We start from the raw sequence: 81,707 nt of genomic DNA, 5'->3' as shown, positions 1-81,707 counted from the left end.
GGCTGCCGGATATGTCTCAGGTTAAAGGTCTGAGGCTCTAGCCGCTCTGTGTCCGAAGGGCCGCTTCGGGGAAACTGGGCCGAGGCGCCGCCCGGCGGTCTAGCGCCAGAGATGCGCCCAGGTGGCGAAGGCGCCCTGTAGCTTGGCCAGGCTGCGGTTGCCGAGGCCGGGGCGGGGCAGGGGGCCGTGGGCGAGGCGGTCGACCACGACCTCCGGCGGGCAGGCGGTGCCGGTGACCGGGTCGAAGTAGCGCGGGTAGTCGATCAGCACCGCGTGGGTCAGTTGCAGCAGGTCGGGCCGGACCCCGCGCCGCACGGGCACGCGGCCCAGATCCGTGGTCAGGCCCCAGCCGGCGTAAAAGGGTGCGCCAAGGGTGGTGACGGGGACGCCGCGCAGGAGCGCCTCGAACCCCAGCAGGGAGGTCATGGTCCAGACCTCGTCCACCGCGCCCAGCAGCGCGGCGGGATCGGCGCTGCGCAGCACGACATCGGCGATCGCCTCGGCCTCGATCGCGCCGGGGCGCAGGCCGGCCTCGACATCCGGATGCGGCTTGTAGATCAGCACCGCGTCGGGGCGGGCCGCGCGCACCGCGCTCAGCAGGCCGAGGTTGGTCGAGATCCGGTCCGTGCCCAGCCGGATCGAGGCATCGTCCTCGACCTGGCCCGGCACCAGGATGCGATGGCCGGGCGGCAGGTCGGGCAGGTCTCCGGCCAGGTTGTACTTGCTCAGCCCCGCGCCGGTCAGCGTGGCGATCAGGCGTTCGGTGCGCAGGCGCTGATCCGCGCGCAGCTCGCAGCTGGCCTCGTGGATCAGCGTTTCAAGCCGCGAGGGGCGCGTCGGGTCGTAGTAGATCCCTTGATCATCCACCACCAGCGAGAGCGGCGGCACGAGGGCGGCGCCGAGGCCGCGCGAGCGCAGGAAGCCGTCTTCGACATACATCGCCTCCTGCGTGGCCTCGCTGCTTTTGCCGGCCCAGATCATCCAGGGGCGCCCGCTGCGGCGCGCGGCTTCGGGGTCGTCCATGAACCGGATCTTGCGGTACTGGCCGAAGACCTTCTGCAGGGGCGCGCGTTTCCACAGGCGCATGCCCGAGGCCACCCATCCGTGGCGGTCCTCGCGCCAGGCGCGGGCGCGGGCTTCGAGGGTGGCGAGCAGGTCTTCGAGCGTGCAGAGCCGGTCGCGGTAGGGGTCGTACCAGCGCGGGTAAAGCAGCATCGCGGCGGTGAAGAGCTGTGCGCGGGTCAGGCGGCGCTGGCGGCGGGGAAGGGGGTTTTCCTCGTCCGTGAGGCCCCAGCCGGCGTAGAAGGGATGGCCGAAGACACGGGGGCGGTGGCCGGCGAGGATCGCCTCGAACCCCATCTGAGAGGACAGCGTATAGACCGCGATGGCGCTTTCGAGCAGCGGCCAGGGGCTGCAGGGGCGGGTGTAGAGCGAGATGCGGTCGTTGGTGTCCTGGGGGCCGTAATGGCCGGGGCGGTGGCCCTGCGCGGTCTCGGGGTGGGTCTTGATGACGATGCGCGCGCCGGGGTGTTCCTCCTGCGCGACGAAGAGCATTTCGAGAAAGCGCGCGCGGTCGCCTTTCGAGGCGTTGACGGAGGCGTCGCCCCGGGTCTGGTCGATGACCAGCACGTAGCCGGGGGGCGGCACGGGTTCGTCGGGGTCGACGGCGGAATACTTCGTCAGATGCGCGTTCTGGATCCGGGTGATCGCGTCGCGGGCGCGATTGAGCAGCGCGGTGTCGTCCAGCGGATGGCTGGCGAGCAGGGTTTCGAGATCGGAGGGCTGCGCGGGGTCGAAATGTACGCCTGCGTGGTCGATCAGCAGGCCGAGGGGCGGCTCGCCCGAGCGGCCGGGGAAGAGGGAGCGGAGCCAGGCGTCTTCGACGGTGACCACGGGGACGCCGCGCCTGTCCGCCACGGCGCGGCCACGGTGGGAGGTGGGCGAGGCGCCCCAGGTGACGACGGCATCGTCGGGGCCGGGCAGGCCGAGGGGCAGGGAATAGCCCGAGAGCGTCAGGATGCGGCGGATCCGGCGACTGGTGAAGAACCCGCCGTTATAGGCGTAAAGGCGTGACGGCGTGCCGTCCGCCAAGATCAGCCGCCCGCGAGGGTCTGGACGTTGGCAAAGGGCGTCAGCGAGCCGGAGATCAGCGAGATCGTCTTGGTCCACTGGGCGTAGGGGGCCTCGGTCACGTAAAGCGTGTCGTCGTCGCGAATGACGAAATCGCGGGCCTCGAACATGCCGTTGGGCTCGGTCAGGTTGAGCACGTAGACCATGCGCTGCGCACCGATCAGGTCGTCGCGGCCCAGCACGATATTGGCGATCTCCGCCGGCTCGTTGCGGAAGATGAAGACGCCGGTGGGGTCTGAGGACGTGGGCACCAGGCCGCCGACCTGGGCGATGGCCTCGAGCGCGGAGAGGTCCTTGGTCTCGAACTGGACGCGGGCTTGGGAGCGGGTTGCGCCGAGGACGGAGAAGGCGCGGGTGTCGGGCTCGACCAGGATCTGGTCGCCGCCGCGCAGCGCGATGTCGAGTTCGGGGTAATCGTAGAGGTCCTGGAACCAGATCTGGCCGGTGTCCTGCCCGCGTTTCACGACGATCTGGGCGATTTCGGGTTCGATCGTGACGCCGCCGGCTTGCGCCAGCATGGTGGCGAGCGTCCGGGTGGGGCGTTCGATCGGGTAGATGCCCTGCGCGCCGACCGAGCCCACGAGCGAGACGGTGGAGCCGTCGCCGGCGAGGCGGCGCACCTGGACCTGGGGATCGGGTGTCTGGTCCTGGAGCTTTTCGGTGATGATCTGGCGCAGCCGTTCGGGGGTGTTGCCCGAGGCCTTGAGCCGGCCCGCATAGGGCACGAAGATGAAGCCGGAGCCGTCCACCTGCACCTCTTCCAGCGCGGTGGAGTTCAGACCCTGGTCGGCCAGCAGCCCGTCATCGACGTTTTCCCAGATGGTCAGGCCCAGCGTGTCGCCCGGCTGAATCGTGTCGGAGCCGAGGATGCCGGCCTTCTGGAAACTGGAGTTGAAGCCGAGCGCGGGGGCGACGGCGGTGGCGCGGGTGACGCGTTCGTTGACGTCGACGATGAAGGCATCGCCTTCGCGCTGGACGGAGCCGCGGAAGATCTGTGACTTGTTCGGGCCGACCTGCGGCAACCCGCAGGACGACACAAGGGCGCCTGCTGCCAGGACGGCAACCGAAAGCGCCCGCCGGACGGTTGGGGATGTCACTGCTCGGTCTCCTCGACCATGTTCTTGTTTGCCTGCGGTCTTTTGACCCGTTTTGGGAAAAGCTACCGGAACCGGGGTTCGAAATCCAGTGCGCGGCAAGACGTGGCCCGGGGAGGGGCATTTACTGTTGCCCATGAGCCGCTGTTGCGGATTTTTGCAGCGGCAGGGGACTTTGCGGGGCGAGGTTGATGTCAGCGCGGATGTCGGGGCCCGGCCGATCGGTCGGGGCGGTGGGGTGAAACCCCACCCTACGGGCGTCGGCGCGGGTTCAGGTGACGAGGCGCAGTTGCTGGCGGGGCGCGGCGGTGCCGGACTTGAGCGCGTCGTAGGGATCCTCGGGGGCGAGCATCATGTCGACGACCTGGCGCAACAGCTGGCGGCGGCCGCGCGCGGAATAATAGCCGCCCGGAAGCTGGGAGGTTTCCAGCAGGTAGCGGCGGTAATCCTTGTAGGCGCGGTTGTCGGGGCGGGCGGCGGCGGCGAAGAAGTCGGGCAGGGACTGGGTCGAGACGAATTCGGGCTTGGCATAGACGGCGGCACCGAAGACCTTCAGCGGGATGCCGCGCCAGAGCACCTGCTGGCCGGCGGTCGAATTGACGGTGACGGCGGTGCGGGCGTCGTTCAGAAGCTGCGCGAGCTTGCCGCCGCGCACGTAATGGACGCGGTCCGCGATGCCGTAGCGCCGGGCGAGCTGACGGACGACCTGGCGGACGGGCACGCGGCCGTCTTCCAGCGGATGGGCCTTTACCACCAGGTGGTGATGGCGCGGTGCGCCTTCGACGAAGCCCTCGATCACCTCTTCGAGGAACTCGGACATGGTGGAAAAGGGCGAATGCTGCTGGAACGCGCTGTCGTGTTCGAGCTGCAGCAGCGCCAGGTGATAGGGGAAGCCGCCGCGCCGGATGCGCCAGGTGGCGGCGCGGCGGTCGGCGGCATGGGCCGGGATCAGCAGCAGGCGCCGCAGGTACAGCCGGAACTCGGCCGTCACCGACAGCGCCCGGTGCGGCCGGAAATTGCGGTAGTCGCGGTTCCGGAACATCACGAACCAGTGGTAGAGCGCGCCGTAGAACATGTGCTGGCGCATGTCGCCCCAATGGCCGGGGGGCAGCGGTGCCTCCATGTCCGACAGGGCGAGCGCGACCTGCATGTCCTTGACCGACATGTCGATCAGCCGGGAATTGCCGTTCGACCCGCCGCGTTCGTAGGTCACCCAGTAGGGGCGCATGTAGCCTTCTTCGAAGACATGGATCGTCAGGCCGCGGGCGCGGGCGATCTCCACCGCCTCGCGGTGGATCGGGCGGGTGTCGCCGTAAAGGACGATATCGGTGATGCCGTGGCGCCCGATGAGGTCGGTGAAGGTGGCGGGCCAGTCTTCGGGCGTGCCGCGATAGGGGATGTAGCTGCTGGCACGGTCGGACCAGAAGGCGCGGTCGCCCGCGTTGAAGCCCACGCGCCAGACCCGGCCGCCGGCGGCGCGGACCATGCGGCCGAGCTGATGGAAGAAGGGGCCGTGCGGGCCCTGCAGGAAGAGGAAGGCCCGGGCGCTGCCGGCACCACCGGGGCCCTTGTCCTTCTGCGTGGCAGGGGGAGCGCCGGCCTTGCGCGCCGCCCCGGCGGACGGACCGCCCCGCCGGCCCCGCGACGCGGAAGGCGCGCGCGTGCCTGCGGCGGGCTGATCGCCCGGCCCCTCGGTCGGGCCGGCGCTGTCGCGAAGGACCGGGTGCTGCGTCATCGTCATCTCACATGGCGCCGGAACGGCTGGAGCGATCCTTAGAGAGCACCTGTGGAAAAACTATGGCGCAACGGGGGCGGTGCCGCAAGAAATCCCCTTGCCGCAGGGGCGTGGCGCCGGTAGGCCGGAGGCATATCAGACCAGGATCAACCTTTCGGGGGCTTACATGTTTACCGGGATCGTCACCGATATCGGCACCGTCACCGCCTTGGACCAGGGCGGAGACCTGACCGCGCGCATCACCACCAGCTACGACGTTAAGGGCATCGATATCGGCGCCTCTATCGCCTCGGACGGGGTCTGCCTGACCGTCGTGGCCCTGGGCGAGGACTGGTACGAGGTGCAGGTCAGCGCCGAGACCGTGTCGAAATCGAACCTTGGCGCCTGGGAGATCGGCAAGCGGGTCAACCTGGAACGCGCGCTGAAGGTCGGCGACGAGCTGGGCGGGCATATCGTGTCGGGTCACGTGGACGGCGTGGCCGAGGTGATCTCGATGCAGGACGAGGGCGACAGCACGCGGTTCGCGTTCCGCGCGCCCGAGGCGCTGGCGAAGTTCATCGCGCCGAAAGGGTCGGTGGCGCTGAACGGGACCTCTCTGACCGTCAACGACGTGCAGGGGGCGGTGTTCGGGGTGAACATCATCCCGCATACCAAGGAGGTCACGACCTGGGGCGATGTCGCCGTGGGCGACCGGGTGAACCTGGAGATCGACACGATGGCCCGCTACGTGGCCCGGCTGGCGGAGGCGTCTTGATGGAAGGCCGCAAGCTGCCGGGGATCGGGCACAACAACGGGCCGGCGATGGACCGGGGCGTGACCTATCGCGCCTACCAGTGGAAACGGGCGCGGCAGAAGCTGATGCCGAAGACCATTCCGCTGTTCGTGGTGAAGATGCGGGTGCGGCGGGCGGCCGAGCTGGGCATGAGCTATGCGGCCTATGCGAAATGCCGGCAGGCGACGGGGCACGACATCCTGGCGCTGCTGTTCTCCTCGAATGCGCTGCGGGTCATCGGCCCGGGGGCCGAGATGCCGGATGCGGAGACGCGGGCGCTGGCGCAGGTGCGCGCGGCGAAGAAGCTGACGCTGGTGCATCGGCCGGCGCAGCCCGGGGCGGTTCTGCAGGCCAACCCGGTGCTGGACGCCGCCGGCGCCGCACCGAAGTTCACCGAGAGCTGGAGCGCGATGCGCGAGCGGGTGCAGGGGTTCATCCGCGCGCAGGGCATGCCGGCGCGGCAGGTGCTGATCATCGGGGACGCGCCCCTGGAAGAGGAATGGAGCACGGCGGCGCAGGCCTGCGGCTATCTCAGGTCCTCGGAGTATTTCGCGCATCAGTGAGCGACTCGGTCGGGAAAGCCGGGCGGCCCGCGCGGGGGGCGGGGCCGGATCGCGGGGCCGCACTCCCGCCCACCCACCCCGTTTGGCCCCGCGATCCTTTGCGCTCGAAGAGCGTGGCGGGGGGACGGAGAGCGCAGGTCTTCATCGGACGGTAACGATTTGGAGCGATGGAGTTTCGTGGCGCCAGGGGGGCGGGGGCAAGGCGATCAATGCCGCGCTCCGGGCCTGTGCAAGATGTCTTTGCCGTGAGTTTTTCTGAAGATCGGATTAGACTTTTCGAAACATCCGCAGACTGGCCAAGGCCGGGCGAAACGGGTATCTGCGACGGGACTGGCGAAAGGCATATCCATGAGCTTTGAAACACCGGGTCCCGTCGAACAGGACTGGCGCGATGCGATCTCCTCGATCGAGGAGATCATCGAGGATGCCCGCAACGGCCGCATGTTCATCCTGGTCGATCACGAGGACCGCGAGAACGAGGGCGATCTTGTCATCCCCGCGCAGATGGCCACGCCCGAGGCGATCAACTTCATGGCGACCTACGGGCGCGGGCTGATCTGCCTGGCGATGCCGGGTTCGCGGATCGACGCGCTGGGCCTGGGGCTGATGTCGACGAACAATTCGTCGCGGCACGAGACCGCCTTTACCGTGTCGATCGAGGCGCGCGAAGGTGTGTCGACCGGCATTTCCGCCCATGACCGGGCGCGGACGGTGGCGGTGGCCATCGACGCGTCCAAGGGGCCGGCCGATATCGCCACGCCGGGTCATGTCTTTCCGCTGCGCGCCCGCGACGGCGGCGTGCTGGTGCGTGCCGGCCATACCGAGGCCGCGGTGGATCTTGCGCGGCTGGCCGGGCTGAACCCGTCGGGCGTGATCTGCGAGATCATGAACGAGGACGGCACCATGGCGCGCCTGCCGGACCTGATCGCCTTTGCCCAGAAGCACGGGCTGAAGATCGGCACGATCAGCGACCTGATCGGCTATCGCCGGCGCAACGACAACCTGGTGCGCCTGTCCGAGCGGCGCTCGATCGAGAGCGCGCATGGCGGGCACTGGGATCTGCGGATCTTCACCGACGAGACCAAGGGCGCCGAGCATATCGCGCTGATCAAGGGCGACATCACCACGGACGAGCCGGTGCCGGTTCGGATGCACGTGCTGGATCCGATGCGGGACGTGATTGGCGCCTGCGGGGTCGAACGGGCGAGCGAATTCTCCGACGCCATGAAGATCATCGCCGAAGAGGGGCGGGGTGTCGTGGTGTTGCTGCGCGACCTGTCGATGAAGCTGACCGACCAGAGCGACGTGTCGCCCCAGACGCTGCGGCAATACGGGCTGGGCGCGCAGATCCTGACCTCGCTGGGGCTGTCTAAGCTGGTGCTGGTGACCAATCACAAGGTGCCCAACGTGGTGGGCCTCGAGGCCTACGGGCTGGAAATCACGGGCACGCGCCCGATCTCGAAGGACTAGTATCATGGCCGGTTCCGAAACCCATTACGCGCTGCCACGGCCAAGCTTCGACGAGGCGCCCAAGGTGCTGATCGTCGTGGCACCCTATTACCGGGATATCGCCGACAACCTGATCGCAGGTGCAAAGGCCGAGATCGAGGCGGCCGGCGGCACCGCCGAGGTGGCCGAGGTGCCCGGCGCGCTGGAAGTGCCAACCGCGATCGGCATGGCGGCGCGGCTGTGCGATTACGACGCCTATGTCGCGCTGGGCTGCGTGATCCGGGGCGAGACGACGCATTACGACACCGTCTGCAACGATTCGAGCCGGGCGATCCAGCTGATGGGCCTGCAGGGCCTGTGCATCGGCAACGGCATCCTGACGGTCGAGACCCGCGAGCAGGCCGTCGTGCGCGCCGATCCGGCGGATCAGGACAAGGGCGGCGGTGCCGCGGCGGCGGCCTTGCATCTGCTGGCGCTCAGCCGTAAGTGGGGCGATCGCACCAAGGGCGTCGGTTTCAAGACCTCCGCGGGCGATTTCCTTTCTTCCGACCGTTAGGCCCCGATCCGTCCGATGACCGCAGACACGCCCGCCCGTTCCGGCAACCTCAAGCGCAAGATGAAATCCGCCGCCCGGCTTTATGCCGTGCAGGCCCTGTTCCAGATGGAGAAATCGGAACAATCCACCCGCCAGGTGGTGAAGGAGTTCCTCGATTACCGCTTCGGCGCGACCTACGACGGCGACGAATTCCTGGAAGGCGATGTCGCGCTTTTCGAGAAGACGATCGGGGATGCGGTCAATTACCAGGCGACGATCGACCAGATGACCGACCGCGCGCTGGTGGCCAAGTGGCCCATCGCGCGGATCGACCCGACCCTGCGCGGCCTGTTCCGCGCCGCGGGCGCCGAGATGACTCAGTCGGACACGCCGCCCAAGGTGGTGATCAGCGAATATGTCGACATCGCCCGCGCCTTCTTTCCCGAGGGCAAGGAGGCGAGTTTCGTCAATGCCGTGCTGGATCACATGGCGCGCGAGGCCAGGCCCGAGGCGTTCTGAGCGCCGGTTCTGGGTGCGCCGGTCGGTGTCGCGGTGACGCTGCGATTGGGCGGGCCTGCGACTCGCCGCGCTGCCGCATTGCGCCGGGCACGGCGCGCCGGACCCCCTGAGCCCTGACGGTTTTTCCGGCACGTGCCGTTTCTTTGACACTCCGGCCCGGCGACGGTCCGTCCCGAATCGCGGCGTTTTGCCATGATAGCGGTATATGGCCACGGGGAAGCGGGAAGGGCTGGACCCTTTGCTCAGACATGCTACCTTCGAGATGTAAGAGGGGAAACGCTCATGCCTGATCTTCTGAAACTCTACCTGCGCCAGTGCCTTATCGGCTTCGGGATCGCCGCGGTTTTCGTGGCCCTGCTGCTGGGCTTCAACGTCGTCAACCTGCGGGGGCTGATCCTTGGCTCTGACGTGGGACTGCTGGCCGCCTTCCTGCTGTGGTTCTTCAACGGCATCGTCTTCGCGGGCGTGCAGTTCGGCATCTACGTGATGTCGATGGCCGAGTCGGACGACACCGGCGGCGGCCGGGGTTACGGCGTGGTCGATTACGTGCCGGTCCGCGTGCCGGCCGAGCGCGATCGCAACCCGCTGCAACGGAACCTGCGCCAGCGGCGCTAACGCGGTCTTCGGCCCGGGCCGGGACACTGCAGAGAAAGACAGGCGGGATGCCCGGGCCAATGGCTGCGGGCATCTTTTTCGTTTTGGGGACAGGATGCAGCGTCTGATCGTCACCGGCGCCAACGGTGCGGGCAAGAGCCATGTCCCCGCCCGCCTGAGCTTCCGGAGGGCAACCGCGACTGGCCGGGACAGCAATACCGGTTCGCGCTTCGGAGCCTGAGCAACGGGCCAGGCTTTCGCCGCAGCAGTGTTGACGCGTTGGATGCTGACGCGGTGGAGGGGGCAGGGCCCGTGACCCTGTGGCACGCCGGGCGGTGCACCAGGTGGACGCCGCCGTTGCGGCCTGGGGCCGGGCAGCGTGATCCGGCCCCCCCTGTCAAACGCGGGGAACATGCCAAAAGAGGGGAATATGCGACGGGGGACCACCACAAACGTGCGGTATTCTCATTCCCGAGGACCTGTATATACAGGTGGGCGCCAGGTAACTAGACCAGGGCCTAGACAGAGCCAGCTCCCTCGGAATTGCTTAAGGCCACCGGAATGCACCCGTCCACAGGAAGGGCAGACCCCGTCGCCGGATGAACCTATGTGTCCGGAGGGGGCGCGACAACCCCTCCTTTGCGGTTGATTTCGTTCCCGGTTCGTTCATATCCTGTCCTCATGGATATGAACCCTGTTCCACAGCTTATGCCAGGCCAGCTTCTGGCGCGCGGTGTCAGCCGCCACCTGGCCGGTCTGGGCCTTGTCACGGTCGAGGAATTCGTGCCCGTGCGGGGGCTGCGCGTGGATGTGCTGGCGCTTGGCCCGAAGGGCGAAATCTGGATCGTCGAATGCAAATCCTCACGCGCGGATTACATGAGCGACGGCAAGTGGCATGGGTATCTGGAGTGGTGCGACCGGTTCTTCTGGGCGGTCGATACCGAGTTCCCGACCGATCTGCTGCCCACCGACACGGGGCTGATCATCGCCGACGCCTATGATGCCGAGGTGATCCGCATGGGCCCCGAGGACAAGCTGGCGCCGGCGCGGCGCAAGGTGATGATCCAGAAATTCGCCACCCACGCGGCCCGGCGCCTGCAGGCGCTGCGGGACCCCGAGATGGTCCTGGGATAAGCGCGGGCCGGGACAGGGGACAAGGGGCCGGGCGGGTCGGTCTGTTGGCAGCCCCCTTGCCGGCGTCGTGCCCTGTCAGCGCTTCACGCTCTCCGCGGCATTGGCGGCGGCCATGATCTCTTCGGCGATCTCGCGGGCCTCGTCGGGTTCGAAATCCATCGGAACCTCAAGCCCCTTCGCCTCGATGAAGAGCCGCACCATGCCCTTGTCGGTCGGACCGATCTGCAGGTTGGCCTCGATATCGCTTTCCGTGTTGATGCCCATGCTGGCCTCCGTCGATGACGGGTCTGGCTAGCGGCATCGCGCTTGAAAAGCAAGCGGGCTTGGGCTTCGCTGACGCCATGGATGCGCCTGTGATCAGAGAGTTCCGCGCCGGGGACGCACCGTGGCTGGTAGAGCGGCACCAGACGCTTTACGCGCGCGACGAGGGGTTCGACGACAGTTTCGGGCCGCTGGTGGCCGCGATCCTTGACGCCTTCATCGCCGGGCACGATCCGGCATGCGAACGGGGCTGGATCGCCGAGGCCGGGGACCGGCGTCTTGGCAGCATCTTCTGCGTTCGGCTGGATGACAGGACCGCCAAGCTGCGGCTGTTCCTGCTGGAGCCCGAGGCGCGGGGGCAGGGGCTGGGCAAGCGGCTGCTGGCGACCTGCATGGGCTTCGCGCGCGGGGCGGGCTATGGCGGGATGCAGCTTTGGACCCATGAAAGCCACCGCGCGGCCTGTGCGCTCTACCGCGCCACGGGGTGGGAGCTGACCGAGAGCAAGCCGGTGACGAGCTTCGGCGTGCAGCTGGTGGAACAGAGCTGGCGGATCTCTCTCTGATCGGGTTGGAATCGGGTTGCAAAGGGGGGCGGCCTTGGGTACATGAGCCGCCAGTGCCGCCTTAGCTCAGTTGGTTAGAGCGCTGGATTGTGGATCCAGAGGTCCCCCGTTCAAGCCGGGGAGGCGGTACCAAAAAATTCCTTGAAATCGGTGCTTTGCGTGTGCGGGCCTTTGGACCTGTGTTTGGGCCGGCTGCTTGCGGCAACTGCCTTGAACGCCCGGCAGTTGGAGCCGGCCTGAACAAGGCGCGCGCTGAAAACGGCCGTAGAGATGCAGGCAAAGGCGGGCTGGTCCTGCCTGATGGGCGCGCAGATTTGCGATCAAAGATATAAAGTCGGCAATTGCAGACGTCCGAAAATCCGTCTTGAGTCCTCCGATGCGGCGGAGGTCGGTCCCACCGGTATCGTCCGGATCGGGCTTGTCTTCTTTGCCGTTCCTGTCCAGGTCGAGAAGAATGCGGATCGGAGTTCCGGCCTTTTGAACGATCGGCCGGTCGAGCGTAATCGCCACGCCCTCGCACACCCCTGATCCGGGGTCTCCATGGCGCCGCCCAACCCGCGTTCCTTGCGAAAAGGGTCCTCCAACAGGCATCCTTGGGGTGATTCGACGAGGGAGGTTCGCCATGAAGACCGCACCCCGCACGCATCCCAACGTGCCCGGCGTCGATCAATCCGACCGATTGGTCCCGCGCAATCTGCGCCAATCCGGGCCCACGCCCGTGCAGATGCTTATCTCGACACGCGTGCGCAAATCGCCGTTCTGGCATCTGTCGGTCGAGGCCGGCTGCTGGCGCGCGACAGTCTACAACCGGATGTATCACCCCCGCGGCTACGTGAAGCCGGAGGATGGCGGCGCGATGGCCGAGTATGACGCGCTGGTCAACCGCGTGACGCTCTGGAACGTGGCGGTCGAGCGCCAGATCCGGGTCCGCGGCCCCGAGGCCGAAGCCTTCGTGAACCGCGTCATCACGCGCGATGCGACCGAGATCGCGCCCATGCGGGGCAAATACGCGATCCTCTGCAACGAGAAGGGCGGGATCGTGAACGACCCGGTGCTGCTGAGGCTGGCCGAGGACGAGTTCTGGTTCTCGCTGTCGGACAGCGATGTCCTGTTGTGGCTGCAGGGCGTGAACGTGGGCCTCGGCCTCGATGTCGATATCGCCGAACTGGACGTGGCCCCGCTTCAGATCCAGGGCCCCCTGTCCGAGGAGTTCATGGCCGAGCTTTTCGGCGATGCGATCCACGATCTGCCCTATTACGGGCTGATGGAGGCGGAGCTGGCGGGATGTCCCGTCGTGGTCAGCCAAACCGGATTCTCGGGGGAAAAGGGCTACGAGGTCTTTGTCCGGGACGCCTCGCTCAACGCCGAGTTGGTCTGGTACGAGATCCGGAGCCTGGGCGCGCGCTTTGGGCTGCGGGTGATCGCGCCGGCGCATCACCGGCGCATCGCCGCCGGCATCCTGTCGTGGGGGCAGGACATGGATATCGAAACGTCGCCCCTGCAGCTGAACCTTGCATACCAGGTGCCCCGCAAGAAGCAGTCCGACTACATCGGCCGTGCCGCGCTTGAGGCGCAACGGGCCGCGATCGACGAGGGTCGGTCGCCCTTTCGGCTCAAGCTTGTCGGCCTGGCCATGGGGGGGAAGCCGATCACCGACTATGCCCCTGATTTCTGGCTGATCAGCACGCCTGATGGCGCGCGTGTCGGTTACATCACGTCGCCCTGGTGGTCGCCGGAGCTTGGGCACAACATTGCCCTCGGGTATGTCCCCTGGGAGATGAGCGGGCCTGAAACCGCGTTTCGTGTCGAATTGCCGGAGGCCTATGCCGAAAGGACCGGCCAACCGGTCGACGCGGAGGTCGTGGAGGTCCCGTTCCGCCCGTCGAAAACGCCGAGCGCGCGCGAACGTGCCCATGCCGCCGGCCGCGACTGGGCCTCCTGACAGGTGGATGCACCGCGGGTTCCGCACCGGCGGACGCCCTTCTGCAGAGGCTGTTCGAGGCCGGCAGCGCCGCCCCGCAGCGACCGTCATCATGCGCTGCTTCAAACGGTCGATCGCCTCGCTTTCCTGGCCGGGAACGGCTTCTTCGGTACCATGGGCGCAGGCCGGTCGTGCGTGGTTTTCGGAGTGCCTGCCGACCTGCCGCGACTGCTTTTCGCGGCCGCCACGGACATCAGTCAGGCAGGTGTCTAAGATCCTAAATTCACAAGGAGACTTCCCCGCCTGTCGACCACACGCGTGCATGAATTGGTCCGACGTGCTATCCTGACGCTGGTCAGGGAGGAAAGACAATGGCTGAATGGCACATCGAGGGCGACTACATGGAGACCTGCAACTGCGATTTCCTGTGCCCTTGCATCACGTCAAATCTGACGGCGGTCCCGACAGAAGGCGATTGCAAGGCGGCGATCGCGATGAAAATCACCAAGGGCGAAAAGGACGGGGTTTCGCTGGACGGCCTGAGTTTCATCGTCCTTTTGCATGCGCCCGGCGCAATGGCTGACGGGAACATCAAGGTCGGTCTGATCGTGGATGAGAAGGCCAGCGATGAACAGACGGCCGCGATCGGTGACATCGCGACAGGGGCGGCCGGTGGTCCGATGGAGGCTTTGGGACCGCTTGTCGGCGAAGTGGCCGGTATGGAGAAACGCCCAATCCATTTTGTGTCCGACGGCAACAGGATATCCGTGTCGGCCGGCGACATGGTCGACCAGCAGATCGAGGTGATCACCAGCGCTCTTCCGGACGGCGGCCCTGTCAGGATCGAAAACGTTCCCCACCCGGTCAGCACGAGCCTTGCCCTCGCCAAGGCGTTGAACAGCCGTTTCAATGCGTTCGGGATTGACTGGGACGATGCCACCGGTTCCAGGAACGGGCACTTCGCCCCGTTTGCCTGGTCTGCTTGAACGGGCCGGGCATGAACGGGCGTGGCGCACGCGCGAATGATGGAGGCCCTTTCGAACGTACGCTAAAGCGGGACCGTTTCATCACCATGGCCGGGCTTGTCACCGTGGTGATGATCGCGGCGGCCTATACCGTCACCGGGATAGGTATGCCGATGTCCGCCATCGAGATGACCAGTATGGTGGTCAGGATGCCGGACATGATGATGGCATCGGTCGCGTGGACGCCGCGCTACGGGGTGCTGGTCTTCATGATGTGGTGGGTCATGATGGTCGCAATGATGGTCCCCAGCGCCGCGCCGACGATCCTGTTCTACACGACACTCGTGCGAAAGAATAACAAGGTTGACCACCCCTTTGCCGCCGCTTCGGTGTTTCTGTTCGGGTATTTGATGGTCTGGGGTGGTTTCAGCCTCGCCGCAACGGTCCTGCAATGGGGGCTGGTGTCGCTCGGTCAGGTAAACGCCATGATGGAGTTCTCGCAAGCATCGATGGCGGCGGCGGTTCTTGTCGGTGCGGGCCTCTATCAGGTCTCGCCGCTCAAGCAGGCCTGCCTGCGGCATTGCCAGCATCCATTCCTGTTCTTCCTTCACAACTGGAAGCCGGGACTCCTTGGTGCGCTTCGCATGGGGATGCAGAATGGGGTGGTCTGCCTGGGCTGTTGCTGGGCCTTGATGGTGCTGCTTTTTGTCGGAGGAGTCATGAACCTGCTCTGGATTGCGGCGCTTGCCCTCTTCGTGGGGCTGGAGAAGCTTGCCCTGGGTCTGCCGTGGCTGACGAAACTTTCATCGGCTGTCCTGATTTCCGGAGGACTGGCCCTGGTTGTCGCCTTATGGGGGGACGCGTAGCTGAGTGGAGAACTGGGTGGACCTAAGCTATTGATCACGGCCGTGACTATCAGGTTCGCTTAATGAGCAAACTGGCTATTGCCGCGCGCATTCGCCCGATGCCGGGCCGTTTCGGCGTAAACCGCTGTCGTTGTTTTGGGCCGACCGCAGCGAACGGACAAAGGGGTCCGCACCACCTGCGAACTGCACCATCAGGTCGAACCGTCGATCAACACCGGGACAAGCTGGTCCTGGAGCAATCGCAGGGCTCGCATATCGGCAAGTGGATGGGGCAGCGGCTGCCGGGGCCGGGATCAAAGATCGTCGCGGGCACGGATGCGGTCGATAATCGTCGAGGTGCAAAGACCGCCCCGGTAGGGCAGTCTCAGCATGATGCCCATCTCTGTCGGAACGCGGTAAAATTCGTCCCAGCCGGTGCCTGAATAGACGACCAGCCCGATGTCGTGGGCTTTCAGGAACGCTTCTGTCAAAGCCGCTCCGTTGGCGGTTGGGCATACGACGACCTCATCGGCCAGGCCTGACGCCCGCAGCGTTTCCATGCGTTCCTCGAGCGTCAGGATCGGAACCCGCTTGTAGGCCGCAGCGTCGGCATCCGGTGTGACGCCCACAATCAGGCGATCACCCATGCTTCGGACCTGCCGGAGCATCGCCATGTGATTGGCATGCAGCAGATCGAAGACGCCTTCGGTGAAAACCGTCAGCACGTCAGGCTCAGGCGAAGCCGCGTCCGATGTCCGATGGCCGGAACGGGCCAGTGCCTGCGACGGGATCGCCCGAGCCGGAGCCCCCGTCGCTCGACGTTGCGCCGCCATCTGTGGCTCCGCCACCCTCCGAAGAGCCGGCGCCGTCCCCTGTTCCGCCATCGCTCGAAGATCCGGCAGCGCCGTCCCCGGGTCCGCCGTCGTGACCGTTGCCGGGGTTCCTGTCGGTATCGACACCACGCCCGCCCTCTCCGGGCTCGGCCGGGCGGCGGTCAGGTCCCTGACCCTGTGCGCCAGGCGTTTCAGGCCGACCGCCGTTGCCCGCCGCATGCGCAGTCGTGGCCGACGTGAGCGTGGCGATCATTGGAACAGCATAAAGCGCGCCACCGGCCAGAACCGATGCCAGAAGCGTCCGCCGCTTCGGGTCGAGATCAGAACCATCAGCCATCGAAGTCCTCCCCATACGTCCAGTTCACGTGAACGCATCACGAAAGATGCATGTTTTGCAGACCCTAGCACACAACTTTAAAGATGGTAGATTTTTCCCATGAGCGTATATCTTTATACCGACAATCCCGAACGGATTGACCACTACGGGCGTCCATCGAAATGGTTCATGGACTACCCTTCGGAGTATCTCGATTCCCTGGTCCAGGAGCTGAAATCGGTTGAACTGATGTTCCAGGTCGAGTTCGGCCTGCAGTTGTTCCTGACCTGGGGCACGCTTCTGGGGGCCATCCGCGAGGGCGACCTTATTCCGCACGATTTCGATATCGATGTGGCCTATGTCAGCCGGGCACGTTCGGCCGCGGGGGTCACCCGCGAACGGAAACGAATCTTCGATCACTTTGCCGGCTTCGACCGGATCATGCCGGGGCACTCTCCGGGCCGCTTCATGCTGCGTGCGGTCCGGTCTCCAAGCGGCCGTTTCGACCATGGGATCGAGGTTTTCACCGGCTTCGTGACGGGCGCGCGTTTTTTCGGTTATCCGACGCTTCCGGGAACCCTTCCTTCGCGCGCGATCCGACCCTTCCGTCAGGCAACGCTGCGGGGCGTGCCCTTTGCGGTGCCGCGCCAGGCCGAACGGATGCTTGAGCAATGCATTGGCGCCGACTGGCGGATTCCCCGGCTGCCAAAGGACCATACCGATCCGGCGGGCCGGTACGCCTGTTTCGTTTTTCTTTATCCGCCTCGCTGAAGCAGCCCCTTGTCCGCCAGAAGATCGAGAGCGCGGGTGATGTCCTCGGTCGGAGGCTCGGAGAGGAGGAAGATGCGTGCGATCTCTGCGGCGATGGCGTCAGCATCGCGGCTGCCGTCTGCCAGCAGCCACACGGCAGCCGCGGTTTGGTTCAGGTAATGGATCGCCCCGTCGCCGCCTGCGATTTTTGCGCCCTGAGCGGCCGGAACCAAAGTAAGGCTCATGTCTGCCAGAGGGATGGTGCCATTCTTCATCTCTGTCCTCCTGCCGTGCGCAGACACAGTCTATACCCCGGACCCACCAGGAGAAGCCCCTACATGAGGATGGCAGCAGGTCGGCCGCATGGGCCTGTTGCGACCCCGTCGCCGGGAGGGCGGAGAGCGGGCCGAGCGCTCCACCAGACCGTGCCGGGCCACATCTGCGGATCCGCAAAAGGTGACGTCGCGGTCCCGGCTTTAGCATGCTGCCCTGTGGCGGCAGCACCCTACAAGGTCTTCAGATATTCGATGAGGGCCTGCACGGACGCATCGTCGAGGTCGTCGCTATAGCTGTGGCCGGTATTGGCGTAGCCCCGAAGCGTGGTGTCGTAGATCAGGCGCCGGGCGTCCGGGTCTGTCTCTTCTTCCTGACCGGTGTCGAGCACCTCGTGCGCCCAGCCCATGACTTCGGGATCATAGCGGCGCGGGTCGGTCCGGTGCCGCCAGAACGTCGGGCGGAGGCTGCTGGACAACAGCGCCGCCATGTTGGGGACCGACCCGTTGTGCAGATAGGGCGCCGTCGCCCAGACGCCGTCCAGCGGCGGGGCGATGTATCCCGGCGCCGGAGCGGCGCTTTGGTCATCGCCATAGGGGGACCGCGCGACCCAGTCGTAGAAGCGGTCGCGCGACCCGTCGGTCTGTTCGACCGCATAGGTCGGGTCGGTGCCGACCTCCTCGTAGGGGATGACGAGGTTGGGGTATGTCTCGTCCTCGCCATAGGTGCCATGGCAGGCGGCGCAGTCGCGCTGGAAGATCTCTGCCCCGCGCGCGGCCAGCGTCTCGTCAACGGGATAGGGGTAGTCCGGCGCGTCGAGCGACGTGATATAGGCGCGGATGTCCTCGGCATAGCCGGCGATCGCCTCGGCCTCTTCGGGGCTTTCGATGCAGAGCATCGAGGCCAGAAGCATGAACCGCGCATGATCGCCGCGCCCGATCGTGGTGTAGAACATGGCGTTCTTCTTCCGCATCCCCCACCAGGGCGGCACGCTGATCGGAATCGGATCCTCGGGCGGCGGTGCGATCAGCGGCTCTTGCGACCAGGCCAGCGTTTCGGGATCAAGATGCGCCATCAGCGCCCAGGTCAGGTTCGGCGCCGGGTTCACCCCGACCGTCCTGGTCTGCACATAAGGCCCGATGCCCTCGACCCGGTCGGCCCAGTGCTGCCAGGCGGCGGTCTCGGGCGCGCCGCGCACGTAATTGGCCGCCTGAAGCGCCAGGCGCCTCGGGTCCCGTGTGAAATCCGCGAATTCGTTGCCCAGGCCCACGATGACCTCGTCGCCGATCCGGTTGGCGTGGCAAATCAGGCAATTGCCCGAGACGATCTCGACCCCGTCGGCGTTGACATGGGCGGTCGAGGCATAGGGCAATTCGGCATTCCGGCCCGTCCGCCCCGGAACCGAAAGCCCGGGATCCGGATTGAGACGGCTGTAGGCCGACCAGGGGATCCCGCAGGACACGTAAGGTTCGTTGACAAGCGCGTCGTAGCCTTTTTCCGGATCGCCCGCCGCCTGTTCCGACCGTGCCACGGCGCCGGTCGGCGAGCGGTGGCGCGCGGCGTCACCCTCGGTCTCGGCTTCGTCCCGGCAGCCCGCCAGCAGAAGCGGCGCGGCGGCGACGATCAGACACAGTGGCCGCAAGAGGGGGGCATCGAACGCCCGGATCATGGTGCACTCCCGTCGGTCATCTGCAAGGTTCCCATGCCCGCCACCTGAACGCCGTCGTGGCGGCCGGAGACGGTGACGGCCCCGATCCAACCGGGAAGCGCGAAGCCGGGGTCCTGGTTCTCGATCATGGGCGCGACCGTCAGATCAAGCCCCGGCCCGGTCAGCTGCCAGGCCACCGGATAGGTCGCGGAGCCGTCCTGCGTTGTCCAGGACGCGGTCGCGGTCATGTCGATCGCCCCGGGCCCGTCGGGCGGCAGGGGCAGGGCCTCTCCGTCCGGGAACACCGCCAGGCCCTCAACCGTGGCCAATCCGCGCCCGTCGCTGCGCTGCGTGCGCAACAGCGTCAGATCGGTCCCGTCGTCGAGATGAAGGATCAGCCGCTGGTTCGACAGCGGGCCGCCGGGCAGGGGCAGGTCCCCCCAAAGCCGGTCCAGCCAGGCGACACCGTGGACACGGCGTTCCGCCTCTGCCTTGCCGATGGTCCCCTGGACGTTCAGCCTGGGGATCACGAATCCGCGGACGGGCGCGCCGTCGTCGCCGGCCATCGCCACCGGGGCCTTGGCGGGCGACAGGTGCAGCCGGACAGGAAGGCCATTGGCGCTTGCCGACAGGGTCAGGCCCTCTTGCGCGGAAGCGCCGCCATAGTCGATCTGCCAGTCGTCGAGCCACAGCTTGCGCGACGGGCTATCCGCTCCGGCGGCACCGGCCCCGCGGCTGAACCGTTCCTCGGCCTCAAGTGCTGCGGCGCCGTCTTCCGCCAGGCTCAGATGGCCTCTGTAAAGCGTTCGCAGCGCCCAGGGAGAGGCCTGCGAGCCGGGCGCCTGTGCCCTCAGCCCAAGCCGGACAAGCCCGAAGGTCATGCCGATCCGGGTGCCGGCCTCGTCTTCGAGATGCAGGGCCATCATCCACGTGTCCCCGCGCATCGCCTCATGCGCGCCGTAGTCCCGCGGCAAGGACACGCTCCAGGGGCCGGAGGGCCGCGCGAAGGGCTCGTCTTCGAAAGCGGCCAGCAGGTCCTGCAGGTCGGCCGCGCCGAACATGTCGTCCTCCTGCGCGCCCTGGCTCGGGCCCGGCTGCAGGAAAACCGCCAGGGCAAGACAGGCGATGGCAGCCGGAATTGCGAACATCGCGGCGCGGAAAGGGGTGAAGCGTGGGATGCGGCGGGTCATCCCTGAAACCTACCAGCCCACCGCGCGCGCGCCCATAGCGGTGTCCTTGGACGCCTGTTCCGCGGAGACGGGCGGCGCGGCTTGCGCGACGGCGCCGGGCGGGGCGCCGATGTCGGGCCAACAGACTGTAAAAGTTGGTGAATTGCGGGTCTTTCCGGGCCTTGGCGCCTGGTTCGCAACGCAGAGACGGGACGAAACCGGCATTCACTATGCCGCGATCCGGAGGGCCGGCCACGAGGCGGGGGCAAGGCCGGGTGCCACGGGAGTCGCCCGCGACGGCAAAGGTCGTCCGGGCCGCTGGCCGGAGGGGGTGAGGACCGTCGCCGCGTCGGAGTGCACGAAAATTCAGCACGTGCCTTCAGCGGCGGAGGGGGCGCCGGTGCCGGGCGCCAGTTGCCATCCGGCGCGGCAGAGCGCGTGTATCGCTCGTTTGGGTGGTGCGAAAATCAACGTCTTCACAAAGGGTTATCGGACTCCGAAAACGGACGCCGGCCATCGGGCGCCCGTACCCGTCGCCGCCGATGTATAATCTAAGACTATTATTATAGTCATAATATAATCTATTGTTCTATTGCCTCGCTCCCTCCCGGCGGCTTTGTGAACGGCACAGCCCGCGTCGACGACGCCACGAAACACCTCAATATCGCCAACCCAACTCGGAGCATCCCATGATCCCCAAGCACGTACTTCTGTCCGCCAGCCTGGCGGTTCTTGCCCTTCCCGGACACGCCGACGGCTACAAGGTCGCGCTTGACGGCACCTTTGCGCCGCATGCGATGCCCAGCATGTCCGGCGGCGTCGAAGGCTTCAACGTCGACCTGGCCGCCGCCATCGGAGAGGCGCTCGGCACCGACATGGAGGTCATCGCCGCGCAGTTCTCGGGCCTGATCCCCGCGCTGCAGGCCGGCACCTACGATTTCCTCGTGGCCCCCACAACCGTGACCGAGGAACGCGCCGCGAACCTGCTGTTCACCGAAGGCTTCATGGACACCAACTTTGCCTTTACCGTGCCGGCCGGATCCGATCCGATGGACGGGCTGGAGGCCTTCGAAGGCAAGACCATCGCCGTCAACAAGGGCTCGGTCTATGAAAGCTTCCTGAACGACCGCGCCGAGGAATTCGGCTGGGAGGTCGTGGCCTATGGCACCAACACCGACGCGGTCGAGGCCGTGGCCACGGGCCGCGCGGATGCCAACCTGGCCGGCGCGACCGTCTCGGCCTGGGCGGCAAAGAAGAACCCGCGCATCGACCTGAGCTATGAATACCCCACCGGCCTGGTCTGGGCCTTCCCGTTCCGCAAGGACGACACCGAGACCCGCGACAAGATCGACGCGGTGCTGGAATGCCTGAAGAGCAACGGCACCATGGCCGCCCTGTCCGAAGAATGGTTCGGCGTCACCCCGGCCGAGGGCACGACGATCGTCACGCCCACGCCGGGCTACGGCACGCCCGGATTCGACGGCTATGACGACACCGCTCACGACATGAGCTGCGAATTCTGATCCACGCAACCCTCGGGCGGGGCGCCTGACGTCCCGCCCGCCACCCCGAGAGCTTTCCCATGTCCGCAGCGCCGCACGCCGCACCCGGCACCCATCGCCCAAATTCCAGGGTCCACGACCGCCCGATGCTGGAAATCAACAAGCTGGAAAAGCAGTTCGGGGATGTCCGGGTGCTGACCTCGATCGACCTGAACGTCGAGGCGGGAGAGCTGGTTTTTGTCATCGGCCCGTCCGGGTCGGGCAAATCCACGATGCTGCGCTGCTGCAACCGGCTGGAAGAGCCGACCTCGGGTTCCATCCTGCTGGACGGTGAACACGTCACCGCCTGCCACGGCCGTGCGCTGGACCGGATGCGGCTGAAGATCGGCATGGTGTTCCAGGGCTTCCACCTCTACCCGCACAAATCCGTGCTGGCCAACGTGATGCTGGCGCAGGTCAAGGCGCTGAAACGCGACAAGGCCGTGGCACAGGCCCGCGCCATGGAGATGCTGGACACCGTGGGGCTGGCGCACAAGGCCGATGCCATGCCCGGCGAACTCTCGGGCGGTCAGCAGCAGCGCGTTGCCATCGCGCGGGCGCTGGCGCTGGATCCCAAGGTGATGCTTTTCGATGAACCCACCTCGGCGCTGGATCCGGAACTGGTCGGTTCGGTGCTGAAGGTCATGAAGCAGCTGCGCGAGCAGGGCATGACCATGGTCGTTGTCAGCCACGAGATGGAATTCGCCCGCGAGGCCGCCGATCGGGTGGTCTTTATGGATGGCGGTGTCGTGGTGGAATCCGGCCCGCCCGAGCAGATCTTCGGCAATCCCAGTTCCGAGCGGCTGCGGGCCTTCCTGTCGCGCCTGCGCAAGGGCGGGGAATAAGGACTGGGCATGAGGTTCCTCGACACCTTCTTTGACGGCGCGGTCATGGCGAAATACCTGCCGGACCTGCTGTCGGCCATCGTCACGACGCTTTGGCTGAGCGGGCTGATCGTGGTCGGCGGCCTTGCCCTTGGGCTGGCGCTGGCCTGCCTGCGCACGCTGGGGCGCTGGTACCTGACCATGCCCATCGTGGTCTTTGCCGACCTGGGCCGCGCGCTGCCGCCTCTGGTGGTGATCCTGATCTTCTATTTCGGCCTGCCGGGGCTGGGCATCAGCCTGTCGGGGCCTCTGGTCCTGATCCTCGTGCTGGGCGGCGTGCTGGCCGCCTTCGCCGAGGAGATCTTCTGGGCCGGTCTGACCGCCGTGCCCAAGGGGCAATGGGAAGCCGGCCGCGCCACGGGGCTCAGCTTTGCGCGGACGCTGTTCGATATCGCGCTGCCGCAGGCGGTGCGCATGGGCATCCCGCCGCTGGTCAACCGGGCGCTGGCGATCACCAAGATGACGGCCCTGGGGTCGGTCATCGGGGTCAAGGAGATCCTCGCCGTGTCGTCTTCGGCGCAGAGCTTTTCGGGCTCCGCCACGCCGCTGACCATGGCCGCGCTGGCCTACCTGGCGATCTTCCTGCCGGTCGTGATCCTGTCGCGCGGTCTTGAAAAACGCTATTCCTGGGCGGTGTGACGATGGCCAATTTCATCGACCTCTTCTTCAATCTCGACATCATGGCCCAGGCCTGGCCGCTGCTGTTCAAGGGTCTGATCGTCACGCTGAAACTTTGCGCTGTCGTGATCGGGCTGGGGCTGTGCGGCGGGCTTGTGCTGGCGCTTGCCGCGCTGTCGCCGCGGCGCTGGCTGAAATGGCCGGCGGTGGCCTTCATCGACCTCTTTCGCGCGCTGCCGCCGCTGGTCCTGCTGGTGTTCGTCTATTCCGGACTGCCCTTCGCCGGGCTGGAGCTGAGCCCGTTCTTCGCCGTGGTCATCGCCTTCTTCCTCAACAACTCCTCTTACTTCGCCGAGGTCTTCCGCGCCGGCATCCAGTCGGTCCCGAAGGGCCAGACCGAGGCCGCCCGCGCCACCGGGCTGAGCCAGGCGCAGTGCCTGGCCAACGTGATCCTGCCGCAGGCGGTGCGCAACGTGCTGCCGGACCTGCTGTCGAATACCGTCGAGGTCGTGAAGCTGACGTCGCTGGCCTCGGTCGTGTCCCTGTCCGAGCTGCTCTATTCCGCGAACATGGCGCGCTCGGTCACCTACAATTCCTCGCCGCTCATCATGGCCGCACTGATCTACGTCGCGATCCTGTGGCCCCTCGTGCGGCTGATCTCGCGCTATCAGCGCGGGCTGGCGATACATTGAACGATACTGAAAGGAAGATCGCATGACCAAACTCGTTATCGGCGGCGCGCAGATCGGCGGCATCCAGAAGGCCGAGACCCGCGAAGAGGTCGTCGCCCGGATGCTGAAGCTCATGGACGAGGCGCATGAAAAGGGCGTGCAGTTCCTGGCCTATCCGGAAATGACGCTGACCACCTTCTTCCCGCGCTTCTACGTCGAGGACCGGGCCGAGTTCGACCATTGGTTCGAAACCGAGATGCCCAACGCGGCGGTGCAGCCGCTGTTCGACCGGGCGAAGGACTATGGCATGGGCTTCACCTTCGGCTATTGCGAGCTGACGCCCGAGGGCGAGCATTTCAACACCTCGATCATCGTCTCCCCCGAGGGCGAGATCGTGCTGAAGTACCGCAAGACGCATCTGCCCGGCCATGCCGAGTATGAGCCGGAGCGGACGCATCAGCACCTGGAAAAGCGCTATTTCCTGCCCGGCGACACCGGGTTCGGCGTGGTGCGCAACCAGGGCGCCATCATGGGCATGTCGATCTGCAACGACCGCCGCTGGCCGGAAAGCTGGCGCGTGATGGGGCTGCAGGGCGTGCAGCTGGTGGCTCTGGGCTACAATACGCCGTCGCAGAACAACCTGTCGGCCGAAGAGGGCATGGAACGGCGGATCTATCACCACGAGCTGTCGGTCTGCGCCGGGGCCTACCAGAATTCGACCTACGCCGTGGCGGTGGCCAAGGGCGGGATGGAAGACGGCAACCACATGTTCGCGGGTTCGATCATCGTCGACCCGGACGGGTTCGTGGTGGCCCGGGCCGAGACAGAGGGCGACGAGCTGATCGTGCACGAGGCCGATCTGGCCAAATGCGATTTCGGCAAGTCGACCGTCTTCAATTTCGACGCGCACCGGCGCATCGAGCATTACGGGCTGATCGCCAGCCAGACGGGCGTGAAACTGCCGGACTGAACATGACGCACGGGGCAGGGGGCCTGCCCCGTCACGAGGGCCTGCCACGGGCAGGGTGGAAGGAGCACGAGAGATGCAATTCGACACGGTGATCCACGGCGGCACGATCGCCACGGCCGATTACGTGGCCAGGGGCGACATCGGCATCAGGGACGGGCGGATCGCAGCCCTGGCCGAAACCCTGACAGGCGGCGACAGGCGCATCGACGCGGGCGGGCGGATCGTCATGCCCGGCGGGATCGAGGCCCATGCCCATATCGCGCAGGAAAGCTCTTCGGGGGTGATGAGCGCGGACGATTACCTGTCGGGGTCGGTCTCGGCCGCGTTCGGGGGCAATTCGTCGTTCATTCCCTTCGCGGCGCAGCACCGGGGCCAGTCGGTCGACGATGTGATCGCGACCTATGATGCCCGCGCCGCGCGCTCGGTCATCGACTATTCCTACCACCTGATCATCTCCGACCCGGCGCCGGAGGTCCTGGAGGATCAGCTGCCCCGCGCCTTTGAGCGCGGCATCACCAGCTTCAAGGTCTTCATGACCTATGACCTGATGAACCTGGGCGATGGGGGCATGCTGGATATCCTGACGGTGGCGCGCGAACACGGCGCCATCACCATGGTCCATGCCGAGAACAACGACATGGTCAAGTGGATGAACCGCAAGCTGGCCGACAAGGGCCTGACCGCGCCGAAATACCATGCGATCTCGCGCCCCGAACTGGCCGAGGAAGAGGCGATCAACCGCGCCATCCAGCTGGCCAAGCTTGTCGATGCGCCGCTCTTCATCGTGCATGTCTCGACCATCGGCGGGGCCGAGATCGTGCGGCGCGAGAAGTTCAACGGCGCCAAGCTCTTTGCCGAGACCTGCCCGCAATACCTGGCGCTGACCCGCGAAGATCTGGACCGGCCCGGTGTCGAGGGGGCCAAGTACATCTGCTCGCCACCGCTGCGCGATCACGCCACGCAGGATGCGCTGTGGCACCATATCGGGCAGGGCACGTTCGAAAGCGTGAGTTCGGACCACGCGCCCTACCGGTTCGACGAGACGGGCAAGTTCCTCAACGGACGCGACGCGCCCTATCCGAAGATCGCCAACGGCATGCCCGGGATCGCCGCGCGGCTGCCCTATCTCTTCTCCGAAGGGGTGGCGAAGGGGCGGATCACGCTGGAGCAATTCGTGGCGCTGTCCTCGACCAATGCGGCCAAGACTTTCGGCTGCGACCGCAAGGGCCTCATCGCGCCCGGCACGGATGCCGATATCGCGATTTGGGACCCAGAGGCGCGCGTGACCGTGACCGCCGCCGACCAGCACGACAACATGGATTACACGCCCTTCGAAGGCATGGAGCTGACCGGCAAGCCCGAGATCGTGATGACCCGCGGCGCGGTGATCGTCGAGAACGGCGAGCTGAAGGCTCAGGAAGGCCAGGGCCGGTTCGTTGCCCGCCAGCCCGTCGACCTGCGCGGCAAGCCGGGCTTTACCGCGAAAGAGCTGGACCCGGCGCAGAACTTCGGCGCGGAGCTGCGCTGATGGCCGGCAAGATCCTGATCATCAACCCCAATTCCTCGGCGGCCGTGACCCAGGGCATCCGCGACGCGATCGCGCATCTGGCACCGCCGTCGGGGCCTGCCTTCGAGGTCACCGACCTGCCCGAGAGCCCGGCCACCATCATGTCCGGCGAGGACGTGGCCGTGGCCGCGCTGGGCTTCGCCAATGCCGTCCGGGCCCGCCCGGATGCTGCGGCCTATGTCTCGGCCTGTTTCTCCGATCCGGGTGTGGACATCTCGCGCCCGCTGGTGCCCGCCCCGGTGATCGGCATCCAGGAGGCCGGCATGCTGACCGCGATGGCGGTGGCGGACCGGTTCGGCATCATCGCGCTGTCGCCGATGTCGGTGGCGCGGCATCGGGTCAGGATCAGGGCCATGGGCGTCGAAAGCCGCCTGGCCGGAGAGCTGGCGCTGCCCGGCGTCTCGGCCGAAGCCTCGGGCCGCGATCCGGCGGTCTACGACCGCTGCGTCAGCCTGGGCCGTGAGCTGGGCGAGATGGGCGCGGGCGCGGTGGTTCTGGGCTGTGCCGGCATGGCGCCGGTCCGGGCGCGGCTGGAACAGGAAATCGGCATCAAGGTGATCGACCCGGTGCAGGCCGCGGCGGCCATGGCGCTGGGTCTTGCCGGGGCGGGCAGGTGACGGCCGAGGCCGGGCTGCCGGACGTCTCGCTCCGGCTGCTCGAAATCTTTGCCGCGATGATGCGCTGCGCCACCACGGTCGAAGCGGCGGAGCAGCTGCGCATCTCGCAGCCCGCCGTGTCGGCGGGGTTGCGGCAGCTGGAAAGCCAGCTTGGCCTGACCCTGTTCGAACGCACCGGGCGGCGGCTGCAGCCCACGGCCGAGGCGCGCGCGCTTTACGAAGAGATCCGCCCGATCTTCAGCCTGATGCGGGGATTTTCCCAGCGGGCGCGGGACATGCAGCTGGGTATGGCCGGCCGGCTCAAGGTGATCGCCACCCCGCCGCTGGGCTATTCCGTTGCCCCCGTGGCGCTGCGCCGCTTTCTCGAGGACCGACCCGACGTGTCGGTCGCCTTTGACGTGCGGCGGCTGGAGCAGGTGAAGGACGCGGTCCAGAGCGGACACGCCGACATCGGTCTGGCGCTGGATCACGACCGCCACGCGACGCTTAACAGCGACGTGCTGCACCGCGCCCACATGGTGGCGCTGGTGCCGCGGGGCAGCCCGCTGGCCGCGCGGCCCAACCTGACGGCGCTGGACCTGCAGGATCAGCCGCTGGTCGGGCTGGAGCGGGATTCGAACATGGGGCAGCTGGTGCGCAAGGCCTATGAACAGGTCGGCGCCCGCCATGTGCCGCGGATCGAGGTGCGCTATTGCGCCACCGCCACCGCGCTTGCGGCGCAGCACCTGGGCGTCACCGTGGTCGATCCCTATTCTGCCTCCACCCATGCCACCGATGCGCTGGTGTGCAAGCCGTTTCTGCCCGCCTGCGAGGTCAAGGCGGTGATGTACACACGGCGCGGCGTGCCGCATTCGGGCCTGCTGCACAGCTTCATGGCCGACCTGCGCGCGGCCTTCGCCGACAGCGATCTTCTCATCGCCGAGCCCCAGACCGCATAGGGGCCGCACCCTGCCGCCGGGCCGGCGCACCGAATACCAAAGGAGCCAAAGACATGACACTGACCGCGGACGCGAAAGGCGTCTACGTGATTTCCGTCACCCCCTTCACCGACAGTGGCGAGATCGATTTCGACAGCCTCGACCGTGTGGTGGATTTCTATTTCGACAAGGGCGCCGACGGGCTGACGATCCTGGGCATGATGGGCGAGGCGCCCAAGCTGACCCAGGCCGAAAGCCGCGCCGTGGCCGACCGCGTGATCCGTCGCGCCGGGGGCAAGCCCGTCGTGGTCGGCGTCTCGGCCCCCGGGCTGGCTGCGATCGGAGAGCTGGGCCGCGCGGTCATGGACATGGGCGCGGCCGGCTGCATGGTCACGACGCCCGGCAGCCTGAAGACCGATCCGCAGATCCACGGCTATTTCGCGCAGGTCGCGCGGACCCTTGGCGACGACGTGCCGATCGTGCTGCAGGATTTCCCGCTGTCGACCGGCGTTCACATCTCGGACGAGGTGCTGGGCCGGATCATCGACGAGGTCCCGCAGGTGGTGATGCTCAAGCACGAGGACTGGCCGGGCCTGGCCAAGATCACCCGCCTGCGTGCCGCCGAGGCCGAGGGCCGGCGCCGGATCTCGGTCCTTTGCGGCAATGGCGGGGTTTTCCTGCCAGAAGAGATCGCCCGGGGCGCCGATGGCGCGATGACGGGCTTCGGCTTTCCCGAGATGCTGGCCGACGTGGTGCGGCTGGCTGCGGCCGGCGACATGGACCGCGCGCAGGATATCTTCGATGCCTACCTGCCGCTGGTGCGCTATGAACAGCAGCCGGGCGCGGGGCTTGCGGTGCGCAAATACGTGCTGGCCAAGCGCGGGGCCATCGGCTCGGCGGCGCTGCGCGCGCCTGGTGCGGGGCTGGCCCGAGAGGCCATCGCCGAGGTCGAGCGTCTGCTCGCCCGGCAGGAGAAACGACTGAAGGAGCTGAACTGATGGATCTGGGACTGACGGGCAAGACCGCGCTGGTGCTGGGCGCGAGCCGTGGACTGGGCGCGGCAAGCGCCACGCTGCTGGCCGCCGAAGGCGCGCATTTGATCGCCGCCTCGCGCAGCGGAACGGCGCCGGCCGAGGGGATGGAAGGGCTGGCGCTGGACCTCTCCGATCCGGCCAGCGTCGACGCGCTGATCGCGCGGCTGGCCGACCAGCCGGTCGATATCCTGGTGAACAATTGCGGCGGTCCCGCCGCAGGCCCGGCCAGGGGGCAAAGCACCGCGGCCTGGGCGGCGGCGTTCGAGGCCATGGCCACGCCGATCTTCGCCATCACCGACGCCGCGCTGCCGGGCATGATCGACAAGGGCTGGGGCCGCGTGGTGACCATCGGCTCGTCCGGCATGGTTCAGCCGATCCCGAACCTGGCGCTGTCGAACGGCGTGCGCGGGGCGGTGGCCGGCTGGTCCAAGACGCTGGCCGAAGAGGTCGCGCCCCATGGCGTCACCGTCAACATCGTGATGCCGGGCCGCATCGCTACCGACCGTCTGGCGCAGCTGGACGGGATCAAGGCCGAAAAGACCGGCGCCTCGCTGGACGATGTGCAGGAGGCCAGCCGCAAGACGATCCCCGCCGGGCGCTATGGCAAGCCCGAGGAATTCGGCGCCATGGTCACCTTCCTGTGCTCGCAGCAGGCGGCCTATGTCACCGGCTCGATGCTGCGCGTGGACGGCGGCCTGATCCGGGGTCTGTAACCGGCACGACATCTTTCGCCGCGGCCGCGCCGCGAAAGACTGCCCGGGCGGCTTCGGTCACAGGGGCCGCCCGGGCGATTCGAGAGCTGCCGATCTGTCGCTTTCCGGGCCCGGGCTGGCCGCTCGTCTCCTCGCCCTGTTGCACCGGCCGGGATGAAACTGTTGCAATCGCAGCGCCTTCGCGCCCTCTGAGAACGGCATCGGGTGCGCGATCGAGCGACTGACGTGGGTGCATTTTTGCAATCGTATGCAAAAATTGCTTGCGTCCCCCCAGCGTCCCGTTTACCGAAGTTGCAGACGTATTCAGTCTTGCAGCAGAGGTGCCCCATGCCGCTTTCCCGAACGCCTTCGTCCCGGCTGAACGGACGCCGCGCGCGTGTTACGGGCGCGGCTTCGGGCACCGGGCTTGGCTGTGGCGTGGCCCTGGCCGGGGCCGGCGCCGATGGGACCTGCATGGCGCGGCCCTCTACCTTTTGTCGGGCGCCGCGCGGATGGTGACGGGCACATCGCTGATGGGGGATGGGGGCCGGACCGCCGCATGAGGCTGCCACTGATCTTCCTGCCCGGCATGATGTGCGACGCGCGGCTTTTCGCGCCGCAGATGGCCGCCCTGTCCGACCACGTGCCGGTCTGCGCCGACCTGTCGGCGGAGGACAACGTGCAGGCGATGGCCGCGCGGGTGTTGGACGATGCGCCGGAGCGGTTTGCCCTCGCGGGGCTGTCCATGGGCGGCATCGTCGCGATGGAGGTCCTGCGCCAGGCGCCGGACCGGGTCGCGCGGCTGGCGCTGATGGACACCAACCCGCTGGCCGAAACGCCCGAGGTCAAAGCGGGCCGCGCCGCGCAGATCGCCCGCGCCGGGGCCGGGGAACTGGCCGACATGATGCGCGACACCTTCATCCCCCGCTACCTCGTGGCGCCGAATGCGGCGATCGAACGGATCTGCGCCGAGATGGCCGACACACTGGGCCCGGATGCCTTCGCCCGACAGAGCCGCGCCCTGCGCGACCGGCCCGACCAGTGCGACACGCTGCGAGGCTACACCGGCCCGACCCTGATCCTGACCGGGGCGGAGGACCGGCTATGCCCGCGCGACCGGCACGAGCTGATGCACCGGCTCATGCCCCATGCCGCCTACACGGTGATCGAGGGCGCGGGGCACCTGCCCACGCTCGAACGTCCTGAGCCAACCACGGAGGCTTTGCGCCAATGGCTGACCTGACCGAAACCCTGGCGCTGCTGCGCAGCGTCGACAGCCCCACAGTTTGCGATGCGATCGAGGTGATTGACGGCAGGCGCGGCTTTGCGGCCTTCACGCGGGTCACGCCGGTCCCCAGCGACCCGCGCGGTGTCATCGTCGGGCAGGCGCGCACCGCGCGGATCTCGGCCGCGGCACCGCCCGCTGATGCACCCGAGGTCATCCGCGCCCGCCGCATGGACTATTACCGCCACATGGCCGAGGGGCAGGGGCCCCGCGTCGCGGTGGTCGAGGATATCGATCCGCAGCCCGTCGGCGCCTTCTGGGGAGAGCTGAACACCACCGTTCACAAGGGCTTCGGCCTGTCGGGCGCGCTGACCAACGGTGTCATGCGCGATATCGGCAACCTGGCCCCGGACTTCCCGGTGATCGCAGGGCACGTGGGGCCGTCGCACGCCTTTGTCCATGTCACCGAGATCGCGGTGCCGGTGACGGTCTTCGGCCTGAGTGTTGCGCCCGGCGACTGGGTCCATGCCGATTGCCACGGCGCGCTGGTGATCCCCGAGACCCACCTTGCCGAACTGCCCCGCGCCATCGCGCAGCTGCAGAGCACGGAGGCCATCGTGATGGAGGCCGCCCGCGCGCCGGATTTCGACTTTGCCCGGTTCGAAAACGCCTGGGCCGCTTTCGAGGCCGCCCGCACCTGACGCCCGGCCCCCGCAACGTTTCAACCCGAGAGGATATCATGTCCCGTCTTCCCCTTCCCGAAGGCCTGACCTTCGTCAAATCCCCGGCCCGAGATGCAGTGGCCGACAATGCGCCGGTCGAACAGCTGGTATCGGAGATCCTCGCCCGTGTCGGGGCCGAGGGCGATGCCGCCGTGCGCGACTATTCCGCGAAGTTCGACAAGGCCGAGCTCGACAGCTTCGAGGTCACGCCCGAGCAGCGCGAGGCCGCGCTGGCCAACCTTGATCCGCAGACCCGCGCGGACACGGAATTCGCCATCGCCAACGTGCGCGCTTTCGCCGAGGCGCAGCTGGGCTCGCTGTCCGAGGTCGAGGTCGAGGTGCGTCCCGGTGTCCACCTGGGCCACCGCAACATCCCGCTGGAGCGGGTGGGCTGCTACGTGCCGGGCGGGCGCTATCCGCTGCTGTCGGCGCCGATCATGACCATCGTGCCGGCCAAGGTCGCCGGCTGCGAAGAGGTCATCGCCTGCCTGCCGCCCAATGCGCACGAGGCGATGATCGCGGGCTGTCATCTGTCGGGTGCCGACCGGATCTTCCGCATCGGCGGCGCGCAGGCGATCGCCGCGATGGCGTTGGGCACCGAAACCGTGCCGGCCGTGGACAAGATTGTCGGCCCCGGCAATGCCTTCGTGAACGAGGCCAAGCGCCAGGTCTTCGGCCCGGTGGGGATCGACCAGCTGGCCGGCCCGTCCGAGATCTTTGTCCTTGCCGATCACACCGGCGATGCCGAGATGCTGGCGACCGATCTGCTGGCCCAGGCCGAGCATGACACGCGCACGCGGGTCGGCCTGATCACCACCGATGCGGCGCTGGCCGATGCCGTGCTGGCAGAAGTCGACGCGCAGCTGGCCACCCTGTCGACGGCGGAAACCGCCGGGCAGGCCTGGCGCGACTATGGCGAGATCGTCGTCTGCCCGGACGAGGCGACCATGATCGCCTATTCCGACATCGTCGCCGCCGAGCACCTGCAGGTGCATACCGAGGATGCCCACGGGCTGGGGCGCAAGCTGCGCCATTACGGCTCGCTCTTCATCGGGACGAATTCGTCGGTGGTCTATTCCGACAAGTGCTCGGGCACCAATCACACGCTGCCGACCATGGGCGCGGGGCGCTACACCGGCGGGCTGTGGGTGGGCACCTACATCAAGACGGTGACGCACCAGTGGCTGAGCGAGGAAGGCGTGAAGCAGGTGGCCCCGCCCGCCGCGCGGCAGGCCGCGTCCGAGACGCTGGAAGGCCACCGCCGGGCCGCGCAGCTGCGGCTGGACCGGATGCAGGTCGGGGCCTGAGGCCGGAAGACCTATGGGGCGCGCGCGCGGCAGACCGCGCGCGCGCCCCGGATCTTTCAGCGGGTCCCGAACGCCGGGGTCCCGAAATGCGGCCCGGCCTGTTCCAGCGCATGGGCCAGGCGGCAAAGCTGCGCCTCGCCATGGTGTGCCGCGACCAGCTGAGCGCCCAGCGGAAGGCCCCTGTCGGTCATCGCGCAGGGCACCGAAATCGCCGGATGCCCGCTCATGTTGAAGGGCAGGGTGCGCATGGCCGTCCAGACCGGCCCGTCCTCGAAATCCGAAAACCTTGGCGCGGGCGACAGCGTCGTCGGCGTCAGCAGCGCGGCACAATGTCCGAGCAGAGCGTCGACGCTGTCGCGAAAACCCCTTGCGACGGCGCGGGCGCGTGCGACATGGCCGGGCTCCAGCACCGCGCCGGTCACGAGGTTGCGGCGGGCGTCGACGCCGTAGCGTTCCCAGCGGTGGGCCAGTCTTTCGCGGTGCACCTCCCAGGCTTCGGCCTGCAGGATCACGGTGCCGGCCGCCTCCAGCGGGGCATAGTCCGGCAAGGCCACCAGCTTGATCCGGGCGCCCAGTTGCGACAGCAGCGCGGCGGTGTCGTCCATCGCGCGCACCACCTCTGGCGCGCAGGCGGGATCGTCGGCGAACCAGTCGCGCGCGTAGCCGATGTGCAGGCCGGCGATGTCCTGCTCAAGCGCGGCCGCGGCGCGGGTTTCCGGCGCCATCAGCTCCAGCGTCACGGCGGCATCCTCGACGCAGGCGGCCAGCGGGCCGATCACGTCGAGGCTGGGAGAGAGGGGGAAACACCCGTCCTCCGGCACCGCCCCGTGGGTGGGTTTCAGCCCGACGATGCCGCAATAGGCGGCCGGGGCGCGCACCGAACCGCCGGTATCCGTCCCAAGCGCCACGCGGAACAGCCCGCCTGCCACCGCCGCCGCCGATCCGGAGGAGGAGCCGCCGGTGATGTGGTCGGGGCTCCACGGGTTGCGCGCGGGCAGGTTGGGCTGGTCCCAGGCCGGGCCGGTGAGCGCGTATTCGTAAGTCGCAAGCTTCGCCATCGGCACCATGCCCGCCGCGCGCAGACGGGCGACCGCGGTGGCCTCGGGCCCGGCGCCTTCATGCGCATGAGAGCCGCAGCGCGTGGGCTGGCCATCGACGTCGAGGATGTCCTTCACGCCGAAGGGAACGCCCTGCATCGGCCCCTCGAGGGCCTCGACCTCGGCGAGGTGAACTACGCTGCGCAGCAGCTCGTCGCGGGCGGCGATCCGGTCCCGCGTGGCCTCTGCGAGGTCCCGCGCGGTGAGGGCTCCGGCGGCCATGGCGGCGGCCTGCTCCCTGATCGTGGTGTCAATCATCGCGCCGCCCGGGCAGCTGATTCGCCAGGTCGAGCAGCCTTTGCGCCGCCGGCCAGGCGGCCTTTGCCTCGGTTTCCGATACGGGAATCCCGGCGTCGCGCAGTCGCCTGCTAAAGTCTTCAGCTGTCATGTCGATCTTCCTCCGGGGCACTTGGGACCTTTTTGCATATGTATTCAATTGGCTCGGTGCAAGTGTTCCGATGGGGTGTTCGACGGGCCCGGCCGGCGCGCGACGCAAAAATTGCATAAGTATGCATTTTTCCGTTGAATGGGATCGGAACCTGCGTCAGTTTCAAATTGAATATGTATGCAAGATGCGGCGAGACCCGCGAAATGGACAGGATCCCGATGGCTTCCCAGGACGACAGCGCAACCCTTCCGAAAACGGCAAAGGCCACCCCGAAGAGGGAGACCGCCCGCGAGGACGGGCCGCACAACGGCCAGGTGATGAACGTCGAGCGCGCCGATTTCACCGACCTGGTGCCCGAAGGCCGCCAGCCGGTGCAAGGGATGGAGGGCTTCGATCCCTGCTACAGCGACATCGTCGATTACATCATCCGCTGCACCCACAAGATCTGGGACGAACGCGACGTCGGCCTGATCTACACGCATTACACGCATAACATCGTGCTCTACCTGCCGACGATGACGATCTACAACCGCGAGGACGTGGTCCGCGACACGATCCAGCGGCTGGTCAGCCTGCCGGAGCGGCGTGGCAACGCGACCCACGTGATCTGGAACGGCAATGACCAGGACGGGTTCTATACATCGCACCTGGTGACCGGGTCGGGCCGCTACACGCAGAACGGCCATTACGGGCCGGCGAACGGCCGTCCCTTCGTCAGCCGCACGGTGGCGGACTGCATGATCCATCGCAACAAGATCTACCGGGAATGGGTCGTGTCGGACCAGATGGCGATCATCCGCCAGCTGGGCCTCGACGTGGACGCCTATGCCGAGAAAATCGCGCAGGGCCGCCTGGCGCAGGGGTTCAAGACGCTGGATATCGGCGAGACCGGCCTGATGCTGGGCCAGTATCCGCCCGCCGAAGAGGCCGACCTTTCGATCGCGAACACCGACCTGGAGCGGCACACGCTGACCTGGCTGCACGAGAGCTTCAACAGGAAGATGTTCGGCTGCTACCGCGACATCTATGCCCCCACCGTCATGTGGCACGGGCCCCTGATGAAGGAGCTTTACGGCGTCGCCTCGGTCGCCCACCAGGCGCTGGCGCTGATCGGGGCCTTCCCGGACGCGCAGTTCGCGCCGCAGCATATCTGCTCCACCCCCTGCAACGAAGGCGGCACCAAGGTCGCCGTGCGCTGGGTGATGGAGGGCCACCACCTGGGCTTCGGCGGGCTGGAAAGCCTGGGCGACCCGACAGGCAAGCGCGTGCAGGTGATGGGGATGAGCCATTACCATTACAAGGACGGCAAGATCGTCGACGAATGGACCGTCTACGACGAGCTCGCCCTGCTGGCGCAGATCAAGATCGCGCAGCTCGCCGACACGCCATCGGCGGCCGAAGCGCTGGACAGCTGAAACGGGGACAGAGACACCCCGTTCCAACACGGCCAACCGGGCGGGCAGAAGCCCGGTGGCCCCCCAACATGGAGTGAAGACGATGAAGACACTGACCACGACGGCCCTGGCCGCGATCATGGCCGCCGGAATCGCCGGCACCGCGCAGGCGGGCTGTGGCATCGAGGGCGGCTCGGTCCGGATCCTCGCCAACGATTTCGACGCGCTGGGACTGGTCATCGACGAGGCCGCCAGCTGCGCCGGCGACGGCGTGACCGTCGAATCCAACATGACGACAGAGCACAAGTCGCTGCAGGTGCCGGCGCTGACCGTCGATCCGGCGCAATACACCGTCGCCGTGGTGGCCAACAATTCCATCGTGCCGCTGATGAACAACGACCTGATCCGGCCGCTCGACGACCTGGTCGAGAAACACGGCCAGACGCTTCAGGCCTCGCAGCTGATCAAGATCGACGGCCGGACCATGGCGATCGCCTTCATGGGCAACGGCCAGCACCTGTTCATCCGCGGTGACATTCTGGATGAGGCGGGGCTGGAGCAGCCGACCACCATGGAAGGCATCCTTGAAGCGGCGCAGGTGATCCGCGAGAAGGGCATCATGGAATACCCGCTGGCCGCCGCCGACCAGGCGGGCTGGTACCTGGCCAATGAATTCGTGAACACCTACCTCGGCATGGGCGGGTCGTTCTTCGAGCCGGGGACCGCGCAACCCGCGATCTCGGGCGAGGCGGGCGTGAAGACGCTGGAGATGATGAAGGCCATGACCGAGTACATGGAGCCCGAGTACATGACCTTCACCGCCGACGAGATGAAGGCGATGTACCTGTCCGGAGACGTGGCGATCATGAACCAGTGGGGATCGATGGTGAATGGCCATATCGACCCCGAGGGCCCGGCGCCCGAGATCGGCGCGGCCACGGTGCTGGCCCCCGCGCCGACCGTGGGCGGCGGTTCGGTCCCGGCCTCGGCCCTGTGGTGGGACGGGTTCACCATCGCCAAGAACATCTCGGACGAAGATGCCGAAGCCTCGTTCATCGCCATGGTGCACGGCATTCGCCCCGAAGTGGCGCAGGAGAACCCCTCGGCCGCGACATGGCTGATGAAGGACTTCGCCGCGCCCGAGACCGCCATGGGCGTGCTGGGCACCGCGCAGGCCGGGGCCAAGCCTTATCCGATGTCGCCCTACATGGGCCTGATGCACACCGCGCTGGGCGCGGAGCTGTCGGATTTCATGCAGGGCACCGAGAGCGCGGAACAGGCGCTGGCCGATGTCGAGGCCGCCTATACCACCGCCGCGCAAGAAGCGGGCTTCCTGCAATAATCGCCGCGCGCGCCTCCGGCCACGACAGGGCCGGGGGCGCCATCCCGACAGGAGACGGACATGCGCCATCGCGACTTTACCGCCTTCATCCTCCCCTCAGCCCTGGCCATGCTTCTGTTCATCGCGTTGCCGATCGTTTCGGTCGCCGTGCAGTCGCTGTTCGTCGAGCATGAGCAGGTGCTGGTGACGGTGGAGAACTGCGGCCCCTTCGGCTGCCAGGAAGAGACCAAGGTCGATCCCGACGCCACCGCCGCGCTGAAGGAGGCCGAGCCGCTCGGCCGGTTCAACGGGCTGGGCACCTATCTCAACCGCGCGCACCTGGCCGTGACCGAGGTGGGCGAGATCCTGTCGGACAATGACGGCATCGGCGACGTGATCTCGCGGATCTACAACCTGCCGTTCTACAAGGCGCTGTCCTTCACGCTGGTCTACACCTTCCTTGTCACGCCGCTGTCGATGATCGCGGGCTTCGCCGTGGCGCTGGGGGTCAACAGCATTCCCCGGATGTTCAAGGGGCCGGTGATCTTCCTGTCGCTGCTGCCCTATATCGTCACGCCGCTGCTGGGCTCGCTGATCCTGTTCTGGATGATCAATTCCGACGGGGTGATCGGGGCCACGCTGCAATGGATCTTCAACGATCCCGAGCTGTCGCTGAAGGCCTCGCCCGGGCTGACCTGGATCACGCTGATCGTCTACGGCACCTGGCACATGACGCCCTTTGCCTTCGTCGTCTTCTATGCCGGGCTGCAGACCCTGCCGCAGGACACGCTGGAATCGGCGATGATCGACGGCGCCAACCGGTGGGAACGGATCCGCTATGTCGTGATCCCGCATCTCGTGCCGCTGGCGACCTTCGTGGGGCTGGTCCTGCTGATGGACAACTTCCGCGTCTTCGAGCCGATCATCGGTTTCTCGGCCGAGGCGAATGCCACCTCGCTGTCGTGGTCGATCTACAATGACCTGAACGGGTCGGTGAACCAGCTCTTCGGCTCGGCCGCCGCGACCTCGATCCTCACCATGCTGGGCGTGATCGTCCTGCTGATGCCGGTGCTGATCCGCACCTGGCGCGAGTTCAACCGGAAGGCCCGCTGATGAACACCCAACTCGGACACTCCCGCACGCTGGCGATCACCTCGGGCCTCATCCTGCTGGTCTGGCTGATCGTCGCGGCGTTTCCCTTCTTCTGGACGGTCTGGGGATCGTTCAAGGTGCAGGCCGACTTCTTCTCGCGCGAAAGCTTCTGGAACGCGATATTCGGCCCGGCGACCCAGCGCCAGACGGGCGGCGCCTTCACCCTGGACGGCTACGAGGGCGCCTGGATCGAGCGCGAGTTCTACCACTCGGTCTGGAACACGGTGATCGTCACGGTCTGCGTGACCTCGATTTCGCTGCTCTTCGGCACGCTGGGGGGCTATGCGCTCAGCCGCTCGACGCGCAAGTACACGTTCTGGATCCTGATCGCCGCGCTGGTGTTCCGCGCCATGCCGCATATCACGCTGGTCTCGGGCTACCTGCTGCCGTTCTTCGAGCTGAACATCTGGGGCTACCTGCCCACCGCGATCATCGTGCTGGTGGCGATCAACCAGCCGTTCACGATCTGGATGCTGCACAGCTTCTTCATGTCGATCCCCAAGGATCTGGACGAAAGCGCCATGGTCGACGGCTGCACGAGGTTCCAGGCGTTCCGCTGGGCGATCATGCCGGTGATGTGGCCGGGTGTCATCACCACGGGGCTGTTCAGCTTCCTGCTGGCCTACAACGACTTCGCCGTGACCGCGATGCTGCTGAACCAGGACAACCAGACCATGGTGCCCAAGATCAATTCCTTCCTCGGCACGGTCCAGACCGAGGGCACGATCATGTATGCCGTGGCGGCCACCGTCTCGGCCACCGTGCCGCTCTTCATCCTTGTGATGTTCTTCCAACGCCAGATCGTCAGCGGCCTGACCGCCGGCGCCGTCAAGGGGTAAGCCAATGGCCGACATTCACCTCAAAAACATCTCCAAGAAATGGGGCCCGGTGGTCGGTGTCGACAATTTCGACCTGCATATCGCCGACCAGGAATTCCTCGTGCTGCTGGGCCCCTCGGGCTGCGGCAAGTCCACGACGATGCGCATGATCGCGGGGCTGGAGGACATCACAGAGGGCGAGATCATCATCGGCGGCCGCGTGGTGAACAAGCTGGAGCCGAAGGACCGCGACATCTCGATGGTGTTCCAGTCTTACGGGCTTTACCCGAACCTCAGCGTCTACGAGAACATCCGCTTCCCGCTGAAGGTGCGCAAGGTGCCGAAGGGCGAACACCATGAGCGCGTGATGAAGGCCGCCGAACAGGTGGACCTGCTGGAGCTGCTGGATCGCCGCCCGGCCGAGCTGTCGGGCGGACAGCGCCAGCGGGTGGCTCTGGGCCGGGCGATCGTGCGCGAACCCACCGTCTTCCTGATGGACGAGCCGCTGTCGAACCTGGATGCCAAGCTGCGGGTCAGCACCCGGGCCGAGATCAAGAACCTCCAGCACCGGCTGAAGACCACCACGATCTACGTGACCCACGACCAGATCGAGGCGATGACGCTCGCCGACCGCGTGGTGGTGATGAACAAGGGTGTCGTCCAGCAGGTCGCCACGCCGACCGAGATCTACGACAACCCCGCCAACACCTTTGTCGCCAGCTTCATCGGCTCACCGGCGATGAACCTTGTCGAGGGCCGTATCGAGAACGGCACATTCACGGCCGAGAACATCACCCTTTCCGGTTTGCCGGCCGGGCATTCGGGCCGCGTGATCCTGGGGTTCCGCGCCGAAGACGTGACGCTGGTGCCCGAGGGCGGCGACATCCACGCCCCGATCTTCGCGCTGGAACTGCTGGGCGAGGCGTCGATGGCCGCGGTGCGGGTCGGCAAGGAGCTGGTGAACCTCAAGGCGGCCAAGGATTTCCGTGCCGAGATCGGTGCCACGGTTCATGCCGATATCCCGGCCGAGACCTGCCACCTGTTCGATATCGAGACCGGGCAGAACCTGACGCGCCGCTAGGCGCCGGGCAGGGGTGACAGGCCGACCGGGCAGGGGTAGAGGGTTTAAGGGTTTCAGCAAGGAGCAAGTGGTGAGCGGCAAACCGGTGACGTCCGTCGATGTGGCCCGCAAGGCCGGTGTCAGCCAATCCGCGGTCTCGCGCTACTTCACTCCCGGGGCCTCGGTGTCGAAGAAGATGGCCGAGAAGATCAGGGTCGCTGCGGAGGAGCTGGGCTACCGCCCCAACGTTCTGGCCCGCGCGATGATCACCGGCAGGAGCCGCATCATCGGGCTTGTCGTCTACTACCTCGAGAACCAGTTCTATCCCGAGGCGGTCGAGAAACTGTCGATCGCGCTGCAGGAGAACGGCTATCACGTGCTGCTGTTCATGGCGTCGAACACCGTGGGCGATGTCGAACCCGTGGTGCAAAGCATCCTCGACTACCGGGTCGACGGGATCATCCTCGTTTCGGCCTCCATGTCCTCGACCCTGGCGGACCGCTGCAAGGCGCAGAACATCCCGGTGATGCTGTTCAACCGAGACCAGCCCTCGCAGGATCTGCGCGCGGTGACCTCGGACAATGTCGAAGGCGGGCGCATGGCCGCCGGGATGCTGCTGAAGGGCGGGCCGAAGCGGATCGCGCATCTGGCCGGGTTCGAAGGGTCCTCCACCCAGCAGCAGCGCGAGGAGGGCTTTGTCGCCGCCCTGGCCGAGGCCGGCCACCAGCTGCATTCCCGCGCCGTGGGCAACTACCATTATGCCGACGCCGCCGATGCCGCGCGCGAGCTGTTCGATGTGCCCGAGCCGCCCGACGCGCTTTTTACCGGCGATGACCACATGGCGCTGGCCGCGCTGGACGTCATCCGCATCGAACTGGGCCTGCGCGTGCCGGAGGACGTGGCCGTCGTCGGTTTCGACGATATCCCGCAGGCGGCCTGGCCGTCTTTCAACCTGTCGACCGTACGGCAGCGGATGAACGTCATGGTCTCGACCGTCGTGGACGAGCTGATCGCCGCGGTCGAGGGCGAGGACCGGCCCGAGCGCAAGCTGAGGATCGCGCCGGTGCCGGTGTATCGCGGGACCACACGGGACTGACATGAGGTGAGCGGAGGGCCTTCGGACCCCTTTTTTCCTTGGGCGTGGCGCAATTCTGCAATCGTATGCAAAATTGGCTTGCGAGACTCGGCCGGCTTCGTTATCTGAAATTTGCAATCGTATGCAGAAATCGCGAAGGACGTCATGGCCATCACCTATCCGAAACGCGGCCGGCTCGCGGCTTTGCATGCCTGAAGGCTTTGCCGGCCATGCCGCGCAATGCAACCTGCGGGCCCGTCGCCATGGCCAGGTCATTCTGCCCTGTGCCGAGGCCGCGCCCGCATTTCCGTCCGAAACCACCTCAGACCCCGAGAAAGCCTGATCCATGGACCTCTCTGCCAACATCGTCCGCTACGGCGAACTGCGCCCCTGCAAGACCGCCTTCATCGATGCCCACACGCCGGGCTCGGACCAGAAGGAGAACTTTACCATCATCGGCGGCGGCGTCTCGGAATCCCCGGATCAGCATGTGCACATCTCGGTGCCGCACGGCTTCAACATCGGTGCGGCCGGCCAGCCGCCGCATTGCCGCAACTCGCTGCATGACCACCACACGGCCGAGGCGTTCTTTGTCCTCTCCGGGCGCTGGCGCTTCTTCTGGGGCCGCTGGGGCACGGCGGGCGAGGTGGTGCTTGAACCGGGCGACATCTTCAACATCCCCACCGGCATCTTCCGCGGGTTCGAGAATATCGGCACCGATTACGGGATGATCATGGCGATCCTGGGCGGTGACGATGCCGGCGGCGGTGTCATGTGGGCGCCGCAGGTGATCGAGGAGGCCGCCGACCACGGGCTGGTGCTGGGCGAGAACGGCAAGCTCTACGACACCAAGAAGCAGCAACGCCTGCCCGAAGGTGTCGCGCCCATGCCGCTGATGACCGAAGAGGAGCTGGCCAAGCGCCCCGAGCCGACCACGGCCGAGGTCCTGCCGAACCACGTCGCGCGCTACTGGGACATGGTGGCCCTGGCCGATCGCGCGCCCTGCAAGGTGATCGGCGCGACCGGCCTGCTGAAGGACCGCCCCGGCTTCGAGGTCGATTTCATCACCCGCGCTTCCGCCTCCGCCACACAGTCCGCTTCCGGGCAGCCCTCGGTGCTGATGCCGGTCAAGGGGCACTGGCGGGTCGACTGGACGGAGGGCCATGCGATCCTTGCGCCGGGCGACACGATGAGTGTGCCCGCGGGCCTGGCCCACAGCGCAACTCCGTCGATGACCGGCGAGGCCGCTCTGTACCGGATCACCGCCACCGAGGACGCGGCCGGCCCGACCTGGAAGGGTTGACTGTCCATGGCTCCCGCCCGCGGACGTGGCGCCGGGAGCCATGATACCGGCGGGAAGGTAGCCTCGCGTCACTCGCCCCCACTTCCCCGGACCGGTCGCGTGCCGTTGAAACTCTTGCCGGGCTGCCGGAGCGCGTGACCAGGTCCACCAGTCCCGGCGCACGGGGCCCGTCGCGTGGGACGCAGGACCGGCTTGCGCCCAGGTGCACCGCGACACTGCCGCCAGGCAGGGGAGACAGGTCCGACGGGCGACGGCCGGTCTTCAGGACGCAGGAGCAGCCCATCCCCCATGGTCACACGCCGGGGGGACACCGTGTCAGGCGTGGACCACCGGCGTTCCGCGATAGCCAAGCGCGACCGAAAGCCGCTCGACCGTCTGCAGCACCAGGTCGCGGGTCTCGTCGAGCCGCGCACCCTGCAGGTAGTCCTCGGGCGCCGTCACGCTGATCGCGGCGACGACTTCGCCACTGGCGTCCCGGACCGGCGCCGCGACCGATCGCTTGTCGTCGTCCAGGTCGGCCTCGGACAGGTGCCAGCCATCGGTTCGGATCTTCTCCAGCAGGGCGCGCAGCGTGTCGGGGTCGCAGATCGTCTTCCGGGTATAGCGTGTCAGCTCTCCGGTCAGCACCGCCTCCTGGATCTCGCAGGGGGCATTGGCCAGCATCACCTTAGGCCCGCCGCCCGCGTGCAGGGGGCCGGTGCGGCCGAACTCGGCATAGATCTGGTCGCGGTCGGGCGAGGCGCGCAGCAGGACGCAGGCCGTGCGCATCCCGTGGCGGACGATCAGCAGCACGTTCTGCCGGATCCTCTCGTAGATATCGTTGATATGAGGCTCGGCCGCCGCGATCAGCGGTGATTGCCGGCGTGCCTGGTCGCCCAGCAGCATGGTCTGAAAGCCCAGCCGGTAGCTGCGGTCGGCATCCTTGGTCACGTAGCCCTGAGCCTCGAGCGTGTAGAGAATGCGGAACGTCTGGCTCTTGGTGCAGCCGGTGCGCTCGGCCAGTTCGGTGACGCCGCTGCCCGGAAGCTCGGACAATGCCTGCAGCATGCGCAAAGCGCGATCAACCGATGAAATCGTGTAGTCCAAACCCGGGTCTCCTCACCTTTTCACTTTCGGTTCACGCGTCTTGCTTCTAACTTAAACGAAACACTGTTTCGCACAATGAAAAACGGAGGCCATCTTGCCCGATCCCGACGCCCTGCCAGCGGATGACCCGGCGCCGATTGCCCGGCAGCCGGCTTGGGGCCTCGCCCGCCGGCGTCGCAAGAGGCCGGGCCGCGCCCGCGGGATCGAGGTGATGGTCCATGAGCCGCGCCTTTACCCTGCGTTACGGCATTCGGCCAGCGTTTCGGTGCGGGACATGCCGGTCGCGGCCCGGACAGCACCCTCCAAACCCCGCCAGGCCGCCGAGACCCCATTACATTCGTCTCGCCGATATGACGCATTCATGGCCGTCCCGGTGACGGCCCAGACCCGAGGACATTGATGCCACTGGACAGACCCGCCGCAGCGCTCTGCGATCCCGTCATGCTTGAAATCATCCGGGGTGCCATCATGGCCACCCAGCGCGAGATGGAGGCGCTGATAGAACGCACCGCGATCTCGGCCTTCATCCGCGAGAAAAAGGATTTCTACACCGCGCTCTTCGACGGGAACGGGACAATGGCCGTGGGCTCGATGGTGCCGATCTTCGGGGATCTGACCTCGCCGGTGTTCGAACATTTCCCGCGCGAGACGATGCAGCCCGGCGATCTTTACTGGTACAACGATTGCTACGGCTCCCGGGGCGCGGTCACCCATTCCAACGACCAGGTCCTGCTGGCGCCGGTCTTCTGCGACGGTGTCCTGTCGGCCTTCGTGATGTCCTGGGCGCATTTCGCGGATATCGGCGGGCTGATGCCCGGCTCGATCAGCCCCGATGCCACTTCGATCTACCAGGAGGGCATCATCGTCCCGCCCACCAAGCTGATCGATGCCGGCGTGACGAACGAGGCCGCGCTGGCGATCTTCCACCGCAATTCGCGCTACCCCGAGCAATCCATCGGCGACATGTCGGCCCTGATGGCCTCGGTCAACCTCGGGGTCGAGCGCATGGCCGAGGTCGTGTCGCGCCACGGCACCGCGATCTTCGCGGATGCGCTGGCACAGCTGCTGGACCGGACGCGCGGGCTGGTGCGCCGGCGGCTGGCCGAGACGTTCGATTACGGCACTTACCGCTTCGCCGATACGATCGACAGCGACGGGCATGGCAACGGGCCCTTCGCCCTGCGCTTCGCGATCACCCGCGAGAAAGGCGAGGACGGCGAGGACCGGTTCATCTTTGACGCCACCGAAAGCGACGACCAGGCGCCCGGCCCGGTGAACCTTATCATGAACGAGGCGGTGCCGGGCATGGCGCTGGGGCTTTACTACCTTGGCGGCGATCCGGCGCAGGTGTGCAACGCGGGCGGCCCGCTGTCCTTCGACGAGGTGCGGCTGCGCAAGGGGTCCATCGTGCAGCCCGAGTTTCCGGCGCCCCTGGGCATGCGGGGGCTGACGATGATGCGCATGCTTGCCGTCATCAACGGGCTGGTGAACGCGGCGGGCGGCGGCGCCCCGGCGGCGCATTCGGCCTATGTCATCACCATCATGCGGGGCAGCTATACCGACGGCAACGCGGGCAAAAAGAGCTTCCTTCTGGCCGACGGGATCGGCGTCGGCTACGGCGCGCGTGACTTCGCGGATGGCATCGACACGGTCTATTTCGTCGCGCAGGAGAATTACCCGGTCGAGTTCCTGGAGGCGGGCTATCCCTTCCGCCTGCGGCAATACGGCGTGGTCCCGGATTCCGGCGGCGCGGGACGCTACCGCGGGGGCACCGGCATCATCCGAGAATACGAGATCCTGGCCGACGAGGTCATCATGGCCGTGCGCATCGACGGGGTGCAGAACCCGCCCTGGGGCTATGCCCAGGGCATGTGCGGGGGCGTGGGCTCGGTCGTGCTGAACCCGGGCACCGATCGCGAGGCCGAGGTCAACCCGCTGTCGGACGGCACGGTCATGCGCCGGGGCGACATCCTGAGGATCCGGACCGGCGGCGGCGGTGGCTATGGCCATCCCCATGATCGCCCCGCCGAGGCGGTGCTGAAGGACGTGCTGGGCGGCTTCGTCACGGCCGAGGCGGCGCGCGAGCTTTATGGCGTGGTCGTGATCGACGGCGCCATCGACACCGCCGCCACCGAGGCGCGGCGCGCCGACCGTTACGAGGCCAAGGCCTTCCACCGTATCACCTATCGCGACGAGCTTCTCTGATGCCCAAGGACACCCCTTCCGCCCTCGCCATTGCCGTGGACATCGGCGGCACCTTCACCGATATCGCGCTGGTCGATCACGCCACCGGCGAGACCTGGCGCGGCAAGACCCCGTCGACGCCGGCGGACCCCTCCGAGGGCTTTGTGACCGGCATCCTGCAGACGCTGGAGGATGCCGGCCGCTCCGCCGCCGATCTGGGCCAGGTGCTGCACGGCACGACGGTCGCCACCAACATGATCCTCGAGGGCAAGGGCGCGCGCACTGCGCTGGTCACCACGAAGGGGTTCCGCCACGTGCTGTCGATCGGGCGGCAGGACATTCCGCGCAAGACCAACCTTTACACCTGGGTGAAACCCGAACCGCCGGTTCCGGCCGAGCGTATCCTCGAGATCGAAGAGCGCATGGGCGTGGGCGGTGTGGTGATCACGCCGCTGGACGAAGACACCGTGCGCGACGCGGCGCGGGCCATCGCCAAGATGGACGTGAAGGCGGTGGCGGTCAGCCTGCTGCATGCCTTTGCCAATCCCGATCACGAACGCCGCGTCGCCGAAATCCTGGCCGAGATGCTTCCGGGGCTTGCCATCACCACCTCGACCGATGTGCTGCCCGTGTCGCGCGAATACGAACGCACGCTGGCCACGGTGCTGAACGCGACGGTCATGCCCGGGGTCACCGCCTACGTCGCGCGCCTCGAAGAGCGGCTGGCGGCGGAGGGCACCGAGGTGCCGCTGATGCTGATGCAGTCGAACGGGGGCATCGCAGGGGCGCCCAAGATCCGTGTGGCACCGGCGCTCACCGCGCTGTCGGGGCCTGCGGCGGGGGTTGTCGGCGCGCGGGCCGTGGCCCGGGCCTGCGGGATCGACGATATCATCACCGTGGATATCGGCGGCACCTCGGCCGACATCTGCCTGATCCGCGAAGGCGAGATCGGCCTGACACAGGCGGGCAGCGTGGGCAACTGGCCGCTGGCCCTGCCCATGGTCGACATGATCACCATCGGCGCGGGCGGCGGATCGTTGGCCCGCATGCGCGAGGGCGCGCTGGTCGTGGGCCCCGAAAGCGCCGGCGCCCGCCCGGGCCCGGCCGCCTATGGCCATGGCGGAACAGAGCCGACGGTGACGGACGCCCACGTGGTGCTGGGGCAGCTGCCCTCGAACCTGCTGGGCGGCCGCATTGCTCTGGATGTCGAGGCGGCGCGCGCGGCGGTCGCCTCGGTCGCCGAGCCGCTGGGCCTGGACCTGGAAACCGCCGCCCGGGGGATCCTTGCCATTGCCGACAACCACATGGTCGGTGCGGTGCGGGTGGTTTCGGTCGAACGCGGCCACGATCCGCGCGACTTCGCCCTGGTGCCCTTCGGGGGCGCGGGGCCGCTGCATGGTTGCGCGCTGGCCGATCTGCTGGGCATCCGCCGGGTGCTGCTGGCGCCGGCGCCGGGGGTGCTTTGCGCCGATGGCTTGCTGGCGGCGGATCTGAAGGCCGAGTTCTCGCGCGCGCTGACCCGTCCCGGACCCATGGACCCGGGCGAGGCGCTGCCGCTGGTGGCCGAGCTGTCGGCCCAGGCCGAGGCGTGGTTCGAGACGGAAGGCGTGCCGGCAGAGCGCCGCCTGCTGACCCCCGTGGCGCTGATGCGCTTCGCGGGGCAGGGGGGCGAGCTGGCCGTGCCCTTCGCCGAGAGCCGCGCGGCGCTGGAGGAGAACTTCCGCACGGCGCATCAGACGCTTTACGGTTTCGCCCTTCAGTCCGCGATAGAGCTGGTCACCCTGCGGGTCGAGGCCACCGGCCTTGCCGACGCGCCCGAGCCCGCGCAGCTGGCCGAAGGGCCGGCCCCGGCGCCGTCCGAACATGTCTCGGTCATGATCGCGGGCGAGACCGTCGCCGTGCCGGTCTGCGACCGCGCGGGCTTTGGCGCGGGTGCGGCGATCGACGGCCCGGCGATCCTGACCCAGCTCGACACCACCACCTTCCTCGCCCCCGGCTGGCGCGCCACGGCGCATGCCTCGGGCGCCATGATCCTGACCCGGGAGATTTCCGAATGAACGCGCTCGCCCCTGTCTTCGACTACATCGACGCCCGGCACGACGATTACGTCGCCCGGCTGATGGATTACGTGAAGAACCCCTCGATCTCGGCCCAGAACATCGGGATCCGCGAGGTGTCCGAACTGCTGGTCAAGATGCTGGGCGAGATGGGGATGGAGGTGAAATCCATTCCCACCAAGGGCCATCCCTTTGTCCTTGGCCGCTACGAGGTCGACCCCGGCAAGCCCACGATCCTGCTTTACGGCCATTATGACGTGCAGCCGCCCGAACCGCTGGAAGAATGGCTGAGCCCGCCGTTCGAACCCACGATCCGCGACGGCCGGATCTGGGCGCGCGGCGTCGGTGACAACAAGGGCCAGCATTTTGCCCAACTCATGGCGATCGAGGCGCATCTGGCGGTGCATGGCACGCTGCCCTGCAACGTGATCTTCCTGCTGGAAGGCGAGGAGGAGATCGGCTCGCCCCAGATTGCCGAATTCGTGGATACCCACCGGGACGAGCTGAAGACCGACCTCGTGGTCACCGCCGACGGCCCGCTGCATGAAAGCGGCCGGGCGACGATGACCTACGGCGTGCGCGGCATGACGTCGTTCGAGCTGCGCGTGCGGACGGCGAAGCGCGATGCCCATTCGGGCAATTACGGCGGCGTCATGCCCAACGCGATCTGGACGCTGGTGCACCTGCTGGGCACCATGAAGACGCCGGAGGGCGAGATCACCATCGAGGGCCTGCACGATCCGATCATTCCGCCGTCCGATGCGGACCACGACGCGGTGTCGAAGCTGCCGCTGGACCTGGCCGGATACATGGAAAACATCGGCATCGACCGGCTGGATGCCCCGGCCGACCGCGCCTTCTGGGACCGGCTGATGTTCCACCCGACGCTGACGATCAACGGTCTGCACGGCGGCTATGGCGGCGAAGGCAGCAAGTCCGTCCTGCCCTGCGAGGCGGTGGCCAAGTGCGACATTCGCCTGGTCGAGGCGATGACGCCCGATCAGGTGATGGACTGTGTGCGCGCCCACGTGGCCAAACATGCGCCCGAGGTCGAGGTGATCGCGATGGGCGGCATGCTTCCGTCGAAGACGCCGATCGAGAACAGCTGGGGCCCGGTCATCCAGGACGCCATCGAAACCGCGCGGGGCGAGCCGCCGCTGGTCTATCCCTGCACCGGGGGCAGCCTGCCGGATTACGTCTTTACCAAGATCCTCGGCGTGCCGGCCTACGTGATGCCCTACGCCAATGCCGACGAGGCCAATCACGCGCCCAACGAGAACATGGAGATCAAGCTGTTCCTGGAGGGGATTCGCACCGGCGCCGCCCTGCTGGACCGGATCGGTCAGGCCTGAGGGCGCGGCGATACCCCGTTTCAGGTCCCCCGACCGCCGCGCGCGGCCGGGGGTCTTTCTTTTTCGGCGACCGCGACCGGCGCGGACGCAAGGCGCTGCACAAGAAGGGCGCATCGTACGGCAGGAGACGATTTCCTGGCCGGTCTGACAGCAAAAATCGTTTACCGAAATCCAACTCTCGCTCATCCTTACTAAAACAGTGTTTCACTCAATGAAAAAGTGAACCGTCGGGCCCTCCCTCACTCCGGCCCGAAACCAGCAAGGAGAGCGACATGAGGAATTCACTCAAAAGGCGCGGTGTCCTGCGCTGCACGGCCGCGATCGGCCTGGCCCTCGGGCTGGGCGGCGTGGCGGCCACGGCGCAGGCCGAGGGCGATCCCGTCCGCGCGATCGAGCTTCACAGCCGCACCCAGGCCGCCAACCCGCAGCAATACCAGGCCGCCGAACTGATCGCCCAGATCTGGGGCGACCTCGGCCTTGATGTCAGCGTCAACGCGCTGCCGAACACCCAGCTGTCGGATGTGGTCTGGTACAACCGCGATACCTGGGACGTGACCATGTGGCAGATGGTCGGACGGCCCGAACGGTCCGACCCGGATGAGTTCGTCTACAACCTGTTCCATTCCTCGACCGCGCCCACCGGCTACAACTTCGTCGGCTGGACCAACGACGAATATGACAAGATCGCCGAAGAGCAGCGCCTGGTCATCGACCCCGACAAGCGGCTTGAGCTGATCACCAAGGCGCAGGAGCTGGTGAACGAGAACCAGCCCTATGCCTTCCTGGTCTACCCGACCAAGGTCTTCGCCTTCGACAAGACGGTGTTCGATGAAACCACCGTGACCGAGCAGCCGGGCCTGGGCATCAAGAATTTCCACACCTTCACCGACATCACGCCGCTGGGCGAGCAGACCGACCTGATCATGAACAGCTCGAACGAGCTGAACGCGCTGAACCCGTTCTACATCTCGGGCGCCTCCGACAGTTGGATGACAGAACTGATCTGGGACCGGATGATGCGCATCGGATCCGATGGCCTGCCCAAGCCCTGGGCCGCCGAAACGGTGGAATGGAACGACGACGGCACCGTTCTCACCATGACCCTGCGCGACGGCATGACATGGCATGACGGCGAACCGGTGACGGTCGAGGATGTGGTGTTCTCGTTCACCGCGCCGCAGCAGGACATGGTCGCGCCGATGTACCAGCCCTTCGTGTCGGGCATCACCAGCATCGAGACGCCGGATGACAAGACCGTTGTCATGACGCTGGACAAGCCCAACGCGGCCTTCGAAACCTCGACCCTGTCGAAGCTGAACCTGGTGCCGAAACATGTCTGGGGGCCGATCATCGACGGTCTGGCCGAGGGCGAAAGCGCGGAATCGGTGCTTGAGGAAACCCGCATCGGATCGGGCCCGTTCAAGTTCGACCGCTGGGCCACGCAGCAGGAAGTCGTGCTGGATGCCAACCCCGATCACTGGGCGGCGCCCAAGATCGACCGCCTGATCCTGCGCGTCGTGCTCAATGTCGAGGCCGCGCTGGGCATGCTGCGCTCGGGCGAGATGAACTTCATGTCCGACTACACCGGCGATCCGCAGCTGCTGATCGAGGCCGCCGATGCCGACGGCGACCTGGCCGTGGTGGAATCGGTCGACATCGGCTTCCAGTACGTGGCCTTCAACGCGCGGCGCGCGCCGTTCGACGACCCGGCCTTCCGCAAGGCGCTGTCGACCGCGATCAACCGGGAACTGATCCGCAAGGCGGCGTGGAACGGCTTTGCCCAGACCGCCAACAGCCATGTCTCGCCGGCGCTGTCCTACTGGCACGCGACCAGCACCGACGACATGGAAACCGGCATGGACCTGGCCAAGCAGATGCTGAGCGACGCCGGCTACACCATCGTCGACGGCAAGCTGCACTACCCGGACGGGGTCACCGATCAGTACGCGGACTGATCCCTGACCTGATCTGACGACCAAAAGACTGGAGTGCCCGGCATGAAATACATCCTCACCCGCCTCGCGCACATGCTCATCGTGCTGTGGGCCGTGGGAACCATCCTGTTCTTCATGTTCAGGCTGATGCCGGGCACGCCGCTTGCGGCCTTCATCGACAACACCACCACCGCCGAACAGCAGCAGGCGCTGATCCGCCAGTTCGGCCTCGATAAATCGCTGGGCGAACAATACTGGCTGTTCATCACCAATGCGCTGCAGGGCGATTTGGGCCAGTCCTTCTTCTTCAAGCGCCCCGTCACCGACGTGGTCATGGAGGTGCTGCCCAACACGATCATCCTGACCATGGTGTCGCTGGTCGTGGCCTATGTCTTCGGCACGCTGGCCGGCGCCTACCTGGCCTGGCATCGCGGGCGCTGGATCGAAGGCATCGGCATCCCGCTGGCGCTGACCACGCGCGCGGCGCCGGAGTTCTGGCTGGGCATGGTCATGCTGGCCGTCTTCGCCTTCGGCCTCGGATGGTTCCCGGCGGGGGGCGCGAACACCTCGGGCGCGAATTTCGACAGCGAATGGGCGCGGATCTTCTCGCTCGACTACCTGCGTCACCTGGCTTTGCCGGCGATTACGCTGGCGGTCTATCTCCAGGGCCTGCCGCTGCTGCTGATGCGGTCCAACATGCTCGAGGTGCTGCAGGAGGAATTCATCACGATGGGCCGCATGAAGGGCCTGTCGAACTCCACCATCCTGCTCAACCACGCCGCGCGCAATGCGCTGCTGCCCGTGGCCACCGCCTTTGCCCTGGGCATCGGCAGCGCGGTGGGCGGCAACGTGGTGGTCGAGACCGTCTTCTCATGGCCCGGCATCGGCCGGCTGCTTGTGAACGCCGTGTCGGCCAGCGACTACCCGCTGGCGCAGGGCGCGTTCCTGATCATCACTTTCGTTCTCATCATCATGAACTTCATCGCCGACATCACCTATCACCTGCTCGATCCGAGGGTCCGTTTTGCCGCAAGCTCCTGATACCGCCCTCGCCATCGGCCGTCCGCGCACGAACGTCTTCAAGAGCGTCTCGCGCAGCCTCGGTGCCGTGTTCTCGGTGGCCCGGCGCGACCCTTACGCCGCCGTCGGGCTTGTCATCTACGCAGGCTTCGCGCTGATCGCGATCTTCGCGGACCAGCTGATCCACAACGACCCGCTCGAGATCCTGTTCACGCCGGATTACGACCTGGCGCGCAACCTGCCGCCCAGCCAGGACTTCTGGCTGGGCACCACCTACTCGGGGCGCGACATCTATTCCCAGCTGATCATGGGCACCCGGTCCGCCCTGATCGTGGGGCTGACCGCCGCGCTTTGCGTGGTGGCCATCGGCACCGTGATCGGGCTGATCTCGGGCTATTTCCGCGGCTGGGTCGACACGCTTCTGATGCGGATCGCCGACATCGCGCTGGGCGTGCCGTTCCTGCCCTTCGTCATCGTGCTGGCGGCCTTTCTGCAGCCCAGCCAATGGAACGTGGTCATCGGTATCGCACTTCTGCTCTGGCCTAATTCGGCCCGGGTCATCCGCGCCCAGGTCATGAGCCTGCGCGAACGCGCCTTCGTCGAGGCCGCGCGCGTCACCGGCGCCGGGCCGTGGCGGATCCTGTTCATCCACGTGGCGCCCAACGTGCTGGCGCTGTCGTTTCTCTATGCCTCCGTCGCGGTGGGCTGGGCGATCCTGACCGAGGCCTCGATCAGCTTCCTCGGCTTCGGCCCGTCCGACACCGTGTCCTGGGGCTACATGCTGCAGGATGCCTATGCCAGCCAGGCGCTGGGGCGGGGGCAGTATTACTGGTTCGTGCCGCCGGGCCTTTGCATCATCGCCATCGTCGTCGCCGGCTTCTTCATCAGCCGTGGCTACGAGGAAATCCTCTTCCCGAAGCTCAAGGCCTGATCCATGACCCTGCTTTCCATCGAAGACCTGTCGATCGAATACGTCACGCCGCGCGGCGTGGTGCGGGCGGTGGACGGGATCAGCTTCAAGGTGCCCCGGGGCAAGGTGATCGGCGTGGTGGGCGAATCCGGCTGCGGCAAGACCACCGCCGTGCGCGCGATCACCGGGGTCATGCCCTCGGTCGCGCGCTTCGGCGGGGGCGCCATCCGCTTCAAGGGCGAGGACATCAGCAACCTGTCGAAACGACGCCTGCGCGAGGTGCAGTGGCGCCAGATCTCCTATGTGCCGCAATCGGCAATGAACGCGCTGGACCCGGTTTGGAAGGTCGGCAAGCAGATCGAGGAGGTGCTGGTCAAGCGCGGCGGCTACACGTGGCGCGATGCGCGCAGGCGCGCGGCCGAGCTTTTCGACATGGTCGGGCTCGAATCCAAGCGGCTCAAGGATTATCCGCACCAGTTCTCGGGCGGCATGCGCCAGCGGGCGTCGATTGCGCTGGCGCTGGCGCTGGATCCCGACCTGGTGCTCGCCGACGAGCCGGTGACCGCGCTGGACGTGGTGATCCAGCGGCAGGTTCTGGACACGCTGAACCGCCTGCAGGAAGAGCTGCAGCTGTCGGTCCTGCTGGTGACCCACGACATCTCGGTCGTGGCCTATGTCTGCGATTACGTCGTCGTCATGTACGCCGGCCAGATCGTCGAGCAGGGGCCGGTGCAGGAGGTGCTGAACCGCCCCAGCCATCCCTACACCATCGGCCTCTACAACGCCTTCCCGGAGCTGTCGGGCGACGCGCATGACCTCTCGCCGATCGAGGGCTCGCCCCCCGATCTGCTGAACCCGCCCGAGGGGTGCCGGTTTCGCGCCCGCTGCCCCTTTGCGATCGCGGGCTGCGAGACCGTCCAGCCGGTCCTTGAGGTGGGCGACAACCACCGCGCGCTCTGCCACCGCGCGCCCGAGGCGGAGGCCCTGCGCGAAAAGGCCCGCCATACCGAAACCTGGACCGGAGTGGCCGCGCAATGAGTGCTCTCGACACCAACACACCCGATGCGCCGCTGATCGATGTGCAGGGCGTGTCGCGCCGCTTCGATCTGAACCGCTCGATGGGCGACATCCTGAAGGGCCGCTATCCCACCGTGGATGCGGTGTCCGACGTCAGCCTGTCCCTGCGCCGTGGCGAGGCGGTGGGCATCGTGGGCGAGAGCGGCTGCGGGAAGTCCACCCTCGGCCGGATCCTGGTCAAGCTGATCCCGCCCTCGGGCGGGCACGTGGTCTTTGACGGCGAGCCGATTGCCGGCATGGACCGCAAGCGCGAGCTGGCCTTCCGCCGCCGCGCGCAGCTGGTGTTCCAGAACCCGTTCGACGCGCTGAATGCGCATTTCACCATCCGCCGCAGCCTCTACGAGCCGCTGCACAACGCGAAGATCCCGGTCGAGGAACACGAAGAGCGCGTGGCCGAGGCGATCCGCATGGTCCACCTGCCCACCGCCGAGCATATCCTGGACAGCTATCCGCACCAGCTTTCGGGCGGCCAGCTGCAGCGCATCGTGCTGGCCCGGGCGCTGGTGCTGCGGCCGGAATTCATCGTCGCGGACGAGCCGGTCTCGATGCTGGACGTGTCGGTGCGCGCCGGGATCCTGAACGTCTTCCGCCAGATCCAGCGCGACATGGGGCTGGCGGCGGTTTTCATCAGCCATGACCTCGCGCTGGTGCGCTATGTCTGCGAACGCACCATCACCATGTACCTGGGCACGGTGGTCGAGGACGGCCCGACCTCGGACGTGATCGCCAACCCGCTGCACCCCTATACCCGCGCGCTGGTGGCCGCCGTGCCGGTGCCCAATGTCGACCAGTCGCATGATCCGCTGCCGATCAAGGGCGGCATCCCGGATGCGCGCAATCCCCCCTCGGGCTGCCGCTTCCGCGACCGTTGCCCCCTGGCCGAGGCGCGCTGCGCCAGCGAACGGCCCGTGCTGCGCGAGGTGCGCGCGGCGCACAAGGTCGCCTGTCACTTCGTGGATTGAGAGCGATGAGCAAGCCGACCCTCCGCGACACCCTCGGGCTGACCCGCCCGGACAACCAGCTGGCCGCCCGCCGCGCCGCCGTTGCGGCCGCGGCGCAGGGCGCCTGATCCATCCTGACCGAAAGGCTCGATACATGACCCAGAAGCAACTCAAACTCGGCGCCTTCTTCTCCTCCGGCCATCCCGCCGGTTGGCGCCTGCCCGAGGCCTTCCCCGAAACCGACATGTCCTTCCCGAACTACATGCACATGGCCCAGACCGCCGAACGCGGCAAGCTGGACTGCATCTTCTTCCAGGACACGGTCGGCGTGGTCGGCGGGGTCAAGGAAAACGCGACGCCGACCAAGTGCCGCATCGTCTGGCCCGAACCGGCGACGCTGATCGCGGCGCTGGCGGCGGTGACCAAGAACATCGGCCTCGTCTCCACCGCGACGACCACCTATTCCGAACCCTACACCATCGCCCGCCGCTTCGGTTCGGTCGATTGCATCTCGAACGGGCGCGCGGGCTGGAACGTGGTGACCTCGCAGGTGGAGCTGGAGGCGATGAACTTCGGCCAGGACAGCCACATGGAACACGGCGCCCGCTACGAGAAGGCCGAGGAATTCGTCGATATCTGCTTCGGCCTCTGGGACAGCTTCGAAGACGGTGCCTTTCTTCGCAACAAGGAGACCGGCATCTTCTACGACCCCTCGCTGGCGCATGAGCTGAACCACGAGGGCAAGTATTTCAAGGTCAAGGGCCCGCTGAACCTGCCGCGCACGCCGCAGGGGCGGCCGGTGATCGCGCAGGCGGGCTCTTCCGAGGTGGGGATCAGGTTCGCCGCCCGCTGCGCCGACATGATCTTTACCGCGCAAAGCACGATCCCCGAAGGGCAGGCCTTCTACAAGAAGGTCAAGGAGCAGGTGGCGTCATTCGGGCGCAACCCCGATCACGTCAAGATCATGCCGGGCCTGATGCCGATCCTCGGTGCCACCCGCGAAGAGGCGCAGGAGACCTATGACAAGCTGGTCTCGATGACCCTGGACGAGGTGTCGATCCGGTCGCTGAACCATTATTCGGGGGGCCTCGACCTGACCCAGCTGGACCCCGACATCCCGCTGCCCGATCTGCCGCCGGCCAACACCGCCAAGGCGCGTCAGGACCTGATCGTCGCCAAGGCCAGGGCCGAGAACCTGACGATCCGCCAGACCGCGCAATACGTGGCCGTCGCCCAGGGCCACCATACGGTCGTCGGCAGCGCGTCGGACGTGGCCGACCTGATGCAGGCCTGGCTGGAGGCCGGGGCCTGCGACGGGTTCATGCTGATGTCGCCCTTCTACCCCGTGCCGCTGGAGCGCATCGTCGACCACCTGGTGCCCGAGCTGCAGCGCCGGGGGATCTTCCGCACCGAATACGAAGGCACGACCCTGCGCGACAGCCTCGGCATCCCGGTGCCCGAGAACCGCTATACCGCGATGGCCAAGGCCAAGGCCTCCTGACCGAAGCGTCGCCCCCCGGTCGTTGACGGGCGGGGGAGGCGCCTTCTCGGGGCCGGACCTGTTGGCGCTGCGGCGTCAGGGACAGGTCAGGCGAAGCAGGCTCCGCAATGGTTGCAAAAGCAACCGCTTCATGGTGGTGTCCCGCGCGGACGCCACGAGCGGAGGAATCAGCGACATGACCCGGTATGAGCTGCCGCAGGGGTCGACCCAGGTCCGGAGTGGCAATCGGGACCCGTCCTCATGGCAGAGCAGATCGGCCACATGCGCGGCCCCGTCGACGCGGTTCATGATTTTAGCTGCAAGCAAGCCTTTCTGCGGCGTGAGGGCATCGACGGCCGGGACAGGACCCGGAACACCCAGCGCCATGCCCCCGGTGCGGACATGACGCTTTACGGCTACTGGCGCTCCACCACCTCTTACCGTGTGCGGATCGCCCTCGCGCTCAAGGGGATCGCCTGCAAGCAGCTCTCCGTGAACCTTGTCACCGGAGAGCAGGTGGCGGAGGGCTACGCGCGGCTCAATCCGGCGGCGGGCGTGCCGGCCCTTGTGCTGGACGACGGGCAGGTGCTGACCCAGTCGATGGCGATCCTGGAATGGCTGGACGAGACATATCCCAGCCCGCCGCTGCTGCCTTCCGATCCGCTGGACCGGGCCCGGGTGCGGGCGGCGGCACTTGGCATCGCCACGGATGTGCACCCCGTCAACAACCTGAGGGTGGTCGGGCGCCTGAGGTCCATGGGGCATGGCCAGGGCGAGGCTGTCGCCTGGATGAACGACTGGATGACGCGCGGGTTCACGGCCTTCTCACAGCTGATCCGGCCCGACACGCCCTTTTGTTTCGGTGACAGGCCGGGGCTGGCCGACCTCTGCCTGATCCCGCAGCTTTACAACGCGCACCGATGGGGCTGCGATCTGGCCCCGTTCGGGCGGCTGACCGGGATCGAAACCCGCTGCCTGGCGCTTGAGGCCTTCGCGACCGCGCGCCCCGAAGCCCAGCCCGACGCCATCCCGGAAAGCGCCCCGACATGAGCGAGCGATCCGGGCCCGATGGGCCGGAGCGGACGGCCACCCGTGCGGGCCATGGCTCCCCGTCCGTGCCCGCCATCGATCCCTGTCAGGACGTGATCGTCGGCGTGTTGCTCCGTGGTGCATGATCCTTCGGATCCGCCCACGACAGGTTCAGGCTCACTTCGCACTGGCCATTCTCGCGTTCGGCCTTGATCCGGACCGAGATCAGCTTGGCCGTCTGCAGAACCAGTTCCTTGTCCCCGTCGCTCAGGGTCATTTCTCCCTTCGACAGGCCCTTAGACAACGCGGTCAGCAGCGACTTGATGGTCTTGGCATCCTGAAGCGAGTCATGGATGAAGCGGGAGGTGTCATTGCTCATGGGACGTCACCTTTCGGTCATTCCGGAGGACAAGCAATGCGGTCGGGCGCGAAATGCTTGGCGCGAGGGTAATCGCGGCTCAGACCGATGACATCTCCCGACGGCAGGATCAAGGTTGCGCCGGCGCCGATCCCGTCCAGCCCTTCGCGGCTGCGCGAGGCCCGGTCGAGCGTCACGTCCGCCTCAAGGTGCAGCAGGCCGCGCTTGGCCAGAAGGCGCTGGCCGGTGTGGCTGTTCACATGGCCCTGCACGACCATGTGCACGCCGTTGCGGTGCAGAAGATCCACGCCGCGGTCGGTCAGGTCGAAATCCGAGGCGCGGTATTTCGTGCGCACCAGATTGGCGACCGGCCCGAAGTAGAAGGCCAGCGTGGCGCGGCGCGCCCCGGCCCGGTAGCGGGCGTTGACCGCCGCCGTGCCGCCCCGGTCCAGAAGGTCGCACATCGTGTCGCAGATCCCCGCATGCACGAAAAGCAGCGAGCCGCTTTGCGCGACCACGTCCATGTTGTCGTAGAACCAGGCATAGGGGCCGCCGGGGCGGAAGAAGACGTCCCGGCACTTGCGCCCGGCGGCCAGCAATTCGCGCGGCGACAGTCCGGTGTGCGCGACCTCGCGGTCGAACTGGTCGCGCTTGGCGTCCAGCTTGGCGATCTCGCGGGTGATGGCCTCGGGCTTCAGCTGGCCGCGCGCGGCTGTCGCGAATTGCGCGGGCCAGTCGGCGGGCGGCAGCAGCCGGGCCAGGCAGGCGGCGTCGTCCGGCAGGGCGTCCAGGTCGGCCGGTGTGACATAGCGCTCAAAGATCTCGCGCAGGGCCGGCAGGATCTTGCGGCCCATGCGCAGAAAGAGATGGTCGGTCAGCGCCGAGCGCGGGCCGCACAGCGCCTCGACCGCGATGCGCAGGCGCAGGTCGTGGTTGCCGGCCAGGATGCGCAGGTCGGCGCCCGAGCGGCGCAGCGCGTCCAGCGCATCCAGCATGGCCAGGTTGCTGGGCCCCTTGTCCAGGCAGTCGCCGCCGATGATGATCCTGGCGGTCTGCCCGAACGGGGTCAGCGTCAGCCCGGTGTCGCCCCGGCGCCGGATGACCCCGGCGCCGACCAGCGAGCGCAGGAACCCGTCGGCATCGGCATGGGTGTCCGACACGAAGACCAGCGGCCGCTCGGGCCATCGCCATCCGCCGTGGGCGCGGGCCCTTTCCAGGCAGGCGGCGATGCGCGGGCTGCGCGCCGGATCGGCGGCACAGGGCCAGGGTTCCAGGTCGCGCGGCAGGTCCGCCACCTCTTGCGCCAGGTCGTAGACCGGCGGCAAAAGCCGGGATCCGGCGGCGGCGAAACGGGCGGGTGGGGCGGCATGAACCATGGGTGGACCTTTCGGGGCTCTGTCAGAGCCTAGTCCGCCGGGTCCTCTTTTCGAGCCCTGACCTTCCAGGCGCCGGAGACGTGGCGCCAGCTACCACGGCCATTGTAACAGATCAGTAACGGATCGGCGTGAAACATCGACAGCCGCGGGATGTCGTCGGCCTCCAGCAGACCCAGGTGGCAGGCCGCGTGCCGGAAGGAGGCGCCGTGACCGACGAACAGGGTCAGCTGAGCGGGGCAGGGAGCGGCTTCGATCTCGGCCCTGAGATAGCCGGCGACGCGGGCACCGGCCTCCGACAGGCTCTCGGCCCCGTCCAGCGGGAGGCGGTAGCTGCTGTCGGATTTCCAGCCCGGCGGCGGGGGCGCGTGGCGGGGATCGGCGGCCAGGACCGCCTCGATCTCGGCCACCGTGAGGTTGGCGGCGCTGCCCAGGCCCCTTTCCGCCAGGGCCGAAGTTTCGTGCAGGCCGGTCACGCTCAGCCCCTGCGCGCGCAGCTGTCCGGCAATGGCATCGGCGGTCTGCCAGGCGCGCAGCTGCCTTGAGCAGCGGATCACCGGGTCGAGCGTCAGGTCATGGTCCGCCAGAAGCGCGGCCAGCCGGTCCCCGCAGGCGCGGGCCTGGGCCAGACCGGTCGCGGTCAGCGGATAGGGCTGGCGGGCCGAAGGCGCGCCGGGGCGCTGGTGGTAATCGCCATGCCGGATCAGCGCCGCAAAGGCGGGCCGGTCAGCCATCGAAGAGCCCGCGGCCGGCCTCGGCCAGCGCGTCGAAATCTATGCGGCCCGACACCTCGCTGACCCGGATGCCCTGCAGCGCCGCCAGATAGGGGGCCGGGTCGGGTCTGGCGCCGTCGGGTTCGAAGGTGCCGTCGGGGTGCTGGTAGAAGGGGCCGGGGGATTTCATGATCGCGCCCAGCAGGTCGGGGCGCGCGGACAGGTCGACCTCGGCGACGCGGGTCGGATCGGAGGCCGCGCGGCTCCAGTTCAGGACCCAGAAGTCGGTCAGCGGCGCCTCGTACCGGACGCGGCCGGGGCCGTAGACCGCGCCGATCATCAGGTCGTGCTTGTCCTCCAGCGTCCAGATCACCTCCGCCTCCATCGCGTCCAGCTCGGCGCGGCGGGCGGAGGTCAGCATCCCGTGCAGGCGCGGGTTGCCAAGGATCGTGCCGGGGTTGATCCGCGGATGTTTGGGAATGCCAAGCGCCCGCGCCGGGCGGCCGGCCTGCACCAGCAGGCGGTCGTTCGAGACGAAGGCGATCCCGTCCAGATCCATCATCCGCAGGACCGAGGTGGATTTGCCGCCGCCCGACAGGCCCGAGATCGCCAGCGTCCGGGTGCCATCGGTCACCGCGGCGGCATGGCACAGCTGCCACCCCTCCTGCTGGCACTGGGTCAGGATCTGGGTGTTGATGAAGTTGATCACCGTGCTGACGTTTTCGGTCAGCGGGCCAAGCGCCACCAGCGCGCCGGGCGATTGCAGGAAGGTCACGCCGCTGCGCAGCTTGCGGACCAGCCGCGCGTCTTCCAGATCGACAATGGCGTCCTTGCGGCCGGCCTTGCCCGGCTCGCGCGACCACTCGGTCCAGTCGGGTTCGGGGTCCAGTGCCTGGCCCGGAAGCAGGTTGACGACGGTCGGGCCCGGCGTCTCGCTCAGCGCCTCGTCGAAATAGGCGACCAGCATGCCGCGCAGCGGCTCGGGGCAAAGCACGGTCAGGCCGACGGGGCCTACCGAGAGGTAGAAGGGCTCGGCCCCGGTTGCGGGCGTCAGGTCCAGCGTGGCGATCACGTCCGAGGCTCTCATGACGCCACCCGGCGCAGGACATGCTCGGCCACCAGGGCCGAGGCGTCGATGCCGCAGCCGTCCAGCGCGCCGCGATACCCGCCGAAGGCGGACACTTCGAAGACGATCGGCCCGTCAGGGGTCAGGGCGATGTCCACCGTGGTGAAGGTCAGGCCGAAGGGCGCCTGCGCACGGCGGCCAAGCTCGATCAGCTCCGGGTCCGGCTCGAACGGGGCGTATTTGCCGCCCGAATGGATCGTCGTGTTCCAGCTGTCGGACTGGCCCACGCGGGAATAGGTGCAGATGTAGTCGCCACCGAGAAAGACCATGCCCAGGTCCTGGCCCGACAGATCCGCCTTCTGCTGGATATACATCACCGGGTTGTCGGCCGCGAATGCCGCGATCCGCGCCTCGGCATCCGGGGCGTCGCGGTCCAGAAGGACCATGCCGCGCGCCTTGGTGGAAAAGAGCGGCTTGAACACGGCAGAGCCGAAGCGGGTCAGCGCCGCCATCGCCGCACCCCTGTCCTCGGTGATTACGGTGGGGGGCATGGGAATGCCGGCATTGGCCAGCGTGACGGTGCAGGCCAGCCGGTCCATCAGCCGCAGGATCGCGCCCGGCGTGCTGAAGATCTTCACGCCGCGCGCCTCGGCCACGCGCAGCATTTCCAGCCGGTCCAGCGCATGGGGGCTGTAGACTTCGGAGATCTTCTTGATCACCAGCCCGTCGAGCGCGCAGAGGTCGATGTCTTCGAACATCAGCCGACCCGTGGCGAGGTCCAGCGTCACGTGGGCCATGTCGATCACCAGGCGATAGCCCGTCCGCACCTCAAGCGCGTCGGCCAGCGCCTCGGTCGACCATTTTCCGGGGGTGCCGATGACACCGATCTTCTCAGTCACTGAACAGCATCCTTGTAGGCAGTTTGAACCGTGTCTCCTTGCCCTCGGGCACGGCGAGCGCGGTTTCCAGAATGTAGCGGGCCCGCAGCACCATCCGCCTGGCCTGACCGGCATCGACGATGAAGCGGGTGGAACTGGCGAAGGACCGCGCGAGGCCCAGGGCCAGGCGGTATTCGAAGGTCCTGTCGCCCGCGCGCGCGGCGAACTTGGCGGCCATGGCGTGCATGGCGCAGGCCACGTCGGCGATCCGCGCCCGGGTGCCGGCGTCCAGCACCTGCAGCCGGTAGTTCGACACCATGAAGACCGACACGTCCTGCACGTAATCCTGGTAGCGGGACCGGTGCAGGTCGATGAAGCGGACCTTCTTGTCCAGCGGGTCGTAGATCACGTTGTCCAGGTTGAAATCCCCGTGGATCCAGACGGAGAACGGCGCCGACAGGCTCTTTTCGCGCGCGGCCGCGGTTGCGATCAGCTGGTCGAGGCTGGGGATATCCAGCCCCTGGATGCTTTGCGCGCGGCGCGGGAATTCGGGGTGCATGCGGTAGACATCGGCCATGCGGCCGGCCAACTGGTCCATCGCGCGCATCTCGGCCCGGTCCTCGGTGCGGGTGCGGCGCCAGATGTCGCGGACGGTCTTGTGAAGCGCCTTCTGCGCCTCGCCCAGCCGCGCGGCGGAGCCGCCCAGAACGATGTCCTCGAAGGTCTCGCCGCTGAGATGTTCAATCAGCAGCGCGGCGCTGTCGCCGCTTTTCTCGTATGAGAGGATCTTGGGCGCGAGCCCGGGATAGACCGAGTTCCAGCTTTTCACGCCGACGCGTTCTTCCTTGACCTTCTTGCGGTCGCCATCCTTGAACACCGCGTCCATCGGTGCGCCCTGCGCGTCCCGCATCGACACGCTCGACACGGCACTGCCCGAGCGCGTCTCGGCCAGTGGCTGAAGCGTTATGTCGTCATCGTCCCCGCCGAGCCCGGCCAGCACGCTGCGCAGGGTGAAATAGCGTTCGAACTGGACGGTCTGGCCGATGGTTATCGACAGGATCGCCTCGCTGATGCCCTGCAGCGCCTCGCCCATGCGGTGGACCTCGTTCGCGGTCAGCAGGGCGTGGGACAGGTCTTCGGTGTGCTTCGACCCCTGCATGTCGCGGGTATAGGTGCGAAAGATCTGGTCGTAGAACCGGTCAAGCTCGGTCCGGGTCTGGCCGATCTGCACGGCGCGGCGGCTGTCGCGCGACTGCAGCGCCTGGTGGACGCGCCCGACCTGCTTGCGGACGGCCTTGACCGGTTTGACGAACGCCTCGGGGCGCAGCAGCTTCTTGCGCTGCACGTCCTCGGCATGGCGTACCGCGCGGCGCGCCAGGCGCGAGATCAGGTCGAGGTTGCGCGCGACCGTGTCGATGCCCTGCAGGTGCAGCTGCCGGTCCTGGCTGCCCTTGACCCGCAGCAGCCCCGAGATGCAGGCCTTGCGCACCCGCGCCGACAGGTTCTGCGAATACCCGCCGCGCTGCATCAGCGCCTGCGCGATCTCCGGGGACGGCGCGTCGAAATAGCGCTGTAGTCGCAGCAACTGGCCGTCCAGCTCGGCCAGCAGGAAGGACATGTTCTCGTCTGCTGCCTTAGGCAGGTTCATTGCGCAGGGCTCCGAGGTAGACGGGCGCGTCCGGCCGGGTCAGCGCCAGATCGTAGCGCGGCTGGAACGATGTGCCCTCGGCCGCCGGATCGGCCCAGACCGTGGCGATCTGCCGCTTGTCGGGGGCCGCCCCCATCCTTGGGGCATAGCTGTCGGGCACGGTGCAGGCAAAAAGCACCTCGCTCAGGTGCCGCGTGCCGTCGGGGCGGATGCGAAGGACATCGGCCACGTGCAGCACATCGCTGATCTCGGGCGCCACGCCGATTTCCTCCAGGCATTCGCGCCGGACGCAGTCCGCCAGCGTCTCGCCCGGCTCCTGCCGGCCGCCGGGCAGGGTGAAAAAGCGGCGCCCCTCGGCATCCTGCTTCACCTGCACCAGGACGACGCCATTCCGGCGGATGACGGCGCGGGCCGTGGCGCGTATGGAAGGGTCGGGAAACATGGGCCCTTATCCCCGACCCCGGTGACGATTCCAAGACGGATCTCGGTCCGGGGCGGCGGGGCAGGCGGGGCCCAACGTGAAGGAACGGATACAAGAGCATGACAAGGATAAGGGTCGAGCGCGAGATGGATCTGCCCAGCGGCCTGCGGGTGCTGCGGGCGCTCAGCGCGCCGCACCACGGGCCGCGGATCCTGTTCTTTTCGGGGGGCAGCGCGCTGAACGCCATCTCGCGCAACCTGAAACGCTACACGTTCAACTCGGCCCACCTGATCACGCCGTTCGACAGCGGTGGCAGTTCCCAGATCCTGCGGCAGAGCTTCGACATGCCGGCCATCGGCGATCTGCGCAGCCGGCTTATGGCGCTGGCGGATGAAACCGTGCTGGGCCAGCCCGACATCTACAAGCTCTTCGCGCATCGCCTGCCGCGCGATGCCCCGCAGCGCGAGCTGGCGGCCGAGGTGCGCGCGATGACCGAGGGCAAGCATCCGCTGGTCAAGGCGATCTCGCAACCGATGCGCAAGCTGATCCAGGCCTTTCTTCAGGATTTCGCCGAACAGGCGCCGGCCGATTTCGACTATCGCAACGCCAGCATCGGCAACCTGATCATCGTTGGCGGCTACCTGGGCCATGATCGCGCGCTTGAGCCGGTGATGTTCCTGATGTCCAAGATGGTCGACGTGCGCGGCACCGTGCGTTCGGTCGTGGATGCCAATCTGCAGCTGGGCGTGGAGCTGGACGACGGCACGCCGGTGATCGGGCAGAGGCTGATCACCGGCAAGGAGGTCGCGCCGCTGAAACAGCGCATCACCCGGGCCTTTCTCAGCGACGGCCGGGCCGAGATCGCGCCCGACGCGATTTCCCTGCCCAAGCGGAATCGCAAGATGATCTCGCAGGCCGACGTGATCTGTTACTCGCCCGGCAGCCTGTATTCGAGCGTGGTCGCCACGCTGCTGCCGGCCGGTGTCGGGCGCAGCGTCGCGGCGCAGCCGGTACCAAAGCTTTACCTGCCCAGCCTGGGCCACGATCCCGAGGCACTGGGGCATGACCTGTCGGATCAGGTCGCGGCTTTGCTGGCGCCCCTGCGCGCCGATGCGGGGCAGGACGTGCCCGCGCACCGGCTGATCAGCCACGTGCTCTGCGACAGCTCGCGCAAGGCGGCAGAGTGCCGGGCGGTGACCGAGCGGCACGGCATTCCCTGCGTCACGCTCCCGCTCGCCGATGCCTCGGGCGAGAAATACGATCCCGGGAAGGTCAGCGAGGTACTCGTCTCGCTCGACTGATGGCGCGCAGCGGGGCCGGAGCTGCCCGATGTGCGGCCGCAGGCCGGGTGGCCCCGGTCGATCTGTTGGCCCGGGAACATTTCCCGCCTCGGCTGGATCTTGCGCGGCGTCCGTGACACAACCGGATAGCTCCTGCGCATCGCGGCGCGGCGGCGGAACGGGTAGGGACTTCGACATAATGACACGGCAGCCTCGCAGCCTGGATACAGTTCTTCTCGCCGATCCGGGGCTGGACGATCTCGCGGGGGCCAGTCTTGGCACGGCGCGTGTGCTGGCCGATGACGAGGACACGACCGAGGACTTCGCGCTGCTCGATACCTTCGACGGATCGTTGATGGGATCGGGCCGGATGCTGGTCGCGGCCGGGCCCGACATGCTATTGCTGCGCGCCGGCGCCGCGCCCCTGCGGCAGGCGGCGGCAGATCCCGGTTTCGTGCAGGCGATGCCCTACGGAGAGGTCACTGCGGAACTTGCCGCCTGCGTGGATCCGCTTCGGGTGTTGCTGCCGCTGGCCAAGGGCCAGGTGCGGCGCCAGGGCCTGAAGCTGGTCGACGACCTGGACAAGACCGTCGCGCGATGCCGCGTCCTTCTGTTTGCGACCGAGGCGGGCCGGCGCGCCGCGCTGGTCGAGTTCCGGCCGCTGCGCGGCTATGACGCCGAGATGGCGCAGCTGCGCGCGCTGGTGACCGCGCTCGGCCGGGAACCGGACAATCCGGGCGAGGTCGCTTGCGCCCTCGCCGGGCCCGAGGCGGCATACAGCAACAAGCCCCGCGTCGAGATGGCGCCGACCGACAGCGCCTTTCGCGTGGCCAATGCCGTCATAAGGGCCAATCTGGCCGCGGCCCGGCGGAACGAGCACGGGGTGATCGCGGATCTCGACACCGAGTTCCTGCACGACTACCGCGTCGCCTTGCGCCGGATCCGGTCGGTCGTCTCGCTCTTCAAGGGGGTCTACACGGCCGAGCAGACCGAAGAGCTCAGGTCCCGGTTCAACGCGCTCATGGCGCCTACCGGCCGGCTGCGGGACCTTGACGTCTACATGCTGGAACGCGGCCGCTACACCGCGATGGCGCCGGAAGAGTTTCGCCCGGGGCTGGAAAAGCTCTTCGACAGCCTCGCCACGGACCGCGAGACGGCGCGCAGGACGCTGGGCCGGCGCCTGCGCAGCGAGGCCTATGCGAAGGAGGTCCGGTCGCTTGAGAAGCTGGTCGCCTCCCGCAAGAAGCTGCACAGGGGCCCGGCAGCAGGGCGCGACGCCTTGGATTTCGCCCAGGCGCTGACCTGGAAACGGTATCGCAAGGTCTGCAGGATCGCCGCAACGATCGACGACGACACCGAGGACGAACAGATCCACGCGCTGCGGATCCAGTGCAAGAAGCTGCGCTACCTGATCGAGATCTTCGCGCCGCTCTTCGACCCGGCCGAGACGGCGAAGGTTCTGAAATCCCTGAAGAAGCTTCAGAATACGCTGGGCGATTTCAACGATTGCGCGGTCCAGCAGGCCGAGTTGCACGAGATGCTGGACCGGCTTGATCCGAACACCACGCCGGACGCGGTCGAGATCGCCGCCGCCGTCGGCGCGCTGATCTCGCTCCTGCACGGCAGGCAGCTCGACCACAGGGCCCGTGTCGTCAGCAGCTTTGCGGCCTTCGATTCCGACACGACCCGCACCCGGGTTCGGTCGCTCTTCAAGCCGGGGAAGGCCAGCGCATGAAGATCATCGCGAGCTATTCGAACAAGGGCGGCGTGGGCAAGACGGCCTGCGCGGTCAACCTGGCCTATTCCCTGGCGCAATCCGGGCACCGCGTCCTGCTCTGCGATCTCGATCCGCAGGGCGCCTCGGGCTTCTATTTCCGGGTGCGTCCGTCCAGGGGGCTGACGGGAAAGCGGTTCTTCACCCGGGCCGAGCGGATCTCGGATGCGATCCGGGGCAGCGATTTCGACAACCTCGACATCCTGCCGGCCAACATGAACTTCCGCGATTTCGATGTCTTCCTGTCGCGGATGAAACGCAGCCAGTCCCGGTTGGGCAAGGCGCTGCGCGGGGTCAGGGAAGAATACGATTGCGTCGTGCTGGATTGCCCGCCCAACATCTCGACCCTGTCCGAAGCCGTGTTCCGCGCCGCCGATGCGATCGTGGTGCCGGTGATCCCGACGACGCTGTCGGAACGGACCTTTGCGCAGCTGCTGGAGTTCTTCAAGGACCACGGGCTGGAGAAGCGCAAGATCCGGGCGTTCTTTTCCATGGCCCAGGGCACCAAGAAGCTGCATGGCGAGACCATGCGCCGGATGCGAAAGGACCATGCCAAGCGCTTCCTCGACGTGACCATTCCCGCCTCGACCGATGTCGAGAAGATGGGCGTGCATCGCGCTCCGGTCGGCAGCTTCGCCCCCTCGCACGATGCGGCGAAGGCCTACATGACCCTGAGCCGCGAAGTGGTCAAATCGCTTTAGGACCCCGAGGCTGCAGCCCATGCCAGGTTCGCCAGGCGCGGCCAGTCGCAACGTGCGAGGGACTTTGGCAGGGGCCGGGAGCAATCCGCCTCGAATTGACGGCACTTTCCGGCCTCTTTTGTCGCAAGCTAGCGCTTCGTTAAGGGTTTTGACGGACTCTCCGCCCGACGCATGACGCAGGAGAGCCCACATGAACCGAATAGCCGCCTCACTTGTCGCCGCACTGGCCACCGGCGCGATCGCAGTCTCGCCCGCACCGCTTCGAGCCGCCGAGGGCGTGAGCGCGGACCAGGTCACCTTTGCCCAGGTGGCCGCGCTGGAAGGTCCGGCCGCGGCGCTTGGCCTAGGGATGCAGACCGGTTTGCGCGCCGCCTTTGCCGAGGCCAATGCCGCCGGGGGAATCCACGGCCGGCAGATCGTCCTGGACAGTTTCGATGACGGCTATGAACCCGATCGCTCGATCGACCAGGTGAAGGCGCTGATCTCGGGCGACGGGCACCTGGGCCTTGTCGGCATGGTCGGCACCCCGACCGCCTCGGCCACCCAGCCGATCTCAACAGAGGCGCAGATGCCTTATATCGGCGCCTTCACCGGCGCGGGCTTCCTGCGCGACGCAAGCCATGGCAACATCTTCAATGTCCGCGCCTCCTACTTTGCCGAGACCGAAGCCTGGATCCGCTACCTGGTCGATGAACGGGGCATGGATACGATCGCGTTGCTCTACCAGGACGACGGCTTTGGCCGGGTCGGCCTGAACGGCGTGACAGAGGCGCTGGAGCGGCGCGGCATGACGCTAGCGGCCACGGGCACATACACGCGCAACACCGTCGCCGTGAAGAAGGCGCTGCTGGACATCCGCAAGGCCGAGCCGGATGCGGTGGTAATGGTCGGCGCCTACAAGCCGGTGGCCGAGTTCATCAAGCTTGCGCGCAAGCTGAAGCTCGATCCGACCTTCGTGAACATCTCCTTCGTGGGCTCCGATGCTCTCGCGCAGGAACTGGGCGAGGCCGGCGAGGGCGTGATCATCAGCCAGGTCGTGCCCTTCCCGTGGGACGACAGCCTGCCGCTGGTCGCGGATTACACCCGGGCGCTTGCGGCGCTGGACCCGGCGGTGGAGCCGGGCTTCGTCAGCCTCGAAGGCTATCTCGCCGGCCGTCTCGTGATCGAGGCGCTTGAGGCCGCGGGCCCCAGGCTGACCCGCGCGGGCTTTCTCGCGGCGCTGAACGGGCTGCGCGAGGTGGATTTCGGCGGCGTGACCATGACCTTCGGGCCGGACGACAACCAGGGCATGGACTCTGTCTTCCTGACGCGCATCACCGCCGAGGGTGATTTCCAGCCCGTCGCGGGCTCCGGGGGCTCCTGACCCTGGCGTGACCTCCCTGACCCAGGGCACGCCTCGGGTCAGGGGAACCAGCGCGACCAGACGATCCCGACGTGGCCGCTGCAGAAAGGCCGCCGCAACAGGTCCGCCACGCACGGGCCGACGCGGTCAGGCCAACGCGGACGGCCAGGCTGCAAGGATGTGACCAACCTGGCAGCCGCACGGTGGCAGGATCCCGAGACGGGACTGCCGTTACAGGACAGGCACAACAAGGGCCGATCATGACGCAACAGACCTCTTCGCCATCGGGCCGCGGCCATCGCGGTTTCCTTCCCAGTCTCAGTGCAAAGGTCACGGCGATCCTGCTGGCGATCGGCAGCGTATCGGCGGTGATCGGTGTGCTCGCCGTGGTCGTGTTCGTGCAGGTTTCGTCGGAAATGCGCAGCCTCTCAGAGGAGTGGCTGCCCGAGATGGAGAACAGCAGCCGCCTGCTCAAGGCCTCCTTCCGGGCCGAGGCGGCCGCCAACGTGGTTCTGCGCGTCGGACCAGACGGGCTGGCAGAGGCAGAGGACAATGCCGGCGCGGCGATACGCGGACTGCAGGAGGCCATCGCGGCCCTTTCCCCGGAGGACCGCCAGGCCTTCCAGGCCGAGGCGGATACGATCGGCGCGGCCCTGGGGGCCCTGATCGCCGCGCGGCGCGAGGTCGATGCCAACGAAGCAGCGATCGACACCGACCTGCAGGAGCTTCATGGCGTCTCCCAGGAGATGGAGATCAAGCTGACCGAGCTGGCCGACACCGCCTATTTCGATCTCAGCCTCGGCGCGGAGGCGGCGATCAACCAGATCGACGAGACCGTCGGCGGGCTGGTCGAGAACGAATTTCACATCTTGCAGGAGCTCCTGCGGGCGCAAGCCGAGATCAACATGCTCTCGGGGATGATCCTGGCCATGGGAACCGAACGCAACCCGGGCTTCAGGTCGATCATGCGCGATATCGCGATCGCGGCCGTCGACCATCTGGGCGAGATCACCGCGACGCTGGAGGCCGAGTCCGCCAACCTGGTTGATACCGCCCCGTTGCGGACCGCGCACGAGCTGTTTGTCGAGACGCTGGGGGGCGGCCATCGGCTCGATCCGGCCGAGCGGCGCGCGCTGTTGCGCGCGCGGCAGGACATTGCCATCCAGTTGTCCGGTCTGGTCGACGATGTGGATTTCGAGGCGATCATTGCCCTCGAGGACGTCAGCGCCGCGAACGGCGAGGCGGTTCAGTCGCTCCTGGACCATGAATTCACGGCCCTGTCGGACCTTTTGGATATCACTCTGTTGTATAACACCTATCAGGGTGCGGTCATGGACATGATCGCGGCCGAAACCATGCCGGTTGCCCGGCTGGCCGGCAGCGCGATGTCCACGTCGGCAGACGCGTTGCAGGCCTATGCCGATATGTCCGACGGTGCGCTGGCGGCGGAACTTGCCACGTTGTCGGTGCTGGCCGATGCCACGCAGGGCCTGCCTGCACACAGCTATGCGGCGCTGGAGGCGCGCGACAGGGCGGCCGGGGCCGCCGCGACGACCATCGCCGAGACGTCGCGGATCGTCGAGCGTTCCGAAGCGCGTGGCAGCCGTTCGCAAGCGGGAATCATGGCGATGGCCGGGGAGATCTCGAACCGGGTGTCCGGCGCGCAGGCGATGGTGATCGGGCTCGCGGTGACCTCTGCGCTGGCGCTGGCCTTCGCGCTCTACCTGTCGAAGCGGATGATCCAGGTGCCGTTGCGCTCGATCAGCGCAACCACCGAGCGTCTGGCCAACGGCGATCTCGCCCCGGTCACCGGTTTCGAGCGCAGCAGCGAGGAGATCCGGCGCATGGCGGGCTCTCTGGCCATCTTCCGCGACGGTATCGTCGAGCGCGAGGCGCTGGAGCGCCGCGCCGAGGCCGAGCGCGCGGCATCCGAGCAGGAGCGCGCGGCCCGCGAGGCGGACCAGGCCGCGGCCATGGCCGCCGTCGGCGTCGGGCTGACGGCCCTGGCCAAGGGCGACCTGACGGCGCGGATCGACCAGCAGCTGCCCGAGGGGTTCGGCCGGCTCAAGGTGGACTTCAACGAGTCGCTTGAGCAGCTCATGGGGACCATGTCCGAGGTGCTGGACTCCGTCTTCACCATCCGCGGCAGCGCCTCGGACACCACGCGGGTCGCGGCCGATATTTCGAAACGGATCGAGAGCCAGGCCGCCACGCTGGAGCAGGCCGCCGCCGCGCTGGACACGCTGACCACCAGTGCGCGCCACACGGCACAGAGCACGCGCAAGGTGGAGACCGCCGCGCAATCGGCGCGCGACAAGACCGAGGATGGCGCCGAGGTGGTGAACCGCGCCGTGCAGGCCATGTCGGATATCGAGGAGAGCTCGCGCCAGATCTCGCAGATCGTGGGCGTGATCGAGGATATCGCCTTCCAGACCAACCTGCTGGCGCTCAACGCCGGGGTCGAGGCGGCGCGCGCGGGCGAAACGGGCCGCGGCTTTGCCGTCGTGGCCTCCGAGGTCCGGGCGCTGGCCCAGCGATGCTCGGGCGCGGCGATGGAGATCAAGGGGCTGATCTCGCGCAGCACGGATCAGGTCTCGGACGGCGCGCGCCTGGTCAGCCATGCCGGCGATGCGCTCAAGGTGATCCTGGAGCATGTCGGCGAAATCTCGGGCCTGGTCACCGAGATCGCCGAGAACGTGTCGGACCAGACCATGGGGCTGGAAGAGATCAACAACGGGATCGGCCATCTCGATCAGGTGACACAGCAGAACACCGCCATCGTCGAAGAGACCACCGCGGCCAGCGTGCAGTTGAGCGAAGAGGCCAACAGGCTGTCGAACCTGATGCGGCGTTTCCGGACAGAGGGTTCGGATGAGGCCGTGCCGTCGGGCAACCGGGCGGCCTAGGCGCCGCTGCGAGGCCGGGCAAGCGGGCGGGGCCCCATGATGGCGCCTGGCAAGGGGCGCCGCCCGCGCCGGGCCGGGCGCGTGGCTTCTGTGGCGCCGTGATCGGCCCGGGCAGACCTGACACCGGGCAGCCCATCGCGCAGCACACCGGGCATGGCTCGGGGCAGGGCACCCCACGGGACAAAGGCAGGGCAGGGCGGACGTTCGGCCCGGGCCCTGCCTTTCCCGTTTCCGGTTGAGCGAGGCCGGAACGGGCGCTGCTTTGCCTGTTCATGGTTGATCCAGGGCGGCCAGGTTCGCCGGACCCGTGCAGGGGCCGATGACGACGGGCGCCGCGCCGTACCAGTCGGCGCCAATGCCACGAAAAAGCCTTGATCCGGCCCATCGGCAGACGCCTTCAGCGGCGAAGACTGTGCTCAGGGTCAGAATGTCCCGGTATCCCCAGGAAAAACCGTAACCGTAACCGGAGCCTGCTGGTCTCCCATCGCGACATTCATCATGGCCACAGCCGACACGACCCTGTCCGTCCCCGCCACGCCTGCACCCATTGCCCTGCAACCGGTGCGTGACAGCGGCGCCGACGCCCCCGTCTGCCCTTCGCTGATGACGGCGCTCACCGCGGCGTTCGAGGCGGCGATCACGGCCGAATTCGGCCCGGTCACCGTCACCGACACCCCGGCCGGGGGCCGGGCGTGCCTGCGCTTCGTAACCGAGAGGCAGGGCCGCAGCGTCCTGTCGGGCCACCTCGCCTGGCAGCGCGCCGATGGCGAAAGCGGGACGGGACCGACCCTGACGTTGTCGGTGTCCGATGCCGATCTGGATGTCACGATGCTCGACCGCTTTGCACGCGACCTGCTGCGCATCAGCAAGCTCCACCTCTGAGCCCAGGCTCGCCTGAAAGGACGAAATCCAATGTGCATGATGTGCCTTGCCCGCGATCCGGGCCAGACGATCTATGATTCTCATATCGATGCCCCGCTGACCGACGGGGGCATCTCGGCCAGCCTGACCGACGCGGGCAAGCCCACCTACACCGCCGACCAGATCGCGGATTACCTTGCCGTCGGGTTCTGGCAGGACAACGGCCAGCAGACGCGCTCCTTCGACGTGCAGGCCGGCGGGACGATCACGGTGAACCTCAACGGGCTCGACGCGACCGGCAAGGCGACCGCGCTGCAGGCGCTGGAGGCCTGGACGGCGGTGAGCGGGCTGAATTTCACCCAGTCCACCAACGCGATGATCACCTTCGATGACACGCAGTCGGGCGCCTACAATTCCTCGTACACCTCGGGCACCACGATCACCTCGTCGCATGTGAACGTGCATACCTCTTGGCAGAGCTACGGCGAATATTACCTGCAGACCTACATCCACGAGATCGGCCATGCCCTGGGGCTGGGCCACGGCGGGATGTACAACGGCAGCGCCAACTACGACACCCAGGCGCATTACGCCAACGACAGCTGGCAGATGTCGGTGATGTCCTATTTCTCGCAGCACGAGAACCCGAATGTCTCGTCCTCCTTCGCCTATCTCGCGACGGCGCAGATGGCCGACATCCTGGCGATCCAGTCGCTGTACGGCACGCCCACCAACGTGCAGTCGGGCGACACGATCTATGGTGACAACACCGGTCTCAGCCAGCATGGCATGGGGCTGAACACGGGCAAGGCCGTGACGATCTTCGACAGCGGGGGGACCGACCTTGTCGATCTCGGGTCGCGCGACTGGAACCAGCGGCTTGACCTGCGGGCCGAGAGCTTTTCCGACATCAACGGCAAGATCGGCAATTTCGCCATCGCCCGCGGCACGCTGATCGAGAACGCCCGCACCGGCGAGGGCAGCGACCACATCGGCGGCAACGGCGCGGGCAACCGGCTGGAGAGCGGGCTGGGCGCGGACACGATCCTGGGCAGGGGCGGCGACGACGTTCTGATCGGCGGTGGCGGTGCGGACACGCTGGGCGGCGGCAGCGGCAGCGATGCCTTCGTCTATGACACGGCCGGTGACGCGGGTGACACGATCACCGATTTCAGCCTGGTCGAGGGCGACCGGGTCGACCTGACCAATCTCTTTGCAAACCTCGGCTACAGCGGAAGCGACCCTGTCGGCGACGGTATGGCCTGGCTGGCGGCGGCCAGCGGCGGGTCCTGGCTGGCGGCGGCCAGCGGCGGGTCCTGGCTGATGGTGGACGGCGGCGGTCTGGGCGCGATGGCGATCGCCTTCCTGTCGGGCATCGCGTCGGATGCCAGCATTGCCGACATCATCGACGTCGAGAGCGTGCCCGTCGGCCCCGGCCCGACAGACCCCGGCACCGGCAATGTCGATACGGTCATCACCCTGACCAACATCTTCGCCCTGTCCTGGACCGAGGCAGGCAGCCTGATCCGTGACACCGACGGCGGCACCGACACGCTGGACATGAGCGCGGTGACCTACAGCACCAAGGTCTACCTGGATGGCAGCGTCGCGGGCAAGATGGGCAGCAAGCTGCTGAACATCGAGGTCGGCAGCGACATCGAGAACCTGCTGCTGGGCTCGGCCCGCGACCATGCCTGGGGCAACGCGCTGGACAATTTCATCGACGGGGCCGCGGGTGATGACCGGCTGTATGGTCAGGCCGGCAACGATACCCTGCGCGGCGGCGGCGGGCGCGACTGGCTCTTCGGCGAAGACGGTGACGACGTGATCACCGGCGGCGCCGGGGCCGACAAGATCTCGGGCGGGGCCGGCGCGGACCGGATCGACGCGGGCGCGGATTCTGACAAGATCTACGGCCAGGACGGCGATGACGTGATCGAGGGCGGCGACGGCCGTGACACGATCTATGGCGGCCTGGGCAACGACCGGCTCGATGGAGGGTCGCAGGCGGACAAGCTGTATGGCCACCAGGGCGACGACGTGATGATCGCCGGAGACGGGCGCGATTCGCTCTACGGCGACGCCGGCAACGACGACATGAGCGGCGGCGGCGATGCCGACAAGCTGTACGGCGGCGATGGCCATGACATCATGTCGGGCGGCGGTGACCGCGATTTCCTGCGCGGCGATGCCGGCAACGACGTGATGGACGGCGGCGGCGGCGACGACAAGCTTTACGGCGGCGACGGCGACGACGTGATGACGGCCGGGAACGGCCGGGATTACCTGAAGGGCGACGATGGCAACGACACGCTGGATGCCGGTGCCGGCGACGACCGGCTGTTTGGCGGGAAGGGCAACGACGCGATGTCGGGCGGCGACGGCAAGGATTTCATGAAGGCCGACGACGGACACGATACGGTGGATGCCGGCGCGGGCGACGACCGGTTCTACGGCGGCAGGGGCAACGACGTTATGTCGGGCGGTGACGGCAACGACATGGTCTACGGCGATAACGGCGACGACGTGATCGACGGCGGCGCCGGCAATGACAAGCTGTACGGCAAGGCCGACAACGACACCCTGCGCGGCGGCAACGGGCTGGACTTCCTCAAGGGCGACAAGGGTGACGATTACCTTGACGGCGGCGCCGGGGACGACCGGCTTCTCGGCGACACCGGCCTGGACGAGATCCACGGGGGGGAGGGGGCCGATTACATCAAGGCCGGCAGCCACGACGACACCGTCGATGGCGGCGACGGCAACGACAAGATCTACGGCGATTCCGGGGATGACACCATCGACGGCGGCGCGGGCGACGACATCATCGACGGCGGCTCGGGCAACGACGTGATCCTGGGCGGCGAGGGCGTCGATGTGATCAAGGCGGGCTCTGGCGACGACGTGATCACCGGTGGCATCGGGGCCGACAGGCTTCTGGGTGCCAGCGGCGCGGACATCTTCGTCTTTGCCACGCTGGACGATTTCGGCGACACCGTGGGCGATTTCTCGCTGCGCCAGGGCGACCAGATCTCGGTCTCCGGGCTTCTTCAGGGGGGCACGGTCGCCGATGCGCTCGCCCAGGGGCTGTTCGCGCTGGAGGCGGATGGCCGCAGCTCGATGCTGACCTTCGACTCGGCCGGGACCATCGTGGAGCTGGCCTATCTCAGGAACCTGTCTTCCGACACGGTCCTGAGCGAGGACTGGCTGATCTGAGGCACCACAACGCCGCGTGACAGGGCCGGATGCCGCAAGGTGTCCGGCCCTTTGCTTTTGCGATGGCACGGCGTGCGGGACCAGGCCGGCCGCAAGCTGGCTGCCCCGGACAGGCCGGTGCGCGCGGTCCCGTAGCCGGTGCCCAGGCCGTCGTGCAGGTGCGCCCCATGCACCGGAACCGGGCAGGCCCGGGTCAAGGGGACAAGGCGGCCGCGCCCGGCTTGAGCCGGGGCTGCGCGGCGATTACAGCTGGGGCACCGCACCGACCATCGAAGGAAGACCAGATGACCGCCGACACCTCTGTCCTGTCCAACGGCGAGCTCCGCCTGACCGTCGCGCCTCTGGGCGCCGAAATGCAGTCGCTGCGCGACGCGGCCGGGCAGGAGTATCTCTGGCACGGCGATGGCGCCTTCTGGACCGGCCGGGCGCCGGTGCTGTTCCCGATCGTGGGGCGCGCGGCGGGCGACAGGATCGCGGTCGGCGATCATGCCGCCCCGATGGGCCAGCACGGCTTTGCCCGGCGCAGCCACTTCGACCTGGTCGGGCAGACCGACACGATGTGCCATCACGTGCTGAACGCGTCCGATACGACGCGCGAGGTCTATCCCTTCGATTTCGCCCTGCACCTGGTGCACTGGCTGGAAGGGCGGACCGTGCAGTGCGAGGCGCGGGTCGAGAACACCGGTACGGAAGACATGCCCTTCGGCTTCGGCTTTCACCCGGCCTTCTGCTGGCCTCTTCCGGGCGCCGAAGGGCAGGATCACGTGGTCACGCTGGAAGCCGGCGGCGCGCCGCAGCGGCGCCCGTTGCGGGACGATGGCCTGCTGCGCCGCGAGATGGTGCCAGGCCCCTTCACCGACGGCCGGCTGACGATCGAAGAGGCGCTGTTCGCGGACCGGGCGCTGGTGTTCCCCAACGGATCGGACGCGCTGCGCTATGGCCCCGAGACGGGCGCGGGGCTGTCCTTCACGTTCCGCAACCTGCCGGACCTGGCTTTGTGGAAGCCGATCGGTGCGCCCTTCCTCTGTGTCGAGCCCTGGCATGGCACGGCGTCGGTCGAAGGGGACGGGCCGCAGATCGCGGACCGGCCGAACAGCATCATCCTTGCGCCGGGCGCCAGCGCCGAGTTCGGCTATGCGGTGACGCTGGAGGCGTGACGCGGGTCCCGGGGGGCCTCTCAGGGCTCGTCGATTTCCAGTACGAAGGCGCCCGGATCGATCTCGTTGCGGATCGCGCGGACGATCTCCTGCCGCAGCGCCGGGTCGTCATCGCGGAAAAGACCGGTCTGGCGCATTGCGCGGTGCAGGTTGATATCGGTGCCCAGGAATTCCAGCGCCACCCGGCTTGCGCCCGGCTTGCGCCCGCGCCGGGTCGGCCCGCCGGTCTGGATGCCCAGCAGGTAATCCACCCGGCTGAGATAGCTGGGATAAAGCGTCATCTGCGTGACCGAGTTCACCTCGGTCGTTTCATATTCGAACAGCTGGATCCGGTCCGCCAGCTGGAACACAACGCCTTCGTACTTGTTCGTATGGGTCCAGCGGCCGGTGTCGGGGTCGCGCAGGATCTCGATGTTCTTGAACCAGGCGCGGTCATCGCGGATCACGATCCGGGCAAGGGACCGGATGATCTGGCCCTTGTTCCCGAAGGAGTAGAAGTAGCGGAAGTAATAGCCAGCGTAGCGGTCGACCGGGCTGGCGCGGGCGAAGATCCGGTCGAGATGCCGCATCGGCATCTCCATCTGCGTGCGGGCGGCGGGCTGGCGTCGCAGGCCGATCACCTGGGCGAAGCGGGGTTCGTCCAGCAGCATCTCGGATTCCGTCACCCCGAAGAAATCGCAGATCCGGCGCATGTTGTGCCGCGAAGGGTGAACCTGTCCGTTGAGGTACTTGTTGAATTGCTGGCGATTGATCCCGATGCGGCGGCAGACGTCGGAAATGGAACGGTAATATCCACAGGCGAGCGTCAGGTTGGTGCTGAATTCCGACATGCCCCTATCGCATACTGACGCACCCTTGGTGTCAAGTAGCTTAAGGGAGCGAAATTGTCATTCGCCCATCACTTCCCCATCCTGTGCGGCGCAATGGGGCCGGGACGCCCGCCGGCGCGGCAGTGGCCGCCCGGGTCGGTGAGCCCGACCGGGACACACCAACAGGAGCGACGACCTTGATATCATCCAAGACCACGCGGCGTACCTTCCTCACCTCCGCCGCCGCCATGGGCGCGGCGGGGATGTTCCCCGGCGGCGTGGGACTGCTGCGCGCGCAGGAGGGCCAGGTGCTGAACCTGCGCCTCGACGGCGACAATTCGATCCTCGATCCCGGCTACATGGTCGGCGGCACAGAAGTCGAGGCCCAGAAGCAATGCCTTCCGTTCCTCGCGGAATACGTACGTGACGGCGATACCTTCAGCTGGCAGCCGACCGCCTATGTCACCCGGCTGGAATATGTCGACGAAACCCATCTGGAATTCGAACTGGCCCCCGGGCTGGTCTGGTCCGGCGGCCATGGCACGCTGAAAGCGTCGGACGTGGCCTATTCCTACGCCCGGATGAAGGACAGCGAATGGTCGGGGTATTTCGACGCGCTGGAAACAGTCGAGGTCACGGGCGAGCTGACGGGCACGCTGGTGCTGAACAAGCCCTTCGCGCCCTTCATCATGGTCACGCTCTGCCACGGCCCCGGCGCCATCGTCTGCGAGGCGGCGACCGAAGCGGCCGGCGGCCGCTTTACCACCGAGTTCCCCGCCGTCTGCGGCCCCTATACCTACAGCGCCACCCCCGGCCAGCGCGCGGTGTTCGAAAAGAACCCCGAATGGACCGGCCCGGCGCCGGGCTTCGACCGCGTGGTCTGCCACGTCATCACCGAAGTGCAGGCCGCCGAGCTGGCCTATGAAGCGGGCGAGATCGACTGCACCGAACTGGGCCCCGACAGCCTGGCGCGCTATTCCGAGAACATGCCCGAGGGCACGGAGATCACCACCGCCGGCGAGCTGCAGTACATGTGGATGGGCATGAATACCCAGCACCCCAAGCTGCAGGACATCCGGGTGCGCAAGGCGATCCAGCACGCCGTCGACGTGGATTCGATCCTGGCCGGCGCCTTTGCCGGCACCTCGGCCAAGTCGCACGGCATCGTCTGCCCCGGCCTGCTGGGCCACCGGTCCGAGACCTCGTACAGCTACGATCCCGCGAAGGCGCGCGAACTGCTGGCCGAGGCCGGTGTCTCGGGGCTGGAGCTGACGCTGCGCACGCTGAACTGGCAGGAGCGGCTGCTGACCGCCCAGATCATCCAGGCCAACCTGGCCGCGATCGGCATCACCGTGAAGATCCTGCCGATGGAAAGCGGCCCGTTCTGGGAAATGGGCATGGAGAGCGCCGGCGACACCTGGCAGGACCTGGAACTGTGGATCATGCGTTTTGCCACGGTGCCCGATCCCTACGAGGCGACCCAGTGGTTCGTGTCCGAGCAGGTCGGCGTCTGGAACTGGGAACGCTGGACCGATCCGGAATTCGACCGCCTCTACGAGGCCGGCCTGTCGGAGACCGACCTTGCCAAGCGGGAAGAGATCTATCTGCAGATGCAGCAGATCATGGAAGACACCGGCGCCTATGTCTGGATCAACCATGAACCCGAGGTCTATGCCCACCGGACCGACATCGAAGTCGTGGCGGCGCCGTCGGGCGAGCTGAACTATCACCGGTTCAAGCCGCTCTGATCGCCGCCATCGTGGCCCGCGCCGCCGGCCCAAGGGCGGCGCGGGCACCAACCGGACCTGAACCCCGGAGTGCCCTTTCGGCATGTTTTCCTACCTATTGAAACGACTTGGCCTGGCGATGATCGTCGTCGTGGCGGTGCTGCTGCTGCTGTTTTCCATGCTGCACATGATCCCCGGCAACCCGGCGATCCTGGCACTGGGGACCCGCGCCACGCCCGAGGCCATCGCGGAATATTCCGCGCGGATGCACCTGGACGAGCCGGTGCTGACGCAGTTCGTCTATTTCCTCGGAAACGCCCTGCAGGGCGATCTGGGCAACGACGTCTTTTCCAACCGTCCCGTGACGGCGGTGATCGGCGAGCGCATCGGCTTCTCGCTGGCGCTGATCTGCACCGGCATGGGCTGGGCCGTCCTGCTGGGCGTGCCGCTGGGCTGTCTTGCCGCCGTGCGCCCGGGATCCTGGATCGACCGCGTGACCGGGCTGTTCTCGGTCGGGATGATCGCGGTGCCCTCGTTCCTGGTGTCGATCTGGGCGCTGTTGCTCTTCGCGCTTCAGCTGGGCTGGCTGCCGGCCATCGGCGCAGGCGAGCCCGGCGATATCGCCGACCAGCTGAGCCACCTCATCCTGCCCGCCTTCGCCATCGGCCTGGGCTGGGTCGGCTACCTTGCGCGGATGGTGCGCGCCTCGATGCTGGAAGTCATGGGCGAGCCCTATATCCGCTCGGCCCGGGCCTTCGGCCTGAAGCCACGCCGCGTGGTGCTGGGCTATGCCCTGCGGATCGCCATCCTGCCGACCATCACGCTGATCGGCATGGGCTTTGGCGGGCTGATCTCGTCCGCGGTCTTTGCCGAGATCATCTTTTCCCGTCCCGGTGTCGGGAAGATGATCTTCGACGCGGTGTCCGACCGCAACTTTCCCATCGTGCAGGGCGGGGTGCTGCTGGCCACCGGCTTCTACATCCTCGTCGTGCTGCTCTCCGACCTCCTCATTGCCTGGCTTGATCCGCGTGTCCGTTCCTCCCTCTGATCCCGCATCCGCCCCCGCCGTCGCGGCCGAGCTGCGCGAAAGCGCCGGCCGCGAGCGGCGCGAGAAGCTCAGGGGTTTCCTGACCGACTGGCAGGCCGTCACCGGGCTGATCCTTGTCGTGGCCTTCTTCGCCAGCGCGATCTTCGCGCCCTGGCTGGCGCCCTACGATCCCAACGCCATGGACATTCCCGCGCGGATGTCCGGACCCACATGGGCGCACCTGGCCGGGACCGACCAGCTGGGCCGCGATACCTTCTCGCGTATCCTCTACGGCGGACGCGTGGCGCTTTACATCGCCGCCATCGGGGTCTCGGTCTCGCTGATCATCGGGCTGGTCCTGGGCATGATTGCGGGCTACGGGCCGCGCTGGCTGGACAACCTGCTGCTGCTGGCCTTCGACGCGGTGCGCTCGTTTCCCGCGATCATCCTGGCGCTGGCGACCGTGGCGCTGACCGGGCCCAGCCTGACCGTGGTGCTGGCCATCGTCATCATCACGACCATTCCCAGCTATGGCCGCGTTGCCCGCACCGCGACCATGGCGCTGCGCCATACCGAATTCATCCTGGCCGAACGCTCGCTTGGCGCCTCGACCCCGCGGATCCTGCTGCACCATGTCATGCCGAACGTGATCGGCCCGCTGCTGATCCTCGCGGCGATGGAGGTGCCGGTGGTGGTGTCGATCGAGGCGGGTCTCAGTTTCCTGGGCATCGGCGTGCTGCCCCCCAAGGCCAGCTGGGGCACGATCCTGAACGAAGGCTACCTGGTGATCCGCGATGCGCCCTGGATGGTGATCGCGGGGGGCATTCCGCTGATCCTGACGACGCTGGGCTTCACCTTCCTGGGCGAGGCGCTGCGCGACGTGTTCGATCCCCGCATGGGCCGGGGGCGCTGATGAAAACCATGACCGACACCGACAC

The 81,707-nt window shown here is 67.2% G+C and carries 74 protein-coding genes and 1 tRNA gene (1 of these 75 only partly in view); 55 read left to right on the top strand and 20 right to left on the bottom strand.

Annotated features, from left to right (window positions below):
• Positions 1-99: 99 nt before the first annotated feature.
• The 3 genes from ATO3_RS11040 to ATO3_RS11030 all read right to left on the bottom strand — a co-directional run bounded on the left by ATO3_RS11040 (position 100) and on the right by ATO3_RS11030 (position 4,959).
• Complete coding sequence (locus ATO3_RS11040) at positions 100-2,091, bottom strand: capsular polysaccharide biosynthesis protein (protein ID WP_233152105.1); 1,992 nt, start codon at positions 2,089-2,091, stop codon at positions 100-102.
• Between the two features lie 2 nt (positions 2,092-2,093).
• Positions 2,094-3,227: a polysaccharide biosynthesis/export family protein gene (locus ATO3_RS11035; RefSeq protein WP_233152104.1), complete on the bottom strand. Its 1,134-nt coding sequence runs from the start codon at positions 3,225-3,227 to the stop codon at positions 2,094-2,096.
• A gap of 268 nt (positions 3,228-3,495) precedes the next feature.
• The gene (locus tag ATO3_RS11030) at positions 3,496-4,959 is read right to left on the bottom strand and encodes a capsule biosynthesis protein (protein WP_233152103.1); all 1,464 of its coding nucleotides are present in this window, start codon (positions 4,957-4,959) and stop codon (positions 3,496-3,498) included.
• Positions 4,960-5,125: 166 nt separating this feature from the next.
• On the opposite strand from ATO3_RS11030, the gene ATO3_RS11025 reads away from it, so the two are divergent.
• The 7 genes from ATO3_RS11025 to ATO3_RS10995 all read left to right on the top strand — a co-directional run bounded on the left by ATO3_RS11025 (position 5,126) and on the right by ATO3_RS10995 (position 10,525).
• On the top strand, positions 5,126-5,713 hold the full coding sequence (locus tag ATO3_RS11025) for a riboflavin synthase (RefSeq protein ID WP_088649883.1): 588 nt from the start codon (positions 5,126-5,128) through the stop codon (positions 5,711-5,713).
• Positions 5,713-6,294 (top strand): hypothetical protein, encoded by a 582-nt coding sequence (locus ATO3_RS11020; RefSeq protein WP_088649882.1) that lies wholly within the window; start codon positions 5,713-5,715, stop codon positions 6,292-6,294. Before ATO3_RS11025 ends, ATO3_RS11020 begins: the two co-directional genes overlap by 1 nt.
• A 348-nt stretch (positions 6,295-6,642) precedes the next feature.
• Positions 6,643-7,764, top strand: a complete 1,122-nt coding sequence (gene ribB / locus ATO3_RS11015) for a 3,4-dihydroxy-2-butanone-4-phosphate synthase (protein ID WP_088649881.1) — start codon at positions 6,643-6,645, stop codon at positions 7,762-7,764.
• A gap of 4 nt (positions 7,765-7,768) precedes the next feature.
• Positions 7,769-8,299, top strand: coding sequence for a 6,7-dimethyl-8-ribityllumazine synthase (locus ATO3_RS11010; RefSeq protein ID WP_088649880.1), 531 nt, complete (start codon positions 7,769-7,771; stop codon positions 8,297-8,299).
• Positions 8,300-8,314: 15 nt separating this feature from the next.
• A complete protein-coding gene (gene nusB, locus ATO3_RS11005) occupies positions 8,315-8,797 on the top strand; it encodes a transcription antitermination factor NusB (protein ID WP_088649879.1) in 483 nt (160 codons plus the stop codon).
• Between the two features lie 282 nt (positions 8,798-9,079).
• On the top strand, positions 9,080-9,412 hold the full coding sequence (locus tag ATO3_RS11000) for a hypothetical protein (RefSeq protein ID WP_088649878.1): 333 nt from the start codon (positions 9,080-9,082) through the stop codon (positions 9,410-9,412).
• A 666-nt stretch (positions 9,413-10,078) separates the two neighbouring features.
• A complete protein-coding gene (locus ATO3_RS10995) occupies positions 10,079-10,525 on the top strand; it encodes an MmcB family DNA repair protein (RefSeq protein WP_408630808.1) in 447 nt (148 codons plus the stop codon).
• A gap of 75 nt (positions 10,526-10,600) precedes the next feature.
• On the opposite strand, the gene ATO3_RS10990 is transcribed toward ATO3_RS10995, so the two are convergent.
• Positions 10,601-10,789: a DUF6324 family protein gene (locus ATO3_RS10990; RefSeq protein WP_088649876.1), complete on the bottom strand. Its 189-nt coding sequence runs from the start codon at positions 10,787-10,789 to the stop codon at positions 10,601-10,603.
• Between the two features lie 77 nt (positions 10,790-10,866).
• Here ATO3_RS10990 and ATO3_RS10985 point away from each other — a divergent pair, with 77 nt between their 5' ends.
• From ATO3_RS10985 to ATO3_RS10965, 5 genes are all read left to right on the top strand, one after another.
• Complete coding sequence (locus ATO3_RS10985; protein WP_088649925.1) at positions 10,867-11,349, top strand: GNAT family N-acetyltransferase; 483 nt, start codon at positions 10,867-10,869, stop codon at positions 11,347-11,349.
• A gap of 55 nt (positions 11,350-11,404) precedes the next feature.
• A tRNA-His gene (locus ATO3_RS10980) sits at positions 11,405-11,481 on the top strand.
• Between the two features lie 490 nt (positions 11,482-11,971).
• Positions 11,972-13,291, top strand: a complete 1,320-nt coding sequence (locus tag ATO3_RS10975) for a glycine cleavage T C-terminal barrel domain-containing protein (protein ID WP_088649875.1) — start codon at positions 11,972-11,974, stop codon at positions 13,289-13,291.
• A gap of 350 nt (positions 13,292-13,641) precedes the next feature.
• Positions 13,642-14,256 carry a DUF1326 domain-containing protein gene (locus ATO3_RS10970; protein ID WP_088649874.1) on the top strand — a complete coding sequence of 205 codons (615 nt, stop codon included), beginning with the start codon at positions 13,642-13,644 and terminating at the stop codon, positions 14,254-14,256.
• 86 nt (positions 14,257-14,342) lie between these two features.
• Positions 14,343-15,101 (top strand): DUF2182 domain-containing protein, encoded by a 759-nt coding sequence (locus tag ATO3_RS10965; protein WP_158217949.1) that lies wholly within the window; start codon positions 14,343-14,345, stop codon positions 15,099-15,101.
• 293 nt (positions 15,102-15,394) lie between these two features.
• Here the strand turns inward: ATO3_RS10965 and ATO3_RS28810 are convergent, their stop codons facing one another.
• Both ATO3_RS28810 and ATO3_RS28805 read right to left on the bottom strand, forming a co-directional pair.
• On the bottom strand, positions 15,395-15,805 hold the full coding sequence (locus ATO3_RS28810; RefSeq protein WP_158217948.1) for an adenylyltransferase/cytidyltransferase family protein: 411 nt from the start codon (positions 15,803-15,805) through the stop codon (positions 15,395-15,397).
• 7 nt (positions 15,806-15,812) lie between these two features.
• Entirely contained in the window at positions 15,813-16,250 is a 438-nt protein-coding gene (locus ATO3_RS28805; protein ID WP_158217947.1) for a hypothetical protein, read from the bottom strand.
• Between the two features lie 228 nt (positions 16,251-16,478).
• Between ATO3_RS28805 and ATO3_RS10955 the strand changes: the two genes are divergently transcribed.
• Positions 16,479-17,000 carry a LicD family protein gene (locus ATO3_RS10955; protein ID WP_158217946.1) on the top strand — a complete coding sequence of 174 codons (522 nt, stop codon included), beginning with the start codon at positions 16,479-16,481 and terminating at the stop codon, positions 16,998-17,000.
• Here the strand turns inward: ATO3_RS10955 and ATO3_RS10950 are convergent.
• From ATO3_RS10950 to ATO3_RS10940, 3 genes are all read right to left on the bottom strand, one after another.
• Positions 16,985-17,254: a PqqD family peptide modification chaperone gene (locus ATO3_RS10950; protein ID WP_088649871.1), complete on the bottom strand. Its 270-nt coding sequence runs from the start codon at positions 17,252-17,254 to the stop codon at positions 16,985-16,987. The two genes, ATO3_RS10955 and ATO3_RS10950, sit on opposite strands and share 16 nt — an antisense overlap.
• Positions 17,255-17,484: 230 nt before the next feature.
• Positions 17,485-18,921, bottom strand: a complete 1,437-nt coding sequence (locus ATO3_RS10945) for a c-type cytochrome (RefSeq protein ID WP_088649870.1) — start codon at positions 18,919-18,921, stop codon at positions 17,485-17,487.
• Entirely contained in the window at positions 18,918-20,090 is a 1,173-nt protein-coding gene (locus ATO3_RS10940; RefSeq protein ID WP_143747261.1) for a lipocalin-like domain-containing protein, read from the bottom strand. Before ATO3_RS10940 ends, ATO3_RS10945 begins: the two co-directional genes overlap by 4 nt.
• Positions 20,091-20,758: 668 nt before the next feature.
• On the opposite strand from ATO3_RS10940, the gene ATO3_RS10930 reads away from it, so the two are divergent.
• From ATO3_RS10930 to hisD, 13 genes are all read left to right on the top strand, one after another.
• A complete protein-coding gene (locus ATO3_RS10930; protein ID WP_088649867.1) occupies positions 20,759-21,592 on the top strand; it encodes a transporter substrate-binding domain-containing protein in 834 nt (277 codons plus the stop codon).
• Positions 21,593-21,717: 125 nt separating this feature from the next.
• Positions 21,718-22,455, top strand: a complete 738-nt coding sequence (locus ATO3_RS10925) for an amino acid ABC transporter ATP-binding protein (protein ID WP_088649866.1) — start codon at positions 21,718-21,720, stop codon at positions 22,453-22,455.
• A 9-nt stretch (positions 22,456-22,464) separates the two neighbouring features.
• Complete coding sequence (locus ATO3_RS10920) at positions 22,465-23,133, top strand: amino acid ABC transporter permease (RefSeq protein ID WP_088649865.1); 669 nt, start codon at positions 22,465-22,467, stop codon at positions 23,131-23,133.
• 2 nt (positions 23,134-23,135) lie between these two features.
• On the top strand, positions 23,136-23,804 hold the full coding sequence (locus ATO3_RS10915; protein ID WP_088649864.1) for an amino acid ABC transporter permease: 669 nt from the start codon (positions 23,136-23,138) through the stop codon (positions 23,802-23,804).
• A gap of 22 nt (positions 23,805-23,826) precedes the next feature.
• Positions 23,827-24,753 carry an N-carbamoyl-D-amino-acid hydrolase gene (locus ATO3_RS10910; protein ID WP_088649863.1) on the top strand — a complete coding sequence of 309 codons (927 nt, stop codon included), beginning with the start codon at positions 23,827-23,829 and terminating at the stop codon, positions 24,751-24,753.
• 73 nt (positions 24,754-24,826) lie between these two features.
• Complete coding sequence (gene hydA / locus ATO3_RS10905) at positions 24,827-26,281, top strand: dihydropyrimidinase (RefSeq protein WP_088649862.1); 1,455 nt, start codon at positions 24,827-24,829, stop codon at positions 26,279-26,281.
• The gene (locus ATO3_RS10900) at positions 26,281-26,937 is read left to right on the top strand and encodes an aspartate/glutamate racemase family protein (RefSeq protein ID WP_088649861.1); all 657 of its coding nucleotides are present in this window, start codon (positions 26,281-26,283) and stop codon (positions 26,935-26,937) included. Before hydA ends, ATO3_RS10900 begins: the two co-directional genes overlap by 1 nt.
• Positions 26,934-27,875, top strand: coding sequence for a LysR family transcriptional regulator (locus ATO3_RS10895; protein ID WP_233152101.1), 942 nt, complete (start codon positions 26,934-26,936; stop codon positions 27,873-27,875). The genes ATO3_RS10900 and ATO3_RS10895 overlap by 4 nt, the downstream gene beginning before the upstream one ends.
• Positions 27,876-27,928: 53 nt before the next feature.
• Positions 27,929-28,852 (top strand): dihydrodipicolinate synthase family protein, encoded by a 924-nt coding sequence (locus ATO3_RS10890; RefSeq protein ID WP_088649860.1) that lies wholly within the window; start codon positions 27,929-27,931, stop codon positions 28,850-28,852.
• On the top strand, positions 28,852-29,601 hold the full coding sequence (locus ATO3_RS10885) for an SDR family oxidoreductase (RefSeq protein WP_088649859.1): 750 nt from the start codon (positions 28,852-28,854) through the stop codon (positions 29,599-29,601). The genes ATO3_RS10890 and ATO3_RS10885 overlap by 1 nt, the downstream gene beginning before the upstream one ends.
• Positions 29,602-30,139: 538 nt before the next feature.
• On the top strand, positions 30,140-30,823 hold the full coding sequence (locus ATO3_RS10880) for an alpha/beta fold hydrolase (protein WP_088649858.1): 684 nt from the start codon (positions 30,140-30,142) through the stop codon (positions 30,821-30,823).
• Positions 30,811-31,506, top strand: a complete 696-nt coding sequence (locus tag ATO3_RS10875; protein WP_408630807.1) for an RraA family protein — start codon at positions 30,811-30,813, stop codon at positions 31,504-31,506. The genes ATO3_RS10880 and ATO3_RS10875 overlap by 13 nt, the downstream gene beginning before the upstream one ends.
• A 38-nt stretch (positions 31,507-31,544) precedes the next feature.
• A complete protein-coding gene (gene hisD, locus ATO3_RS10870) occupies positions 31,545-32,834 on the top strand; it encodes a histidinol dehydrogenase (RefSeq protein ID WP_088649857.1) in 1,290 nt (429 codons plus the stop codon).
• Positions 32,835-32,890: 56 nt separating this feature from the next.
• On the opposite strand, the gene ATO3_RS10865 is transcribed toward hisD, so the two are convergent.
• Together ATO3_RS10865 and ATO3_RS28800 are read right to left on the bottom strand one after the other, a co-directional pair.
• The gene (locus tag ATO3_RS10865) at positions 32,891-34,189 is read right to left on the bottom strand and encodes an amidase (protein WP_088649856.1); all 1,299 of its coding nucleotides are present in this window, start codon (positions 34,187-34,189) and stop codon (positions 32,891-32,893) included.
• A complete protein-coding gene (locus tag ATO3_RS28800) occupies positions 34,182-34,319 on the bottom strand; it encodes a hypothetical protein (RefSeq protein ID WP_158217945.1) in 138 nt (45 codons plus the stop codon). The genes ATO3_RS10865 and ATO3_RS28800 overlap by 8 nt, the downstream gene beginning before the upstream one ends.
• A 218-nt stretch (positions 34,320-34,537) precedes the next feature.
• On the opposite strand from ATO3_RS28800, the gene ATO3_RS10860 reads away from it, so the two are divergent.
• The 7 genes from ATO3_RS10860 to ATO3_RS10830 all read left to right on the top strand — a co-directional run bounded on the left by ATO3_RS10860 (position 34,538) and on the right by ATO3_RS10830 (position 42,442).
• Positions 34,538-35,734, top strand: coding sequence for a nuclear transport factor 2 family protein (locus ATO3_RS10860; RefSeq protein WP_088649855.1), 1,197 nt, complete (start codon positions 34,538-34,540; stop codon positions 35,732-35,734).
• Positions 35,735-35,816: 82 nt separating this feature from the next.
• A complete protein-coding gene (locus ATO3_RS10855) occupies positions 35,817-37,055 on the top strand; it encodes an ABC transporter substrate-binding protein (RefSeq protein WP_088649854.1) in 1,239 nt (412 codons plus the stop codon).
• 60 nt (positions 37,056-37,115) lie between these two features.
• Positions 37,116-38,147, top strand: a complete 1,032-nt coding sequence (locus ATO3_RS10850; RefSeq protein WP_088649853.1) for a carbohydrate ABC transporter permease — start codon at positions 37,116-37,118, stop codon at positions 38,145-38,147.
• Complete coding sequence (locus ATO3_RS10845; RefSeq protein ID WP_088649852.1) at positions 38,147-39,025, top strand: carbohydrate ABC transporter permease; 879 nt, start codon at positions 38,147-38,149, stop codon at positions 39,023-39,025. The genes ATO3_RS10850 and ATO3_RS10845 overlap by 1 nt, the downstream gene beginning before the upstream one ends.
• A 4-nt stretch (positions 39,026-39,029) precedes the next feature.
• Positions 39,030-40,085 (top strand): ABC transporter ATP-binding protein, encoded by a 1,056-nt coding sequence (locus tag ATO3_RS10840; protein ID WP_088649851.1) that lies wholly within the window; start codon positions 39,030-39,032, stop codon positions 40,083-40,085.
• Between the two features lie 70 nt (positions 40,086-40,155).
• Positions 40,156-41,160 carry a LacI family DNA-binding transcriptional regulator gene (locus ATO3_RS10835; protein WP_088649850.1) on the top strand — a complete coding sequence of 335 codons (1,005 nt, stop codon included), beginning with the start codon at positions 40,156-40,158 and terminating at the stop codon, positions 41,158-41,160.
• Between the two features lie 325 nt (positions 41,161-41,485).
• Positions 41,486-42,442, top strand: coding sequence for a cupin domain-containing protein (locus ATO3_RS10830; protein WP_088649849.1), 957 nt, complete (start codon positions 41,486-41,488; stop codon positions 42,440-42,442).
• A 315-nt stretch (positions 42,443-42,757) separates the two neighbouring features.
• On the opposite strand, the gene ATO3_RS10825 is transcribed toward ATO3_RS10830, so the two are convergent.
• Positions 42,758-43,528 carry an IclR family transcriptional regulator gene (locus ATO3_RS10825; RefSeq protein ID WP_143747259.1) on the bottom strand — a complete coding sequence of 257 codons (771 nt, stop codon included), beginning with the start codon at positions 43,526-43,528 and terminating at the stop codon, positions 42,758-42,760.
• A gap of 399 nt (positions 43,529-43,927) precedes the next feature.
• On the opposite strand from ATO3_RS10825, the gene ATO3_RS10820 reads away from it, so the two are divergent.
• The 10 genes from ATO3_RS10820 to maiA all read left to right on the top strand — a co-directional run bounded on the left by ATO3_RS10820 (position 43,928) and on the right by maiA (position 57,533).
• A complete protein-coding gene (locus ATO3_RS10820) occupies positions 43,928-45,733 on the top strand; it encodes a hydantoinase B/oxoprolinase family protein (protein ID WP_088649847.1) in 1,806 nt (601 codons plus the stop codon).
• Positions 45,733-47,769: a hydantoinase/oxoprolinase family protein gene (locus ATO3_RS10815; RefSeq protein WP_088649846.1), complete on the top strand. Its 2,037-nt coding sequence runs from the start codon at positions 45,733-45,735 to the stop codon at positions 47,767-47,769. The genes ATO3_RS10820 and ATO3_RS10815 overlap by 1 nt, the downstream gene beginning before the upstream one ends.
• Positions 47,766-49,121 (top strand): M20/M25/M40 family metallo-hydrolase, encoded by a 1,356-nt coding sequence (locus ATO3_RS10810; protein WP_088649845.1) that lies wholly within the window; start codon positions 47,766-47,768, stop codon positions 49,119-49,121. Before ATO3_RS10815 ends, ATO3_RS10810 begins: the two co-directional genes overlap by 4 nt.
• Before the next feature lie 272 nt (positions 49,122-49,393).
• Positions 49,394-51,076 (top strand): ABC transporter substrate-binding protein, encoded by a 1,683-nt coding sequence (locus ATO3_RS10805; RefSeq protein ID WP_088649844.1) that lies wholly within the window; start codon positions 49,394-49,396, stop codon positions 51,074-51,076.
• A gap of 42 nt (positions 51,077-51,118) precedes the next feature.
• Positions 51,119-52,096 carry an ABC transporter permease gene (locus ATO3_RS10800; RefSeq protein WP_088649843.1) on the top strand — a complete coding sequence of 326 codons (978 nt, stop codon included), beginning with the start codon at positions 51,119-51,121 and terminating at the stop codon, positions 52,094-52,096.
• Positions 52,080-53,006: an ABC transporter permease gene (locus ATO3_RS10795; RefSeq protein WP_233152100.1), complete on the top strand. Its 927-nt coding sequence runs from the start codon at positions 52,080-52,082 to the stop codon at positions 53,004-53,006. The genes ATO3_RS10800 and ATO3_RS10795 overlap by 17 nt, the downstream gene beginning before the upstream one ends.
• Before the next feature lie 3 nt (positions 53,007-53,009).
• A complete protein-coding gene (locus ATO3_RS10790; protein WP_088649841.1) occupies positions 53,010-54,023 on the top strand; it encodes an ABC transporter ATP-binding protein in 1,014 nt (337 codons plus the stop codon).
• Positions 54,020-55,024 (top strand): ABC transporter ATP-binding protein, encoded by a 1,005-nt coding sequence (locus ATO3_RS10785; protein WP_233152099.1) that lies wholly within the window; start codon positions 54,020-54,022, stop codon positions 55,022-55,024. The genes ATO3_RS10790 and ATO3_RS10785 overlap by 4 nt, the downstream gene beginning before the upstream one ends.
• Before the next feature lie 133 nt (positions 55,025-55,157).
• Positions 55,158-56,504, top strand: coding sequence for an LLM class flavin-dependent oxidoreductase (locus ATO3_RS10780; protein WP_088649840.1), 1,347 nt, complete (start codon positions 55,158-55,160; stop codon positions 56,502-56,504).
• A 240-nt stretch (positions 56,505-56,744) separates the two neighbouring features.
• Positions 56,745-57,533, top strand: a complete 789-nt coding sequence (maiA, locus tag ATO3_RS10775) for a maleylacetoacetate isomerase (protein ID WP_332888692.1) — start codon at positions 56,745-56,747, stop codon at positions 57,531-57,533.
• Positions 57,534-57,618: 85 nt separating this feature from the next.
• On the opposite strand, the gene ATO3_RS10770 is transcribed toward maiA, so the two are convergent.
• From ATO3_RS10770 to ATO3_RS10740, 7 genes are read right to left on the bottom strand one after another with little or no spacing between them, the layout of a single operon-like run.
• On the bottom strand, positions 57,619-57,891 hold the full coding sequence (locus ATO3_RS10770; RefSeq protein ID WP_088649839.1) for an amphi-Trp domain-containing protein: 273 nt from the start codon (positions 57,889-57,891) through the stop codon (positions 57,619-57,621).
• A 17-nt stretch (positions 57,892-57,908) separates the two neighbouring features.
• Positions 57,909-59,246, bottom strand: coding sequence for a metallophosphoesterase family protein (locus ATO3_RS10765; protein WP_088649838.1), 1,338 nt, complete (start codon positions 59,244-59,246; stop codon positions 57,909-57,911).
• A 29-nt stretch (positions 59,247-59,275) separates the two neighbouring features.
• Positions 59,276-59,977 (bottom strand): histidine phosphatase family protein, encoded by a 702-nt coding sequence (locus tag ATO3_RS10760; RefSeq protein WP_088649837.1) that lies wholly within the window; start codon positions 59,975-59,977, stop codon positions 59,276-59,278.
• Complete coding sequence (locus ATO3_RS10755) at positions 59,970-61,043, bottom strand: HprK-related kinase B (protein WP_088649836.1); 1,074 nt, start codon at positions 61,041-61,043, stop codon at positions 59,970-59,972. The genes ATO3_RS10760 and ATO3_RS10755 overlap by 8 nt, the downstream gene beginning before the upstream one ends.
• Entirely contained in the window at positions 61,040-61,921 is an 882-nt protein-coding gene (locus ATO3_RS10750) for a GAK system ATP-grasp enzyme (RefSeq protein WP_088649835.1), read from the bottom strand. Before ATO3_RS10750 ends, ATO3_RS10755 begins: the two co-directional genes overlap by 4 nt.
• On the bottom strand, positions 61,914-63,548 hold the full coding sequence (locus tag ATO3_RS10745; protein WP_088649834.1) for a phosphotransferase: 1,635 nt from the start codon (positions 63,546-63,548) through the stop codon (positions 61,914-61,916). Before ATO3_RS10745 ends, ATO3_RS10750 begins: the two co-directional genes overlap by 8 nt.
• Complete coding sequence (locus ATO3_RS10740) at positions 63,535-63,990, bottom strand: NUDIX domain-containing protein (RefSeq protein WP_088649833.1); 456 nt, start codon at positions 63,988-63,990, stop codon at positions 63,535-63,537. Before ATO3_RS10740 ends, ATO3_RS10745 begins: the two co-directional genes overlap by 14 nt.
• A gap of 98 nt (positions 63,991-64,088) precedes the next feature.
• On the opposite strand from ATO3_RS10740, the gene ATO3_RS10735 reads away from it, so the two are divergent.
• The 8 genes from ATO3_RS10735 to ATO3_RS10700 all read left to right on the top strand — a co-directional run bounded on the left by ATO3_RS10735 (position 64,089) and on the right by ATO3_RS10700 (position 77,206).
• Positions 64,089-65,270, top strand: a complete 1,182-nt coding sequence (locus ATO3_RS10735) for a GAK system CofD-like protein (RefSeq protein WP_088649832.1) — start codon at positions 64,089-64,091, stop codon at positions 65,268-65,270.
• Positions 65,271-65,448: 178 nt separating this feature from the next.
• Positions 65,449-66,984, top strand: coding sequence for a CHAD domain-containing protein (locus ATO3_RS10730; RefSeq protein ID WP_158217944.1), 1,536 nt, complete (start codon positions 65,449-65,451; stop codon positions 66,982-66,984).
• A complete protein-coding gene (locus ATO3_RS10725) occupies positions 66,981-67,724 on the top strand; it encodes a ParA family protein (protein WP_088649830.1) in 744 nt (247 codons plus the stop codon). Before ATO3_RS10730 ends, ATO3_RS10725 begins: the two co-directional genes overlap by 4 nt.
• A 190-nt stretch (positions 67,725-67,914) precedes the next feature.
• Positions 67,915-69,087 (top strand): ABC transporter substrate-binding protein, encoded by a 1,173-nt coding sequence (locus ATO3_RS10720; RefSeq protein ID WP_088649829.1) that lies wholly within the window; start codon positions 67,915-67,917, stop codon positions 69,085-69,087.
• A gap of 239 nt (positions 69,088-69,326) precedes the next feature.
• Positions 69,327-71,972, top strand: coding sequence for a methyl-accepting chemotaxis protein (locus ATO3_RS10715; protein WP_088649828.1), 2,646 nt, complete (start codon positions 69,327-69,329; stop codon positions 71,970-71,972).
• A 498-nt stretch (positions 71,973-72,470) separates the two neighbouring features.
• Positions 72,471-72,854, top strand: coding sequence for a hypothetical protein (locus tag ATO3_RS10710; RefSeq protein ID WP_088649827.1), 384 nt, complete (start codon positions 72,471-72,473; stop codon positions 72,852-72,854).
• Between the two features lie 30 nt (positions 72,855-72,884).
• Positions 72,885-76,049, top strand: a complete 3,165-nt coding sequence (locus tag ATO3_RS10705) for a M10 family metallopeptidase C-terminal domain-containing protein (RefSeq protein ID WP_088649826.1) — start codon at positions 72,885-72,887, stop codon at positions 76,047-76,049.
• A gap of 284 nt (positions 76,050-76,333) precedes the next feature.
• Positions 76,334-77,206: an aldose 1-epimerase family protein gene (locus ATO3_RS10700; protein WP_088649825.1), complete on the top strand. Its 873-nt coding sequence runs from the start codon at positions 76,334-76,336 to the stop codon at positions 77,204-77,206.
• 20 nt (positions 77,207-77,226) lie between these two features.
• Here the strand turns inward: ATO3_RS10700 and ATO3_RS10695 are convergent, their stop codons facing one another.
• Positions 77,227-78,036 carry a helix-turn-helix domain-containing protein gene (locus tag ATO3_RS10695; protein ID WP_088649824.1) on the bottom strand — a complete coding sequence of 270 codons (810 nt, stop codon included), beginning with the start codon at positions 78,034-78,036 and terminating at the stop codon, positions 77,227-77,229.
• A gap of 176 nt (positions 78,037-78,212) precedes the next feature.
• Between ATO3_RS10695 and ATO3_RS10690 the strand changes: the two genes are divergently transcribed.
• The 4 genes from ATO3_RS10690 to ATO3_RS10675 form a co-directional block, all read left to right on the top strand.
• Complete coding sequence (locus ATO3_RS10690; RefSeq protein ID WP_088649823.1) at positions 78,213-79,763, top strand: ABC transporter substrate-binding protein; 1,551 nt, start codon at positions 78,213-78,215, stop codon at positions 79,761-79,763.
• An 82-nt stretch (positions 79,764-79,845) separates the two neighbouring features.
• Positions 79,846-80,790 (top strand): ABC transporter permease, encoded by a 945-nt coding sequence (locus tag ATO3_RS10685; protein ID WP_088649822.1) that lies wholly within the window; start codon positions 79,846-79,848, stop codon positions 80,788-80,790.
• Positions 80,771-81,682, top strand: coding sequence for an ABC transporter permease (locus tag ATO3_RS10680; protein WP_233152098.1), 912 nt, complete (start codon positions 80,771-80,773; stop codon positions 81,680-81,682). Before ATO3_RS10685 ends, ATO3_RS10680 begins: the two co-directional genes overlap by 20 nt.
• 8 nt (positions 81,683-81,690) lie before the next feature.
• A protein-coding gene (locus ATO3_RS10675) for a dipeptide ABC transporter ATP-binding protein (RefSeq protein ID WP_158217943.1) crosses the window boundary here: on the top strand, positions 81,691-81,707 show its start. It continues 2,047 nt past the right edge of the window; the window shows 17 of its 2,064 coding nt (coding positions 1-17); its start codon is at positions 81,691-81,693; its stop codon lies beyond the right edge, outside the window.

This window comes from Marinibacterium profundimaris (genome assembly GCF_002210095.1).
GTDB lineage: Bacteria > Pseudomonadota > Alphaproteobacteria > Rhodobacterales > Rhodobacteraceae > Marinibacterium > Marinibacterium profundimaris.
This window is presented reverse-complemented; position numbering and strand designations above follow the sequence as displayed.

Bases quoted from the DNA above. Each gene is read 5' to 3' on its own strand.
- ATO3_RS11030 (WP_233152103.1), bottom strand. From the start codon at position 4,959: ATGACGCAGCACCCGGTCCTTCGCGACAGCGCCGGCCCGACCGAGGGG.
- ATO3_RS11025 (WP_088649883.1), top strand. From the start codon at position 5,126: ATGTTTACCGGGATCGTCACCGATATCGGCACCGTCACCGCCTTGGAC.
- ATO3_RS11020 (WP_088649882.1), top strand. From the start codon at position 5,713: ATGGAAGGCCGCAAGCTGCCGGGGATCGGGCACAACAACGGGCCGGCG.
- ribB (WP_088649881.1), top strand. From the start codon at position 6,643: ATGAGCTTTGAAACACCGGGTCCCGTCGAACAGGACTGGCGCGATGCG.
- ATO3_RS11010 (WP_088649880.1), top strand. From the start codon at position 7,769: ATGGCCGGTTCCGAAACCCATTACGCGCTGCCACGGCCAAGCTTCGAC.
- nusB (WP_088649879.1), top strand. From the start codon at position 8,315: ATGACCGCAGACACGCCCGCCCGTTCCGGCAACCTCAAGCGCAAGATG.
- ATO3_RS11000 (WP_088649878.1), top strand. From the start codon at position 9,080: ATGCCTGATCTTCTGAAACTCTACCTGCGCCAGTGCCTTATCGGCTTC.
- ATO3_RS10995 (WP_408630808.1), top strand. From the start codon at position 10,079: ATGAACCCTGTTCCACAGCTTATGCCAGGCCAGCTTCTGGCGCGCGGT.
- ATO3_RS10990 (WP_088649876.1), bottom strand. From the start codon at position 10,789: ATGGGCATCAACACGGAAAGCGATATCGAGGCCAACCTGCAGATCGGT.
- ATO3_RS10985 (WP_088649925.1), top strand. From the start codon at position 10,867: ATGGATGCGCCTGTGATCAGAGAGTTCCGCGCCGGGGACGCACCGTGG.
- ATO3_RS10975 (WP_088649875.1), top strand. From the start codon at position 11,972: ATGAAGACCGCACCCCGCACGCATCCCAACGTGCCCGGCGTCGATCAA.
- ATO3_RS10970 (WP_088649874.1), top strand. From the start codon at position 13,642: ATGGCTGAATGGCACATCGAGGGCGACTACATGGAGACCTGCAACTGC.
- ATO3_RS10965 (WP_158217949.1), top strand. From the start codon at position 14,343: ATGGCCGGGCTTGTCACCGTGGTGATGATCGCGGCGGCCTATACCGTC.
- ATO3_RS28805 (WP_158217947.1), bottom strand. From the start codon at position 16,250: ATGGCTGATGGTTCTGATCTCGACCCGAAGCGGCGGACGCTTCTGGCA.
- ATO3_RS10955 (WP_158217946.1), top strand. From the start codon at position 16,479: ATGTTCCAGGTCGAGTTCGGCCTGCAGTTGTTCCTGACCTGGGGCACG.
- ATO3_RS10950 (WP_088649871.1), bottom strand. From the start codon at position 17,254: ATGAAGAATGGCACCATCCCTCTGGCAGACATGAGCCTTACTTTGGTT.
- ATO3_RS10945 (WP_088649870.1), bottom strand. From the start codon at position 18,921: ATGATCCGGGCGTTCGATGCCCCCCTCTTGCGGCCACTGTGTCTGATC.
- ATO3_RS10940 (WP_143747261.1), bottom strand. From the start codon at position 20,090: ATGACCCGCCGCATCCCACGCTTCACCCCTTTCCGCGCCGCGATGTTC.
- ATO3_RS10930 (WP_088649867.1), top strand. From the start codon at position 20,759: ATGATCCCCAAGCACGTACTTCTGTCCGCCAGCCTGGCGGTTCTTGCC.
- ATO3_RS10925 (WP_088649866.1), top strand. From the start codon at position 21,718: ATGCTGGAAATCAACAAGCTGGAAAAGCAGTTCGGGGATGTCCGGGTG.
- ATO3_RS10920 (WP_088649865.1), top strand. From the start codon at position 22,465: ATGAGGTTCCTCGACACCTTCTTTGACGGCGCGGTCATGGCGAAATAC.
- ATO3_RS10915 (WP_088649864.1), top strand. From the start codon at position 23,136: ATGGCCAATTTCATCGACCTCTTCTTCAATCTCGACATCATGGCCCAG.
- ATO3_RS10910 (WP_088649863.1), top strand. From the start codon at position 23,827: ATGACCAAACTCGTTATCGGCGGCGCGCAGATCGGCGGCATCCAGAAG.
- hydA (WP_088649862.1), top strand. From the start codon at position 24,827: ATGCAATTCGACACGGTGATCCACGGCGGCACGATCGCCACGGCCGAT.
- ATO3_RS10900 (WP_088649861.1), top strand. From the start codon at position 26,281: ATGGCCGGCAAGATCCTGATCATCAACCCCAATTCCTCGGCGGCCGTG.
- ATO3_RS10890 (WP_088649860.1), top strand. From the start codon at position 27,929: ATGACACTGACCGCGGACGCGAAAGGCGTCTACGTGATTTCCGTCACC.
- ATO3_RS10885 (WP_088649859.1), top strand. From the start codon at position 28,852: ATGGATCTGGGACTGACGGGCAAGACCGCGCTGGTGCTGGGCGCGAGC.
- ATO3_RS10880 (WP_088649858.1), top strand. From the start codon at position 30,140: ATGAGGCTGCCACTGATCTTCCTGCCCGGCATGATGTGCGACGCGCGG.
- ATO3_RS10875 (WP_408630807.1), top strand. From the start codon at position 30,811: ATGGCTGACCTGACCGAAACCCTGGCGCTGCTGCGCAGCGTCGACAGC.
- hisD (WP_088649857.1), top strand. From the start codon at position 31,545: ATGTCCCGTCTTCCCCTTCCCGAAGGCCTGACCTTCGTCAAATCCCCG.
- ATO3_RS10865 (WP_088649856.1), bottom strand. From the start codon at position 34,189: ATGATTGACACCACGATCAGGGAGCAGGCCGCCGCCATGGCCGCCGGA.
- ATO3_RS28800 (WP_158217945.1), bottom strand. From the start codon at position 34,319: ATGACAGCTGAAGACTTTAGCAGGCGACTGCGCGACGCCGGGATTCCC.
- ATO3_RS10860 (WP_088649855.1), top strand. From the start codon at position 34,538: ATGGCTTCCCAGGACGACAGCGCAACCCTTCCGAAAACGGCAAAGGCC.
- ATO3_RS10855 (WP_088649854.1), top strand. From the start codon at position 35,817: ATGAAGACACTGACCACGACGGCCCTGGCCGCGATCATGGCCGCCGGA.
- ATO3_RS10850 (WP_088649853.1), top strand. From the start codon at position 37,116: ATGCGCCATCGCGACTTTACCGCCTTCATCCTCCCCTCAGCCCTGGCC.
- ATO3_RS10845 (WP_088649852.1), top strand. From the start codon at position 38,147: ATGAACACCCAACTCGGACACTCCCGCACGCTGGCGATCACCTCGGGC.
- ATO3_RS10840 (WP_088649851.1), top strand. From the start codon at position 39,030: ATGGCCGACATTCACCTCAAAAACATCTCCAAGAAATGGGGCCCGGTG.
- ATO3_RS10830 (WP_088649849.1), top strand. From the start codon at position 41,486: ATGGACCTCTCTGCCAACATCGTCCGCTACGGCGAACTGCGCCCCTGC.
- ATO3_RS10820 (WP_088649847.1), top strand. From the start codon at position 43,928: ATGCCACTGGACAGACCCGCCGCAGCGCTCTGCGATCCCGTCATGCTT.
- ATO3_RS10815 (WP_088649846.1), top strand. From the start codon at position 45,733: ATGCCCAAGGACACCCCTTCCGCCCTCGCCATTGCCGTGGACATCGGC.
- ATO3_RS10810 (WP_088649845.1), top strand. From the start codon at position 47,766: ATGAACGCGCTCGCCCCTGTCTTCGACTACATCGACGCCCGGCACGAC.
- ATO3_RS10805 (WP_088649844.1), top strand. From the start codon at position 49,394: ATGAGGAATTCACTCAAAAGGCGCGGTGTCCTGCGCTGCACGGCCGCG.
- ATO3_RS10800 (WP_088649843.1), top strand. From the start codon at position 51,119: ATGAAATACATCCTCACCCGCCTCGCGCACATGCTCATCGTGCTGTGG.
- ATO3_RS10790 (WP_088649841.1), top strand. From the start codon at position 53,010: ATGACCCTGCTTTCCATCGAAGACCTGTCGATCGAATACGTCACGCCG.
- ATO3_RS10785 (WP_233152099.1), top strand. From the start codon at position 54,020: ATGAGTGCTCTCGACACCAACACACCCGATGCGCCGCTGATCGATGTG.
- ATO3_RS10780 (WP_088649840.1), top strand. From the start codon at position 55,158: ATGACCCAGAAGCAACTCAAACTCGGCGCCTTCTTCTCCTCCGGCCAT.
- maiA (WP_332888692.1), top strand. From the start codon at position 56,745: ATGGCAGAGCAGATCGGCCACATGCGCGGCCCCGTCGACGCGGTTCAT.
- ATO3_RS10770 (WP_088649839.1), bottom strand. From the start codon at position 57,891: ATGAGCAATGACACCTCCCGCTTCATCCATGACTCGCTTCAGGATGCC.
- ATO3_RS10765 (WP_088649838.1), bottom strand. From the start codon at position 59,246: ATGGTTCATGCCGCCCCACCCGCCCGTTTCGCCGCCGCCGGATCCCGG.
- ATO3_RS10760 (WP_088649837.1), bottom strand. From the start codon at position 59,977: ATGGCTGACCGGCCCGCCTTTGCGGCGCTGATCCGGCATGGCGATTAC.
- ATO3_RS10755 (WP_088649836.1), bottom strand. From the start codon at position 61,043: ATGAGAGCCTCGGACGTGATCGCCACGCTGGACCTGACGCCCGCAACC.
- ATO3_RS10745 (WP_088649834.1), bottom strand. From the start codon at position 63,548: ATGAACCTGCCTAAGGCAGCAGACGAGAACATGTCCTTCCTGCTGGCC.
- ATO3_RS10740 (WP_088649833.1), bottom strand. From the start codon at position 63,990: ATGTTTCCCGACCCTTCCATACGCGCCACGGCCCGCGCCGTCATCCGC.
- ATO3_RS10735 (WP_088649832.1), top strand. From the start codon at position 64,089: ATGACAAGGATAAGGGTCGAGCGCGAGATGGATCTGCCCAGCGGCCTG.
- ATO3_RS10730 (WP_158217944.1), top strand. From the start codon at position 65,449: ATGACACGGCAGCCTCGCAGCCTGGATACAGTTCTTCTCGCCGATCCG.
- ATO3_RS10725 (WP_088649830.1), top strand. From the start codon at position 66,981: ATGAAGATCATCGCGAGCTATTCGAACAAGGGCGGCGTGGGCAAGACG.
- ATO3_RS10720 (WP_088649829.1), top strand. From the start codon at position 67,915: ATGAACCGAATAGCCGCCTCACTTGTCGCCGCACTGGCCACCGGCGCG.
- ATO3_RS10715 (WP_088649828.1), top strand. From the start codon at position 69,327: ATGACGCAACAGACCTCTTCGCCATCGGGCCGCGGCCATCGCGGTTTC.
- ATO3_RS10710 (WP_088649827.1), top strand. From the start codon at position 72,471: ATGGCCACAGCCGACACGACCCTGTCCGTCCCCGCCACGCCTGCACCC.
- ATO3_RS10705 (WP_088649826.1), top strand. From the start codon at position 72,885: ATGTGCATGATGTGCCTTGCCCGCGATCCGGGCCAGACGATCTATGAT.
- ATO3_RS10700 (WP_088649825.1), top strand. From the start codon at position 76,334: ATGACCGCCGACACCTCTGTCCTGTCCAACGGCGAGCTCCGCCTGACC.
- ATO3_RS10695 (WP_088649824.1), bottom strand. From the start codon at position 78,036: ATGTCGGAATTCAGCACCAACCTGACGCTCGCCTGTGGATATTACCGT.
- ATO3_RS10685 (WP_088649822.1), top strand. From the start codon at position 79,846: ATGTTTTCCTACCTATTGAAACGACTTGGCCTGGCGATGATCGTCGTC.